The sequence below is a fragment of the Kordia jejudonensis genome (assembly GCF_001005315.1).
In the GTDB taxonomy this organism is placed as follows: Bacteria; Bacteroidota; Bacteroidia; order Flavobacteriales; family Flavobacteriaceae; genus Kordia; species Kordia jejudonensis.
In genome coordinates this window covers 57,672-173,014 of the sequence record NZ_LBMG01000002.1, presented here as the reverse complement: position 1 = coordinate 173,014, position 115,343 = coordinate 57,672, and the positions used below count along the sequence as shown (strand labels likewise).

The window sequence follows — 115,343 nt, the reverse complement described above, 5'->3', positions numbered from 1 at the left end:
ATCTTTGTAGTAATGAATGACAATTTAGACCCTACAAATCAGAACTACTCATCTGAAGAATTAGATGTTGAAAAAGCATTGCGTCCACTATCTTTTGGAGATTTTACTGGACAAGATCAAGTATTAGAAAACTTGCAAGTCTTTGTGCAAGCAGCCAATCTACGTGATGAAGCACTAGATCATACCTTATTTCATGGACCTCCAGGATTGGGAAAAACAACATTAGCACACATTTTAGCAAACGAACTCGAAGTAGGTATCAAAGTAACCTCAGGACCTGTGTTAGACAAGCCAGGCGATTTGGCAGGATTACTGACCAACTTGGATGAGCGTGATGTCCTATTCATAGACGAAATACATCGATTAAGTCCCATAGTGGAAGAATATCTCTATTCCGCAATGGAAGATTACAAAATCGATATCATGATTGAATCTGGGCCAAATGCCCGAACGGTTCAAATCAACCTAAATCCATTCACACTAGTTGGTGCAACAACACGTTCAGGATTACTAACAGCGCCAATGCGAGCACGTTTCGGAATTGCTAGCCGTTTACAATACTATTCTACGGAATTACTATCAACTATTGTACAACGAAGTGCGCAAATACTAAAAGTTCCTATTACCATGGAAGCTGCCATAGAAATTGCAGGAAGAAGTCGTGGAACACCGCGTATCGCAAATGCATTATTACGAAGAGTGCGCGATTTTGCTCAAATAAAAGGAAACGGAAATATCGATATAGAAATTGCTCGTTACGGTCTAAAAGCGCTAAATGTAGATGCATACGGTTTAGATGAAATGGACAATAGAATTCTATCCACAATCATTGACAAATTCAAGGGTGGACCTGTAGGAATCACAACACTAGCGACAGCCGTTTCAGAAAGTGGCGAAACCATTGAAGAAGTATACGAACCATTTCTCATTCAGCAAGGTTTCATCATCAGGACACCTAGAGGAAGAGAAGTTACGGAGCTTGCATACAAACATTTGGGAAGAGTCAAAGGTGGCGTTCAAGGTGGACTTTTTTAGGAATGATGAATTATAAATGTTGAATGTAAAAGTATTTTTGAATAACGAATAACGAATAACGAATAACGAATAACGAATAACAAAGGAGCAAAGCGACTTAAACCCAACACCCAACACCCAACACCCAAAACCCAAAAGCATAGCGACCCAAACACCCAACACCCAAACATGTACAAATACCCAAACAAAATTCCTTTCTTAAACCTGTTATTCAGATCGTCCTCAATAACACGAAACCCAATTCCGTTTCACAAAGAAGGTTTTGACAAACATGGGGATTCATTTGCAATAAAAGCACCTTTTGCCAAACCAGTGATGCTTACACGCGATGCCGAAATCACAAAACACATTCTGCGAAAAAATCATCGGAATTATAACAAATCCAAAATTCAAACAAAATACTTATCCAAATACGTTGGAAAAGGGTTACTAACCGCAAGTGGCGATTATTGGTTAAAACAACGCAGACTCATTCAACCCGCATTTCATAAAGAAAAACTGCAGAAACTTGTGGCAATCATGGAAGGCGAAATAGAAAAACAACTAAAAACCATTCAGGAAAATAAAACGGTAGCATTATATCCAATCATGAATCAATTGGCGTTTCATGTCGTAGCAAAATCGTTGTTCAACTATTCTTCGGACGACAATACCATGCATCGTTTGCAAGAAATCATTGAAAAATTGCAAGACTTTATCATTCGTGAAATCCGTCAGCCACACAAAAAATGGTGGTACAAAGTGAGCGGTTTGGTTGGGAAACACATGAAATTAGTTCAAGAAAGTAGAAACATCATTAACAAAGTTATTGACGAACGTCGTGTATCAAACCAAGAACATGACGATTTACTAGACATGTTGCTAAAAGCAAAATACGAAGATGATGGAACGTCCATGACCAATGAACAACTCATTGATGAAATCCTAATCTTCTTTGTGGCAGGTCACGAAACGACGGCAAATGCACTCACATTTACATTTCACTTATTGGCAAGCAATGAAGAAACACTTCAAAAAGCAGTTGCAGAAGTGGATACGGTTGACAATTCTTTGCCACATATGGAAAAGCTGGCAAAACTCAACTATGTAAAAAACTGCGTAGAAGAATCCATGCGATTATATCCGCCAGCGTGGATTACAGACAGAGTTGCCATTGAAGACGATTCCTTTACAGAATTCAATATAGAAAAAGGCACAATGATCGGGATTTCGTTTTACGAATTACATCGAAACAAAAAATATTGGGATAATCCTGATGCGTTCATTCCAGAGCGTTTCTCAGATGAAAACCGTAAAAAAACAGCAGGATATTACTTTCCATTTGGCGCAGGACCACGGATGTGTATCGGAAACGGATTTGCTTTATACGAAATGATGTTGACGGTATATGCTGTATTAAAAAAATATCATATCGAAACAGATCAAACTGAAATAGAAATTGCACCGTTAATTACACTAAAGCCAATCGACTTACGTCTAAAATTTACAAAACGTACTTCTTGAATGTAAAAGCAACACATACCAAACGCATCAAAGAAGAAGCAAAACGGCTTGGTTTTCTATCTTGCGGAATCTCCAAAGCGGAATTCTTAGAAGAAGAAGCACCGCGATTAGAAGTGTGGCTCAACAAAAATATGCACGGCGAAATGAGTTACATGGAAAATCATTTCGACAAACGATTAGATCCTACAAAACTGGTTGACGATTCAAAATCAGTGGTTTCATTATTGCTAAATTACTTTCCGCTAGAAACTCAAAAAGATTCAGAAGCGCCAAAAATTTCAAAATATGCGTACGGAACGGATTATCATTTCGTCATCAAAGACAAACTTAAACACTTGCTCAACTTCATTCAAGAGGAAATTGGCGAAGTTTCAGGACGCGCGTTTGTTGATTCGGCTCCTGTATTAGACAAAGCTTGGGCAGCAAAAAGTGGTTTGGGTTGGATGGGAAAACACAGTAACTTGCTCACACAAAAAGTAGGTTCATTCTATTTCATTGCCGAACTCATCATCGATTTGGAACTCGAATACGATTCGCCTGTTACAGATCATTGCGGAAGCTGCACAGCGTGTATTGACGCGTGTCCAACGCAAGCCATCGTAGAACCATATGTGGTGGATGGAAGCAAATGTATCTCGTACTTTACCATCGAACTCAAAAATGAAATTCCAACACATGTACAAGGGCAATTTGACAATTGGATGTTCGGTTGCGATGTCTGCCAAGATGTTTGCCCGTGGAATCGTTTCTCAAAACCACACAACGAACCTTTATTCAATCCGCATCCCGAATTGTTGTCGATGTCTAAAAAAGAATGGGAAGAAATCACGCAAGAAGTCTTTAGTGAACTCTTTAAAAAATCTGCGGTAAAGCGAACAAAATATACAGGTTTGATGCGAAACATCAATTTCTTGAAAAATAGCTAAACTCAATAGAAGTGAATACAAAAGAACTTATCGGAACTAGCATCAAAGACATCTTACTGTGGTCAAAACTAGAAGTTGGCGGAATAGACGAAGCAGAAGTTTTTATCAAATTGACTAATGATAAAACGGTTAAAATTCCTTGGAGTAGTACTTCTGAAAACATAGAAACTAAACTAAAATCTGGTGCACAGAGTTTAATTCAAAAAGCAAAAAATAAAATCAAGATAGATACTATTGAATATAATTTTCCCGAAGGCAAAACATGGAACGACATACAAAAAGAAGTGGAAGAACATCAAAAATCTTCACTTTTTGGACGCTTAAAATATATGATCGGTATAAAAAATAAGATACCGAAGGAATACATAATTGAAACAATAACTTACCAAGACAACACCATCAAAAAGTTAGAAAATGAAAAAATAGTAGATTTTTTAATATTTGAAGATGCTGATTCGGTTGGTTTCCTAGAACTTGAAAATGGAAATTTACTATCAGAAACAATCACGGCACCACATGGAACAGGCATGGCTGGACTTGTTTTTTTTGAAAATATACAAGAATTTGAAAGCCATTGCGGAACTGATTACAAAAGACTTCAAAACAATCAACGTTAAATAAAACCAAAGAAACCACATTTAATTTTTTCCTTTAAACTCAGACATTTAAATTTGCAAATTCATATTGCTTGTAAACCATAAATCACTTACAGGCGACGAAATCGATCTATATGAGCAAAAGCAACAAAGAACGCAAAAGGAGAGAAGCACTAATATACCATGCGAAACCGCAACCAGGAAAAATAAAAGTGGTTCCTACCAAAAGATATTCTACCCAACGTGACTTATCATTAGCATATTCGCCAGGTGTTGCAGAACCTTGTTTAGAAATAGCAAAGGACAAAGCAAACGTTTATAAATACACTACAAAAGGAAACTTAGTGGCAGTAATTTCAAACGGAACAGCGGTTTTGGGTTTAGGTGACATTGGTCCGGAAGCGTCAAAACCTGTGATGGAAGGAAAAGGTTTGCTCTTCAAAATATTTGCAGATATCGATGTGTTCGATATTGAAGTAGATACAAAAGATGTAGATCAATTTATTGAAACTGTAAAAAATATTGCGCCTACTTTTGGTGGAATCAACTTAGAAGACATTGCAGCGCCAGAAGCGTTTGAAATAGAACGTAGACTTGTTGAAGAACTTGATATTCCTGTGATGCACGACGATCAACACGGAACAGCAATCATTTCTTCAGCTGCGTTAATCAATGCCTTAGAAATTGCCGAAAAAAACATTGAAGACGTGCGTTTTGTCATTTCAGGAGCTGGTTCGGCAGCCATTTCATGCATGAATCTGTATGTGGCGCTTGGCGCGAAACTGGAAAACATCGCCATGTTTGATGTAGATGGTTTATTGCACAAAGGACGTACAGACTTATCGCCAATGCAAGCGCGTTTCAGAACATCAAAACACTATGACTCTTTAGCAGATGCGTTAAAAGGCGCAGATGTATTCTTAGGACTTTCTGTAGGAAACATCGTTTCACAAGACATGTTACGCTCAATGGCAGACAACCCAATTGTGTTTGCAATGGCAAATCCGACACCAGAAATCTCGTACCGAGAAGCCATCGCTTCACGTGAAGATATTATCATGGCAACGGGTCGATCCGATCATCCAAATCAAGTAAACAACGTACTTGGTTTTCCATTCATATTCCGTGGAGCTTTAGATGTGCGTGCAACAAAAATTAACGAAGCCATGAAAATGGCAGCCGTAAAAGCATTAGCAGCATTGGCAAAAGAGCCAGTGCCAGAACAAGTAAACATTGCGTACGGAGAAACCAAGCTCAACTTCGGGAAAGATTACATTATTCCAAAACCATTTGATCCGCGACTCATTGCCAAAATTCCACCAGCAATTGCAAGAGCCGCAATGGAATCAGGTGTTGCTACAGAACCTATTGAAGATTGGGTACGTTATGAAGACGAACTCTTACACCGCTTAGGAGCCGATAACAAAATCATTCGTCTATTGCACAAAAGAGCACGTACCAATCCAAAACGAGTTGTATTTACAGAAGCTGACTACTTAGACGTATTAAAAGCGGCACAATATGTATACGATGAAGGTATTGCAATTCCGATTTTATTAGGAAATGAAAAAACAATTCAAGAACTCAGAGCCGAACTAGAATTTGATGGTGATGTTGAAGTGATTGATCCTAAAAGTGACGAACAAACAGAACGCAGAGAACAATTTGCAAACCTTTATTGGGAATCTAGAAAGCGCAAAGGCGTTACCTTAATTGATGCACAAAAGAAAATGCGCGAACGTAACTACTTTGCAGCAATGTTGGTAAATGATGGTTATGCAGACGGATTAATCTCAGGCTATTCAAGAAGTTACCCAATGGTTGTAAAACCAATGTTAGAACTCATTGGAACAGCAAAAGGTGTCAAAAAAGTAGCAACAACCAACTTAATGATTACGGAGCGAGGACCAATGTTCTTATCAGATACTTCTATAAACATTGACCCAACTGCCCGCGAATTGGCAAAAATTGCACAAATGACGGCACTTGCAGTAAAAATGTTCGGACTAGAACCAAATATTGCAATGCTATCGTACTCAAACTTTGGTTCGTCAGAAAATGAAAGAGCCAAAAAAGTAAGTGAAGCTGTAGAATATCTACACAAATTCTATCCAGATGTCAATGTTGATGGAGCTGTTCAGTCAGATTTTGCACTAAACCGAGAAATGTTAGCAGAAAAATTCCCATTCTCCAAATTGGCAGGAAAAGAAGTAAACACGCTGGTATTTCCAAACTTAGATGCGGCAAACATTACCTATAAACTCATGAAAGAGCTAAACAAAGCAGATTCTATTGGACCCATAATGCTTGGTATGAGTAAGCCTGTACACATTTTGCAATTGGGCGCAAGTGTTGACGAAATAATCAATATGGCAGCTGTAGTTGTGGTGGATGCACAAGAAAAAGAAAAATGGCAATTGCGAAAAGAAGAATCCTAAAAACGATGCGAATGCTACATTCGTAGATTAAAGGTTAAAAACGTTAAATAAATGTGAATAAATTTATTACATTTGGGACTTTAACTAGTAGCAAATAGATGATTACTCACATACAAGGGAAACTCGTAGAGAAAAATCCAACGGATGTCGTGATAGAATGTAATGGAGTCGGATACTTTATCAATATCTCTCTAACGACGTACTCACAAATTCCAAACCAAGAACATATCAAACTATTTACACATCTTCATGTTCGTGAAGATGCACAAACGTTATATGGTTTTTTCCAAAAAGCCGAACGCGCAATATTTCGTTTACTTATCTCTGTTTCAGGAATTGGAACAAGCACTGCGCGCACCATGTTGTCCTCATTATCTTCAGAAAAAATATGTGAAGCCATAGGTTCCGCAGATGTAGCCACCATTCAAAGTGTAAAAGGAATTGGTGCAAAAACGGCACAACGTGTTATCATTGAATTAAAAGATAAAATCTTAAAATTATACGATCTTGACGAAGTTTCTATGTCGCAAAGCAATACAAACAAAGAAGAAACGTTATCTGCTTTGGAAGTATTAGGTTTTGCCCGAAAACAATCTGAAAGAGTCCTCGATAAAATAATTAAAGAAATGCCAAATGGAAGTGTAGAAGAATTGATCAAACTGGCATTAAAAAACTTATAAGTACCTTGAAAAATATTACCAGCCTAATAACAAAAACCGTAAAAAATACGCTTGCCGTATTCGCTTTGTTATTTTCAACCATACTTGTAGCGCAAGAGCCGACAACAACGCAACAAGATTCAACACAAGTGCAAACTGGATTTGCTTTGGGTAAAATACAACTCAAAAATCCAACTAGTATTGTGTCAAAATATACCTATGATCCAAAAATCGATAGATACATCTACACACAATCTGTTGCCGATTTTGACATTCGTTATCCATTAATTTTAACTCCACAGCAATACCGAGAATTACTCTTAAAAGAAACCATGAAAGGGTATTTCAAGGAAAAATTAAATGCAATGGATGGTAAAAAAGATGGTTCGGAAGACGCACAGAAAAATCTATTGCCAAAATTCTATATCAATTCAAATTTCTTTGAAAGTATCTTTGGAGGAAATACCATTGAGGTAATTCCGCAAGGTTCGGTAGCTATGGACTTGGGAATTCGTTTCCAAAAAAATGACAATCCAGCATTATCGCCAAGAAACAGAAGTAATCTAAGTTTTGACTTTGATCAGCGAATCAGTTTAAGTTTACTGGGTAAAGTTGGAGAACGCTTGCAAGTAACCGCAAACTACGATACAGAATCAACATTTGACTTCCAAAATCAAATAAAATTAGAATACACACCAACAGAAGACGACATACTTCAAAAAATTGAAATTGGTAACGTAAGTATGCCGCTAAATAGTTCCTTAATCACAGGAGCACAAAGTTTATTTGGGGTAAAAACAGAATTAAAATTTGGAAATACACGCGTTACAGGAGTATTCTCTGAACAGCGTTCACAAACCAGAACCATTACAGCACAAGGTGGTGGAACTATTGAAGAATTTGAAATGTTTGCGTTAGACTATGACGAAGATCGTCACTTTTTCCTATCACAATACTTTCGAGATCGATATAACATAGCGTTAGAAAATTACCCATTTGTCAATACGCCTGTAGAAATTACAAGAGTTGAAGTTTGGGTAACCAACCGATCTGCACAAACACAAAATGTAAGAAACATAGTAGGTTTGCAGGATTTAGGAGAATCTGATCCTGACAAGACAAAAATAAACCAATTGCCAGTTCCAGCGCCAGCAGGATTTTTTAACTCGGCAGATCCAAATGCATTTCCAGACAACGAAAACAACGATTTCAATCCACAAGGTATTGGTACTGGAGCTTCCGTGCTAACCGATGCTATTAGAGATATTGCAACAGTGCAACAAGGGTTTGGAACACTCGCCGGAAACGTGCAAGAAGGTTTTGACTATGTATATCTTGAAAATGCTCGAAAACTAAACGAAAACGAATATCAATTACATACGAAACTTGGATACATTTCTTTAAATCAACGGTTGAGTAATGATGAAGTTTTAGGAGTTGCATTCCAGTTTACTGCCAATGGACAGGTATACCAAGTTGGAGAATTTGCCAACGGAGGAATTGACGCAACCCAAGTAACAAGTACAGATACAAACGGGAATCCAACACAAATTGACAATCAAAACTTAGTTGTAAAACTATTAAAAAGTAGTATTACTGAAGTCGATGATCCAATTTGGGACTTAATGATGAAAAACATCTATGCTACAAATGCATATCAACTAAGTCCAGACGATTTCAGACTAAACATTTTATATACAGATCCATCGCCTGTAAACTACATAACAGCTGTTGATGGTGGTCCAGCGCTTCCAGCAGACATTCAAGATGAAATATTATTAAAAGTATTCAATTTAGATCGATTAGACATTTATCAAAATCCACAAGCTGGTGGAGATGGTTTCTTTGATTACTATCCTGGACTTACAGTCGATCAAGAATTTGGACGAATCATCTTTACAACAGTAGAACCGTTTGGAGAATTTCTATTTGAACAACTCCGTAATGCAGCTACAGAAGACTATGAAGATCCTGCAGATTACAATGCCAACCAAACACGGTATGTATACAGAACAATGTATTCAGAAACAAAAGCGGGCGCATTAGATGATGCAGAATTAAACAAATTCCAATTAAAAGGACGCTACAAATCTGAAGGTGGCGACGGAATTCCGCTAGGCGCATTCAACGTGCCAAGAGGTTCAGTTGTGGTAACAGCTGGAGGAAGAGTATTGCAAGAAGGAATCGATTATACGGTAAACTATCAATTAGGACGCGTTCAAATTTTGGACGAAGCCTTAAAAGCATCAAACACACCAATTGACGTTTCGGTAGAAAACAACTCGCTATTCGGACAACAAACAAAACGATTTACAGGAATAAATGTAGAACATCAATTCAACAAAGATTTCTTAATTGGAGCAACGTTCTTAAACCTGAACGAACGACCAATTACACAAAAAGCAAACTACGGAGCAGAGCCAGTAAATAACTCTATTTTTGGTTTCAATGCTAACTACTCCACAGAAGTTCCTTTCTTAACACGCTTGGTAAACAAATTGCCAAACATTGATACAGATGTGCCTTCCAATGTCTCGGTTCGTGGAGAATTTGCATACCTTTCACCAGGAAGTCCAAAAAATGCAGACTTTGAAGGCGAATCTACCGCATATGTTGACGATTTTGAAGGAGCACAATCTACCATAGATATCAAATCGCCATTAGGTTGGTTTTTATCAAGTGCGCCAGGAACATCAGGAGATGTATTAGGCGATAACTTAGGTGGGCAATTTTCAAACGATCAAATACAAGTTGGATACAGAAGAGCAAAACTAGCATGGTATACCATTGATCCTGTGTTCTACGGAAATCAAGCGCCAGGCGAAGTAAGTGATGATGACATATCAACAAACCAAACGCGTAGAGTATTCGTTGATGAAATATTTCCGCAAACGGACATTGCTATTGGACAAACCAATCTACAAACCACATTAGATTTAGCATATTACCCTGACGAAAGAGGTCCATACAACAACAATCCGCAATTTAATAACGAATCGCCAGATAGAAACTTTGGAGGAATTATTCGTCCAGTAACTACAACAAACTTCGAACAAGCAAACGTTGAATTTATCCAGTTTTGGGTATTAGATCCTACGTATAATGAAGATGGTTCTCGTAACAACAACATCAGTGGAGAATTGGTATTCAATATTGGTAATATTTCTGAAGATGTATTAAAAGATGGTCGTAAGCAATATGAAAATGGATTGCCAGAAGCTGATGCTGTAAACCCATTAGTTACGGAAACGGTTTGGGGAGAAGTGCCACAAACACAATCACTCGTATATGCGTTTGATGCTGATGATGCTAACCGACAAGCGCAAGATGTTGGTTTGGATGGATTAGATGATGCAGGCGAAGCTTTAAAATATGATGCATACGCAGGTGAAGCCGATCCAGCAGCAGATAACTATCAATATTTCCTGAATGCTAGTGGAGACGTTTTAAACCGATACAAAAACTTCAACGGAACGCAAGGAAACTCTCCAATTGGAGTTTCAGACACCAACAGAGGTTCAACAACGGTTCCAGATGTGGAAGACATCAACCGAGATCAAACCATGAATACAATTGATAATTACTATCAATTTAGAATTCCGGTAAATGCAAACATGACGACAGCAACGCCATATATCATTGAAGAACGCGTTACTACTGCAGCTGTGCCTGGATCTGTATTAGGACTCAACCAGCAAGTAAGTGCACGTTGGCTTCAGATAAAAATTCCAATATCAGATTTCAACCAATCTGCAGATGCGACCGTTACACCAGAAGAAAAAATTCCATTAAACGATTTACGTTCTATTCGTTTCATTCGTATGTATATGACAGGTTTTGACGAACCATTAGTATTGCGTTTTGCAACCTTAGACTTAATTCGTGGTGATTGGAGACGTTACAACCTAACGTTACAAGAAAATGGCGATGATCCACAAACTGGCGCAGACGAACAAACACAATTTGATGTAAATACTGTAAACATCGAAGAAAATGCAAACAAAGTTCCTATTGGATATGTAATACCACCAGGCGTTGTTCGTGAGCAATTAAACAATAACAATACAGTACTGCGTCAAAATGAACAATCGTTAGCAATGTCAATTTGCGACTTGGAATCAGGAGATGCCAGAGGTGTGTTTAAAAACATTGATATTGACTTACGACAATACAAAAAACTTAAAATGTTTGTCCATGCAGAATCGTTAGTAGGACAATCAAATCAGTTGGGAGATCAACAATCAGTTGCATTCCTGAGAATTGGTAATGACTTTACGCAAAACTACTATCAAGTAGAAATTCCATTAAATGTTACATTGTCCAATGAATCTTCACCAGAAGATGTTTGGCGCAACGAATTTGATATTCCATTAGCATTGCTAACGCGAATCAAAGCAGCGAACTTTAACAACGCATTAGGCGCAACAGAAGCAACCTATTATAATGAAAATGCTGAACCAATTGCCAACCAATTTGCAGACTATGCTTCAGATGAACGTATGCGAATTGCCATCATAGGGAACCCGACAATCGGTCGTGTACGATCAATGATGGTTGGTATCAAAAATGCTACCGCAGAAGGTTTAGATGCTACCAATACACCAATCGGAGGTGTTCCAATCTGTGGAGAATTTTGGTTCAATGAATTGCGATTAGCCGAACTTGAAAACGAAGGCGGTTGGGCAGCTGTAGGATCGTTAGATGCAAACTTAGCTGACTTTGCAAGTGTATCTGCAACAGGACGAATTAGCACGGTTGGTTTTGGAGCTTTAGAGCAATCGCCAAACGAACGTAGTAGAGAAGAAGTAAAACAATACGACATTGTAACCAATGTAAATGTTGGGCAATTATTACCAAAAAAATGGGGCGTTAAAATTCCATTCAATTACAGTATTGGAGAAGAAATCATTACACCTGAGTTTGATCCTTTCTATCAAGATATTCGTTTAGAAGATCGATTGGACTTAGCAGAAACACAAGCCGAAAAGGACAGAATTACAGAAGAAGCAATCAGTTATACAAAACGTAAGAGTATCAACTTTATTGGTGTTCGTAAAGAAAGAGGTGCGGAGCAAAAACCACATTTCTATGATGTGGAAAATTTTACATTATCGTATTCATACAACGAAACCGAACATCACGATTATGAAATAAAATCATTGCGCGATCAAAATGTGCGTGCTGGTTTTGATTACAATTATAACTTTCAACCCAAATCAATTGAACCGTTCAAAAAAGCAGATTCGCTATTTACGGGAAGATATTGGAAATGGTTAAAAGACTTAAATTTCAATCCATTACCAACAAGTATTTCGTTAAACTCAAATATTACCCGAAGTTTCAACGATCAAGTATATAGAGATCCATTATTGCCTGATGCAGAAATAGACAATTTACCACGATTACAGCAACGTAACTTTTTGTTCGATTGGTCGTATGCAATTAATTATAACCTAACGAACTCGTTACGTTTTAACTTTACAGCTGCAAACAACAACATTATCAACAATTACTTTGATGACAATGGAGATATAGATGTTGATTATGGAATTTGGGATGGATTTTGGGATGTAGGAGATCCAAATACGCATACGCAGTCATTACAACTAACGTATGATTTACCACTAAATAAAATTCCAACCTTTAGTTTCGTAAATGCTACGTATACTTATACTGGAGATTTCAACTGGCAACGAGGTTCGGATGTATTGCAAGAAGTGGCAGGCGAGCGTTTGAATACAATTCAAAACGCAAACACGCACAATATTAATGCTTCTTTAGATATGACAAAATTCTATAAATACATAGGATTGGTCAGAAAGCGACAAGGAAATCGTAAAACAAATCTCCGATCAGGAAACAGATCAAAACCAGGACCTCCAGGAGGAAATGCGACAGCTGATCAAAAAAAGAATACAAGTTCTAAAAGTAGTGTTGGCACAAAAATATTTAACACTGCTGTAGATATCTTAGGAAGTGTAAAAAGAATCAACCTAAGTTATTCTGAAAACAATGGGAAAGTGTTGCCAGGATACACACCATCTATCGGGTTTATCGGTACATTAAAACCTTCTATCGGATTCGTATTTGGTAGTCAAGCAGACATTCGTTACGAAGCAGCACGCCAAGGATACTTAACTGAATTCGCAGAATTTAACCAGCAATTTACGCAAGTTCACAATACTACATTAGATTTTACAGCTACGGTAGAACCAATGCGAGATTTAAAAATTGATGTAGTTGCAAATCGTAACTTCTCAGAAAACTTCTCGGAGCAGTTCAATGTACAAAATGGCGAATACACATCGCTATCGCCAAATGGAGCAGGAAACACCTTTGGAAACTTTGGAATTTCTACCTTACTTATCAAAACGGCGTTCAAGAAAAGTGATGAAAACAACTCAGAAACATTCTCACAATTTGAAGAAAATAGAGCCATTATTGCAAGACGTGTCGCTTTGGCAAACGGACAACCATTAACAGATACTGATGGCGATGGTTTTCCTGACGGATTTGGAAAAAACAATCAAGCAGTACTATTGCCAGCATTCTTGGCAGCATATTCAGGACAAGATGCAAACGATGTAAAACTAGGAGCCTTTAGAGATGTGCCAATTCCAAACTGGACAATAAAATACACAGGTTTAATGCGATTAAAATGGTTTAAAAAACGTTTCAAGCGTTTCTCATTATCGCACGGATATCGTTCAAGTTATACCATCAATTCATTTAGAAATAACTTAGACTACAATGCGGAAAATCCATTTGATCCTACATTAAATTTAGATCAAGGAGGAAACTTTCACAATCAAAATATATTCTCTAACATCAACTTAGTGGAACAATTCAATCCATTAATACGAGTTGATTTTGAAATGAAAAATTCAATCAAAATACTTGCTGAGGTAAAACGCGACAGAGCTTTATCATTAAGTTTCGACAATAATTTACTAACGGAAGTAGCAGGAAACGAATACATTGTTGGTTTAGGATATCGTTTCAAAGACGTTCGAATTGACACTAGAATTGCAGGAAAGAAAACAACGTTAAAAGGCGATTTAAACCTAAAAGCAGATTTATCATTGCGTGACAATATCACAATAATCCGAAGTCTTGATCTATTCAACAATCAAGTAACAGCAGGACAAACACTATGGTCGCTAAAATTTACGGCAGACTATGCATTAAGCAAAAACTTAACAGCACTATTCTACTATGATCATACGTTTTCTGAATTTGCGGTTTCAACAGCATTTCCACAAACAACAATCAGATCAGGTTTCACACTTCGCTACAATTTTGGAAATTAACAATAATTGAAGTTGACAACTTAAAGATAAAGAATTACATTTGCTCATAACAAAAAATAAACACACATAAAATGAACGTACCAGCGGACTTAAAATATACAAAAGACCACGAATGGGTAAAAATTGAAGGAGATATTGCTATCGTAGGAATTACTGATTTCGCTCAAGGTGAATTAGGAGATATTGTATATGTTGATGTTGAAACATTAGATGAAGAAGTTGATAAAGATGAAGTATTTGGAACTGTAGAAGCAGTAAAAACAGTTTCAGACTTATTCATGCCATTAACTGGAGAAGTTATAGAATTCAATGAAGTGTTAGAAGATGATTCAGAATTAGTAAACAAAGATCCTTACGGCGAAGGTTGGATGATCAAAATAAAAATTAAAGATGCTTCTGAAATTGACGATTTATTGGATGCAGATGCATACAAAGAAGTAGTTGGTGCATAAGTATATATTTTCTAGCTTAGCAATTGTTCTGACATTACTGATTACATTTCTAAGTTTAGCGTCTATTGAAGATGGTCCACCGTTACCATTCTCCTTTGCAGATAAACTTATACATGGAATTTTCTATTTCACATTTGCAATAAGTTGGTTTATAGCATTCACAAAAGGAAAAACAACTCCTTTTCTAAGTAAAAATGCACTAATCGTAAGTGTTTCATTTGCTATTATTTACGGAATCGTCATGGAAATTTTTCAGGCAACACTTGTAGAAAATAGGCAAGGAGATTGGCAAGACGCGTTAGCAAATGCCGTAGGTGCAATTGTGGCAGGAATTTTGATAAAGTATTTCATATCACACACGATTAAGTTAAAAATGAAAAATTAATTGTTTTATTTACTAATAAATAATTAAATTAGCAAACATTAAAACTAAAACTATTATGGAAGCAAAGAAGAATCCAGATGTTGATTTAAGGAAAAACAGTTTTTTCTATCTTGCTTTAGGACTTGCGTTAGTAACGTTCCTAATATGGCAAGGTATCGAATGGACTGCCTACGATAAAGTAGTACAACAAGAAACTGCTGAAATGCTTGAAGATGATGAAGAAGAAATGATCATGACGCAGCAATTACAGCAACCACCACCACCACCACCGCCACCAGCTCCAGAAATCATTGAAGTTGTGGAAGATGAGGAAGAAGTTGAAGAAACTGTAATTGAATCTACAGAAACTACGGAAGACGAAGTAATCGAAGAAGTTGAAGACGTAGAAGTAGTAGAAGAAGAAGAAGTAATTGAAGATGTACCATTCTCAATTATTGAAGATGCACCAATATTTCCAGGATGTGAGAAATATTCTAGCAAGGCAGAACGTAAAAAATGTATGTCTGAAAAAGTGCAAAAACACGTTAACAGAAAATTCAACACTGAGTTAGCTGGAGATTTAGACTTAGAAGGAGTTCAAAAAATATATGTAGTATTTACTATTGACAAAACAGGAAATATTACAGGTGTACGATCAAGAGCGCCACACCCAAGATTAGCAAAAGAAGCTGAAAAGGTTGTAAAAAGCTTGCCTAGAATGAAACCAGGAAAGCAAAGAGGTAAAACGGTTAAAGTAACCTACAACTTACCAATCGTTTTCAAGGTGCAATAATCTAAATACACTCAAAAAACAAAAAAAAGTCCAAGCATTTGCTTGGACTTTTTTTGTTTGGTATGCTTCTTGTGATTAACAGAACATTAACATTAAAACCGATGTATTATGAACAAAGCAAATCACAAGAACAATGTGAGCGGAAATGGTGTACGCGAAAGCCACCTAGCCAAAAAGGACGATCTCCGTATTCAAAAAAATCCTTTTTTACGATTCTCAGTAAGCCTCATGCTGAGTCTATTTTTAGTATACACAATATTTCAAATTCAAACGGAAGTTGCGCACGATGAAATTGCAGATGCAACGCCAATTCAAGATCCTGACACGTATGTCATGGAAGATTTTAGGGTAGAACAAAAGCTGGTAAAGGAAATCAAAGAACCAGAGCCAAAAGTTGAGTCTAAAATCATTTATGACGAAGTTGATCCTGTAAAAGATGATGAAATATTGAAAGATGAAGTCATCAAAACACAGGAAGATCCAATAGAAGTGACAACATTAGTTGCAACAGGCGATGTAGATGTGGATGATGATCCTGAAACTATTGAAGAAATTCCTTTTACAATGATTGAAGATTCTCCAATATTCCCGGGATGTGAAAAATTCAAAGATTCTAAAGCAAAGCTAAAAAAGTGTATGTCTGAAAAAATTCAGAAACATGTCAATCGAAAATTCAACACAGGTTTAGCTGAAGATTTAAGTTTAGATCAAGGTATAAAAAGAATCACAGTATTATTTACAATTGACGAAAACGGAAATATCTCAGAAATCAAGTCGCGTGGACCGCATCCAAAATTAGAAAAAGAAGCGGAACGTGTTGTAAAGTTGCTTCCTAAAATGCAACCAGGAAGACAAAGAGGTGAAAATGTAAAAGTAAAATATACATTGCCTGTTGTTTTCAGAGTAAATTAAAATACAAAGTATAACCTTAGTTCGACGTAAAAATTTAGTTCGATATTTTTCTTTTCCGCAGTATAGCAGGGATTTTCCGTTAAAAATTTTTGAAGCCTTGGAAATCGAAGATTCATGAACTCCTTGATTTAAAATAAGAGATAGTGAACTAAAAAATTTAGGGAAATTCATGCGGTTTTAGTTTTTCCTTAAAAGAAAAATTAAAAATACCTCTGGAAAAGTTCCCTCTCTTTTGTTGAAGCCTGTGCTGAACTTGATTCAGTATTCTTTGGGAAAGCAAAGAAATCGAAGATTCACGAATTCCTATTTAAGAAAATAAAATTATGTGAGCTAAAATGAAAATAAAATACTGAAAATGTGGTATTTAGTATGGAGTTTCTAAGCTAAATTACAAATATGAATGAATCACTTATATCAAACTGACGTTAGTATACTAAAAAAGGAAAACCGAGTTATTAACTCGGTTTTTTAGGTATACTTTCTGTGACATATCATTACATTAACATTAAAACCGATTATTATGAAAAATGTCAACTTAAAGCCTTTTGTAAATGTTACCAAGACTTACAAAGGTTATTTAATCAAAAAGTATACTGCAAAAATACGAAAAACAAACGTACTCAGCCTTTTAAACGATTAAATAATGTATATAATAGCCCAAAATTTATGTATTTGACATGAAATGTCGGCTTTTTACTAGTTGATATTGTGGATTTTAAGGCTTTATCAAGTTGAAAAATAGTAAATAAGACAATTCTTTAACATCTTTGCACATCATAAATACAATCCATTGATTAATTTTTAGCAAAATATAGTATCTTTCGGCACATAAAGCCTCACATATGTATCGACTTAAAACGTCTCTATTTATATTTGTTTTTTTAATAATTCAAATTGCTACTGCACAGACATCTACTAGCGATTATGAAAAATATCCTGTATTTCCTGAATGTGAAACTGAGGATATTGAAAACTTAGAAAATTGCTTCAATACAACGTTACGCACATTTATCAATAAAAACTTTACGCTTCCCGAAATTGTAACAAAGGAGAATTATACTGGTGAAATGGTATTTCTATTTGAAGTTACCGCAGAAGGAAAATTTAAAATTTTATACGTAGATGCTGTTTACAATGAATTGAAAGAAGAAATACGCAGCGTTTTTGATTCACTCCCTACGATAAAACCTGCAACATATAGCGGTCGTAACGTATATGTTCAATTTACGATGCAATTGGCAATTCCTCTGGGAAGTATAGAAGCCATAAAAGCGCCAAAAACACTACAAGAAAAAGAAAATGAATTGGAGATTGCTGCCAAAAAAGAATTTGACACTGTAAATGATTCTTTAGGAATTTATAAAGATGAAATATACAATAGCAACCTAAACATTCCGTTTTCGCACGATATGTATTCGTATTTCGATCAGGCTATAAATTTGGTCGGAACCAACAGTCATACTGCTTCAAAACCTTACCTTTATAATACTGTTGCTTCTTATTACGATTTTAATGCACAACAGGCTAAACTGCAAAAAAATGCTTCTAGTTGGTTGGGTCGTAAACTTTGGAACGAACACATGGTTACTGTCAAAGGAAAAGACTATTGGTTTGTGTTAGATCCGATCATTGATTTACAACTTGGTAAAAATACCAACAGCGAAGTCGATTACACGTATAACAATACAAGAGGAGTTCAAGTGCAAGGAGGTTTGGGTAAAAACTTAAACTTTTCGGCAACGGTATTTGAAAGTCAAGGACGATTTGCGGATTATTTTAATCGATATGCAGAAAGTATAAAACCTGCTGGCGGAAATCCAGCAATCATTCCAGGACGTGGAATCGCCAAAGAATTCAAAACAGATGCGTATGATTATCCAGTAGCAGAAGGATACATTTCCTATGCGCCGAATAAAATGTTTAACATTCAATTAGGACATGGTAAAAACTTCATCGGAGACGGATATCGTTCATTATTTGTAAGTGATGCCGTAAGTCCGTATCCGTTTGTAAAACTAAATACGTCTTTTTGGAAAATAAAATATACAAATACATGGATGTGGTTGCGCGATGTACGACCAGAAGTGACAGAAGATGGTGCATTTTTAACCAAATATATTGCAAACCATTACTTGAGTTGGAATGTTTCCAAAAAATTAAATATCGGTTTGTTTGAATCGGTAGTTTGGAAAAACGATAACAATCGCGGGTTTGACTTTAATTATGTAAATCCAATTATATTTTACAGAGCTATTGAATTTTCTACAGGTTCACGAGCAGGAAACGCCATTGTTGGACTAAGTTCAAAATACAAGTGGAGCGACAATGTAAATTTCTACGGACAATTTATTCTAGATGAATTTTCATTAAACGACATCAAATCAGGAAACAAAAGCTGGAAAAATAAATTTGGATTTCAGCTTGGTGCAAAATATTACAACGCTTTCAAAGTAGACAACTTACTATTACAATTTGAATACAATCAAGTGCGTCCATATACCTATTCGCACAATGAAGTTGCTACCAACTACGGTCACAACAATCAATCGTTGGCACATTTATGGGGCGCAAACTTTAGAGAAGTTATCGGAATTGCGCGTTACAACTACAATCGTTGGTATGGAAGTGCTAAAATGATTTACGGACAACGCGGATTGGACTTTGATCCAACAGTAGATGCAGCAAGTTATGGTGGAAACATTTTTATTGATAATGATGAAAGAATTGCTGATTCGGGCATTGAACTATTACAAGGAAACAAAACCAATGTGTTTTTGGCAGATTTAAATGCTGGATACCTTGTAAATCCAAAAACAAACCTGAAAATATTTGCAAATCTAACCTATAGAAGCTTTAATCCTGAGGCAAATACGATGGTAGATTTCAAAGAAAATACCACTTGGTTTTCGTTAGGAATTCGAACCGATATTTTTAATTGGTATTTGGATTTTTAGTATTGTACTTTTCAATTTTTTTCTTAAATTTGTGACTATAGCCTCGATAATTACTAAGGTCATAAGATAATATCTTAGATCTGCACCCAAAACCTATGAACAGAAAATGATTAAAGCCATCATTATTCTCCTATTTGTAATACCATTTATATATTTAGGATACAAATCTCTTGACGTCTCTGTGGACAAAAGACGAAAAGGATCAACGTACATTGTAAAAGAATATCCAGTATTTCTTCTAGGCATCTTATTTTTTGGAGTGGCTGGAATTATAGTAGCCAACATTAAAAACTTACTTGCCTTTTTGTAAGCTACGATAAAATGTTTTTCGCAATACTTTTCCAGAGATAAACCAATCTCCAAAATTTAAATCATCATATTTTTTTGTGAGTGAAGTATTTTCGGTTACTTCTTTTTCAGATTTTCCTGCGTTAATTTCGGCAATAACATTCGCTTCAATCTCTTCTAACATTTTTACATACGTTTCCAAAGCAGCTTTGTCTGAAACATTTCTGTGTCCAGGAATAATCTTAGTATCATCATTAATTAAAAGTAAAGCTTTTTTAATAGCAGCAATATATCCTTGCGTGCTTCCGCCAGAATTCAAATCGATATACGGATACTTTCCTTGAAAATACGTATCTCCCATGTGCAACACATTACTTTTCGTGAAATATACCATTGCATCACCATCTGTATGCGCTTCATGCACATGAAAAATAAAAATATCTTCATCATTAAAATGAAAAGAAACATCTTTTGAAAACGTAATAACGGGCAATGCTTCCTTTGGAGAAGCTGGCGTTGTTCTGTTTCGTTCTTTATTAAACTGCGCTACGCTCATGCGTTTTCTTACATTTTCATGCGCGACAATCACGGCGCCTTCTTTTTGCATATTTTCGTTTCCGCCAGTATGATCGCCATGCCAATGTGTATTTATCAAAAACTTTATAGGCTTTTCGGTAACGGTTTTAATAGCGGCTAAAATTTTTGGTGTCAACGGAGCAAACTGGTCATCAATCATAAACACACCATCTTCGCCAACGGAAATGGCAATATTTCCACCTTGTCAACTAGCATATATACATTATCCGAAACTTTATTTACTTTAATAGTTACTTCTTTCTGTTGAGAAAAACCAACAAATGAAAGCAGTAAAAAGATAATTAAAAGCGTAATTTTTTGAAATTTCATATCCTATAAATTTTAAACAATAGTCGTTTACAAACCGACAACCTTTCCAAAGATAAAAATAGAATTACAATATCTATTTAGAAAAGAAGTAAAACTCTTTGAAAATCATTGCATACAAACGATTTGTGGGTTATCTTTGCAGGAATTTAGAAAGGTTGATGAAAACTGCATTGAATACACTCAAAAAAACATACTCATTAGCTTCTATCATAGAAGATTTTAAACAGCTTACCAAAGTAGGATTGGCAATAAGTGTTGTTTTTTCTTCCTTAGCGGGATACATGCTTGGTGTAGGTGCTGAAGGAGTTAACTTCAAAGTCTTAGCGTTGCTTGCTATTGGAGGTTATTTTATGGTTGGTGCGTCAAACGCATTCAATCAAATTATTGAACGTGATTTGGACGCTTTAATGGATCGTACCAAAAACAGACCAGTAGCTTCTGGGCGCATGTCTGTCAATGTTGCTTTTATAATTGCAGCTACGTTAACGATCTTAGGAATAGCTACTTTATATATTGTAAATGAAAAAACAGCAATGTTTGGCGCTATTTCTATCTTTTTGTATACATGTGTTTATACGCCACTCAAAACAAAAACACCGTTGGCTGTATTTATCGGAGCATTGCCAGGCGCGATACCTTTTATGTTAGGTTGGGTTGCGGCAACAGATGATTTTGGTATTGAACCAGGAACATTGTTTATGATTCAGTTCTTTTGGCAGTTTCCACACTTTTGGGCAATTGGATGGTTTCTTTTTGATGATTACAAAAAAGGAGGCTTCTTTATGTTGCCAACAGGCAAGAAAAACAAAGCGACAGCTTTACAAATTATAATGTATACCATTTGGTTAATACTCGTTTCTATATTTCCAGCTACAGGACTCACAGGCGCTTTAAGCTTATCAATTCCTGCGGCAGTACTTATATTTATAATAGGAATTGGATTATTATATTACGGAGTAAGACTGTACCAAAAAATGGACAATAAGTCAGCAAAAGCACTTATGTTGGCTAGTGTAGCATACATTACATTAATACAAATCGTATTTGTAGTAGATAAATTTATATAACAACAATGGATTTAACACAAGGAACATTTCAGGAAAAGCAAGCACGATCAAAAAAAATGATGTTGTGGTTTGCTATGTTAAGCATGTTTATGATGTTTGGAGGATTGACAAGTGCTTACATTGTAAGTAAAGAACGTCCAGATTGGTTAAATGACTTTGCAATGCCTTATGCATTTTACATAAGTACTATTGCTATATTGGCAAGTAGTATTACATTTCATTTGGCAAAAAATGCAATTCAAAAAGGATTACAACAAGCAACAACACTATATCTTTTAGTAACATTAGCGCTCGGTCTTGTATTTGTAGCTTCACAATTTTTAGGATTCTCACAAATCATAGAAAGTGGTTACCATTTTACAGGAAAAGGGAGTACAGTAACGACATCATTCTTGTATATTGTTACTGTAACACACTTAGCGCACGTAGTTGCTGGAATTTTGGTGCTATTAGTCGTAATTTATAATCATTTTAAACAAAAGTATAAACAAGGGCAAACGCTTGGTTTAGAACTAGGTGCAATGTTTTGGCATTTCCTAGATTTTCTGTGGGTCTACTTGTTTTTATTTTTATATTTCTTTAGATAAGAAAAAAACGTAAATTTGAACAATTTTTTAAAAATGTATACTTTTTATGGAAGCTACTGTTTCAAATACAGGTACAGAAGGTAAAGTTTGGGGAGGCGGAAACAAACCGCTACAAGCAAGCTATGGAAAAATGATGATGTGGTTCTTCATTTTATCGGATGCACTAACATTCTCAGGATTTTTAGCCGCATACGGTTTTTCAAGATTTAAATTTATTGATTCTTGGCCAATTGCCGATGAAGTGTATAATCACTTTCCTGGTCTGCACGGAGATCACCCAATGTACTTCGTAGCCTTAATGACATTTATATTAATTGCTTCTTCTGTAACGATGGTATTAGCCGTAGATGCTGGACATCATATGAACAAGAAGAAAGTAACTTTCTACATGTTTCTTACCATTATTGGTGGAGGAATCTTCTTAGGATCACAAGCTTGGGAATGGACAAACTTCATTCAAGGATATTACGGAGCTGTAGAAACAAAAGGTGGTCAAATTCTGCAATTTGTAGACACAAAAATGGAAGAAGGCGATGAAAAAATGCACCGTGTTTCTGTAGAAGATTTTGCCATTGCTTCACACCAAGAAAGAGTACAACACGAAAGCAAAAACGGACTTTGGTTCATGTCAGAGTCAGCTTTACCAGCATATACTGTAGAAGACATCGTAACTGGTTTCAACAAACATGCAAACTTGGCAGTTCGTACACAAGAATTAATGCCAAACATGGAAGCACTTGAAGCTTCAACGGATCCTGCAGATCTAGCGAAAGCAGCACGTATGAAAGCTAGCTACGTCAATACAGATCAAACAGGACAAAAAGGAGTACTAAACAGGGCGGCTTCTGAAAAAGCATTAAAAGACGCTGTTGTATATGTAAAAGGAGCAAACCTTATTCACAACGAATACGGAAATAGACTCTTTGGAGATTTCTTCTTTTTCATTACAGGATTCCACGGATTCCACGTATTTTCTGGAGTTGTGATTAACCTAATCATTTTCTTTAATATCATTTTAGGAACGTACGACAGAAGAAAAAATAACTATGAAATGGTAGAAAAAGTTGGACTATACTGGCACTTTGTCGATTTAGTTTGGGTATTCGTATTTACATTCTTCTATCTAGTTTAAATTTTAAAGCACAAGTATTAAGAAATTATCATGGGACACGATAACACACATAAATTAGCCATCTTTAGAGGTAGATTAAAGTTTAAATCTAACGTTCAGAAAATCTGGGGAGTTTTAATCTTCTTATCAATAATTACCATCATTGAAGTAGGATTTGGTATTTGGAAACCTTCAATTTTAGTTGATAATTATTTCATCGGAATGAAATTATTAAACTGGGTATTCATTATACTTACGTTAGTAAAAGCATATTACATCGCTTGGGACTTTATGCACTTGCGTGATGAAAAAAGTTCGTTACGTAGAGCCGTTGTTTGGACAGCAGTATTCCTAGTAGCTTACTTATTGTTCATTTTGTTGCAAGAAGGAACCTATATTGAAGGTGTAAAAACAAATGGTTTCATCAAATGGAACTTTTAAAAAAGATACATATATAGTGAAAAAGACGGTTTTATACCGTCTTTTTTTATACATAATAAATAAGTAGAAATCTATATTGGATATTGTCTAAATTTACTTTGTTAATTCTTTCGTAAAAGGAGATCAAAACGTAAAAAAAACAATAAAAAATAGGGCATAATCGCCAAGTGATTTTTATTTTTGTAGTATTAAAAATATAGCTTGAATTTTTAGTGATTTCCTGCTGATTTTCAAACTATTTCATAACATTCAAGACGATGAAAAAGAAGATCATATTAGCCGTTTTATTCTTGTTGCCAGTAACTATTGTACTTATTCTTCTTTTTACAACGCACAATTACAATCCGCTTCCTATAATTGCGAACCACAATGTAGCAGAACTTGTCAATTACAGTTCTATTGAAGAAAAAGATGCAATTCAATTTGATGGAAAAATTACAATTCTAGGGTTTTTAGGTTCCAATGTAAAAGATCGAAAAATAAACATCCTAAACCTGAACCAAAAAATTTACAAACGATTTAGCGGATTCAAACACTTTCAGTTGGTCATGTTGGTCACGCCAGGTCAACAAGAAGAAATAGAGGCACTTAAACATGAAATGAGTCGTTTTGCGGATGAACTCAAAGCTTGGAACTTTGTAGAAGTAGACGATAAAGAACTCAGACGCATATTTGATGAACTGCAATCTCCTTTAGGTTTAGATGGATACAATAGTTCAGATTACGTATACATTATTGACAAAGATCGAAACATTCGCGGACGTCTTGACGATCGTTCTAAAACTGAAATTGAAGAAAAAAAAGAGCCGTACAAATTGTATGGATATGATACCATTGAAATTTCGGTACTTTCAGGGAAAATGACTGATGATATCAGAATCTTATTTGAAGAATACAGAGGAAAATCTAAAAAAGAACAATCGCAAGATAGAAGAAAAGAAACGATCAAAAAGGATAAAGAATAGTATCATGAAAAAAAATTATTCATACATAGGAATTGCATTAGTAATCCTAGTTTTTGGAATTATATTCATCCCAAAAATTGTTGATAGAGTACAACAAGAAAGCGTGGTGGAAAAAGATCGAATGAATATTGAAGGAACTGAACGCAACACAAAACTTGCATACCTTAAAATAAACGGAGAAGCCAAAAGTGTTCCTGATTTCGTATTCACAAATCAAGATAATCTAGAAATTACTAACGAAGATTTTAAAGGGAAAGTTACGGTTATGGAATTCTTCTTCACTTCCTGTCCGACAATTTGCCCAGTAATGAACAGCAACATGCGAACCTTAGACGCTGAGTTTCATAAAAGAGAAGACTTTGCCATTGCTTCGTTTTCAATTGACCCAGAAGTCGATACTCCAAAAGTATTAAAAGAATATGCAGAACGTTACGGTGTGCAATCGCTCAATTGGCATTTCCTTACGGGAGACATAGAGGAAATTCACAAATTGTCAAACACAGGATTCAATATTTTTACAGGAATCAATCCAGATGTGGCTGGCGGATTTGAACATCAAGGATACTTTGCGTTAATAGACAAAAACGGATTCATTCGCTCACGAAAAGACAGTCAGGGAAATCCTAAAATATACTACCAAGGAACGGATGAAGCGGAAGTGAAAATGCTACAACAAGACATTCAAAATTTATTAGACGAAGAATAAAAAGTATAAAATTGTATGGAAACAACGAATGATATAGAAAAGAAATACAAAAACTGGATTATAATATTATCAATTGCAATTCCGCTTGTAGTAGCTGCTTTATTTGGTGTGAAAATACCGAATGCAACGCCGTTGACCTTTTTGCCACCAATTTATGCAACCATCAACGGAATTACCGCAATCGCATTAATAGCAGCTGTAATTGCGATTAAAAACAAAAAAAGAAAACTACATGAAAATCTGATGAAAACCTGTATTGGACTTTCTGTTGCATTCTTAGGGATGTATGTAGCGTATCATATGACTTCCGATTCTACAAGTTTTGGTGGACAAGGAACAATCAGATACCTCTACTTTTTTATCCTAATAACGCATATTGTTCTCAGTATTATAATCATTCCATTAGTTTTAATAACGTATGTAAAAGCACTGGCAAAACGTTTTGATAAACACAAAAAAATTGCAAAAATCACATTTCCAATTTGGCTATATGTGGCAATTACAGGTGTAATAGTGTATCTAATGATTTCTCCATATTATGTATAATACACGTCTAACATATACAATACTCATATTATTTCTTTTAAGTGTAATTCCACTTGAAGCACAATGCGCTATGTGCAGAGCTGTACTTGAATCTGAGTCCGATCCTTCACAAGCAAAAGGCATCAATAATGGAATCGTATATCTAATGGCAATTCCATATATCTTAGTAGCTACACTAGGTTTTTTTATCTACAAAACCTACAATAAAAAGACTACAGCAAAAAAAACATAAATTTTTTGTAACGAAATCATTTTTGGATAGTCTTATTACAAAATAAGATTAACACAATATTAATATCAGGTATTCTAACAAATACGTAATATTGTACAAAACTAAACCAACCAATTATGATTCAAATCAATGAATTGCATAAATCTTACCGTATGGGAAGCAATGAGCTTCACGTACTCAAAGGAATAGATCTCGATATAAAAGAAGGAGAATTTGTGTCAATAATGGGTTCTTCAGGTTCAGGAAAATCTACACTACTAAACATTATCGGAATGCTCGATCTAGCAGACAAAGGATCGTATGTATTAGATGGTGTTCCTATCAAAAATCTTAGCGAAAAAAAGGCGGCATTATACCGTAATAAATTCTTAGGATTTATATTTCAATCATTCAACTTGATCAACTATAAAAATGCAGCTGAAAATGTAGCATTGCCTTTATACTATCAAGGAATTTCAAGAAAAATAAGAAAAGAAAAGTCGCTATACTACTTAGAAAAAGTAGGATTGGCAGACTGGGCACATCATTTGCCAAGTGAACTTTCAGGAGGACAAAAACAACGTGTTGCCATAGCACGCGCATTAGCTTCAGAACCAAAAGTATTACTAGCCGATGAGCCTACAGGAGCATTAGACACCACAACTTCATACGAAGTGATGGACTTTCTACAAAGTATCAATGATGAAGGAAAAACCATCTTAGTGGTAACACATGAACCAGATATTGCAGACATGACCAAAAGGATTGTAATGCTAAAAGATGGTAAAATATTAGAAGATAAAAAAGTTGAACAAGTAAGAGCTTCACAATATGTTTGATTTAGATCGTTGGCGAGAAATATTCCAAACAATCAACAAAAACAAGCTAAGAACATTATTGGCAGGTTTTACAGTGACGCTTGGAATCTTAATATTTACCGTGTTATTTGGAATGGGGAATGGACTCAAAAATACATTCTACAAATTCTTCCAAGATGATGCACAAAATACATTATTCATATATCCAGGATTTGCCACAAAACCATTCAAAGGATTTAAAGAAAATCGAAGAATTGAGTTCGAAAATGAAGACTTAGAACTCATCAAAGAAAAATTTGGTGATCGAATTGAATACACAACCGCACGAATCTACAAAGGTGTCACAGCAAAATACAAAGGCGAATATGGTTCATACAGTGTAAGAGCTGTGCATCCAGATCACCAATATCTTGAAAAAACAATCATAGACAAAGGCCGTTACATCAATGAATACGACATTAAAAATGATGCACGTATTGCTGTAATTGGTCGTTTAGTAGAAAAAGATTTATTTGGCAATGAAAATGCAATAGGAAAATTCATTTCGCTCAATAAAATCATTTACCGTGTCGTTGGTGTTTTTAGTGACGCTGGAGGCGATAGAGAAGAACGCAACATTTACATGCCCGTAAGTACGATACAATTAATATATAAAAATACGGAAGTAATTGATCAGATCAACTTATCATATAATATGGAATTGGGTGCGGCAGGCGCAATGCGACTTTCCAATGACATTGAAAAACTTCTAAAAAATAAACACAATATTGCACCAAGTGATCAAAACGGAATTTACATTGGTAGCGTTATTGAAGACTTACAACAAAACCTAGCCATTGCTAACGTATTACAAATCATAGTAACCGTCATTGGAATAGGAACGTTGTTGGCAGGAGTTATCGGAATTAGTAACATTATGGTTTATATCGTAAAAGAACGAACCAAAGAACTCGGAATTCGGAAAGCACTCGGAGCTACACCAGGTTCAGTTATTGGAATGATCTTACAAGAAACACTTATCATTACCATGTTATTTGGGTATCTAGGAATATTTCTGGGGAATTATATACTCAATTCCATGGGAACCAAATTAGAAGATTGGTTCATTACAAATCCAAACGTAAGTCAATCAACCATTATTTGGGCAACAGTTATTTTAATCTTTTCAGGACTAATCGCAGGATACATTCCAGCAAGAAGAGCTGCAAAAGTTCAACCAATTGTAGCATTAAGAGACGAATAACAGGAAAAGAACACACACATGAAGTTTATATTCACAAGAGATACATGGCAAGAAATATTTGGAGCAATTCGCAAAAATAAAATGCGAACGGCAATTACAATCATTGGAGTATTCTGGGGAATATTACTTTTCATTGTATTGCAAGGTGCTGCAAAAGGAATGGAAAATGGTTTTGAATATAATTTCAGAGGCATGGCAACCAACAGTATATTTCTTTGGGGACAACAAACAGGAATTCCATATGGAGGTTTCAACAGAAACAGAAGTATGCAAATTGAATTAGGCGATACCTACAGAATTGCCAATCAAATTGGAGGTGTTGATTTTGTTGCGCCAAGAAATGCAAGAGGCGTTTTCGGTGCAGAAGCGCCATTAGTTGTAAACAATGTAAAGTCTGGAAGCTATAAAGTTTTTGGAGACTATCCAATAATTGATAAAATTGCAAAAAAGAAAATCAGAAAAGGACGTTTTCTGAATCAAAAAGATATTGACGACAGTCGTAAAATATGTGTTATTGGAGAGCGAATACTAACAGAGCTCTTTGAAAAAGATGAAGATCCAATAGGACAATATATAAAAATTAGTAATGTGTATTTTCAAGTGGTAGGTGTCTACAAAGAAAATACAACAGATTTCTTTGAAGGAGACGATTCTATATTCATTCCATTTACAACATTCAAAAAAGTATACAACTCAGGAGACCGTATCGGTTGGATGGTTATTGCAGGATATCCTGACGAAGACATTGTAAGGATTGAAGAAGAAGCGAAAACATTACTCAAAAGAAGGTATTCCGTACATCCAGAAGACGAACGCGCATTTGGTTCTGCTAACTTTGGAGAAATGTTCGGTAAAATCACTGGATTTGTAAAAGGATTAAAATTTACAGCTCTAGTTGTGGGAATTGCTACGATACTTGCGGGTGTCATAGCCATAGGAAACATTCTTCTGATTACAGTAAAAGAACGAACCAAAGAAATCGGAATTCGAAGGGCTTTAGGAGCAACACCAGGAGAAATTCGAGGACAAATCATATTAGAAGCAGTCTTTTTAACGGTACTAGCAGGAATACTCGGAATTACTACAGGAGGTCTTTCCTTAAGAGGAATAAATGCAGCGACCAAAAACATAGAAGACTTCCCATTTCTAAATCCAACGGTAAGCTTAGAATATATAGCGTTGGCTTTATTAATCATGATTACCTTAGGATCACTTATAGGACTCATACCAGCACAACGTGCGGTTAGTGTTCGACCAATTGAAGCATTACGAGAAGAATAACCATAACATCAGTCAATATAAAATCATAAATTAAGAACCAGAAAAATGAAAAAATTTTTATTAATACTATTCATATTTTTATTTGTCGTAGCAATCGTTTTCGCAGGAGGTTACTTCATGTCATCAAACAAAAAAAATGTTGAAGTTTTTGAAACAGAAGAACCATTTAGAACATCAATTGTTAGAAAAACGGTAGCAGCAGGAACAGTAATTCCAGAAGATGAAGTTGAAATCAAACCTCAAATTTCAGGAATCATTGAAAAAATATATGTTGAAGAAGGCGACAAAATTAATACAGGCGATCTAATTGCCAGAATTAAAGTTGTGCCAAATGAACAATCATTAAACAGTGCAAAAAACAACATCAAAAACTTGCAAATTGTACTCGATAATGCACGAATTCTTTACAATAGAAATAAATCACTATTCGACAAAGGAATCATATCTTCACAAGAATTTGAAAATGCACAACTGTCATTCGATCAAGCAAAGCAAAACCTGAGAAATTCACAAAGTGATTTACAAATCATCAAAAAAGGTTCTGTTGGTGGATCAGCTGCAAACACGAATATTAGAGCTACAGTATCTGGAACAATCTTAGTTATTCCTGTAAAAGAAGGAGATCAAGTAATTGAAAGTAACACATTCAATGCTGGAACAAGTATTGCAACGATAGCAGATCTTGGAAAAATGATTTTCGAAGGAAAAGTTGACGAAGCTGAAGTTGGAAAACTAAAGCCAAACTCTGAATTAAAAGTAAGCTTAGGAGCTATTGAAGACAAAGAATTTAATGCAAAACTAACATTTGTAGCACCAAAAGGTGTTGAAGAAAGTGGAGCTGTACAATTCAAAATAAAAGCAGATGTAGCCTTAGATGATAACTTTTTTATCAGGGCAGGATATAGTGCAAACGCCTCTATTGAACTAGAGAAAAAAGAAGATGTTTTAGTAATCGATGAAGCATTATTACGCTTTGATTCAAGAAATGATGACAAACCATATGTTGAAATTGAAACTGGAGATCAAGAATTTGAGAAAAAATACATCGAACTTGGAATCTCTGATGGAAAAAACATTGAAATTCTCTCAGGAGTAAAAGAAGGCGATAAAATTAAAGTTTGGAATGTAAAAGCTGTCAAAAAAGAAGATGTCAAAGAAGAAACAAATACTGATGACGACGAAAATGACGATAGCGAAGACGACGAATCAAACGATTAACAAAATACATTAACGGAACAATATGAAAAAAATAGTTATATATATATTACTAATCGCAGGAACTGCTACCACAGTTAATGCACAAAAACAGTGGACACTAAAAGAGTGTGTAGAATATGCACTTGAAAATAATATTGCCATAAAACAAGCCCAATTAGACAGGCAAAGTGGCGAAATTGACAAAAGCGACGCAAAAGGTGCCTTTTTACCTACGATAAGCGCTTCTGCTTCACATTCTTGGAACATTGGTTTGAACCCAAACCCTGTAACAGGTCAAAATGTAACGGCAACTACACAGAGTTCAAGTGGTGGACTAAACGCAAACATCGCTATCTACAATGGTTTACAAAACATAAACCGTTTGCATAGAGCTAACTTGGCGTTATTGGCAAATCAATATCAAATTGACGATATTAAAGACAATACATCGCTACAAGTAGTACAAGCATTTTTACAAATACTATTCAACAAAGAATCGTTAAAAGTAAATCAAGCACAGTACGATGTAACTCAAGAACAATTAGCACGTACCAAAGAATTGGTAAATGAAGGTGTCGTAGCTAGAGGCGATTTGTTAGAAATTGAAGCAACAGCTGCAACACAAGAACAACAAATCATCAATTCTGAAAATGCATTGCGCTTTTCTAAAATATCATTGGCACAATTGCTGTTAATTACAGATTATGAAAACTTTGATATTGCAGAAGGAAACTATGTTATTCCTGCAGCAACGATCATGAACAATACGCCAAAGCAAATATTTGAAAAATCATTAGAAGTTCGTAATGATGTAAAAATTGCGCAGTCAAACATTGAATTGGCTGAATATGATTTAAAAATCGCTAAAGGATCACGTTACCCAAGTCTTTCAGGATTCTACGGATTCAACACACGATACTTCAACTCAGAATTATTTACGCCACCACCATTTTTTGATCAGTTATCTGATAACAAAGGTCACTCATTTGGTTTAAGCTTAAGTATTCCGATCCTAAGTGGATTTAGAGCACGAAACAGCGTTAGGCGAAGTAGTGTAAATATTGAAAGAGCTAAGTTTAATTTAGAGCAAACGAAGATCAACTTAGAAGCTACGGTAAACCAAGCGTATAACGATGCAAAAGGTGCTTTAAAAGCTTATGAAGCTTCTGAAAAAACACTAACATCACGTAGAGAAGCTCACAGAAACTCAACGGAACGTTTCAGTGAAGGTATGATGAATTCGTTCGATTTTAGTCAATCACAACAACGTTTAGAAGCAGCAGAATCTGACGTAGTTCGAACAAAATTTGATTATATTTTCAGATTAAAAATACTTGAATTCTATTTTGGACTTCCACTAACGAAAATCTAAAATAGAAATATAAAATACAGAAAAAAGCATCAATCCTTTTATAAAGGTTGATGCTTTTTTTACTTTTGCAGAAAATACATTCAACATACATGGCATTACGATTGTACATAGAAACGGCAACCACAAATTGCTCGGTTTGCATAGCAGATGCGGACACAGTTTTATATTTCAAAGAAGAAAATGATAAAAACTATTCGCATTCAGAAAAACTACATGTATTCATCAAAGAAGCGTGTGAAACGGCAAACATAACACCAAATGACTTGCAGGCTATTGTAGTTGGAAAAGGTCCAGGATCGTACACAGGATTGCGAATTGGTGTCTCTACCGCCAAGGGATTGTGTTTTGCGTCAGATGTACCTTTACTTTCCATTGAAACACTTGCCATTTTAGCACAATCAATAACAATTACAGAAGGCGTTATTGTTCCGTTACTAGATGCGCGCCGTATGGAAGTGTATTCGGCAGTATTTGATGCGTCGTATACGCAAATACGAGGAACAGAAGCAGAAATCATTGATGAAAATTCATTCTCAGAATATTTAAACAAAGGAAACGTCTATTTTATTGGAAATGGCGCCGAAAAATGCAAAGGAATCATCACGCATGAAAATGCGGTTTTCTTTGATGAAATCTTTTTTCCTTCCGCAAAACATATGATTCCATTAGGCATACAAAAACACACTGACAAAGCTTTCGAAGATGTTGCGTATTTTGAACCGTATTACCTAAAAGATTTCGTCGTTACAAAGCCGAAGAAAAAGTAACGAAATATATCAAAAAAGAAATATCCTGTTTCTAAGTATTAAGTACTTTAGAAACAGGATATTTATAATTTTGTCTAACAGTCTAACAGTCTAACAGTCTAACAGTCTAACAGTCTAACAGTCTAACAGTCTAACAGTCTAACAATTATTCTTGTTTTTGTATCTCAACCGCGTGTGGATAAGGAATTTCAATTCCAGCAGCATCAAGTGCTTTTTTCGTTTCTTCCATAGTTTCAAAATACACATCCCAATAATTGGCTGTTGCAGTCCATGGACGCACGGCAAAGTTAACAGAGCTATCTGCTAATTCTAACACGTTTACTGTTGGTGCAGGATCTGAAAGAATCTTTGAATTATCTGTTAAAACTTTCATTAACACATCTTTAGTTTGCTTAATATCAGCATCATAAGAAACGCCAAAAACCATATCAACACGTAGTTTTTCTTCCGCAGAATAGTTAAGAATATTTCCATTAGATAAGGCTCCATTAGGAATAATTGCTAGCTTATTTCCAATGGTATTAATATGTGTAGTAAAAATTTGAATTTCCTTCACGGTTCCTTTTTCGCCTTGCGCTTCAATAAAGTCTCCAATTTTAAACGGTTTAAAAATCATAATTAAAACACCACCAGCAAAGTTAGAAAGTGAACCTTGTAAGGCAAGTCCGATAGCCAAACCAGCGGCACCAATAACAGCGGCAAAAGAAGTCGTTTCCACACCTAATTTTGAAGCTACAATAACAAATAATAAAATTTTAAGTGTCCAGCCGAGCAAATTGCCTAAAAACTTCTGTAGCGTTGCATCAATTCCACGTTTTTTCATGATGCGTTTTACCAATCCAACCATTATGTTTATAACAAATAGACCTACGATCAAAATGATCAACGCAGCGACTACTTTTGGGGCATAATCGATCATAACATCTTTAAATTGTGTGATCCAGTCTTTCTCCTCAGTGACTATTTTCGTAACATTATCTTGCATAACTTTTACAGGTTTTTTAAATTTTAGGTAAAAATATATATTTCCATAACTTTTAAATGAAATGTATGTAGGAAAATGATGAGTTTCTTTGAACTACATAAAAAATCGATCAACTAATAAGGCAATCAGTGCTATAAACGCAGGCGTGCCTTGTACAACTAAAATACGATTGTTTTTTGTGGAATATGCACCATACAAAGCAGCAACACAGACGCAAATGATAAAAAATAAACTCACAGAAAGATCGCCAGTATACAATGACCAAAATAATCCTGCGGCTAAAAAACCGTTATACAACCCTTGATTTGCGGCAAGCGTTTTGGTTTCTTCGGCAAATTCTTTTGATTTTAACCCAAATGTTTTCATGCCTTTTGGTTTCGTCCATAAAAACATTTCTATGTATAAAATGTAGACGTGTTCTATCGCGACAAGCGCAATTAAAATAAGTAGTACCGTTTTCATATGTTCAAGTTATGAAAAAACTAGAACTATTCGTTGATTCGTCACTAATAATGAGTGTAATTGTATTTTTTAAAACATACCAAGTCTCCAGTATTTTTTAAATAATTAAAAATTGTTTTCCTAACTTCGTTTGCACAACCAAAAGATATTTTTGATGACAGATGTGGAATAATTTTCTAAATTTTATCATTTTTTCAAACGTTTGTTCTGCATAACATATGGATACAGCTTACCAATTTAATCTTCCACCTGAGGAAAATGGAATACGACGAAATCGTACAATTACAACCTATTATGCACAATTATATCAGCGAAAACCACAATTGTATAAATGGGCAGGAATGGCAGCTTTTGCGTCGTTTCATATTGGAGAAAAATTGCGCATGTGGAACTGGAAAAAGTCAGGAATTAAGTCACTTTCTGCTACGTGTAAAAAGCAAAATAGAACTTTAGAAGATGATTTTCAAGTGATCAGAATTATCAATAATACTATTTTTTTAGAAATTGGTTGGGCACATCTCGCTTTTGCGCAATTAGACTTTGAAACTTTTAAATCAGAATTGCTAATAAGAGGAAAAGATAAAATCATAATTGATGCTTTTGAACAATTGAATAGTTGTAGAGCTGTATTACATAATAAAGAACAAGCAGCTGCAATAAATGAAGAAATTTGGGAAGCCAATATCGCAATTTTATGGCATGAACAATCGAAAGTCGTACAGCCTTTATTTGATAAATTAAGCGATTTATTTTCACGAGCAATGTCTTTTTTTGCAAGTTTCGATTATAAAATCAATCATCATAAAACCACATGGAAAATGTCTTCACGATTCTTTTTCTTTATGATTTTTAACGGTTTACATCTTATAAATAACACGCATTATATTCCCAAAGTAACAAATTTACAGCAACGATGGTTTTGGATTATGAACGATTTGTTGCTCAAATGGAAACGTGTGGAAACTAATAATGAATTGATTGCTGAAGAAATAGAGATATTGGCACAAATTGAGGAACGAAACCTTATAATGTGATTGAAAAATAAAAAAAGAGACTATCTGAAAAGTAACAAAAAGTGTCTTAAAGAATTTGTATTCAGCATTTCATTACACTGACTTTTCAATGATTTTGAGAAGTTGAATCAAGTTCGGTTTGACAAAAATTTAGTTTTTCAGATAATCTCTTAGTACTATGATAGGTGTGTGCTTATTTTACTTCAAACGTAAGTTTAAGGTTTACTCTGTACTCAACTACCGTACCATCTTGCACAATAGCGCTCTGCTCATTTACATATACAGATCGGATATTTTTTACCGACTTCGATGCATTTTTAACTGCTTTTGATGTTGCATCTTCCCAACTTTTCTTTGAATTCGAAAGAACTTCGATTACTTTCAATATTGCCATAATACTGGTCTTTTAAAGGTTATAATAATAATTTAGTTCTTTAAAATTACGGTAATTCTTTCAATAATAAAAGTGAAAGGTTATCCATTAATAGCTACAACTTCGTTTACATGTCCTTTCAATAAGTTTTTGAGCGTATTTTCAATTCCACTTTTCAATGTCATTGTCGACGACGGACAACCGCTACATGCGCCTTGCAATACTACTTTTACAATTTTAGATGTTGGATCATACGAATCAAACATAATATTTCCGCCATCACTTGCTACGGCAGGTTTTATGTATTCATCTAAGATGTTTACAATTTCTTTTGAAATGTCGTCTAAAGCTTCAAAACTTTCTTCTGATAATTCAATTTGTTCTTTCTGTTCAGCAGGAATATCTTTAGAAATGACTTCTTTTCCTTCTTGAATATAGTTTCGAACAAATTCTCGAATTTCCATGACAATTTCATTCCATTCTACCATGTCATACTTCGTGATAGAGATGTAGTTTTTATCGAGAAAAATTTCTTTTACAAACGGGAAATGAAATAAAGCTTGTGCTAAAGGCGCGTATTTTGTTTCGTCAATACTCTTAAATTCAAGCATGCGATCTATAATCTTCTTATTGGCAACAAACTTCATCACTGTTGGATTTGGCGTGCTTTCGGCATAAATTGTTACAGGAACTACGCGTTTTGCAGTTGCAGTTTCACTAATAATTTCTTTTCCTTCGTTAATATACTGCTGAATTTGTTCGGCAACTTCCTCTTGAACATCTTCCCATGTTACAATATTGTAACGTTCTATGGCAATGAAATTTCCAGAAATAAAGATTGTTTTTACAAATGGAAGGTAAAATAATTGTTGCGCTAAAGGCGAATCTTTTGCATCATCAATATTTTTAAACTCGTAACTATTGTGTCTTGTTAAAAATGTACTTGCTTCAAATTTAATGATCGCAGGATTACTTGTTTTTTCAATACTTATAGTGATACCACTCATGGGATAATTTTTTTTACAAAAATAACTATTATCGTTGTATTGTGATGCAATAGTGAAGGAAATTGTATAGGTTTGGACTTTAGTTTATAATAATTTTATTTTTTTGTTAAAATAATTAAGAAATAAATACGTTTTTAATAAATTAACGCCTTAAAATTGCTAGTTAAAAGAAATCATTTTGTTAAAATAGGATTCTTAGTGCTAACATCGAATAATAAATTGAGATAAGAATTACATTCTTATCAAATAATTTATATATTTGACCAAATGTGTAGCATTTTACAATGTAAAAACACCAGTTTAGCGGTAGTATTGCATATAACTAACTGAAACACAATATTTAAAAGGCCTCGTTATCAAATAATAAGTTGCATTGAGTGTTCGATCATTTATAAATAGATGTCGATTACTTTATACACAAAAAGATAAACACTAATGAATTTTAAAAAATACTTAGCTATTGTTGCGATCGCATTCGGAATGCAATGTTCTTTTTCTCAAGATGGAATTCCCGTTTATTCAGATTACCTTTCGGACAATTTGTACTTGATTCATCCTTCAATGGCAGGAGCTTCATCAGCAGCCAAATTGAGGTTAACCGCAAGACAACAATGGTTTGATGTTGAAGATGCACCTTCATTACAAACCTTAAGTTTCAACTCAAGAGTTGGCGACAAAGTTGGTTTTGGAGCTATTATTTATAATGACGCAAACGGTAACTTCTCTCAACAAGGAGCTTATTTAACATTTGCATATCACTTACTATTGTCAAGAAACCGAGTTGACTTGAATCAATTATCTTTTGGATTGAGTACAGGATTTACACAAGGTACATTGGATGAAACTGGTTTTGATATTATCAACAATCCTGATCCAACTATTGGCGGAACGCAAGCAAATGCTACATATTTTAATGTAGACTTTGGAGCTTCTTACTATTTCTTAGACTTTTATGCGCATTTAACAATCAAAAATGCACTGCCAACGAAAAGAGATTTATTTTCTGAGCAGTTTGAATCACAAAATCAACGTCGCTATTTAGCATCTACAGGATATGTTTTTGGTGGATATGATAGCGATTGGCAATATGAACCTTCAATTATGTTTCAATATGCAGATGAAACACAAGAATCTTCTGTAGATTTAAATATGAAAGTATACAAAGATGTTGAGTTTGGTTCAATTTGGGGAGGATTATCATACAGAAGAAGTTTAGACGGAGCTGAATTCGTAAACGGAACACAGGTTGACAATCAAAAACTACAATACATTACGCCTTTTGTTGGTGTAAATTATAAGAAATTTATGTTTGCTTATACATATTCGTATCAAGCAAATTCAATTGTATTATCCAACGGAGGATTCCACCAACTTACCTTAGGATTTGACTTCGGAGACAGCAGAGATCCATACGATTGTAACTGTCCTGCAATTAATTAAGAAATTAGAAAACTTTAGATATCAAAAAAGGCTTGCAATGTTGCAAGCCTTTTTATTTTCTAACCAATCTAACCAATCTAACCAATCTGACATCTAACAGCGCAGCGGTCTAAAGAGCTTACCACACATAATTTTTACGTGCCGCTTGCGTTTTGATAGCTTTGATGATTGCGCTTTCTAAATCACTTTTAGTAGCGTCAGTTTTGCGCAAATTTGAAATGAATGATTTACGTTGCGCATCAAGTTTGCGAATTTCTTGCTGAATCTTTTTTCGATTATCGCGTTGCTTTTTGACATACGTAGCAATTTCTTCTTTTGATTTGCCTTTCAATTCTTGTGGCAATTCAGCTTTTGACAGTTCTTCAATCTTTACTTCGTCATTTTCAACAGCATCAACCAAATCCCAAGATGAATTTTTATACAATCCTGAACTTTTTGAAACCGCACGTTCCACCGCAATTTCTTCATCTACTGAAATTGCATTCGCATCTTGCGCACTTTGACGAAGTGTATTTATAGATCCTTTTTTACCATAGCCAATATAGGTTTTGTTTAGCTTGGTGTTGTATTCCATAATTTTTTTATCATACGGAGTTTTTACATGTACAATACTTTGTGTGTGTGCAATGGTCATATAATCGCCTTTGCCCAATACCGCACCATCTTTCCACATTCCTGAAATTCCTTGCTCATAACTGCCACAAAAAATTGTATTGACAACGACGTCTTTTTCAATTGCATTGGTGATGGCATCTTTATAATTCACACGGCCTTGTGTAAATGGTTCGTTTCCTGCAATAAAAAGTAATTTCAAATCTTTGTCATTGGTTCCCCAATTCAACTGATCAATCGAAGTTTGAATTACATGTCCACAAAATTCATTTCCGCCACGTGTAGTTAATGAAAATAACTTCTCAGATATTTCATCCAAATCGTTGCTAAAGGCTAATACCTGTCGTATATGTCCTTCTGAGGAAGGTAAATTATCATTTCCGTATTCATACAATGCAATTTCCAAATTTGGCTTTTCGTTATCACATTTAGCGTAAGACAGTTCGTTTACAATTTCCCATAATTGCGCCTTTGCCTGATGAATTAAGCCATCCATACTATTGCTCGTATCTAACAACAGTGCAACTTTAATGGTGTTTTTTTTCTTGGCTGTTAAAACGCTTGTTTCAATTACCGTTTTTGTTCCCACAGTTGCATTGTCTGCAAATGCAGTGTCTTGCTTTGAATTTCCTTTGCAAGACATCGTAAAAAGTACTACGCTTGCTAAAATTAGATTTAGTTTTTTCATCTCTTATTCGTTTTTAGTTCTTAATTCAAAATCTGGTTAAAACAATGGCGGTTTTGTTTATTTCTGTAAGTAATTAGTTAGAACTTGTATTTAATGGTTTTACATCAATTTTCCCGTCAGGAGAAATTACATAATATTTGTGCTCCGTTTTGATCTCTGTTTTTGGCTCTTGTTTTTGCTCTTTTGGTTTTGGCGAATACACTAATTTTATTTGCATGCCTACTTGCACAACGGGTTCTAAAATGGAAGGATTAATCACAACGTCATAGTTTTCATATGAAAGTGGTTGGTAGTAATATGAAGTTTGCTTTTTTGCTTTTGTGACACCTTTATTTCTTTTCAAAGCTTCAAACGAAATACTGTTGTAGGCTTGATAATTTCTATAAAAGTCCTTTGGGAAATAACAATATTTATCATCTGCTATAACGGCATTGTAATCTGATAAATCAAAACCAAGTAACTTGTAATATGCCTTTTTCTCTTGAATCAATTGTACTAATTGCGTTTGCAACTTTTCATACACTTGTCTTATATTTTCAATAAAATAATCAACCTTCACTAAATTGTACACTTCATTAGAAGCACAAGCCGCTAATATTTTCTCAAATTGTTGTGTTTTTTTAAATTGAATATGAATGTTTTGTTGCAACTCAAAACCTTTTGGTACTTCGTTATACTTTGTGCTAAACAATTTTTTTGTCACTTCAATTTCATACACAGGCACAAAAGAAATAACGTCGATAGCGATGTCACTTTTTTTAATTCCTATTGCTAACAGTGCTTTTCTAATATTTGAAACGCGCTCATTCATCAATGTACTTGTGGCATCTGCGGAAGGTCCTATTTGTGCCACATTAAAAATTGCCGTGTACGAACTTGCTTTCGCATTTAAAAGCGCGTGCACATCAATAGTAATATTTGCGCTTGGATTTAAAGCTCTTCTCGGATTTCCGTTTTGATGTCCATACCGTTGTGCATTTCCCATCTTAGCGCTCGAAGTGGCTATATTTTGTCTTGAAATTAAAACATTCTGATCGTAATTTCCTAAATGCTGTGCAATTGTAAATTGTGTAACCAAAAAACACAGTATTAAATTTATTTTTTTCATGATGACTTTTAAAAATTTATGCTAAAAGTACCTGCAAACAAAGTTGAAAAAAATGAGTAATGAGCCAACGGGTAATTTCAATGAGTGTAGTTTACCGATTATTGAGAGAAGCATCATAAAATACAGCAAAAAATAGGTAAAATCACTGTTTTTACGAAGCTTGCATTTTAGTATATCATTGAAAGTGCGTAAGTTTATCATTCTTAAACACAAAAATGAAGCATCTTACATACATATTCGTATTTGTATTCCTCTTTTCTTTTCATGAATTTTCAGCACAAAATACATCAAGAGAAAAAAAAGAAAACACAATATTTACCGTAAGAGGAGAAGTTAAGAGTTACGAAAAAAGAACTCCAATTCCTCTTGCTGTGATTCGGATAATTGGTGGAGAAGAAACAAAAACCAATAGTTCTGGTCAATTTACGATACGAACACGTTTGGGCGATCAACTTATTATAGAACATCCAAGTTTTGGTAGAGAATACCATATGATTACCAGTGATGAACGCATTGAAGTTCTTGTGCAAGGTTATGACGAAGTGATAAAGGAAAAAACCTTAAAACGAGAAGGAAGTACAACTTCACATCGTGTTTTACTCGATTCTGCGGTATTGTTTAAGAAAAAGGATATTGATAAAAGTATTCAATATGTGGAGAAATCTTTAGAGAATCTGTACGATAGCTCAGATGACAAGAAACTATCCGATTCATATGCAGTTTTGGGCGATATTTATGTGTATTGGAAACAATATGACTTGGCAATAAGTAATTATCGAATTGCCTTAAATACCTATAGTACTTCAAGTTTGTGGATTGCTATCGGAACCACACAATTATTGAATAAAGAATATGATGAAGCAATCACTTCTTTTCAAACAATCTTGCGAAATAATCTGTCTCGTTATCAACAAACCATTGTATATGAAGGTTTGGGAGATGCCTACAAAGCATTAAAAGAGTATGACAAAGCATTAGAAAATTACAACAAAGGATTGGCGATTGCGCAAGAAGATTTAATCACGCCAAAAATCACAGACTTAAACTCTAAAATTGGCGAAAACTACGCTGCACAAGGAAAAATTCAAACGGCTAAAGGATACTTCTCCAATTCGTTGAGTTTGGCAAAAAAACAAAACGAAGGCAGAGCGATTGTAGAGCAAAATAGAGTAGCCGATTTTTACAATACCACAAATTCATTTGATAAAGAAATTGAATTGCGAAAGCAGAATTTGGAGGATTTAGAAAAGTCAGGAATTGAAGAAGAAACGTTGTCAGGAACGGTCGCAGATTCTACTTTGATTACGTCTCAAAAAATTAATTATAAAATTGGAAACGCCTTTTTATTACAAGAAAAATATGATGAAGCGATTCCGTATTTTGAAAAAAGTATTTCTGAAGCAGGCAAAAAAGAAGATTTAATCATTAAAAAAGATGCCACACGTAAACTATCGGAAAGTTTAGAGAATATAGGCGATTTTGATCAAGCCAAAAAAGTATTTGAAGAGTATGTAGAAGTGGTCAATGAATTGGTGTTGAAAAGAGAACAAGAAATTTCGCAAGCAAGCCGATTTGCCAAACGAATTCAAGACAACCAATTGCGGATACGAAGTTTGGAAGCTGATCGTGAGTTGCGTGAAGCGCGTATAAAAAATAACATCATTCAAAAAGAATTTGCGGAAGAAACAAATCAAAGTCAGAAATACACCATTTACTCACTAATATTTGCCATTTCGTTGCTCGTTTTTACCATTTATCTATTGTATCGAAATAGCAAGCAACAAAAATTGGCAAACAATTTATTAGCGCTAAAATCATTGCGAACGCAGATGAATCCGCATTTTATTTTCAATGCGTTAAACTCTGTAAACAATTATATTGCCATCAATGATGAACGAAATGCAAATCGATATCTTTCTGAATTTTCTACCTTAATGCGTGCCGTTTTGGAGAATTCTGATGAAGATTTTATACCACTTTCCAAAGAATTAGAATTGTTGGAGTTGTACCTGCGTTTAGAACACATGCGTTTTCAGGATAAGTTTGAATATACAATTGTTGTAGATGAAAACGTGAAGGTTTCAGACTTTCAAATTCCGCCAATGCTATTACAACCTTATATTGAAAATGCTATTTGGCACGGATTGCGTTACAAAGAAGAAAAAGGAATGCTTAACATTTCTATCTTCAAAAAAGACGATGGAATGCTTCAAATTACCATTGAAGACGATGGAATAGGACGGAAGCGCTCTATGGAATTGAAAACGAAAAATCAACTCCGTCAAAAGTCAAAAGGAATGGGGAACATTAAAAAACGGATTGCCATTTTAAATGACATGTACAAAGATAAAGTAGATGTGACGATTGCTGATTTATCGGCAGACGGACAAGGAACAAAAGTAATATTAACACTCAAAAAAGACTAAATGCAACTGCAAACAATAATTGTTGAAGACGAAGAAATTAGTAGAGAAATCCTTAAAAAATATGTTGGCAAATATTGTCCAAATATTCAAATTGTAGGCGAAGCATCAAATATTGAAGATGCATTGGTGCTCATTCGAAATCACGAGTTAGATTTGGTTTTTTTAGATGTAGAAATGCCTTTCGGAAATGCTTTTGATTTGTTGGAAAAAGTAGGCGATCGTTCGTTTGAAACTATTTTTGTTACGGCGTACGATCATTATGCGATTGAAGCGCTAAACAGTCATGCTTCGTATTACTTATTAAAGCCAATTTCGATTGACGAACTTATCAAAGCGGTAGATCATGTCATGGCAATAAAAACCAAAGAAGATAGTTTGTCAGATACCGTTCTTTCTCCCAAGATTGATACGATCAATGGAAAAATTACCATTCCACAACAAGATGGTTTTGAAGTGTTGAATGTGGCTGATATTATGTATTGCAAAGCAGATGACAATTACACAGAAATATACATTAACAACTCCAGAATTGTAGTAAGTAAAACGCTAAAGTATTTTGAAGAAGCATTGAGTCAATATCCTTTTGCTCGGATTCATAAATCATACTTGGTCAATGTAAATGCAGTTGTAAAATATAAAAAAGGAAAAGGCGGAAGTGTAGTATTAAGCAATGGAAAAGAAGTTATGGTTTCTGCCACGAAAAAGGCAAATTTATTGTCGTATTTTAAATAGTGTATGAATTGTAAATGTTAAATTTTATATGTTGAATGAAAAAATATGAGTTTCAACTCAACTCAACTCAACTCAACTCCTCAACTCAACGAATAAACAAAGATCAAAGATCAAAGAACAAAGAATAACGAATAACGAATTTTGAAATTATAAATGTTGAATGCTGAATTATAAATGTAAAAAAGCTACTTTTTAAGACCCAAGACCCAAGACCCAAGACCCAAGACCCAAGACCCAAGACCCAAGACCCAAGACCCAAGACCCAAGACCCAAGAACATCATTCGTGAATTCGTGACAAAAAATATTAAATTTTAAATGTAAAAGTATTAGTTTCAACTAAACAACTAAACAACTAAACAACTAAACAACTAAACAACTAAACAACTAAACAACTAAACAACTAAACAACTAAACAACTAAACAACTAAACAACTAAACAACTAAACAACTAAACAACTAAACAACTAAACAACTAAACAACTAAACAACTAAACAACTAAACAACTAAACAACTAAACAACTAAACAACTAAACAACTAAACAACTAAACAACTAAACAACTAAACAACTAAACAACTAAACAACTAAACAACTAAACAACTAAACAACTAAACAACTAAACAACTAAACAACTAAACAACTAAACAACTAAACAACTAAACAACTAAACAACTAAACAACTAAACAACTAAACAACTAAACAACTAAACAACTAAACAACTAAACAACTAAACAACTAAACAACTAAACAACTAAACAACTAAACAACTAAACAACTAAACAACTAAACAACTAAACAACTAAACAACTAAACAACTAAACAACTAAACAACTAAACCCAAACCCCATGATTATAAAACCTGTCAACGGAAAACATCCACAAATTGGAAACGATTGTTTTATTGCTGAAAATGCTACAATTTTCGGAGAAGTAACTATGGGAAATCAATGTAGTATTTGGTTCAATGCAGTCCTACGCGGCGATGTTCATTTTATAAAAATGGGCAATAAGGTCAATGTGCAAGATGGTGCTGTCATTCATGCAACGTATCAAAAATCGCCCACAACGATTGGGAATAATGTTTCTATTGGCCATAATGCTATTGTTCACGGTTGTACAATTCATGACAATGTACTGATCGGAATGGGAAGTATTGTAATGGACGATTGCGTGATAGAAAGTAACAGTATTATTGCAGCTGGAGCAGTAGTGACTAAAAATACGCATGTAGCTTCTGGTAGCATTTATGCTGGAGTTCCTGCAAAGAAGGTAAAAGATATTAGTGACGAATTAATTTCTGGCGAGATCAATCGGATTGCAGACAATTATGTCCATTATTCAAGTTGGTTTAAAGAAGATTAAAAATCGAGTTTTAGTACAGGATATTTGTTCTGAAGAATATCATTCAAAATATCTGGATTTCCATTGCTGTAAAAAGTACAATTTCCGTTTTCTTGAGAAGCATTTCGTAAGTTATGTCTATCCAAAACAGCTTTTGTTTGTCGCGCTACAGCGATGCCTGAATCTATAATTTTTACATGCTTAGGAAGTACTGTTTTTAACGTAGGAATTAAATACGGATAGTGACTGCATCCTAAAACTAAATAGTCAATTTTTGCGTCTAGCATAGGTTGCAGATATTCTTTTAATAGATTTTCCATTTCTGGAGATGCTATTTGCCCGTTTTCAATCAGTGGCACTAATCCTTCCCCGACTTGCTCTATCACATTAATGCCGTTTGTGTACAAATCAGACGTTCTGTGAAACAATTCGCTTGATAGTGTGCCTTTTGTTGCTAAAATACCAATCGCGTTGGATTTCGTTTGTAAAGCGGCAGGTTTAATGGCCGGTTCAATTCCTATAAAAGGAACATCATACGTATTTCTAAGTTGTTTTATAGCATTTGTCGTTGCGGTATTGCAGGCCACTACGATAAGTTTACAGTTGTTGGCTAATAATAACTCAGTATTTTTTATACTTAATTCTGTAATTCTCTTTTTTCCTTTTGGTCCGTATGGTGCATGTACACTATCTGCTAAATAAATAGTGTTTTCATTGGGAAGCAACTTGTGAATTTCTTTCCAAATAGAAGTGCCGCCAATGCCAGAATCGAATATGCCAATAGGAGAATTACTCATAGTTGTAAAAATAGGGAAAAGAAAAAAAAGAATACGAATAAATATAGGAATGTGTCTGTTTTAGTAGGAGAAGATTTATGTATGGTAAAAATCGTACAAAATGTAGGATATAAACAGTATAGTTCTCAATTATATTTGAAATACTATTAACATTTAACATATGTATTATGAAAAAAAAGAAATTGACTGGTAAACTGCTTTTAGGGAAAACAAATGTATCCAACTTAGGCGACATCAAAGGTGGTTACATTACCTTTTATTGTCCTACTAGAAATTGTGGAACGAATAACTGCGGAACCTATAATTGTGGCACTGCCGCTTGTGGTACCAATAATTGTTTGACAAATAATCATCCACTAAGTGATCCGTTACATTGCCGCACATGTCATGGTGGATGTTAGTCATTAAAATGATATGAGGGAAAACTAAAAATGCTGTCTGAAAATTTTCAAGCAGCATTTTTTAGTTATCTAAATGTTTCCAATAAAAAAGCCGCTCAATAGGCGGCTTTTCCATTTACTTTATTCTCTGTTTTATTCAGTTAGAACAGGACAGTCACAAGTAACCCATGTTGGGCATGTAACTTGCGTGTCACATACTGATGTTGGGCAGAAGTCACAAGAAGTGAATTGACTACAATATGTAGTAGGACAAAACATGTTTGTACTTTCTCCTCCTCTTTCTCCACCAGTAACAGTATTACTTAAATTAGAGATTGACTCTTTTTTTAATCCTAAATTTTTTAAACTTTTTTTCTTCATAATATATATTTTAATGTTAGTTCTAAAATAACATATTTTTACAAGAAATAGTATAAATTATTATGAATTTTTTTGAGTTTTTTGCAATTAAATGCCTAATTCTTTTTTAACCTCTGCCATCAAGTCTTTTCCATCTGCAAGAAGTAATCCTGAACCAGCAGTTGCATCTAAAACGTAAGCATAACCAAGACTTTTGGCAACTTTTTGAATTGCAGCCAAAGCTCTTTCTTGAATAGGCTTTGTAAGATCAATATACTTTTGCTGTGTTGTTTTGTCAGCAGCAGCTCTTGCTTCTTGTATACGTGCTTCTAGTTCAGCCAATTCTTGCTTTCTACTAGCATTTTCAGCATCAGTTTTTGTAGGCGCTTCGTTTGTATATTGAGTTAATTTGTTTCTGTACTCTGTAATTGACGCTTCAATATCTGCTCCTAATGATTGTTGTAACTTGTCGAATTCTGTCTTAGCAGCTTTCATTTCTGGCATTGCACTAATTAATTTTTGCGTATCAATATGGGCAACTTTAGTTTGTGCATTTGTAAAACTTACTACTCCAAAAAATAAGACTGCAATAGCTATTAGCTTTTTCATTTGTTTCATGATTTCAATTATTTACTTTAAGTGTTATTTATATTTAATTTTTGTTATTTTCCATTTCCTGCGCCGCCGCTGCCTTCATTTTCATTTTCTTCTTTCTGCTGCTCGCGTTCTTCTTCTTTCTTCTTTTTTTCTTCAGCGCGTTTTTTTCGTTTTTCTTCAGCTGCTTTTTTCTTTGCTTCACGATCAGCGATTAATTTTTTACGCTTTTCTTCGTATGCTTTTTTCTTCGCTTCACGATCTTCCAAACGTTTTTGCTTTCGCTCATCGAGTAGTTTTTGACGTTCCGCTTTCTTATCGGCAACTGCTTGCTTTTTTGCTTCTACTTCAGGATCTACTTCTTTCTCCGTATCATCAAACTTCGTTTTTTCACTTTGCTTTTTGAGTTTGGCTGCTCTTCCTTCTCGTTTTACATCTCTATTAATCGTTCTTAATACAAGATCGCTAATATCAAATTTCTTTGAAGAATAGAGCATTACAACATCTGCTGACTTGTCAAATACAAAATCATATCTTCTTTTCTTAGCAATGTCTTGAACCGCGTTTAATACTTGGTCTTGAATTGGTTTTACCAAATTCTGACGTTGAATCATTAAGCTACCATTAGGACCAAAACGATCTTGTTGGTATTTTTCTAATTCTTCTGCTAATAGTTGAATTTCTTCTTCACGCTCATCTACCAATTCTTTTGTGAGTAATACACGCTCGGCGCTGAGATTTTTTTTCATTTGATCAATCTCACCTTGCTTTTTTTGCATTTCAGCTTTCCAGCGTTGCGCTTTTGCTTCAAGCTGTGTATTTGCTTCTTTATACGCAGTTACATTTTCTAAAATGTACTCCATATCGATGTAGCCAACTCTTGCACCATTTACACGTTTTTGTGCTTGTGATGATAGTGCAAAAAGCATTGTTAATAATAAAAGAACTTTAGTTTTCATACTGTGTCGGTTTGTTAATAGAAAATATCGTGCCAAAAATAAAAATGGCTTAAAATTGCTGCCCGATTATGAAATGTGTTTCCCATCCATTTCGTTGTGTTGTTCCTGGAATTGGGTCAAATCCGTATCCAAAATCAATACCTAATAATCCGAATGCTGGCATAAATATACGCAATCCTGCTCCAGCTGAGCGATTTAATTCAAACGGACTATATTCTTTAAACGAATTAAATGATCCACCAGCTTCTAAAAATGTTAACCCATAAATCGATGCTGTTTGTTTCAAAGTAATCGGATAACGTAACTCTAACGAAAATTTATTGTAAATAGTACCTCCATCTAAATCAGAAAGTGATTGATTTGGATATCCACGAAGTGCAATTGCTTCTCTACCGTCTAAACTAAACTGTCCTAAACCGTCTCCACCAACGAAGAATCGCTCAAAAGGAATAATACCTCGGTCGTTGTTATACGCACCTAAGAAACCAAAATTTGCTTCTGTTTTTAGGACTAATTTGTCAACAATTCGTTGGTACCAAGCACCTTTAAATTTAATTTTATAGAATTCTAACCACTTAAATTTTTCTTGATCTACTTTTCCTTGGTCAACAATCGGTACTTCTCCTTCTTCTAATGTAGGACCTAAATTTGCAGGTTCTCCAGGTTGCCCGGCATTAGCATTTAAGAAATTTCCATTGGCATCTCTTTCTTGGAATTCTTCTTGATTTTCAAGATCTCCATAATCTACATTGTTAAATAAAGAGTATGGTAAAGAAAGTTTTGCACTGATGGAAAAGTCAGATCCAGACATTGGATATATTGGGTTTGGACCCGATGAGTTTCTACTCAATGCAGCTGTATATGAGAAGTTGTTTGAGAATCCATCACCAAAGGTAAATAATCCTGTGTTATAATTTTTTAGGTTGTAATGTTGAAAACTTAGCGCTTGCGATAATACAAAGAAATCATCCGGTTCAGCTAATCGTTTTGCCAATCCTACAGATAATCCAGTAATTAAGAAACGTCTGCTTTTGTCAGCATTATTTGTTTGTGGGTTAAATAAGAATTGTACAGTATGTGATAAAGATGTTGTAAACTGTACAGGTTTTTTTCCTCCCAACCATGGTTCTGTGAATGAGAAACTAAAGGTTTGGAAAAATCTACTTGCTTGTGCACGTAAGGATAGTTTTTGTCCATCTCCTGTAGGTAAAGGTTTGTATGCATCACCATTAAATAGGTTTTTAATAGAGAAGTTGTTGAATGATAGTCCTAAGGTTCCGATGAAACCTCCACCACCATAACCACCTTGTAGTTCTATTTGACTTCCTCCACGTTCTGCAACACTAAACTCAACGTCAACAGTTCCACTATTTGGATCAGGATTTTTAATTTCTGGCTTAATTTGTTCAGCATCAAAGAAACCTAATTGTCCTAATTCACGAATGGTACGTATAATTTTTTCCTTTCCGTATAGTTCTCCTGGTTTCGTACGGATTTCACGATAAATTACATGATCGTTTGTTTTTTCGTTTCCTACAACTGTAATGTTGTTGAAATAGGCAGGTTTTCCTTCGATGATACGAATTTCAAAGTTGATGGTATCATTTTTAGCAGAAACCTCAACAGGGTTAATGTTAGAGAATAAGTATCCATTGTTTTGATACTTATTTGTTAAATCGTCAGCATCAGGATCAGTTTCGTCTGCAATACGTTTTTCAAGTAATACACCATTATAAGTGTCTCCTTTGTTGATTCCTAATAATCGTCTTAATTCGTCATCCGTGTATACTGAGTTTCCTAAGAAAGTAATGTCTCCGAAATAGTATTTTCTACCTTCTTCAAGTGCAATGTCTATATTGATCGTATTATCGTCGTTCCAGCTGATAGAATCTTTAGTAACTCTGGCATCACGAAATCCATTTTCTTTGTATTTTTCAATAATAGAAGCTAAATCTTCTTTGTAGTCTTCTGGGATAAATTTAGAAGATTTGAAAACTCGTAAAAAGAACTTTTGCTTCGTGTTGCGCATGGCTTTTCGTAGCTTTTTGTCCTTGAATTGCTCATTCCCAGTGAAGCGAATTTTCTTTACTTTTATTTTGCTACCACGATCGATATTTACAATCATTTTCATGGCATTTTTGGACTCCGTAGTTACCGTATCTTCCACTGTAGTGATATCTACTTTAGTACGATAATATCCTTGTTTTTTATATTTATTTTGAATGTAGTTTTTTGTATTCGCAATAAAACTTTCCGTAATCTTCTTCCCTTTTTTAAGGTCCGTTTCTTTAATAATTGTCGCAATTTTACTTTCTTTTAAACCGCGTACATCTACTTCTGAAAGTGTCGGCAATTCTTTGATATTTAGTTCTAAAAATATCTTGTCACCTTCGATGCGTTCTATATAGAAATTGATATCACTAAATAGTTCTAATCCCCAGAGTTTTTTAATAACTCCACTAATTTCTTCTCCTGGCACTAAGATTTCTTGTCCTTCTCTTAATTGGGTATAGGTTACAACGGTTTGTTCGTTATAACTTTTCAATCCGGTCACTTTAATACCGCCAATGGTGTACTTCTTTCCTTTATCAAACGTCGTCTCCTGCGCATGTGTCGCGATACTGCAAAACAGTAATGATACTAGTAAAAATAATTTTAGGTACTTTTTTTGCATTAAAATTCTAATTAATTTGTTCGCTTGTTTTTCCAAATCTTCGTTCTCTATTTTGATAATTAATCAACGCTTCGTATAAATCCTTTTTGTCAAAATCTGGCCATAGTACATCTGTAAAGTAAAGCTCAGCATATGCTATTTGCCATAACAAAAAATTACTTATACGATGCTCACCACTGGTGCGTATAAGTAAATCTACATCAGGTAAATTTTGCGTGTAAAGATGCTGATTAATAATTGATTCGTCAATAGTTTCTATAGAAATTATATTATTTTTAACTTTATTACATATTTCTTTAACAGCATTTTTTATTTCAGCTCTTGAACCATAGCTCAACGCCAGTGTAAGCGTCATTTGCGTGTTGTTTTTAGTCTTTTCAACGACTTCAAATAACTCTTTTTTAGCCTTATTAGGAAGCGAATCTAGGTTTCCGATAGCTTGTAATTTAATGTTATTTTTAACAAGTTGTTTTAATTCTTTACGCAAAGAAGAAACTAACAATCGCATCAATGCTTCTACTTCTAATTTTGGTCGATTCCAGTTTTCTGTAGAGAATGCATATAGGGTAAGATTAGGTATACCGAGTTCGGCACAAGTTTCAATAGTGCGTCGAACTGCTTTTGTTCCGTTTTCATGTCCAAATACACGAAGCTTGCCTTTCTGTTTTGCCCAGCGCCCATTTCCGTCCATAATAATGGCTAAATGTTTTGGCAAAAAGTCTTTTTGTATTTGATCTACTAAATTCATTTCTATAATTGCATGCTTTGCTAGTAGCAGAAGCAGGGCTTTTTTCCAAAAGTATAGGTTAGGGTAACTCCCATAAACATATACCAATCGTTACTGTTTATATTTCCAAACTTTAAATTGTCAAAGTCTTTTTTGTCTTTTACAGGATTACTTCCATCAATATCATCTGTAAATGTATATCGTGCTCCAATTTCGAGACCTAAAATCATACTAGGAGAAATTGTGGTTTTGTATCCTAAAACCATCGGGATGGCAAAGGTACTATCATCTCCGTAAGGAACAATTTTTCCGTCATCTAAAAATAGCGTATCGTAGCTAAAGTAAGAAATTCCAGAATATAAGTATGGAGTTCCTTGAGGATCAAGGTCGTGCAAGTTAAATTCCCAGAAGGTAAATTCTAATCCTACAGATAGCTCTGTGATGGTATTTGTAAATTGTAATCCACGTGCTTGTCGTGCTGGATCATCGGATTTAATATCTTTTCCTTCAAGCTGTGTTCGTGTAATGGAAGCTCTAAACGAATGTCTTTCACTTCTATTCCATTTGTAAATAGCTCCGTACGCCAGGTGGTTTGGGTTAATGTAGGTTGTAGCACCAACATCACCAATAAAATTACTATACCCAATATACGCTCCAATTTCATGGAGTTGTGCATTTGCTGCGTGGGTTAAAGTAAAAGCAACCAACATTAAGACGAGTCTCTTCATAGTATCAAAAGTTTGCAAATATAGTATTCTCTTTTGTTATAGGCAATTGTAAAAATCAACCTATGGGATTTAAACATAATTTGCAGGATTTTATTGCTTTTAATTTCGTTTATCTTCTCCCCAAAGGAGCTTTTTTCGAAGTGTTTTTAGAAAACTTTGTCCTTCTAGTTCAACAAGTTTGATCGTAAAAGGCGCTTTTTTTACTGTAATTATCGTATTTATGTTTACCGTCGCAATCCTTGAGTCTAACGATATTAAATGTTTGTCTTCACGTCCAGAAACTTCTAATTGTATGGTAGTATGATCGGGAATAACTAACGGACGCGCGTTTAAATTGTGCGGCGCAATAGGTGTCAACACCATACTATTATTGTCTGGCGTAATAACGGGTCCGCCACAACTTAGCGAATATCCTGTAGAACCTGTTGGCGTTGCGACAATAAGTCCGTCTGCCCAATACGAATTTAAATATTCATCGTTTAAATGTGTCTTTACGGTAATCATCGAAGTTGTATCCTTTCGGGCAACCGTAACTTCATTCAACGCAAAGTTCATATTTTTTATATCTTCATTTTCGGGAGAAGTTGCTACGGCTAATACACTTCGTTCAATTACGGTAAACTCTTTACCAATAATTTTAGAAATAGCTTCTTTAATTTCTTCTTTTTGAATAGTGGCTAAAAAACCAAGTCTACCTGTATTAATTCCTAAGATGGGAATATTTAAATCTTGCACCAACGTGATGGTTCTCAAAATAGTTCCATCGCCGCCAAGACTTAAAAATAATTCGAACGAATTGTCCAAATCATCATACGAAGAAAATGTTTTGTACTTTTTTGAAATGTTTAGTTTGGAAGAGAAAATTTCATAAAAATGTTTTTCAACATGAATTTCTATGCCAAAATGGTGTAATGTTTCAAGTAAATACTGAATGTATTCTCCTGAATCTTTATGATAAAATTGCCCGTAAATACCAACTTTCATGATTTCTTCTCCTATATATTAAGGTATTTATCTAAATAGTCCGATCGTTCTTTTAAATTCTGCATGTATGCATCTTCTGCAAATTCCGATACAATATTGTAACTGTAGCGTCGAAACGATTGCACAATTTCGTTCAGTCCAGCATTATTCAATTTAATGGTCACCTGAACAACATCATTTTCTGTTTTCGAAATAAACGCACCGAGTAAACGCGCATTGTTCGATTCTATTATTTGACTAATTTCACTAAATGAATAATCTTTAATGCCTTTTTCAACCACCAAAACACTTCCAAGTTCGTGTAAAAATGGCGTATCATTAAAAATATTGATGATATCATTGAGTTCGTAATAACCAACATACACATTTTTTTCGTTCAAAATTGGCATCACATTCGTTGAATTTTGCGCAAAAGCTTCCAACACGTCAATCCAATTTGTATGTGTGCGCACAAAAAACTGCTCCAATGCATAACGATATTCATCAATAGCTTTGTCTGCTTCAAAACAATGTGAATCTGTTTCAGACAAACAACCCAAATACACACCATCTTGCATGATTGGAATGTGTGAAAAAGTAAGTTGATTAAACACCAATTGCGCTTCTTTTACCTGATCTTTCACAGTCAGAGGAGTAACATCATTAAGAATGTAGTGTGCAATATTCATAAACAAAAGATTTGTGAGCGCAAATTAATTAAAAATAACTACTTCTAAGCATGCGAACTTTGTATTTTTGCGTAGAGTTATAAAATATAAACGCAATGACTACAAAACTTAGTGTAAACATAAATAAAATTGCCACGTTACGAAACGCTAGAGGTGGCGATGTGCCAAATTTAGTAAAGTTCGCTAAAGATGTGCAAAATTTTGGTGCGCAAGGAATTACAATTCATCCACGACCAGACGAACGACACATTCGTTACCAAGATGCACGAGACTTAAAACCAATTGTACATACGGAATATAATATTGAAGGAAATCCAATTCAGAAATTTATGGATTTAGTGTTGGAAGTACAACCTACACAAGTTACGTTGGTGCCTGATGCGGTTGATGCCATTACGTCCAATGCAGGTTGGGATACTATAAAACACAAAGACTTTTTAACAGAAGTAATTGCAGAATTTAAAAACAATGGAATTCGTACGTCTATTTTTGTCGATCCAACGGTAGAAATGATAGATGGCGCCAAAAATGTTGGAACCGATCGTATCGAATTGTACACAGAAGCATTTGCACACGAATACAGTATAGGAAATAAAAAGGCGATTCAACCGTATATTGATTGTGCTGTTCGTGCCAATGAATTGGGAATTGGTGTCAATGCAGGACACGATTTAAGTTTAGACAATATTGAATTCTTCGCAAAAGAAATTCCAAACCTATTAGAAGTTTCCATCGGTCATGCCTTAATTGCAGAGTCTATATATTTAGGAATAGACAATGTGGTAAATATGTATTTAAACAAACTAAAATAATGATTTTACATTCAAATATCATTGGAGAAGCAGGCAAACCACTAATCATACTTCACGGTTTCTTAGGCATGTCTGACAATTGGAAAACATTAGGGAAAAAGTTCGCGAAGGAAGGATTTCAAGTGCATCTTGTAGATCAACGAAATCACGGTCGTAGTTTTCATTCAGATGAATTTAACTATGACATCCTTGCGGAAGATATAAAACACTATTGCGATCATTACAATTTGACTTCCATTTCACTAATAGGACATTCCATGGGTGGAAAAACGGCAATGGTATTCTCAATGAAATATGCTGCAATGGTTGAAAAACTTGTTATTGTTGATATCAGTCCAAAATTTTACCCAACACATCACGAACAAATCTTAGCAGGTTTATCGGCGCTTCAAGCGGAAATGCTTGCTAGTAGAAAAGATGCGGAAGATATCATGGAAAAATTTGTGCCTGAATTTGGTACGCGACAGTTTTTACTAAAAAATCTATATTGGAAAGTAGACAAAACCTTGGGTTTACGCGTGAATCTTCAAGTACTTATTAATAATGTAGAAGAAATTGGAGAAGCGCTTTCGGGCAATACAATATATGAAAAAGAAACACTTTTCTTAAAAGGAGACAAGTCAGAATACATACAAATTGGTGATGAATTATTAATTCATCAATACTTTCCAAAAGCAACCATTCAAGAGGTTTCAAATTCGGGACATTGGCTGCATGCGGAAAACCCTACACAATTTTTAGAAAAAACGCTTTCTTTTTTGAATTCTTAAAAATCGTTCTAAATTTACTATGAATGCATAATAAATTCGTTTAAATCTTGTGTATATCATAATTTGTACTAATTTTGAACCACTGATTTTACAAAAATTTAACCTTAAATCATCAATTTAATTATTATGAAAAAACTTTTATTGGTATTGACCATCGCTTTTTCGGCTTCGGTAATGTACGCTGGAGGATATAGAGTCGGAGTACAAGGTCATAAACAATTAGCTATGGGACATACAGGAGTTGCTGTAGTAACAAGCGCTGAATCGGCTTTCTTTAATCCAGCTGGTTTGGTATACTTAGATGGAAAGCTAAATGTGTCATTAGGAGCAGCAGCAGTACTTTCAAATACATCATATCAAAATAGAGAGTTCGGATATTCGTCAGAAGCTGACAATCCAGTGGGAACACCTTTTTACGCGTATGGAGCATACAAAATTAACGATTGGTTATCTGCTGGAATCGCTATATATACACCTTACGGAAGTAGAGTAGAATGGCCAACAGATTGGGAAGGTTCGCACTTGGTAAACAATATTGAACTGTCTGCCATTTTTGTGCAGCCAACAATTGCCATTAAAATTAGCGACAAGTTAAGTGTTGGTGGTGGACCAATTTATGTTACTGGAGCTGTAAACTTCAACAGAAACTTATCTAGAAGTTTAACGGATGAAAACGGTGTACGTTCAAACGTAACAATTGACGCTTCAGGAATCAACGCTTGGGGATATTCTGTCGGAGCAATGTTTCGTCCAACGGAAGATTTCACACTTGGATTTAACTACCGTTCACGAATTGACATGGATGTAGAAAGAGGAGATGGAACAGCTGATTTTGAAAACTTACCAGCAGCTTTAGCACCAGGCTTTGCTGATGGCGATTTTACAGCGTCATTACCGTTGCCAGCCGAATTAACTTTCGGAGCTTCTTTTAAACCAAGTGAAAAATGGTTAGTTGCTTTTGATTATACAAGAACGTTCTGGGATGCATACCAATCATTAGATGTTCAGTTTTTCAATTCGGCAGGTTTATCAAGAAACCCAAGAGCTTACAAAAACTCTTCTATATACAAAATTGGAGCACAATATGAAGCAACTCAAAAAGTAACTGTAAGAGCAGGTTTCTACTTTGACGAGTCGCCAATTAGAGATGGATTTTTTGCACCAGAAACGCCACGACCAGATTCTGTAAACTTTACAGCAGGATTTTCGTATAACCTAAACAGTAAATGGGCAATTGACGCATCTGTATTATATGTACATTCTAATGAAATTCAAAACTCATATGACTATTTTGAAGAAGCAGGACAGCGATTGTCTTTTGCAGGAGAATACAAGTCAAATGCTTTAGTAGCAGGAATCGGAGTTTCATATAAATTATAATAGTAAAGAGCAGAATAAAGATGAAAAACAATATAAAATATTTAGCAATATTAGCTTTAGGATTATTCGCGTGTGAACCAGAATTCGATAATCCAATTGACGAAAGTGGAGCATATACAAGTGGATCAGCAGACTTTTCAACATTTGTAGCCGTTGGAAATTCACTAACTGCTGGTTACATGGATGGAACTGTATTTAGAAGTGGACAACAAAATTCATTTCCAAATATTATGGCAGAGAAATTCGCTTTAGTTGGCGGAGGAACATTTACACAACCATCTTTTGAAGATGATGTAAATGATGCAGGAGGATTTTTATTACAAGGAAGTCCATTACCAGGATTTGGAACACGTTTAGTAATTGATGCGAGTGAAGGTGGTCCTGAAAACTTAAATGTTACTTCAACAGTTGAAGTATCAAATTTGCAACAAACAGCATACAATAATATGGGAGTTCCAGGAGCAAAATCGTTCCATTTAGGAGCACCAGGATATGGAAACATTGAAAACTTAGCTTTTGGAGCAGCAAATCCTTACTTTGTTAGACATGCAACAAGTCCAAATATCACAGTTATAGAAGATGCAACGTCGTTAAACCCAACATTCTTTACATTATGGATTGGAAACAATGACATCTTATCCTATGCAACTTCAGGTGGAGTTGGTGTAGACCGAACAGGAGATCCGAATGTATTAGGGTATGGAGGAAACGATATTACGGATCCAGGTGTATTTGCATTCACCTACCAAGGTTTAGTAGATGCATTAACAGCAAACGGCGCAAAAGGAGTGGTAGCTACACTTCCTGATGTAACCTCTATTCCTTACTTTACAACAGTACCTTACAATCCTGTGCCAATGGATGCAGGAACGGCAGCATTTGTAAACAACGCTTATGCAACGTATAATGGAGGCTTGCAATTTGCAGCTGGAAATGGTTTAATTACTGCTGCTGAAGCTGCACAACGTACAATTACATTTGCAGCAGGACAAAATCCAGTTGTAATTGTTGATGAAGATCTAACAAACCTTTCAGGATTTGGAATTCCAAGTTACAGAATGTCAACAGTAAACGACTTACTTATATTGCCTTCTTCTGGTTTTATCGGAACACAAGCAGATCCAAACGATCCTTCAAGTGTTAATGGTGTAGGAATACCTTTAGCAGATAATTGGGTATTAACGGCAGATGAAATTCAATTGGTAAGAAATGCGAGAACTGCTTACAATAATGCAATTATAGCTATTGCAACTGAGAAAGACTTAGCAATTGCAGACATGGCAGCAACACTAGAAGTATTAGTTTCTGGTTTGCGTACAGCTGATGGACAAATTTATACAAACAACTACTTCGATGGTTCTTCAAATGCTATCTCTACAGCAGTATTCTCTTTAGATGGTGTACATCCAAATTCTAGAGGATATGCAATTGTAGCAAATGAATTCATTAGAGTAATCAACGAAAAATATGGTTCAGATGTTCCTGGAGTTACTGCCGGATATTACCCTGGAGTTACTGTAGTTCCAACGAACTAGTAGTACAGATCATAAAATATAATTTTGAAGAAGCACTGAGAAATCGGTGCTTTTTTTATAGCATCTTTCGTGAAAAACTCAATTCACAAATAATTCACATGCTAATTTCTATAATTGCAGTAAAAATAAACTGATACACAAATACTTAAATAACTTGATTCGCTTCTAAAAATAATGTACTTTTGCAAGCCAATTTTTATATCATAATAAAAGAAATGAATATAACAAGAGAAAATATAGACGCGCTAAATGCGGTTGTTACAGTTGAAATTGCAAAAGAAGACTACAACGACAAAGTAACTAAAATTTTAACGGACTACAGAAAAACAGCTAACATCCCAGGATTTAGAAAAGGTCATGTACCAATGGGATTGGTAAAAAAGCAGTACGGAAAAGCAGTACTTGTTGATGAAGTAAACAAATTATTACAAGAAGGATTGAACAAATATTTAGTAGAAGAAAAACTAGATATCCTTGGAAATCCATTGCCAAGAATGCAAGAAGAATTCAACTGGGACGCTGAAAATTTCTCTTTCGAATTTGAATTAGGATTAGCTCCTGAATTTAATGTTGACCTAAAGAAAAATGCCGTTACACAATACGATATCGTTGCTGATGAGAAAATGATCGATGGGCAAGTAGAAAATATCAGAAAACAATACGGAAAACTTATCAGTCAAGACGAAGTTACTGAAGAGTCAGAAGTAACAGGTGTTTTTACAAACGAAGAAAAAGAAATTGAAAACAGCGTAACTTTTGGTTTGGATAAAATCAAAGGAAAAAGAAACGTAAACAAGTTTGTTGGTGCAAAAGTTGGAGATACACTTACCTTAAAAACAAAAGGATTGTTCAATGACGATCATGATGTAATGAACTTCTTAAAAGTTTCTCATGATGATGCACACGATTTAGATATTGAAGTTTCTTTCAAAATAAACGAAGCAAACACAAGAGAATTAGCAGAACTAAACCAAGAATTATTCGATAAATTATTTGGTGAAGGAAATGTAAATACATTAGAAGAAGTAAAACAAAAGATCAAAGAAGATGCAGAAAAACAATTTGTGCAACAATCAGATCAACGTTTACTTAATGATGTAACAGAAGATTTAATTGAAAATACGAAATTTGATTTACCTGATGGTTTCTTGAAAAAATGGATTCAGTCTGCTGGAGAAAAAGAATTATCTGTAGAAGAAGCTGAAGAAGAATACACAAAATCTGAAAAAGGATTGCGTTACCAACTCATTCAAGACCGTTTGGTTAAAGATAATGAAGTAAAAGTTGAGTTTGAAGACTTAAAAGAATTTGCAAGACAAATGATCAGAGCGCAAATGGCGCAATTTGGACAAATGAACCCAAGTGATCAAGAGTTAGACGACATCGCAGCAAGAATTTTATCGAACCAAGATGAGGTACGAAGATTAACAGATCAGTTGCTAAGTCAAAAACTATTAGAACTTTTCAAAGAAAAGGCAAACCTTAAAAAGAAAGAAGTGACTTACGAAAACTTCGTTAAAGAAGTATACGGAGATAGTCATTAAGAAATAAAATACTTATATTTAAGGCGTTAAAATCAACATTTTAGCGCCTTTTTTAATCAAAAAATATAAAGACATCAAATGGATTATAAAAAAGAATTTCATAAATACGCGACTAAACATCACGGTATCAACAATATGTACTACGACAAAATAGTAAGTCGTATGTCTCCTTCTACATTTACAAACCCTGTCGGAATGACACCATATATTATTGAAGAACGCCAAATGAACGTTGCTCAAATGGACGTTTTCTCACGTTTAATGATGGATAGAATCATATTCTTAGGAACAGGAATTGACGATCAAGTTGCAAATATTGTACAAGCACAATTACTATTCATGGAAAGTGTAGACTCGTCTAAAGACATTCAAATCTACATCAACTCTCCAGGTGGTGGCGTATATGCTGGTCTAGGAATCTATGATACAATGCAATTTATAAAACCAGACGTAGCAACTATCTGTACAGGAATGGCTGCTTCTATGGGAGCTGTATTATTATGTGCTGGACAAGCTGGAAAACGTTCAGGATTAACACACTCAAGAGTTATGATTCACCAACCATTAGGAGGTGCACAAGGACAAGCGAGTGATATTGAAATTACAGCAAGAGAAATTTTAATACTAAAAGAAGAATTATACAAAATCATTTCTAAGCACTCAGGGCAAGATTACGATAAAGTTTACAACGATTCTGATCGTGACTATTGGATGAAAGCCGACAAAGCAAAAGCATACGGAATGATTGATGAAATACTTGTAAGAGAATAAACTAAAAGCGCTACAAGTAAATAACAACAAATAATGGCGAAAGAAGAATTAGAATGTTCATTCTGTGGTAGAAAAAAGCCAGAAACAAATCTGTTAATCGCAGGTTTAGATGCTCATATCTGCGACAGATGTATTGAACAAGCGCATGGAATTGTTTTAGAAGAATCAAAACAAGCCAGTAATGATGAATTATCATCAGAATTGGTACTGCGCAAACCAAAACAAATCAAAGAATTCTTAGACGAATTCATCATCGGGCAAGAAGCCACCAAAAAAGTAATGTCGGTTGCCGTGTACAATCACTACAAACGACTGTTACAACCACCATCAAGTGATAGTATTGAAATTCAAAAAAGTAATATCATCATGGTTGGAGAAACAGGAACAGGAAAAACGTTAATGGCAAAAACCATTGCACGTATGCTAAATGTTCCGCTGGCTATTGTAGATGCTACCGTTTTAACAGAAGCTGGTTATGTAGGAGAAGATGTCGAAAGTATCTTAACACGTTTATTACAAGCCGCAGATTACAATCTTGAAAAAGCTGAACGCGGTATTGTATTTATTGATGAAATTGATAAAATTGCACGTAAAAGTGACAATCCATCCATTACACGTGATGTTTCTGGAGAAGGTGTACAACAAGCGTTGCTAAAACTTTTAGAAGGAACGGTTGTAAATGTTCCGCCAAAAGGAGGACGTAAACATCCTGATCAAAAATTCATTGAAGTAAATACAGAAAACATCTTATTTATTGCGGGTGGAGCTTTTGATGGTATCAAAAGAGTCATTACACGACGATTGAATATGCAAGCCGTTGGTTACAGTGCTTCCAAAGATGAAGAGGTAATTGATGCGGACAATCTGTTGCAATACATCATTCCAAAAGACTTAAAAGATTTCGGTTTAATTCCTGAAATAATTGGTCGTTTGCCTGTGTTGACGCATATGAATCCGTTAGATGCAAACACATTACGTGCGATCTTAACGGAGCCAAAAAATGCAATCATCAAACAATATGCAAAATTATTTGCAATGGATAATATTGAGTTTGATATTACAGAAGGCGCGTTAGAATTCATCGTAGAAAAAGCAATAGAATACAAACTTGGTGCACGTGGATTACGTTCGTTATGTGAAACGATCTTAACGGATGCGATGTTCGAATTGCCAGGATCTGATGAAAAAGAACTGAAAATCAGCAAAACATACGCTGAGAAAAAGCTATCAAAAGTAGCCATCAAAAAACTAAAAGCAGTATCGTAAATAATTTCTAGTAAATAATGCAGATACAAAATTTTTACATCCAATCAATACGGAAACAGCTATTGGTTGGATTTTTTATTGGGTTTTGGTTATTTCTCTTTTTCTACTATGTAGAACCTTTTGATCTATACGAATTGCCAAAAGCAGAACGACTATTAGCGTGTTTCGGATATGCCATGGTTGGAATTCTAACCTATATCATTACCATTCCCATACAGAGATTTTTATATAAATTTTCTGGAAAATGGAGCATCGTTCAAGAACTACTATTCATACTTTCAATGATGATTTTTTCAGGAGGAATTGGATATGCTTTTTTCAAATTCATCCTGTTAGAAAATGATCCGTATGCGCACAAATTTTCATACTTCTTTTTCCAACAAGTCATTCCAACAGTTTTCCTGATTCTTCCAGTTATGCTATTTTTACGTTGGATGTTTGGAAATAGACCAAATTCGGAAACCATATCGGTCGAGCCGAAAGAAACAAACATTGTCATCAAAGGAGAAAACAAAGCTGAAGTATTACACATAAAAGAAGCGGAACTCGTTTTTATTGAATCGGCAAACAACTATGTAAAAGTACATTACTTATTACAAGATGAATTGAAAAGCGATCTCTTTCGAAACAAAATATCTGTCTTGCAAGCTCAATTTCCATTCTTGCTAAAAACACATCGTTCGTTTCTAATAAATCCTGCTCACTTTTTAGAATGGAAACGTGAATCTGCACAAACTATTTTGATCTTAAAGCCAAATGTGACCGAAATTCCTGTTTCCAAAACCTACAAAAAGGCATTGGTGCAACATTTCATTAATCCCGTAGAATAAACGGTTCGCCAAAGGCAAAAAAATCGACCACTCAAACCGATCCATTCGCCACAAATAGTTGTAAACACTAGGATAAAGTCGGAATATTGAACTGTTGAAACAATAAAAACAATTTGTTATGAAAAAGTCAATATTTAAAATAACTGCCTTAACACTTATCCTAATTACTGCAATATATTGCGAAAGTTGCACAATGATCTACAGAACTGTTCGTCATGGTCAAGCAGACATTACAGACAATGAATGGCAACCAAAGGTAACTGTCGAAAAAGGTCAAGATGACTTTATATTTGCTGCAAAAACGGATGCAGATTTAGCGTCTTTCTTAGATGAAAACCTGGAAGGAACCAACACAAATGCGTTCATGGTTATCAAAAATGATACAATTATCTATGAAAAGTATTTTAACGAATATGATGAAAACTCATTACTAACCTCATTTTCGGTTGCAAAATCATTTGTATCAGCATTGGTAGGAATAGCACAAGAAGAAGGTTTACTAGACGAAAATGCGCCAATTACAACCTATTTGCCAGAATTGCTAAAACAAGATAAAGACTTTGCTAACATCACGGTAAAACACTTGTTGAATATGCAAAGTGGAATCAAATTTGACGAATATCCACGCATCAATCCATTTACAGGAATGGCACGTTTATACTACGGAACCAATATTCGTACAAAAATTACCAACGGAATGACTATTGAAGAAGCACCAGGACGTTTCAATTACAGAAGTATTGACACGCAAGTTTTAGGTGTTATCTTAGAACGTGTTACAAAAATGCCTTTGGAGGAATACCTATCGCAAAAAATATGGAAACCTTTAGGGATGAAATCTGATGCTACTTGGACGGTTGATAGCGAGCGTAACAAAATGGTAAAAGCATTCTGTTGTCTCAATGCTACTGCGGAAGACTTTGCAAAGTTTGGACGTTTATATCTCAATGGTGGAAAATACAATGGTGTCCAGATAGTGCCAGCCGCTTGGGTTGCTAAAACGGATAGTGGTAAAAAAATAAACCAACACTTTGGATACAAAAACAAATGGTGGACAAGTTCACACTATGATGTATTTGATACTGCCGAAGAAGGAAAAGCGTATGCAGAAGCAAATAATAAACAATACTTAAAATCTAACAAACTAAAAAGTGGTCGTTATGTTTCTTACTTTCAAGGAGACGATTACAACGCGCTCGGAATACTTGGACAACATGTATATGTGAATCCAACGGAAAACATCATTGTAGTGCGTTTGGGCGACTCGTGGCGTGATGACAAGTTCTATCTATCTGAATTAATTTATACCTATGTTGGAAATGGTCGTTATAAAAAAATGTTGAAGAAAGATAAAACAGCTTCAACTAAATAATTACAAGACACAACTAAACGATACTAAAACGTACATTCTCAATCTTGAATGTGCGTTTTGTTGTCTTTATACTCTATAAAAAACGCGTGATAGTATCATATGATACTATCATGTATAATTTTCTAATGGTTTTATCGAACACTATTAAGATTAAAATATATTTTGATTAAAAATACTAAGCAAAGCTAGAGTGATACTTTAATGAATTGATTTGAAGGATTAAATAAGCCTCAGTATAGATATAACATCTGATGTGATAAAAAATAAGTGATTTTGAGAGTTTTTACGGGAAACCACATTGTTTTGTGTAAGTTATTGTCTTAACTTTAAAGACAGTTGAATTAGAATATTACAATTTGAATCAAGTGTTTCTTATATGAAAATTAAGCATAGAGATATCAACATAGAACAATTTCAATCAATAAATGATGTGTTCCAATTTATAGAAGACAATGTCTTTGATTTGAGAAGAAATTATGACTTAGTAAATCTTTGGGTAAAGTATAGAGATTACACTAAAGATGAAGATGAAAAGAAAAAATCCCAATGGGAAATCGATTGTTTTATGTTTGAAATAAAGGGAGAACGATTGTTCTCTCAAATTTACTCTATCAAAAAAGATGAATCAGAGATAAATAAATATCCTGATTTAAGTAAGTTTCAAATTGATGTAATTGAATATCTGAAAGAAAGAATAAAATCTTCAAATAATTCAATTCTACTTGCTCGATATAATCATTTATTATGGAAATGTCCTAAAGGAATAAAACGATTAATGTATGCTTTGAATGCTATTGATAATTATATACTTTCAATAAGTAAGTATTATGAATTAGACGATATCTATGGGAATCAAGATAACTCTTTTCAAATAGGAGAATTATTTGAAATCTTAGTATTGCTAAGTAGTGAGGTTAAATCAGACAAGACTAAGTTGAAGGAATTAACCATTTTTTTATTGTTTAAGGCAAAAAGATTAAAGTTTTATACTCTTCATAGTATTCTTGAAGATATGTTGTCATGCAAAAAGATTTTTAAACCTAAAGATTTTGAAAATACTCTTTCATTATTTCAAACACAATTGGAGGAAAGTAAAGGAGGAAAAGAAGATTTTCTTCTTGTAAACGAGTATTTACCGTCAGCAATTAAAATTGCTGCGAAAATAAAGTCAGATACAAAAAATTGGCAAAATGAAATTGGATTAGCTTTTCTAAGAATGGCAGAAGAGATAACTCAAGAAGAAAAGTTTTGGATTAAACAGGATTACCATGCTAAAGCAATAGAAGCATTCAAATTATCAGGTAATTTAGAATATCGTAAAAAAGCGGAAATACTTTATGCGAATTTAAAACCTCAAATAAAACTACCTACTCATACAATTTCTTATACGGAAGAAATTCAAGATTTATTAAAAAAACATCAAGAAAATATAAAAATTAAAGCTAGAAATATTCTAAAAAAAAGTTCTCATGATATATATAGATTTGTATCGTCGGGAACTTTTTTTCCTGATTATAACGATGTGATCAAAGCTTCTGAGAAAAAAGGGAATACTTTTTTAGATTTTGCAACGACAATTAGTTTCGATAAGAATAAAAATATAACAAATCAAAAAGCAAATAATAAAGAATTAAGAAAAGTATTTGAGTCTTATCAATTTCATTTGGAAATAAGTGCTTTACCTTATCTGCACTATATTTTAATATTTGGCATTAAATCTGGCAAACTTACTTTTGAAAATTTAATTGGTTTTTTAGTTGAAAAAACATGGATTGGAAAACTTCATATACAATACGATCTAGGGGGAGATGAAAAACTTGTTAATTTAGTTCAGCAAATAAGCCCAGCAATAATCGAATTTTACTTACAGATACAAGCTTGGCAAAGCACTAAATATTATAAGCCTAGCTTTATTTTATGTATTGATAGTTTAACTTTAAAAATGGAAGGGATTTTTAGAAGCTTCTGCGAAAGAGTTGGTGTCCCTACTAGTCTTAATAGAGAGAAAGGAATGCAAGAAGCTTATATCCATAATGTTTTTGATAATGAAATAATTATTGAATTTTTTAATGAGGATGATAGGCTGCTTTTTAATTATTTATTCTCTAGTGATGGGGGCTTAAATTTGAGAAATAATGTAGCTCATTGTTTTTATCACGTAAGCGAATATCATTCAGATAAAATGTTGTTATTAATTGCTGTATTATTAAGAGTTGGGAAATATGATATAAAAAAACAAAACAGTAAGTAAAAATTAAAGATTTCAAAATAGATAAGAGGTCTAATATATAATAAAAAAAGCGCCTGTTTTCACAAGCGCTTTTCTATCTATCAGTTTATTACTAAGTACTACTCAACAATAACAAACTCGATTCTACGGTTTGTTTCATGCTGGGTTTCTGAACAGTTAGCACCGCACTTTTCAAGTGGCTGTGTTTCACCGTATCCTTTTGAAACTAAACGACTCGCGTTAATTCCATTTTCTATTAAATATTTTTTAGCAGAAGCAGCTCTTTTGTTTGATAACGTGTAGTTATAACCAGCTTTTCCTCTTGTATCTGTATGTGCATTGATTTCAATAACCATTGTTGGGTTTTCATTCAACACTTCAATAATCTTGTTCAAAGATAATGTTGACTCGTCTTTAATAACCCACTTGTTATAATCGAAATAAATGTTTTCAATTTTAATCATTAACTTCTCTTCAACTTCTACGATTTCAGCTTTCGCTTGTGGAAGTTTAATAGTTAACTTATGTGTGAAATCATCTCCTCTGTACGATTCGAAATCTTCGTCAGTTTCAATGAAACCATCTTTAGAAGCGTGTAACGTATAAGAGTTGTAAGGAATTACCTTTGTGGTAAAAATACCTTGATCGTTTGTTTTAATTTTATCAACAATACGTCCATACGCATCAACTACAGTTACAGTAGCATTTGGTAAAATCATGTTTGTTTTATAATCAACAATAGTTCCTTGTAATGATTGTAATGTTTTTTCTCTCTTAAAATAGTAGATGTCGTTTCCACCTTTTCCACCTGCTCTGTTTGATGTAAAGAATCCAGAATTTGACTGATCCATTAAGAAACCGAAATCATCTTCAGGACTGTTTAAAGAACTTCCCATATTTACAGGGAAATTAAATTTTCCATCGATAATTTTACTTTCAAAAATATCCAAACCACCTAAATTGTAGTGTCCGTTAGAAGAAAAGTACAAAGCACTATTGTCTCCCATAACGTATGGAAATCTTTCATCTTTATGTGTATTGATTTCGCTTCCCAAGTTTACAGGAGTTCCATATGTTCCATCTTCGTTGATTGCAACAGAAAATAAATCAAATCCTCCTTTTGAACCTGGAATGTTTGCTGAAAAGTAAATTGTTTTGTCATCTGGAGATAAAACAGGATTTTCAATAGCATATCCTTCCATGTTGAATGGTAACATTTCAAAATTTGTCCATTCGTACTCAATCATTTCTGCTCTAAAAATCTTCAAATTGTATTCTCCGTTCTCTTCAACACTTCTTGTAAAGAAAACAACATCTTGTGCATTTGAAAGTGCTACAGAACCTTCGTGATTTTCTTTGGTATTGATAGCTCTTGAGAAGTTCACTAAATTTTTAATATCTCCTTTTTGATTTAAATCTCCACAATATAAATTGTAGAAACCATCTTTTTTGCTTGTAAAACCTCCAATTCTCTTCGCTGAAGAAACAATAACTTTATCTCTAAAAAAAGCAGTTGCATGCTCAGAATATGGAGTATTGATATTTAAATTTTCGAATTCGTACATAAATCCGTTTGGATCTAATGCCTTAATAGCTCTGTTTGCGAATTCTTTTTTGGTCGTTTCTGTGTAGAAGTTACTGTCGTCTAACGCTTCTGCCTCTGGCCCTTGTGCAGTTACGAAAGTTACAGTAAATGTTGCTAACAAAAGCAACATTGTAGGTGTAAACTTTTTCATTCTAAAATTGGGTATTGTACTATATTAATAATCTGATACCTCAAATATAGAGTAGCAATTTTGTTACCTGTTTTTTATTGGTTAAAAGACACAGAAATTCGACGAGTGGTAATTTAGGAAAGATAAATGAAATAAAAACCAAGTATTTCTACCTAGAAAAATGGTAGGTTGCTGAAAAACAATGTTTTATTGAATACTGTTCATTTGCAGTAATTCGTCCAAATACACACGCTGATTGGACAATCTAGGAATTTTATGCTGTCCGCCAAGCTTGTCGTTTTTCTTTAACCAATCGTAGAATAATTGTGGACGTGCCACATGAAGTTTCAAGCTGTTTAACGTTAAATTATTAAATCGTTTAGCTTCATAATCCGAATTGATATTCTGCAAAGCTTCATCTAACAAAAAGGCAAATTCACTAATATTTTCTGGCTTTTTCTTAAATTCAATAATCCATTCGTGGGCACCTTTTTCTTTATTTTGCATAAAAATAGGACCAGCTGTATATTCAACAATTTCCGATTTTGTCGCGATGCAAACACGTTTTAGCGCATCTTCCGCATTTTCAATAATTAGCTCTTCGCCAAACACATTGATATGATGCTTTGTGCGTCCTGTAACTTTAATTCGGTATGGATTTGTTGAGGTAAATCGGATAGTGTCGCCAATCATATAACGCCATAAACCTGCATTTGTCGTAATAACAACCGCGTAGTTTTTGCCAACTTCAACGTCTGATAATGGAATTATTTTCTGATCCAAAAAATGAAAACTTTCCATCGGAATAAATTCGTAAAAAATACCATAATCAAGCATTAATAAAAGCTCGTCTGAGTTGTTTCGATCTTGAATCGCAAAGAAACCTTCGGAAGCATTGTAAATTTCATAATACTTAAAATCTGGTTTTGGTAATAAGTTGTGATATTGTTCTTCATATGGGACAAAACTTACGCCACCATGAAAATATACTTCTAAGTTTTCCCAAACTTCAAATAAATGTGCTTTTTGTGTTTGTACGATGACTTCATTCAACAAAACCAACATCCACGAAGGAACGCCAGCCAAACTTGTCACATTTTCTTTTAAGGTTTCGGCAATAATTGCATCAATCTTCACTTCCCAGTCGCCCATTAAGGAAACTTTGTTGCTTGGTGTACTGCTAAATTCTGCCCAAAGCGGTAAATTATCGATCAAAATTGCTGACAAATCGCCAAAAAATGTACCATTTTGCTCGTACAATTCTTTGCTTCCGCCCAAGCGTAAACTTTTTCCATTAAATAATTGTGAACCTTCATTATTGTTTAAATACATGCACAACAAATCTTTACTTGCGGCATAATGACACAATTCTAATGAATCTTCACTTACGGGAATAAATTTACTCTTCGCATCTGTAGTTCCGCTCGATTTTGCAAACCATCGAATTGGTTTTGGCCAATAAATATTGCTTTCGCCTCTGCGTGAACGTTCAATCATTGGCTGAATTTGCTCGTAAGATGTGACAGGAATACGTTCGGTAAACGTTTTATAATTGGTAATACTTGCAAAATCGTACTGTTTGCCAACTTCCGTCTTCTTTGCTGTAGTTAGTAATGACATCAATAACTCCAACTGTACTTCATGCGGGTTTTGTAAAAAAAGCTCTATTTGAGAGATGCGTTTTTTTAAAAACCACGAAGCGATAGAATTTACTAATGGTATTGGCATTATGTGTACGTTATTCGGTTGTTTTTAGTTGATAAAATATGGTTGCAAGCAAAAAGTTTTATACTTTCGTCAACGATCTGCTTTTAACGCAATCATACTTTAAGTGAATAAAAATAGCAAAAATCTTTAATGATGTATCAAGGTGTTTTAACAAAAATGCAAACGGAGTTCGGAAAACCGATTCAATATTACCTAAATTTTGAAGATGATTTCTTGAATATGAACCAATTACTTAATAAAACACTACGTTTAAATTTTGAGAAATTTGAATGTTTAAATTGTCATTTAGACAAGCAAATTTACCGTCAAGGGTTTTGTAAAAGCTGTTTTTTTGAAATTCCAACGGCTGGCGATTGGATCATGCGACCAGAATTGAGCACAGCACATTTAGATGTAGAAGATCGTGATTTGGAATACGAGAAAAAAGTACAATTGCAACCACATATTGTATATTTGGCTTTATCGAGTGAAATAAAAGTTGGAGTCACTCGTAAGCGACAAGTGCCAACACGTTGGATAGATCAAGGAGCTGTAAAAGCTGTGGAAATTGCAGAAGTTCCAAATAGATATTTGGCAGGAATCACGGAAGTTGCGCTAAAATCACATGTATCCGATAAAACAAATTGGCGAAAAATGCTTCAAAATCTCAATGAAGATGCCGATTTAGCCGAGAAGCGAGAAGAATTGAAAGCGTTTATTCCAGCGGAAGCGCAACCGTATTTCTTAAACAATAGAGAAGTGGTAGAACTTGATTTCCCCGTGCTTTCGTATCCTGAAAAAGTAAAAAGTTTGAATCTTTCCAAAACACCAAGCTTTGAAGGAGTTTTAAAAGGCATCAAAGGACAATATTTAATATTTGAAGACAATACCGTGTTCAACGTTCGCGGAAATGAAGGTTTTGTGGTGAGTTTAGGTATTAGTTAAATTTGTCATTCCTGCGCAGGCAGGAATCTATCTATTTCGTAAAAAAGTGGATTCCGCATCAAGTGCGGAATGACAATACTTTAAACGAATTAACAAAAAACACATCGAGAGCTACTTTGAAATCTAAATGCTTTTGAAATTTAGTTACCAAAAACTTCAACAGCGTCAGCGCTACCAAAGCGAAGCGTATCTAAAAATCTAACAGTCCACCATTCCATATTAACTAAACATATATTTTACCAACTGAATACTTCCAATCACAAACAACAAAATACCGATCACTTTATTAATCATAGCCGCAATATTCTGCACTTTGTTTTTAATCAAAACACTAAATCGGCTATATCCGTAAAGTGTTAACAATTTTCCTAAATACACACCTGAAAAGAAGACAAACAGAATTGTTAATGACGTATTCATATTGAGTTGGAAAGCATTTTTGTTTAGATACGAAATCATAAAAATCCAATATACTAATACTGGCGGATTCAACAATCCAAGAAATAATCCCGTGATGTATTTGGACATTTTGAACTTCTTTTCCTGTGTTTCTTTTTTCTTTTTGAAGAATAAAACGCCACCAATTAAGAATAAAACAACCGCAATTGCCATCTGAATCCACTGATTCATATCTATAAAATCAGCAACGACCATACTGCAATGCAATGCGTAAAATGAAATGATAATTTCTGCAATTCCAGCCGTTAATGCTATCTTCATTGCGTTTCGTGCATCTACGCGTACTGTAGTATTAATGACTGAAATATTAACTGTTCCTAAAGGAATTGCGCCCAAGAATGTTACTAAAACACCGATAATGAAATACCAAATAAAATCCATGAGGTATTGGTAGGAAGTTTTTCGGAATCATTACACTAGTTAGAAAAAAGAATTTGAATTTGAAGTTGAAAAATGAAAGTCATAACGAATTAACAACTCAACAAATAAACAAAATCCACATCTTACTTCACAGAATCTTGCTTCTTTTCCTGTGCTGCTGCTTTTTCTTCCGCTTCTTTTTTCTTTTTTCGATTCCCCAATAAGCTTCCCAAAACACTCTTTACTTTATCTCCTGTAGAATTGGGCGTGGTAACGGTAGAATCTTTTTTTGTATCGTTTCCTTTGATTAAATTACCCAAAATTCCATCAACAGTATCACTTCCTGTGTTGATGTTGCTAAGTGCTTCTTGCGCTTTTAGTTTGGCCAACTTTTTGACTAAATCTGTTGTCGCGCTTACTAAATTTGTAGTAAAATTTGGGCTTCTATAACTTCCTGTAATTTTAGTAGATACAGGAACTTTGATACTTTTTGCTTCTTCCGATTTGATTTCAGATAGTAATTTTGTGACTTCCGTTCCTAAATACGAAGCAGGAATTTCAAAAGTAGCATCGTAATTTAACGATTGATCAAAACCATGACTTCCTGCAACGGTAATATCAATATCTTTATAGTTAAACGAAAACGGTTTTACACTTACTTTTCCATCATCAAAAGATAATTTTGCCTTGATGTCTTCTATGTTTATTTTATTTAAATCGATAAACGTTAGTTTGTCATTAATGGTGTTGAAAAAATCAATATTTGTAGATTTTAAAGTCGTCGTGATCAATTCCGCGAACGCGTTACCAGAAATTGTAGTCAAATTAGGTGTGTAACTTTGGGTTAAATCTCCTTGTAATGAAATTGTTGTATTCAACTTTCCGTTCAATGCTTTGGCAACAGGTGCAATAGTTTGAAGCAACTCCAATCCGTTGAATGATTTTGAAATATCAAACTCGTCCATATTTAAATCCATCGCAAAAGTTGGTGTAGTATTCTTTGTAGAAACCAAGCCTGACATTTTGATTCTTCCGCCAAATACTTCAGAAGTAACATCAGTTAAAATAGCTTCTCCGTCTTCTAAGACTAAGTTACCTTTTACCTGATCTAGTATAATATTATCGTAATATACCTTGTTAGAATTTACATAAATAGAACAATCTAAAAAAGCTGGAATTTTTAAGGCTTCTCCTTCGGTAATTTCAGTACTTTTATTTTCACTTCCTTCTTCGGTTGCGACCATAAAATCATTTACATAAAAATTGTTTGAATTTACATTGAAGTTTCCTTTCAGTTTGCCTTCATTAAATAAAAAACCAAGTAAATTTTCAATTGTTCCTGTTGCCTTAAAATCACTTTTTCCACTTGTTGCATCAAACTTTTTTAAAGAAATTTTTCCAGGAATAAAGTCAATTTTAGCTTCTGAAATTGCTAACGGATTTACCACATCTTTGGACGAAAATAAGAAGTCAGAAATGGAAAGATTCCCCGTGTTTTTGATATTTCCATATTGTTCTTTTTGAATGGAATTCATGTCAAAATTTGTCGTCAAATTGGCATCTAAAATTCCACTTAACTCTTTGTTTAGTTCTATTGGATAGGCTTTTGAGATATTTCCTAAATTCAGTTTTCCAACTATGGTAGCATTTACTTTTGGATTTGTGGTTAATGCCGCAATTGTTCCATTTCCACGAAATGAATCTTCATCAATTTTAAAGGCTAAGTTGCCAATTTTTAGAAATGTATCTTCCGTTTTTCCAGTGGTATTTTTTAGCTGTGCATCAATGTTAATATTCTGAACACTTTTTGGCAAATCAGGATATTTAAAAGAAGCATTATTAGAAACTACTTTGATGTCAATAGTAGGAATAGTGGTTTCGGTTACAAGTCCTTTAATTTTTCCAGAAACTTCAAAATTTCCTGCCGTTTCCACGCTTTCAATGTTTTTTGCATAAGCTTTTGGAATTACACCTAAGAAATTTTTAAAATCCGAAGATGGCGTTTGCAATGTGATGTCTACTTCTTGCGAATCTGGATTTACTTTTACAAAACCATCAAATTTTAACGGCAATTGATTGATTAAAGCATCATTTTCAAGAAATGTATATGTTCCATTTGTCAAATCCATTCCAATCAACGCTTCCAGTGCAACTTGTTGTTGTTCAATATAATTCATACCATCAATTCCAAAAGAAACTTCCGCATTTGTGGTAGTGTTCAATTCAGATGTATCCAATGAAAAATCGCCAAAACCTTCATGCTGCACATCTGTCAGTACAAGTTTAGTTTTGCTTTTTGCATCATAATAATTAATGTCTGTATTAAGGATATGATAATTGTCTATGTTGAATTTAAAATCGGACGTTTCTGAAACAGTTTCCGCAGTTTGTACAGTCTCGCTAGGTTTTGCAATATCGTAATTTGCTGTTCCGTTTTCGTCAACAAGAATATTTAATTTGGCATCATCAACCGTGAAGCTATAAATCTGAATCGCTTCGTTTGGACCTTTGAAAAGTTCGCCAATAGCTGTAGTTACTGAAACTTCTTTACCAAAAAATAGTGTGTCGTTTTCAAATGGAGCGTTGTTTATTACCGAAATATCATCTAAAATAATCGAAGCTTTCGGGAAATTTCTAAAAAAACTCACGTCAGCATCGGCAAAATCAACACGCGCATTTATATTTTCATTGATGGTTTCTTTTACCATAGCAATGATTTTATCTTTAAATAAATAGGGTGCCGTTAGTAAGGCAACGATTAATAGTAGGAGTGTTATTCCAGTTATTTTCAATATTTTTTTCACGTTCATGCTTTCCTCTTTTTTGAGAATCTAAGAAAGTGAATTTTAAAAAAATCACTGTTAAGAAGATGATAAATTTTTCCAATTACAGCATTCGCGTTAACATTAGAATCTTTTGAGTTAATTTTGGCAAGTTTCATCCAAAATTTAGCTGGAAAAAAATAAAAAATTTATGCGGTATGACTATCTAAATCAATCTCTTCTCCGATTTCCAAGCCAAAACGTTTTCTGAATATATATACTATTAAATATAAAAAAGGAGTGTCTATAAATGCGACTAATACTTTAAAGATAAATCCGCTAGCAAGTAAGCCCAAATATAAATCCCACGGCAATATTTCAAATACACATAAAAGTGTAATTACGGAGAATGTATCTACAAATTGAGAAGCAAATGTAGAAAAGTTATTCCGTAACCATAAATGTCTTCCTTTGGTCAAATTTTTCCAAAAGTGATACAGTTGAATGTCAATAAACTGAGCAAACAAATAGGACAACATCGACGCAAATACGGCTAATGGTGCGTTTCCAAATACTTGTGTAAATGTTTCATCGCTCACGGGCGAATTGGGTAAAGCAGGAACATTTTGCGAGACATAAATAATTCCTAACGAGAAAAAAGAGGCAAAAATTCCAGCAATTACCACCTGATTTGCTTTTTTCTTTCCGTAAATCTCAGAAATGGCATCTGTAATCAAAAATGTAATTGGATAGGGAAGTAATCCTACCGATATTTTAAACAAACTTTCTCCAAAAATCTCAATATCAAATGGATACCAATAGAAAAATTTTTGAAAAATTAAATTTGAAACAACCAAAGAAGTAATAAAGAGTGCTGCTAAATACAAGTATATTTTTGAAGCTAATTTTTTGTCTGCTATCGTCATGTTGTAAAGATACTAAACTTTCTTTTTGTAAAATTTTTCTCTGCACTTAAACACGTGCTACGAATTCATAAATAGCATGATGATATTTATAAATGCCACGATACATGGCTTTTTTAGCTGATTGAACATGAGTAGTTTAGCCTTGTTGAAAAATAACAAACACACTAAATTATTAACTCATTTAAAATTATAATGTCATGAAGAAAAAAGCATTAAAAGGACTCGCTTTAAACAAAAAATCAATTTCTAACTTAAATAAAGAAGCTATCAACGGTGGCGGATTTTCAGATGGTTGTACAGACGGTTGTTCACCAGCACAAACTTGGTTAAACTGTACACAAGCAGATTGTACAGCAGATTGCCACGGTGGCGCTTCAAGCATTTGCGACACATTACAAGCACAAAATGATCATATTTAATAAGTAAAAAAACAACTCACAAAACTTTATATCATGAAGAAAAAAGCATTAACAGGACTCGAATTAAACAAAAAATCAATTTCTAACTTAAATAGTGACGCAATCAATGGTGGCGGATTTTCAGATGGTTGTACAGATGGATGTACACCAGCACAAACTTGGTTCAACTGTACACAAGCAAATTGTACGGCAGATTGTACAGGTGGTGTTTCTCGTATTTGCGACACATTACAAGCACAAAATGATCATATTTAATAAGTAAAAAAATAAACAACTCACAAAACTTTATATTATGAAGAAAAAAGCATTAAAAGGACTCGAATTAAATAAAAAATCAATTTCTAACTTAAATAGTGACGCAATCAATGGTGGCGGATTTTCAGACGGTTGTACAGATGGATGTACGCCAGCACAAACGTGGTTCAACTGTACACAAGCAAATTGTACGGCAGATTGTACAGGTGGTGTTTCTCGTATTTGTCATACAATACAGGCACCAGACGATGCATTAACAGTATAAATAAATATCTATTTAAAAAAAGCGCATAAGACTAGTTTTTATGCGCTTTTTTTGATGAAAATATAGGCTCGGAATTCATAAAACCCGAGAGGAAAAACTTTTTAGGCAGGTTTCAGTTTTTTAGATTTGATCAACTTTAATTAACTAAATTTAAACTTATAATTATGAAGAAAAAAGATTTAAAAGGACTTGCATTAAACAAGAAATCAGTTTCTAACTTAAATCCAGAAAAAATTAATGGAGGAGGAGTTACAAATGGATGTACTGACGGATGTACGCCTTTTCAAACAGCTTGGAATTGTTCTAGAGGAAATTGTACAAACGACTGTGGCGGTGGCGCTTCTTATATTTGTACTACTGCACCTAAAGATCTTGATCTTCAAGCTCCAGACTAATTATTTTTTAAAAGCGGTAAACGTAAATTAATTTTTTTTAATTTGTAGTTTTCGTTACAACCGAACTTCTAAATAGAAGCCTTTTCAAGAAATTGAAAGGGCTTTTTTTATGAAGTAATATTGTGGTTGTCGTCATATGTAAATCACGACTCGTTATTTATAAATAGTGGATTGTATGTGCTTTGAAGCTACTTTTCTGGAGCGTAAATTTGTTTCAATATTAATCACAAAATTTTATTATTATGAAAAAGCGAACATTAAAATCGTTGGTATTAAACAAAAGAAAAGTATCTAGTTTAGTTGATGGACAGTTATTAGGTGGTACGTCACTTCCAATAACATTTCTTTGTACGTATATAAGTGTAACATGTACTGCGGATACGCAACCAAAGCCAACAGATGATGCATGTAATAAAAAGTAATTTTTTATAAATGTACTATAGTATTGCATAGTAGAGGTTGTCTATATTTTTAGGCAACCTTTTTTTATTTGATAAAGCGTCTGTGAAGGATATTTCAGCAGGCAATTTTTTGTCCTACATCTTCCTTTCTTTTAATAATTCCATCAGTAAATTAACAAATAAATTCAGGTAGGCGTATTGTGTTTTTGGGGAAAGACTTTTTCAATGATACACATTGTCGTCATATATAAATCACGACTCGTTATTTATAAATAGTTGATTGTAAGTATTTTGTTTTGAGTTGAAACTGAATTAGATTCGTCTCAATATTAATCACAAAAAATTATTATTATGAAAAAGCAACATTTAAAAAGTTTATCATTAAACAAAAACAAAATCTCTAACTTGGTTGATAACGAAGTAAAAGGAGGATTAGTAAGCGACAATACTTTTTGTCCAGGAAGTGTAAGGTTTTGTAGCTTTGCTTGTACATTAGCGTGCGGTAATACTACTGGTCCAGCACCTTCTACGGTTCCAGCATGTTATGACAAATAGTAGAATTACTACATAACAAAAAGCCTTTCCATTGTACTGGAAAGGCTTTTTTAGTGATTAATAACTAACAAAATTATTTAATCTCTATGTCGTATGGTAATAATAATTGTGGTCCTTCCATCTGCGTCATTTTCTTCATCTTCTGTAACATCATGTAATGTTTGTCTCCCAATTCTTCTTTTAAGATAGCTTCTTTAGATTGAATAAATCCACCAGTATACTGATCTAAGATACTTTGGAAATCTTTTTCATACACAGGCAATTCTTTAATGCGGTATTCTTCAATTCCAGCTGTTTTTGCAGCTTCCAAGATAGCCATATCTAAACCTCCAATTTCATCAACCAATCCAATTTTTAAGGCATCGTTTCCTGTCCAAACACGTCCTTGTGCAATTTCATCTACTCCAGTTTGTGTCATATTTCTTCCATCTGCAACACGTTGTGTAAACAAGTCATAAATGTCTTCAATTCCTTCTTTTATCAAGGCACGTTGTTCGTCGGTCATTGGTTCAAAAACGCTGTAATCAACAGCATTTTTATTAGTGCCAACTTGTTCTGCGTTAATTCCTAAGTCATTAGCCAATTCGTGCATGTTTGGAACCGTTCCAAAAACACCAATACTTCCTGTAATGGTATTTGGTTCGGCAAAAATCTTATCGGCATTACACGCAATGTAATATCCGCCAGAAGCTGCCAAATCTCCCATAGAAACAATTACGGGTTTTGTTTTTTTCGTCACTTCAATTTCTCTCCAGATCAACTCACTTGCCAAAGCACTTCCTCCAGGCGAATTTACACGTAATACAATTGCTTTTACATTTTTATCTTCACGTACTTTCTTTAACGCTTTGTTAATAACACCTTGTCCAATAGTTGCTTCATCTCCTTCGCCATATATAATTTCTCCTTGTGCATAAATAACCGCGATACGATCACTAGCACTTGTCGATTTTGGTTTTTTACCAGCATATTCCGCATAGTCGTAAATATCAATACTATTTACATCACTATTTTGTCCCATCGCTTTTTGAATGCCCGCTTGAAATTCATCTTGATATCCAATTTTGTCTATTAATTTTGAACTCAACGCAAGTTCTGCAGTTCTTCCTGCTAGTTCGTCAGCTAAGGTGTTTAGTTGCTCTGGCGTTAGGTTTCTGCTTTCTCCTATTTCCTTTCGCATTTCGTCCCAAATAGAATTTAAGAATACAGAAATTTGTTCTCTATTCGCGTCACTCATTTCCTGACTTATATAACCTTCAACGGCACTTTTATATTTTCCGTGACGAATTACTTCCATTTTTACGCCATATTTTTCTTGAAACTCCTTGTAATACATGCGTTCCATTGCCAAACCTTTAAAATCTAAAGCGCCCACTGGATTTAAGTAAATTGTATCTGCAACTGAATTTAAGTAATAATCTTTTTGTGAAATGTAATCTCCGTACGCTACAATAAATTTTCCAGATTCTTTAAAATCTACCAACGCATCACGGATAGCTTTTGTTTGTGCCATTCCAGCAATAATACTGTTGTTTGAAATTGTAATTCCCTTAATCTTATCATCGTTCTTTGCATATGCAATAGCATCAATAATATTGAATAAACCATCATAATCAGGCTCATTTGGAAAAAATGTCAAGTCGCCATAATCAAACTTTCCTGCATAATCATTAATAGGTTTGTCAAGATTAAGTTCTAAGACGGAATTACTTTTTACGACAATCATGTCAGAGTCCGATCCTCCTGAAATAGAAATTAAAAGAATCAGCAAAAAGAAGCAAATTCCAAAGAAAATACCAACTCCGATAATTGTTGATAGTACACGTTTTAAAAAGTTCATAGCTTTTATATTTTGTAAATTTTTGTAAAAATATTGATTAATCGCATAATTATGAAGTAAGTGTGCATTTATCATAAAACGTTACACTTTTTGTGAAAATATTGTCAATTACATTTTTAAACCGAAAGCCAAGTAGATTTCATTCTATTTCAACAGCAGAAAAAAGATTGCTAATCCTACCTTTTTGACGATGCTATCCATATATTTTAATTATATTTGGCGGATCAATTTTTAGCACGCAAAACCTTATAATTTCATCCACATTTGTTACACACTACATATATATCTATAGGAAGTAATGTTGGCGATAGACGTGCACATTTGCAAAACGCTGTACAAAAGCTTTCTAAGGAAATTGGACGTGTTTTGAAGGTTTCACCTATTTATGAAACACCATCTTGGGGTTTTGAAGGGGACGATTTTTACAATGCTTGTTTGTGTGTAAGTACCGAAATGTCACCTGCGGAAGTGATGACAAAAATTTTGGAAATAGAAGCTTCATTAGGACGAATCAGAAATGACAAAAAAGGCTATCAAAATCGTACTATTGATATTGATATTATTTTCTATGAAGATGAAATTATAGATTCTACATTGGTAAAATTACCGCATCCGTTAGCGCACGAACGTAAATTTGTCATGCAGCCGTTGTGTGATATTGCACCGAGTAAAATTCACCCAACTTATAAAAAAACGGTTGCTCAATTGAATGAATTCATTTCATTCGATGGAATTGAGAAAAGTGAAGAAACACTACAAAATCCAGATGGGAAGAAAGATTTTTCACGGTTCAATTACATTGCCATAGAAGGAAATATCGGTGCGGGAAAAACCTCGTTAGCTACCAAAATTGCAGAAGATTTCAATGGAAAATTGATTTTAGAGCGTTTTGCAGACAATCCGTTTTTGCCAAAATTCTATGAAGACAACGGACGCTATGCGTTTCCACTAGAAATGTCGTTTTTGGCTGACAGATATCAACAAATTTCGGACGATTTATCGCAGTTAGATTTATTCAAAGATTTCATTGTGTCAGATTATGATATCTTCAAATCATTAATCTTTGCAAAAGTGACGCTACAGCGTGAAGAATACAAGTTGTATCGAAAGTTGTTTGATATTATGTACAAGGAAATTCCAAAGCCAGATTTGTACGTGTATCTCTATCAAAATACAGAACGTTTATTGCGAAACATAAAAAAGCGTGGGCGCGATTACGAGCAAAAAATTCCTTCGGAATACTTAGACAAAATCAACAATGGATATTTAGAATTCATCCGAACACACAAAGATTTAAACGTAAAAATCATTGATGTTTCTGATTTAGACTTTGTCGCTAATTCAAATGATTACCAGAAAATCATTTCGGAAATTCACAAGGTAGATATTTAGGTCGATATTTAGGTCGATATTTTGGTCGCTTTGCTTTTTGGTCGCTTCGCTTTTTGGCCTGTTCTCGCGAAGGCGGGAATCTCTTTTTGGTCGCTTCGCTTGGTTCTTATCTATCTGTCATTCCGCACTTGATGCGGAATCTGTTTAAAAGTCCAACAATCCAACAATCTAAAAACGTAGTTTCTCAAAAATATCCCAAATCACCACACCAGCACTTACGGAAATATTCAACGAATGTTTGGTGCCAAATTGCGGAATTTCTAACACATAATCACTAGCCGAAACCACTTCTTGTTGCACACCTTTGACTTCGTTTCCAAATACCAAAGCATAAGTATTTGATTTATCAGGAGCAAACTCATGCAACATCGTAGCATTTTCAGCTTGCTCAATAGCAGCTACTTTTACGCCGTTTTCTTGTAACTCGTTAACTAATTTTAGCGTATCTTCACGGTATTCCCAAGCAACCGAATCTGTAGCGCCTAACGCGGTTCTGCGGATATCTTTATGTGGCGGTTTTGCAGTAATTCCACACAAGTAAATTTTCTCAATCAAAAACGCATCACTGGTTCTAAAAACCGAACCAATATTATTTAAACTTCGAATATTGTCCAAAATAACAATCAAAGAAGTTTTTTGTGACGATTTAAATTCGTCAACGCTCAATCGGTTTAGTTCACTATTTTTAAGTTTTCTCATAGGTAATTCGTGAGATTTCCTTGAATTTATTAAATTCGCAATTCATCTATTGCTGCAAAAATAACACTAAAAAAACCAAACATTGGCAAAAACCACCGCGAAAAAAGTAACGCCTCTAATGAAGCAATACAATAGTATCAAAGGAAAATATCCTGATGCGTTGTTATTATTTAGAGTAGGCGATTTTTACGAAACTTTTGGACAAGATGCTGTCAAAGCAGCAAACATTTTAGGAATTGTACTCACGCATCGTAATAATGGTGGCGATAATGTAGAGCTTGCCGGATTTCCGCATCATTCGCTCAACACCTATTTGCCAAAACTCGTAAAAGCGGGCGAACGTGTGGCAATTTGCGATCAATTGGAAGATCCAAAACAAACTAAAAAGATCGTAAAACGTGGTGTAACCGAATTGGTAACGCCAGGAGTCGCGTTTAATGACGAAGTATTGCAGGCAAAAACGAATAACTTTTTGTGTGCCATCCATTATGGGAAAAAACTCTTAGGAATTTCCTTTTTAGATGTTTCTACAGGAGAATTTATGACAACGCAAGGCTCAGAAGAATATATTGACAAACTGTTGCAAAACTTCAAGCCGAGCGAAATTTTAATTCCGAAACAGAAAAAACGTGCCTTTTCGGATACATTTGGCACAAATCATCATGTATTTTATTTGGAAGATTGGGTGTTTAAAGCAGATTTTGCCACAGAAAAACTCATCACACATTTTGACACAAGTTCACTTAAAGGTTTTGGTGTAGAAGATTTAAGTGAAGGAATTATTGCTTCAGGAGCAGTGTTGCATTACTTGTCGGAAACACGTCATAACAAACTACAACACATTACATCCATTGCCCGAATTGCAGAAGATGCATACGTTTGGATGGATCGTTTTACAGTTAGAAACTTAGAATTATATGCTTCAACTTCGTTCAATGCCATCACATTATTAGATGTTATTGACAAGACAATTTCGCCAATGGGCGGACGCTTGTTAAAACGTTGGTTGGCATTACCGTTAAAAAATAGTCAACAGATAAAACAACGCCATGAAGTTGTAAGTTTTTTGTTGCATCAAGATGAAGAATTGGGAAAAATTCAGCATCATATCAAACAAATTAGTGACATCGAACGCTTAATTTCCAAAGTTGCCACGGGGAAAATCTCGCCAAGAGAAGTGATTCAATTGAAAAACTCGTTGGAAGCCATCATTCCTATCAAACAAATCACGAGCAAAAGTGCTAATGAAGCAATAAAAGTAATTGGAGATACGATTCATGAATGTGAGTTACTTCGATCTAAAATCAAGGAAACGCTCAATGAAGAAGCGCCTGTCAACATTTTAAAAGGAAATGCGATTGCAAGTGGTTATTCGGACAAATTGGATGAATTGCGCGGAATTGCCTTCTCTGGAAAAGATTATTTGGACAAAATGCTTGAACGCGAATGTGAAGCGACAGGAATTCCATCGTTGAAAATAGCGTCGAACAATGTCTTTGGTTATTACATAGAAGTTAGAAATACACACAAAGCAAAAGTGCCTGAAGCATGGACACGGAAGCAAACATTGGTCAATGCGGAGCGTTACATTACGGAAGAACTCAAAGAATACGAAACGAAGATTTTAGGTGCTGAAGAGAAAATTGCACAGATAGAACAGGAACTTTTTTCGGATTTGGTCGTTTGGATCAATCAGTACATAAAAGCAGTGCAACAAAACGCAAATATTATTGCGAAGTTAGATTGTTTGTGCGGATTTGCAACCTTGGCAAAAGAAAACAAGTATACATATCCTGAAATTGATGATTCGTTTGATTTAGAAATCAAAAATGGACGTCATCCTGTCATTGAAAAGCAATTGCCAATTGGCGAAAGTTACATTGCAAATGATGTGTATTTAGATAGAGATACACAACAAATTATCATGATTACAGGACCAAATATGAGTGGAAAATCTGCTATATTACGTCAAACAGCATTGATTGTACTTTTGGCGCAAATGGGAAGTTTTGTGCCTGCAGATTCCGCTAGAATTGGTTTGGTAGATAAAATTTTTACAAGAGTAGGTGCGAGCGATAATATTTCGATGGGCGAATCTACTTTTATGGTAGAAATGAACGAAACGGCTTCCATTTTGAATAATATTTCAGAACGTAGTTTGGTGCTGTTAGATGAAATTGGTCGTGGAACAAGTACATATGACGGAATTTCCATTGCGTGGGCAATTTCGGAATATTTACATGAACATCCGTCACGTGCAAAAACCTTATTTGCAACGCATTATCACGAATTGAATGAAATGACGGAGATTTTTGATCGCATCAAGAATTACAATGTTTCTGTAAAAGAATTAAAAGACAATGTGTTGTTTCTGCGTAAATTGGTAAAAGGTGGAAGCGAACATAGTTTTGGAATTCACGTAGCAAAAATGGCTGGAATGCCGCAACAAGTCATTCACAAAGCCAATAAAATATTGAAGCGTTTGGAAAAATCACATTCAAGTGAAGAATTGGCAGACGATTTAAAAAAGGTAGAAAATGACATGCAGTTGAGTTTTTTCAATATGGACGATCCGTTATTGGAAGAAATCAAACAAGAAATTTTAATGACAGACATTGATACATTGACACCTGTTGAGGCGTTAATGAAGCTCAACGAGATCAAACGTATGTTGGTGCGCCAAAAAAAGTGATTGATTTCTAGTGAATTAAAAAATAATTTATTCTTTTTCTTTAAAACGTTTTGGTATTTAAAGAAATGTGTTAAATTTGCATCCGCAATACAGTAGTAGTATTGCACGCTCTTTAACAAATTGCGAAAATAGCTCAGCTGGTAGAGCGCAACCTTGCCAAGGTTGAGGTCGCGGGTTCGAGCCCCGTTTTTCGCTCAATATAAAATCCACGCTCGAGTGGTGGAATTGGTAGACACGTTGGACTTAAAATCCAATGGCCTTTGGGCCGTGCGGGTTCAAGTCCCGCCTCGAGTACGAAAGCCCTTCTTAATCTTTTTTGATTTTGAAGGGTTTTTTTATGGAATACAGTTTTTAGAAACTTTAAATGCATTCTTTTTTTTCACTATTTACATTCACTAAAACGTATATTTTAATCAAATTCGTAGTGTTTATTCTTGTAAAATAAATGCTATTCATAATTTGAATGTGCTGCCTTTTTTTTCGATTCAAAATCTTGTTTTTCAGTATATTACCACTCATTTTTATTGCAAGTATTTAAATAAATACGACTTCTGTTTCTTTTCATTTCGTCCATTGTTAGTTAGGTTTGAATCAGTTTAATTTAAAATCAAATAGTATGAAAAAAAAGAACCTTAAAAGCTTAAAACTTAACAAAAGATCGATTTCTAACTTAGAAAAAAGAAATGCCGTAGGTGGACAAGCAGAGTCAATTAGTTTTGTTCCTTGTTGGTCAATAATTTCGTGTCCAACTGTAGGATGTACGCAAGAAGCTTGTGATATTTCTATTCCAATGACAGATTGTATTTCGTTACCAGTTATTTTTCACCCGTGTAGAGCAGATATACAAGAGGTATAATTTCAAGTAATAAGGTTGTCTGAAATGTGCGTTTCAGGCAACTTCCTTCTTAGTAAAGATTGCTGGTATCAAAAATTTCTAGTTATGATATCACAATTTTTATCAAAACATAGTATTTTTAATAATTATGAAAATACTATGTTTTATTCTTTTTTCTTCATTGTCCCTGTTTGTTGTAGATGCTCAGAATGAAATGAAGCAACCCAATGATTCCTTAAGAAATTTTTCGCTTGCGGCATTGAAAAACTTGGTAGAAACAAATCTGTATGAAAATCCTAAACGCGCAAAAACGTATGTATTGGCGTATTATTCCAAAGCTGTAGCAGAAAATGACAATGTACATATTTGTGAATCTGCGTATGCAACTGCACAGATTTACAGCGTTTTAGAGCAAAAAGATAGTGCGCATTATTATGTAGATATTGCCATTGAAAACGCAGAAGCAAATTCGCATTCAAAAGAATATATCAATAGTTTATACCTTAAAGGTTCTATTTTTTATGACTCGGATAAGTACGATGAAGCGAGCGATATGTATGCAAAAGTGTACGAATTGGCGAAAGAAGGAAATGATATTGCAAAACTTGCTGAAATTCGTCATAGTATTGCATTGATTAAGAATCAAGTTGGGCAACCCAAACAAGCGGCAAGTTTGGCAAAGAAAAATCTTCAATTGTACCAAAATGCAGTGTTGCCTATTGAAAAATACCCTATGGATTACTTAAATACACTTATAAATTTGAGTAATACGTATACAAATTTAGCAACTCAATTTCCAAAGTATAAAGTGCAATATTTAGATTCTGCACAGTCTTACAATACGAAAGGTTTGGAGAATAGTTTGGTGTTAAATGATATGGAAGGAAATTCTATTTTTCTGACCTTACAGGCAATTATACAGCAAACAAAGGGAAATTATGATGCGGCTGCGGCAGATTTTATAAAGGTAGAAAAGCAAATTAATACATTGGGTTTTCAAAATCAACTGACCGTTTTATATCTGTATATGGGGAAAAACTTTTTTCTTCAAAATGAGTATGATACTGCAATTCGTTATTTGGAAAAAGTGATTGAACTTGTCAATGAAAAAGATGTGAATTCGCCTTCAATTCAGGAAACCTACATTTTATTGGCTAAATCTTATGAACAGCAAAATAATACTGAAAAAGCATTAGAATATTTCAAATTATACGAAGAGAAAGATGCAGTAAATGATATTTTGAAACATAAAGTTTCTGAGAAAATCTACAAAGAATATGATGTTTCCTCATTTAAAACTAAAATTGAAAAGTTACGAAACGAATCGCAACAACAAGAAAAAAAGTCAAGAACACTAACTTATATTTCTCTAGGATTGGCAATCATTTCTATTTTCGGATTTTACTATTACAAGCGAAGAGAACGCGTGAATAAGGATCGATTTGATGCAGTTTTACAGGAATTAAAAGCAAAAGAAACCACACAAGATACTTCGCAACAGCAATTGCAAAATTATGTAATTACAGATGAAAATATTCAAAAGATTTTGAAAGGACTTGAGCGATTTGAAGCTAAAAAAATGTTTCTTCAAAAAAAATGCTCACTGAATTATGTAGCTAAAAAAATTAACACGAATAGTACATATTTATCTAAAACATTACAATCGCATAAACAGAAAAAATTCGTTCAGTATATTACTGATTTACGGTTGGATTACGTTTTAGTGCAATTAAAAAATGATTCAAAATTTCGCACATATGATATTAAATCAATAGCTTCGGAGCTTGGTTTTCGTACCTCTGAATCGTTTTCTAAAGCATTCAAAAAAAGAACAGGAATTTATCCATCTTATTACATTAAAAATCTCAATAAAATCACAAATGAGTAACAGTTTAGCTGATTCTAAATGTAATCATGCTAGTATAAAAAAATAATCCTTAAAACTATAACACGATGAAAAAACACAGAAAACTAAATCTAAAAAAATTAAGCATTGCAGTATTAGTGAATCCTTACAACATTAACGGTGGTGAGTTAAATAATGCAGATCTTGTGTCGGTGGAAAGATGCAATCCTACTGTAAAAACAAGAACTAAAATCATTACAGAATGTGGTGTAGAGTCTATTGACGGAATGGTTTGCTAACTAATTTTTAAGTTTATTTTCGTTAAAAAAGGGAAAAAGACCTATTGATTCTAGTGATTTCCCTTCTTTTTGGATATGTCATCATTCCTAGATTTGCTCCATTGAAACATTAAATATAGGAATCATGAAAAAAAAGAATTTGAAAAGCTTACGCTTAAACAAAAAATTAGTGTCTAACCTTTCAGACGAAGTAACTGGAGGAGCAGCCAGTGGAAACATGCTTTGTGTTACGAATGGTTGTCCAACAAACACGTTAATTGCAGCATGTTCTAATCACATGTGCGATTCTCGTTTAGGAGGTTGTCCTTCGTATTACTATTGTGCGCCAGCGCAACAAGCACCAATGGAGCCATCTGGTTTTGATGCTAGAGTTGATACTCCGCTATAATTCTAATGGATTACACGAAATGAATTATTAAAAGCGAGCCGCTAGGTTCGCTTTTTTTATTTCTGTAATTACGGTTTTACCGTACTTAGTTATTACAAATAGTAAGTAAATTGACTAAATTTTAAGCAAAATATAGGATACTGTTCGTGAAATATAGTTTTCTAAATAGTGTAACTATTTGTTTTTTAATGAATTATAATTTTAAACCACACAAACTTATTATAATTACGGTAAAACCGTAACACAAGTAGTGTTTATTGTTATTGAGAGTTTTTCATATGTCTTAATTTAGCAACAAACATATTGAGGTTTAGGGGAATCTCATTATAATAGTATTATTCTATTAGATAAAAGGGAGATCATTCTTGTGATTACTCCCTTTTTTTTTTAGTGTTGCTGAGGAAACTTAGAGAAATATAAAAGTTAGTTATGTATTAAATTGAGAAATTAGGGGGTCTCATTTAGTAATTAAAATAACTTCCTTAAACCTAAAAAGGGATTTCCCAAACTTTTAAAGTCTTGAAAATCCACCTAAAAATTTTTTACGCAAAAATCATACAGTTTTATTTAGATTAAATTTAAATAATTATATTTGTACTCGAAATGTAAACAGTCGTTTTATGTCTTTGTTAATTGATATTGAAAAAATTCAAAAGAAGCCAAAAAAACATGCTATTAAGCCTGTAAAGAATTGTAAAAGCAAATGCTGTAAAAAATATAAAAAGGGCAAACGCTGTAAACGCTGCCCTTTGTTCGATTTGTTAAAAAATGCAAGTTAGTTATTCAGCTTTTTCCCTGTATACGGAATGCGTCTTAAAATATGTGCAATAGCTTCTATCCGAGCTTTTGATTTCTTGTTAGCTTTTACAATAATCCACGGAGCAATCTTTGTATCCGTTTTTTGAAACATCTTCTTTTTATAACTGGTATATTGATCCCACAACTCTAAAGCTCTTCGATCTACATTGCTAAATTTCCACTTTTTCACAATACTCGTTTTTATATCTTCAAAACGTTTCGCTTGCTCATCTTTAGAAATCGAAAAGTAAAATTTGATTAGTATAATACCTGATTCAGTAATCATACGTTCAAAATCATTTACTTGATTCATAAATATTTCATACGCTTCTTTAGTGCAAAAATCATTTACAGGCTCCACAATAGCTCTGTTGTACCAGCTTCTGTCAAAAAAGACGATCTTTCCTTCTTTTGGTAATTGATTAATGTAGCGTTGAAAATACCATTGACCAGTTTCTTCCTCAGTCGGTTTTGGAAGCGCAACAACTCTAAATTCTCTTGGATTTAAATGTTCTGTAATTCTTCTGATAGCACCACCTTTTCCAGCCGCATCTCTTCCTTCAAAAAGAATAAGTACCTTTTTATTATTTTCAACAACCCAGTTTTGGAGTTTTATGAGCTCTTCTTGTAATTTTACTAATTGTTCTTCGTATGCAAGTGTTCGTAAAACTTTGGAAATGGAAGGATTGTCTTCTTTTAAGAATATTTTCAAACCTTTTTTAGAGTTTAATTTTTTTAACTCTCTATCTGTTAGTTTTGTTCCCATAAATTAATCGATTTGTTTTGCAGTTCGATGATAGCGTTGTACAATATTTGGATCTGGAATGATAAGTTGCTTGGCGTTGTTGTCAGTTTCTTTGTAATTGAATTTAGAAAGTACATAGCGCATACTTTCTAATCGAGCCTGTTTCTTATTGTTGGTTTTTATAATGATCCATGGACTAATTGTCGTGTGCGTTTTGCTAAACATTTTTTCTTTGTAAAAAGTATAATCGTCCCAACGATTTTGTCCTTCCTGATCTACAGGACTAAATTTCCATCTTTTCAATGGGCTATTGAGTCTTGAAATGAATCGTTTTTCCTGTTCTTCTTTTGCGATAGAAAACCAAAATTTGATAAGAATTACACCGTCTTCATACAACATGTGTTCAAATTCCGTGACTTGTACCATAAATTTTTGATATTCTCTTTCGGTACAGAAGCCCATTACAGGTTCTACAACAGCTCGGTTGTACCAACTTCTGTCAAAGAAGACTATTTCGCCAGGATTAGGAAGTTCTTTTATATAGCGTCTAAAATACCATTGTCCACGTTCAATATTGGTAGGTTTTGTTAGCGCTACAACTCGCATTGAGCGTGGATTTAAATGTTCTACAAAACGACGAATAGAACCGCCTTTTCCAGCGGCATCTCTTCCTTCAAAGATGATGCATACGCGTTTGCCATGATCAGCAACCCAACGTTGTAAATCTACCAATTCGCCTTGAAGTTGAAGCAACTCTTTTTCATAACGAATAGAGTTCAATATTTCCTGCACTTTTGTATCACTTTCCTTCGTTTTAAAAAGCTGCATAAACGCTTGCTTATTTTTAAAATTTTGAAAATCTTCTGATGTCAACATAGTTCCTTTTTAGTACTACTAATATTATATTTTTTTAACAAAAGAAATATGATAAATGTCAGTAAGCAACGGTAAAAAATGCGCACAAAAAAAGGAGCGATCATCGCTCCTTTTGTCTATATATGTATATTGTTTATTTTATTTAAAAGCATTCAATCCAGTAACATCTAAACCTGTGATCAATAAGTGAATGTCGTGTGTTCCTTCATAAGTCACAACACTTTCTAAATTCATCATATGTCTCATAATTGAATATTCGCCACTAATTCCCATTCCGCCTAACATTTGGCGTGCTTCACGAGCAATTTTTAATGCCATTTCAACATTATTACGCTTTGCCATAGAAATTTGCGCAGAAGTTGCCGTACCATTTTCACGCATTACGCCCAAACGCCAAGCTAATAATTGAGCTTTGGTAATTTCAGTAATCATTTCAGCTAACTTCTTTTGTTGCAATTGAAACTGACCAATAGGTTTTCCAAATTGAATACGTTCTTTGCTGTAGCGTAACGCAGTATCGTAGCAATCCATCGCTGCGCCAATTGCTCCCCAAGCAATACCAAAACGTGCAGAATCTAAACAACCAAGTGGTGCACCTAAACCAGATTTGTTTGGTAATAAATTTTCTTTAGGAACTTTTACATTATCAAAAATTAACTCTCCTGTAGCAGAAGCTCTCAATGACCATTTATTGTGCGTTTCAGGTGTAGTAAACCCTTCCATACCGCGCTCCACAATTAATCCGTGAATTCTTCCTTCTTCATTTTTTGCCCAAACTACTGCAACTTGACAAAACGGAGAGTTTGAAATCCACATTTTAGCACCATTTAATAAATAATGGTCGCCCATATCTTTAAAATTCGTGGTCATGCCACCAGGATTACTTCCATGATCAGGTTCTGTCAACCCAAAAGATCCCATCCATTCTCCAGAAGCTAACTTCGGCAAGTATTTTTGACGCTGTTCTTCATTTCCATACTTCCAAATAGGATACATCACCAATGATGATTGTACAGACGCGGTAGAACGAACTCCAGAATCGCCACGCTCAATCTCTTGCATAATCAATCCGTAACTAATTTGATCTAATCCTGCGCCACCATATTCTTCTGGAATATATGGACCGAAAGCACCAATATTTGCCAGTCCATCAATAATTTGCTCTGGAAACTCAGCACGCTGTGCATAATCTTCTATAATAGGCGAAACGTCTCTTTTTACCCACTCGCGGGCAGCGTCTCTAACTAATTTATGTTCATCTGTCAATAGCTCGTCTAAGTTGTAATAATCAGGAGCTTGGAATAAATCTGGTTTCATGGACTGTATGTTTATAGCATTTTTTTATACTCAAATGTACGCAATGTTTGTAAATCGCATTCACAAAAGTAATTAATGAAATCTCACAAAACAAAGACAAATTGTTATAATTTTAAATAAAAATCTTTCGTTAGTGAAATATAAGCATCTGTATATTGATGTCTCTCTGTTTCTATAATTAATTCCTCAGTAACGATTTCCGTTTTTTGAAAAGAAAAGGATAGCAAACTACGTTTAAAATCGGCTTTAGGATTTCCCCTTACATTGCATATTTTGTGAGGAAACAATCCATTGGCTTCCGCCAGATTGATAAAATGTTCCTGTTCTTTACATGGAATAATAGTAGAAAATATGCCTGTCGGTTCTAGTAATTTTGAAACACCTTTCAAAAGTTCGTCAAAAGGCAACGCATCTGTAAAACGTGCTGTATCGCGCTGTGTATTCTCCGTTTTATAATTCTCTGTGTAAAATGGCGGATTGGACACAATTAAATCATACGTATCTTCAATTTCTGCAACAAATTCATCCAAACTCGCATGATAGCAAAACAATCGATCGCTCCAAGGAGAATTTTCAAAATTATCCACGGCTTGTTCGTATGCATTATAATCAATTTCGATAGCATCAATGACTTCTGCGTGACAACGTTGTGCCAGTTGAAGCGCTATCAAACCAGTTCCTGCGCCAATATCTAACACAGCAAACGGATTGTGTTCTACAGAAGTCCAAGCGCCAAGTAAAACGCCGTCAGTTCCAACTTTCATGGCAGTTTTGTCTTGCTGAATAGTAAATTCTTTAAATCGAAAAGGTTTGTTCATATGTTAAAAAAATAAAACGAGGGTAACAGAATTACAAAAGTAGTAACTAAAAAGTGTATTAATCTAAAAAACTTTATACAATGAAAAAACAGGCAAAAAAGTTAATGATCTCTAAAAAAACGATTTCCACGTTAAATGGGAGAAGAATCAGAGGTGGGGCTGCACCAAATAATGGTGGAGAACCTTATGGTCCAGAACCTGCAAAGCCACAAACGTTCCTTCGTGAAGGTTGTGGAACTTCTATAAACTATTCGGCATGTATATGTTATCCAAATTCATATTTTGATGACTCATGCGGATCTTGTCAATATTAGAAAGTAAATGATAATACAAAGAAAAAGCGAGGAATTTCCTCGCTTTTTTAGTTGTATATAAATGAAGTTTTTTGTGTTTGTCTCTATAATTTGGGTAACAGACAGCAAAAGCATGAACTGAAAAGTATATAAATCAAAAAAAATTAAATAATGAAAAAACAGATCAAAAAGTTAACGTTAGTCAAAGAAAGAATTTCAACATTAGATGCTGCAAATGCTCTTGGAGGAGCGGCGCCAAATAATGGGAATGACGCTCCAGTTGGACCAGACAAAGGACCTGTGACATTTTTACATGAAGGTTGTGGACTTTCCGTACATCGTCCAATGTGCGAAGCGCAAGCAAGTGGAGGAAATGCAGGTTGGTAATTAAAAGCCTTTAAATTTTAAATAGTATATCAAAAACGAGGAAATTCCTCGTTTTTGTATTTTGGAGTAAATCGTATTAAAGTTTTAGGTCTCTTGTTTGCGAAATGTGAATTCCGTGTTGCGAAAGTACGTTTACTTTCTTTTGATTATTGGTCAACAGCGTAATTGATTTTACGTTTAACGCTTTCAAAATTTTGGCTGCAGCCGAAAAATCTCTAGCATCTTTTTGAAAACCTACCGCTTCATACGCTTCTGCTTGTGGCATTCCTGCTCTTTTAAAAGGAATACTTTTTAGCAAAGCATAATGTCCATTTCCTTTTCCTTCTTGTTCAAGCCAAATAATAATTCCGCGCCCTTCTTGCTGAATCAATTGTTGTGCAATTGCCATTTCTTCTCGACATTCACATTCAATACTATTAAAAATATGAGCATGAATGCATGACGAATGTACTCTACATAAAATAGCATCATGTTCCGAAATATTACCCATGTAAAAAGCAATAGCTTCTTTCTGTCCATCATAAAACAAAACTTCGTGAAAAGTTCCGTATTTGGTTTTCAAATCGACTTCCGCCATTTTTATCATCACAATACTTTTTTATTCCAAATACAAATCTATCAAACCTTCAGGCGCTTCAATATGAATGGTTTTGTTTTCACGATCTACTTTCTTAATAATATCATCATTCACAGGAACTAAAATTTCAATCGATTCATGTGCAATCTCAAATAGCGGTTGCGACGTATTATCATTCACACCTATAATCTTACCAACGGTGCCAAAAGACGCGTCTTCCACTGTAAAACCGATGATTTCATGGTAATAAAACTTATTTCCTTCCAACTTGGGCAAAAACTCCAATGGTAAATACAATTCACATTTCAGTAACTGATCGGCATCTTCTTCCGTATCAATATCTTCAAACTTCAATCGTAACAAATCTGACTTATGTAACGACGATTTCTCAATAAAAAAAGGTAAAAAATCACGTCCAAGCTGTATAAAAACAGCATCCAAGTCATCATACAAATCAGGTTGATCTGTATCGAGTTTTGCAAGCAATTCGCCTTTAAAACTATACTTCTTAACAATTTTTCCTAAATAAAAACAATCTTCAATTCGCATATCTATATCATAAAAAAAGCCTAGCAAATTTAGTATTTACTAGGCTAAAATTATATGTAAGTCTATAATTTATTCTTCTTCACCAGAAGCAGTTTCTCCAGCATCTTCCGCTGCATCTTCTACTACAGGAGCATTTGCGGCAATACGAGCTTCGTTTACAGCTTTCTCTGCTTCAAAAGCTTTTGCTTTTGCATCAGCTTCAGCTTGTGCTAACGACTCAACTTTACCTTGTACTTTTCCTTCTTTAGCTTCAATCCAAGCAGTAAACTTTTCATCAACTTGCTCTTCAGTCAAAGCACCTTTACGAACTCCACCAAGTAAGTGATTCTTGTACATAGCACCTTTATAAGAAAGGATCGCTCGTGCAGTATCAGTTGGTTGAGCACCGTTTTGTAACCATGTTACAGCACCATCAACATTCAATTCAATGGTTGCAGGGTTAGTGTTTGGATTGTAAATACCTAATTTCTCTAAATATCTACCATCTCTTTTTGCACGCGCATCAGCGGCAACAATCCAGTAAAAAGGTTTTCCTTTTTTACCGTGTCTCTGTAATCTAATTTTAACAGGCATAAAAAATTAATTTGTGAGGTTCTCGACCTCTATTATTAATGAGCTTGCAAAAATACTATATTTTCTGAAACACAACCACTTAAAATCATTTTTTTTGGTATTTCCCCACGAAAAAGTGCGGTCGTGTCTTCGCTAGTCGCTTTTCTAGCCATAAAATAGTTAATAACTTTACAAATCCGAGTTCCTTTTTTATGGCTAAAAAGAGCTCCAACATGCCGCTCAACCACTAATACGGTGTTCATAACTTCATAGCAAAGTGAAGAAATAAATTTGTAATTTTATCGCTTGAATCTCCGCCACACAAAAGCAACATATGTACTTAATATTTGATACCGAAACAACAGGATTACCAAAACGATGGGACGCACCAATTTCAGACACCGACAATTGGCCACGATGTATACAAATTGCCTGGCAATTGCATGACGAATTGGGAAACCTTATCGAACATCAAGATTATTTGGTACAACCAGACGGATTCAACATTCCGTATGATGCGGAAAAAATTCACGGAATTTCTACTGAACTCGCAGCAGAACAAGGAATTTCACTGGAAGAAGTATTGGCGAAATTCAACATTGCACTGTCCAAAACAAAATTTATAGTCGGACAAAATGTGGGCTTTGATGTCAACATCATGGGCGCAGAATTCTATCGCGGAAATGTTGCAAACAAACTGCAAGAACTTCCCGTATTAGATACGTGTACAGAAGCAACTGCTAGTTTGTGTCAATTGCCAGGAGGACGTTTTGGAAAATTTAAACTTCCAACACTTACGGAATTACACCAATACCTATTCGGAGTAGGTTTTGGCGAAGCGCACAACGCTACCGCCGATGTAGAAGCAACGACACGTTGTTTCTTAGAACTCATTCGAAGAAAAGAATATACGGTGGAGCAATTAGATGTTGCACCAGATTACTTTGAACGTTTCTCAGAAAACAATCCGCAACCGATCGAAATGATCGGATTGAAGCATATCAATCTTAAAAAAGCTTCTGAGAAAATTCGGAAACGTTTGGCAAAAGAACAAGGCGATGGCGGAATTTCCAAAGAAGAAATTGCAGAAAACCTTGAAGCTTTACAAAATGCCGAATTTGTACATTTACACAACCATTCGCAATTCTCGGTATTGCAATCAACAGCAAGCATTCCCGATTTAGTAAAAGCGGCAGCAAAATACAACATGCAAGCAGTTTCCATTACCGATCATGCCAACATGATGGGTGCGTTTCATTTTGTAAAGCAAGTCAATACACATAATAAAGCCGTAAAGGCAAAAATTGAGGAAGCATCCGCAAAAGGAGAAACTACAGATGCAAAACTGCTAAAACCTATTATTGGCTGCGAATTTTTCGTTTGTGAAGATCATTTAGATAAAACCCGAAAAGACAACGGATATCAAATTGTGCTTTTAGCCAAAAACAAAAAAGGCTATCACAACTTGGCAAAAATGTCTTCCATAGCGTACACAAAAGGTTTTTATTACGTGCCACGAATTGACAAAAAGGTCATAGAACAATACAAAGATGATATCATGGTACTTACAGGAAATCTCTACGGAGAAGTTCCAAACAAAGTACTAAACATGGGAGAATCGCAAGCCGAAGAAGCACTACTTTGGTGGAAAGATACCTTTCAAGATGATTTGTATGTGGAAATCATGCGCCATAATCAAGAAGATGAAAATCGTGTCAATGAAGTCATAGTCAAATTGGCAAAAAAGCACGATGTCAAACTCGTTGCAACAAATAACACTTACTACATTGCACAAGAAGATGCTACTGCGCACGATGTTTTATTATGTGTAAAAGATGGCGAAAAACAAGCAACACCAATTGGTCGCGGTCGTGGATATCGGTATGGATTGCCAAATCAGGAATACTATTTCAAGTCGCCAAACGAAATGAAAACCTTGTTCAAAGATTTGCCAGATGCCATTCTTTCCATACAAGAAATCATTGACAAAGTTGAACCATTTGAATTGGCACGTGATGTCCTATTACCCGCGTTTGATATTCCTGAAGAATTTCAGTTTGAAGAAGACAAGCACGATGGAGGAAAGCGTGGAGAAAACAAATACTTACGTCACTTAACATACGAAGGTGCCAAAAAACGTTATGGAGAAATTACACCAGAAATTGAAGAACGACTCGATTTTGAGTTGGGAACCATTGAAAAGACAGGATATCCAGGATATTTCTTAATTGTAGAAGATTTTATTCGCGAAGCACGAAATATGGACGTTTCGGTTGGTCCAGGTCGTGGATCGGCGGCAGGTTCGGTAGTTGCATACTGTTTATGGATTACAAATATTGATCCTATAAAGTACGACTTACTTTTTGAGCGTTTCTTAAATCCTGATCGTGTATCGATGCCCGATATTGATATTGATTTTGATGATGAAGGGCGAAGTCGTGTGATGGATTATGTAATTGATAAATATGGCGAAAATCAAGTTGCGCAAATCATCACATACGGAACTATGGCAGCAAAATCATCTATTCGTGATACTGCACGTGTGTTAGATTTGCCATTAAGTGAAGCGGACAGAATCGCCAAACTGATTCCAAACACAAAACTGGCAAAGATTTTTGGAAAATCAGAAGCAGAACTCAAACAAAAATTCCGTTCAGAAGAAGTATTGCTCATCAATGAGTTGGTCAATATTTCTGAAGAAGAAGGATTAGCAGCCGAAACCGTCAACATGGCACGTGTGTTAGAAGGTTCGGTGCGTAATACAGGAATTCACGCATGTGGAGTTATCATTACACCTGATGATATTACAAAATTCGTTCCTGTTGCATTGGCGAAAGATTCAGAAATGTATTGTACACAATTTGACAACTCAGTTGTGGAAGATGCAGGTCTGCTAAAAATGGATTTCTTAGGACTAAAAACCCTAACCTTAATAAAAGATACCGTAAAACTTGTAAAATACAAGCACGGAATTGACATTGATATCGATAACATTTCGTTAGAAGACGAAAAAACATATGAACTATTCCAGCGAGGAGAAACGGTAGGAGTGTTTCAGTACGAATCGCCTGGAATGCAAAAACACATGAAATCGCTCAAACCAACAACGTTTGCCGATCTCATTGCAATGAACGCCTTGTATCGTCCAGGTCCAATGGAATACATTCCAAGTTTCATTCGCAGAAAACATGGAGAAGAAGATATTGAGTACGATTTAGATGCCTGTGAAGAATATTTAGAAGAAACGTACGGAATTACAGTTTATCAGGAGCAAGTAATGTTGCTGTCGCAGAAATTAGCAGATTTTACCAAAGGTGAAGCCGATGTTTTGCGTAAAGCGATGGGTAAAAAACAGAAAGCTGTACTTGATAAGATGAAGCCTAAATTCATCAAGCAAGCTTCTGAAAAAGGACATGCCGAGGACAAACTCGAAAAAATTTGGAAAGACTGGGAAGCATTTGCAGCCTACGCATTTAACAAATCGCACTCTACATGTTACGCTTGGATTGCCTATCAAACAGCTTATTTAAAAGCGCATTATCCTGCGGAATATATGGCGGCAGTACTTTCTAACAATATGAACGATATCAAAACGGTAACATTCTTTATGGAAGAATGCAAACGTATGAAACTGGACGTTTTAGGTCCAGATGTAAACGAATCGTTCTACAAATTTACGGTAAACGATCAAGGTGCCGTTCGTTTTGGAATGGGTGCCATAAAAGGTGTCGGACATGGCGCTGTGAAAACAATTGTAAAAGAACGTTCGGAAGGAAAATATAAGTCTGTGTTCGATTTGGCAAAACGTATAGATCTTCGCGCAGCAAACAAGAAAGCATTTGAAAATTTAGCGCTCGCGGGCGGATTTGATTCGTTTGGAAATACACACAGAGCACAATATTTTCACACCGAAAATGACAACATTACATTCTTAGAAAAAGCTGTAAAATACGGAGCAAAATTTCAAGAAAATCAAAATTCAGCTCAAGTAAGTTTGTTTGGAGAAGCAAGCGAAGTACAAATAGAAGAACCAAAAGTGCCACCATGTGAAGAATGGGGAACTATGGAAAAATTGGCACGCGAAAAAGAAGTTGTCGGGATTTATATTTCTGGGCATCCGCTAGATGATTTTAAAGCGGAAATGAAATTTTTCTGTAAAGGCGACTTATCGTATTTCTCCCAAATGGAAAACTATGTCAATCGTGAAATTCCCTTTGCGGGCGTTGTAACAGATGTGCAACATAGAGTTTCTAAAAATGGAAAAGGTTGGGCGTTATTTACCGTTGAAGATTATACAGAATCGTATGAATTCAGGATTTTCGGAGAAGATTATTTAAAATTTAGACACTTTTTTGTGCCAAATTCATTCGTATTCATAAAAGCATTCATAAAAGAAGGTTGGGTCAATAAAGATACGGGAAAACGTGGCGATCCTAGAATTCAATTCAATTCGATGCAATTATTACAAGACGTGATGGACGCTACTGCGCGAAAATTAACGATTCAGTTGGATGTGAATAAGTTAGAAGAGCAAAAGCTAGATTTTATCTATGAAATTTTAGAAACACACAAAGGCGATAAATCATTGCATTTTACTTTATATGAAGCGAAAGAAAAGATAAAACTACAAGCGCCAAGCAAGAAGAAAAAAGTACATATTACACAAGAATTACTAGATGCGCTAGAAGCTGAAGATGTAAAATATCGGATTAATTAGAGTTTATGAAGAAATACTGGAAAACGATTTTAGGATTAAAACTGGTTATTTTGATTTTAATGGTTTTTGGCTGTTCAGAATTAGAAACTCATACACATCGAAACGTAGAAAAATTTACTTCTGAAATTCAGGAATTAAAAGACTATTTCCAAATTCCTGGATTAGCAGTTTCCATTGAAAAAGAAGGAGAAATCATCTATCAAAACTACTTGGGTTTTTCGGATGTAGCTAACCAAACTAAATTAGATTCTACAGTGTTATTTCCAATTGCGTCGATAACAAAGGTGTTTTCAGGAGTTTTGATTATGAAACTTGTAGCGCAAGAAAAACTTTCATTAGACGCGCCCATTAATACATATTTGTCAGAACCTATCTTTGAAGATTCCGTTCTTGTAAAACATGTACTATCTCACACTTCACAAGGAAAAGTAGGGAAGGAGTTTTATTATAGTTCAAGATTTGGACTGTTAACTCAAGTAATTGAACACGTTTCTGGAAAGTCATTTGTTGAAGTAATGGATGAAGAAATTATATCGCCACTAAAACTCAAAAACACTTTTTTACTTAAAGATTCAGCACAGTTATCGCAAGAAAAACGAATAGTAGCAAAACCTTATATGTTGAACAATGGTATTGAAAATGGTTTTATAGATTTTGGATATTCTACTTCAGCAGGCATTGTTTCAAATCTCAATGATTTAGCAATTTTCAATACCGCTTTGGATCAAAACGTGCTAATATCACAGGAGTCAAAAGAAAAGATGTTTTCATCATTTAATGGCAATTTACCGTATGGATATGGCATTTTTAACCAACAATTTGAGAATATAGATATTGTTTGGGCGTATGGTCAATATGATTGTTATTCGAGTCTTTTATTAAAAATACCTGCTGAAAATATCACTTTAACAGTACTTGCCAACACGAATCTTTTAAGTGATCCTGCTCGATTAATTTACGGAGATGCGAGTTCTTCGCTCTTTGTGATGAGTTTTTTAAAGAATTACATATTTGAACTTGATGAAATGGAGTTGTTTGAAAATCCAGATGAAATATCAAAAAATGATTTTTCGAATCAAGAATTTTATAGAAAAAAAATACTAGCAGAAGCGCTGGCTGAATCCTATATGGCGAGATTTCAACCTAAAAAATTACAATCAAGTGCCAAATTACTAAAGAAAGTTTTTTCGCAGTATCCAGATTATGTAGCTTATGCAGATTTAAATTTACTTCACAACCTTATATTCTTAAAAGATGTAGCCTTTTATATGGAACTTGGCGAATTCAATGAATTTGATGCTCAAATAGTTCAAATAGGAGAAAAATTACTAAGCGAAACACCTGAAAACCCTTATTTACATTCATACATGGGCACATATTATGATAGAAAAGGAGATCAGGTAAAAGCTAGATATCATTTTGAAAGTATTGTAAATGCTAAGAATTTTTCAAAAAATTGGTATACCCAAGAAGCAGAAGATTGGTTAAAGAACTCGCAATGAAAAAAGAAAACCTTCTCGTTTTTGACATTGATGGAACCTTGCTCGATAGCGAAAATATACATCAAACAGGTTCGTTGTTAAAACCAGTACTTTTTAAGTTGAATGCCGCAAATATTCGTTTTGAGGAAGAATTGTTAGTCACATCCACACACTATTTTACACGTGAAGAAATTGTACATGCTTCCATCGTAAAAGCAAAAAACTATTTCAATGTAAATCATTTCAAACGTGTTATTTCCTTAGGAGATGGCGTTTGGGATGTAAAAACGGCAAACAATTTGGGGCTCGAATTTATAGGAATTGGTAAAGATAATCGAGAAAAACTCGCTGCAAAAGGTGCAAAAATACATTTCACACATTTTAAAGAATTTGAGTTAAAATTATTGTGAATCAAACAGATATCGGCTGAAAGTTGTAAATTGTATAAAAATTGCATTCACTCATTCAAAGTGAACGTTTACTCAATAACGTTTTTTTAAGCGTATTTCAAATCATAAATTTGATCAACTAAAATATTTAGCATTATGAAGATTCAATTCACAAGTACACGAAAATTATGGTATACTGCATTGTTAGTATTTGCCATTTTTGCATTTGTTCCAATGCACGGACAATCGAACACTGCAACTCAAAAAGGAAAAACGATCAAAGGAGTTATAAGCAATGACGAAGGACCAATTCTTGGTGCCAATGTTACGCTAAAAGATTCTAACATGGGCGTTGTGACCAATGAAAAAGGAGAATTTACTTTTCCAGTGGCACTAAAAACGGGCGATGTATTGCTCATTAGTTACGTAGGTTATAAAACCAAAGAATTCAAAATTAAAGACAATACAACGTTTATAGAATTAACAATCTACGAAGAAGTATTCGAATTTACAGGAGCACCAAATTCTGAAAAGCGTTACAAATCTAAACGTAGTAATTAAAGATACTACAGTAGTATTTTAATGAAAATAATATACATATTTCTATTCATCTTTGTATTTCAGTCCAATGCACAAATTGCTGATTTTGAAGCGATAAATTTTGAAAAAGCAGATAAAATTGCATTGAAATACAAAGATGAAAATCTTTCCAATTTACCTTTACTATCATACAAGCTTACATCTGAACTCACAACAGATGTTGAACGCTTTAGAGCTATTTTTAAATGGGTTTGCAGTAATGTTTCAAACGATTACAGCATGTTTAGACGCAACATGCGAAAACGCAAACAGTATAAAGATGATAGTTTGAAACTTGCCGAGTGGAACAAAAAATTCAAGAAAATTGCCTTTCAAAAACTTGTCAAAAAAAATAGAACAGTTTGTACTGGCTACGCATATCTTATCAAACAATTGGCAAATTTGGCCGATATAGAATGTGAAATTGTCAATGGATACGCACGTACAAGTACCATTGAAATTGCATCTTTGTATGCGCCAAATCATTCATGGAATGCTGTAAAACTCAATAACAAATGGTATCTCTGCGATCCAACTTGGGCAAGCGGCGTGCCAAATCCGACGTCGTATCGTTTTCAATTTCAATACAACGATGGCTTCTTTCTTGCCGATCCAAAACTATTTTCTGTAAATCATCATCCTGAAGATAAAAAGTGGTTTCTATTAGAAAATAAGCAACCAACATTTGACATGTTTCTGGAAGCGCCTGTAATTTATGGAAATGCATATACGTACTTTCGAAGTCACATTACACCAAAAACATTGGACAATACTGTAAAACAACATGAAAAAGTTACCTTTTCATATCAACTAAAAATACCTGTAGAAAAAGATGAGGTATATTTAATTGTTGAAAAAAACGAACATGAAAACAAGGTAACTCCAGAATTTGTAGCTATTGAAAATCAAAAACTTACGTTAAAGCATACTTTTAAATACAGAGGATATTACGATGTGCATTTATACATTAATGACGATTTAATTTCTTCCTATTCTTTCAAAGTAGAAAAATGAAAATCGAGTTATATCATTTTGGGAAGACTCTTTTGCTGTTTGTTATATAATGTGAATTCGACATAAAAATTTAGTTTGATACTTTTCTTTTCCGAAGTATAGCAGGGATTTTCCGTTAAAAATTTTTGAAGCCTTGGAAAAAATTTAGGGAAATTCATGCGATTTTAGTTTTTCCAAAAAAGAAAAACTAAAAATACCTCTGGAAAAGTTCCCTTTCTTTTGTTTCTTTTCTTTGGGAAAGCAAAGAAAATGAAAATAAGACACAGAAAATGTGGTATTTAGCAAAGAGTTTCTAAACTCAATTACAAATATGAATTGAATCACTTATATCAAACTGACGTTAAATAATAATAAGAAAAACCAATTCATGTATAATCAAAATGTATACTTGTGGTGTAAGTTTTGGCAGAATATTTGACTAATATTGCATATTAACTTAAAAAATAAATTTAAAATTTAAAAATACATATATTATGGCTTTAGAAATCACAGATGCTAACTTCGAAGAAATAGTAATGAATAGTGACAAACCAGTAATGGTTGACTTTTGGGCAGTTTGGTGCGGACCTTGTAAAATGTTAGGTCCTGTAGTAAATCAAATTGCAGAAGAGTATGATGGGAAAGCTGTTGTTGGAAAGTTAGATGTTGATGCTAACCAACGATATGCAGCGCAGTTTGGAGTGCGTAACATTCCAACTGTATTAATTTTCCAAAACGGAGAATTAGTAGGACGTCAAGTTGGTGTTGCACCGAAAAGTACATACACACAAGCTTTAGACAAGTTATTAGCTTAATAGAATAATTTGTATCATAAAAATAGAAGGGTTTGGCAATTGTCAAGCCTTTTTTATTTAATGAAACTCAGGATTCTGCTAAAACTTTTAAAGTATATGATTATTATTTGATGAGGTAAACTTCACGCTAAATATTACCTTTACTTTAACTCAAAGTACTATTGCATAACACTAAAAATCAGTATATTTCATAAAAATATATTTTACTAAAGAAAAACACTTGTGAATTTACAACAAGAATTTAATAAAACTTCAGGATTTAAAAACTTAGAATTGCTTGCAAAACAAGTAGTTGAAGGATTTATTTCTGGAATGCATAAAAGTCCGTTTCATGGATTTTCAGCCGAATTTGCTGAACATAAAATTTACAATCAAGGCGAAAGTACTAAGCATATTGACTGGAAATTATTTGCAAAAACGGATAAATTATACACAAAAAAATATGAGGAAGAAACCAATTTAAGATGTCATATCATTTTAGATAATTCTTCGTCAATGCATTATCCAACTATTGAAAATCCATCGTTGGAAAACTTGAATAAAATTGGTTTTTCAGTATTGGCAACAGCTTCGTTGATGAATATTTTAAAAAAGCAACGCGATGCGATTGGACTAAGTGTGTATTCTGATAATTACGATTTTTATGCACCTGAAAAAGGAAGCGAACGGCATCATCAATTGTTATTAAATGCGCTTGATAAAACGGTTACTACAAAGCGAATCAATAAAAAAACAGACACCTACACCTATTTGCATCAAATTGCGGAGAAAATACACCGTAGAAGCCTTATTTTCCTCTTTACGGATATGTTTCAAGATGGTGTTGAAGATGAAAAACTATTTGAAGCCTTACAGCATTTAAAATACAACAAACATGAAGTTATTTTATTTCATGTATTTGATTCAGAAAAAGAATTAAACTTCGATTTTGATAACAAACCCAAACGATTTATTGATGTAGAATCTGGAGAACATATAGATTTATATGCAGATTCTGTTCAGGAAAACTATCAAAAAGCGGTGTCAGCGTATTTTTCACAATTAAAAATGAAATGTGCGCAATATAAAATTAAGTATGTTGCTGCAGACATTACGAAAAATTTTGAAAAAATATTGTTAACGTATTTAGTTGAAAGACAAAAGTTTGCATAGAGAGATGAAAAAAAGTTTAATTTTTTATTCAAATATGTTTGCATAAATAGAATTGTGGTGTATATTTGCATCCGCAATCAAGCAACGGTTTGGTAGTTCAGCTGGTTAGAATACATGCCTGTCACGCATGGGGTCGCGGGTTCGAATCCCGTCCAGACCGCTAAAATTGCTCAAAGCTTCTCTTTCGAAGAGAAGCTTTTTTTGGCAAAATGATTTAGTTGTGTTGTTTAAGGTAAATCCTTGATTTACCTTGGTTTAGTAGTTAAACCAATGAAAAGCTTTCCTTTTTTCTTTATAGAAGATTGGGATGCTTTTTTATTTGAGTGAAACTCAACTTGCTGAAATCCGAAGGATGCGCAGCAAGTTGTAAGTTGAACTCATCCTGCTGCAGAGCAGGATCTTTATGAATGTACTCCAATTTTTATTTCTAGTATTATTTACAATATAGTTCTATAGAGAAATCCGAAGGATGCATAGCAAGTTGTAAGTTGAACTCATCCTGCTGCATAGCAGGATCTTTACGAATGTACTCCAATTTTTCTTTACAGCATTTTTTTACAACCTAGTTTTATAGAAATCCGAAGGATGCACAGCAAGTTGTAAGTTGAACTCATCCTGCTGCAGAGCAGGATCTTCAAGAATATTCTTCAATTTTTCTTTACAGTATTTATTTTACAACTTAGTTTTATAGAAATCCGAAGGATGCACAGCAAGTTGTAAGTTGAACTCATCCTGCTGCATAGCAGGATCTTCAAGAATATTCTTCAATTTTTCTTTACAGTATTTATTTTACAACTTAGTTTTATAGAAATCCGAAGGATGCGCAGCAAGTTGTAAGTTGAACTCATCCTGCTGCAGAGCAGGATCTTTATGAATGTACTCCAATTTTTTCTACAAAAAGAGCTATAATCTCAGATACATTCACATAAAATGTAAATAAGTACCTTTACAACACTTCCCTAAACAGAAACGGCTATTCACTCATTATTGATTTTATATCTTAAAATGTGTCAATATATTTGATGCAAGAAATTAATATTTCAAAAATATAAGTCGTCAATGAGTTTAAAAAATAAAATACTAGTCGTGGTAAGTCTGTTCGTCTCATCCATGTTATTTGCACAGCAAGGAAAAGTTTCTGGAGTATTAACAGATGATAGCGGTTTGCCTTTGCCTGGAGTTAATATTGTTGTAAAAGGAACTTCGAATGGCGTTTACACAGATTTTGACGGAAATTATACTATAGAATGTAGTGTGAATGACATCCTAGTTTTTGCTTTTGTAGGAATGGCGACAAAAGAAGTTCGGGTTGTTCCTGAAATGTTTGGAGAAACTACGGACGAAAAACTAAGTTATATAACTGTAAAAAAAATACAATCGAATGCGTATTTGAACGCTGTCAAAAAAGTAACAAAAAAAGGAGATGCAGTACAAAGTATAGAAAACTCAAAATGGACATACAATAAAAATAGCGGCGATTTTCAGTATGATAGAATCAGAAATATTGATGTTAAAAAAGACAACGTAAAACTGACTTATTTTAGTCCAGATTTATTTTATGAAGTTGGCTACAATGCGAGTTTTGGAGTTCAATTTGTCAACGAAAGAAACCTTCCAGAATTGCAGAATACTTTCAGTCAAGGAATTCCAGTTGCGGGAACACTTGCATTTCAAGGAGCAGAAACAGGAAATATATTTTCGTATGGTCCGGCATTAAATTCGCTTGAGTTTAATGGCGCCAATTATAACTACGATACCAATGGACAATTGGTCAATATGGGAAACGGAAATGGAGTTCCAGCGAATTCCTATAACAACTCATTGTTTGAACATGTAATTGTCAATTCACATCAACTATTCTTTAATGTATCCACTGATTCAGAACAAATTGGGTTTGACTTTTTCAATCAAAATTATAAAGATGTATACAACAGAGAACGTAGTTTCAGTAACAAACTTTCATTAAATTATAAAAGGAATAAAAAAACGAATCAACTCGGTTGGGAAGCATTTTTGGTATATCAAACGGATAGAAATAACCAACCAAATATTAATGGTTTTCAGCAAAATTTACTGTTGAATTTATGGGCAACGCCACCTTCATTTAGTAACAATCAAGGTTCTATTTTATCAGACAATACACAAAGACGTTTTAACTCACAATTCAATAATCCAGAATGGTTACTGAATACGAACCGAAATGCAGTTCAGAATACATCTTTTGTTGCCAGTGTTCAAAATGAAATCGATATTTCAGACGATATCACTTTAAAAGGAAACTTAAATTACAGACATACCAATGAGGAACAAAAATTTGGAGCAGTAACTGGCACAGCAGGTTTTGAAGATGGTTTTGCAAGCGATAAAATGATCAAGCAACATAACCTAAATGCTGTCGCTAATTTTAGATATTTTAAGCGTGATAATAATGAAATCGATATAAAATCAGTTATTAATTACACTTTTAGTGATTTAGATTTTTCACTGTTAACAGCTTCAGGTTTTGATCCTTTCTCCTATGAAAATGCGACAAGTACTGTTGAAAATAATCAATTAAAATCAAGAAGTGTAGTCCGATTGCTGAATCAATTTAAATATGAATTGGATCACAAATTAAAGTTTACACTTGTAAATAACTCCTATTACTCGTCTGTACAAAATAACAAATGGTTTTTACCTTCATTCAACACGCGATTGGATTTAAAAGAGTTACTAGACATTTATGGAGATATCTACCAATTCTCAGTGTCTTCAAATGTCTCTTTTGATGTCAATGATACGTCGCTTTATTACAACAATTTAAGTCATAACAGTTTACTCATTTCTCCACAAGAAAGTTTAGGTTATACGACTAACAATGATTTATTTATCAATTCTAATGTCAGATTAGAAGAACTTTTAAACTATGAAACAAGCCTTGCATTTGGATTTTCTTCTTATGGTTGGCGAACAGATGTAGAGGCTACCTACTTTAATTCAAAAACAAAGGGAAGCGTGTTTCCTATCATCAATAACGACGTTTTTATCTTAGATAATGTAGCCGATATTAAAAGTTCAGGATTTGAATTTAATATCGATTCAAGAATACGAATAGCTGACGAATTTTACTATAAACCCAAAATTTCCTTTGCTACGTATACAACGGAAGTCGAAAGGCTGCTACATGATGAAGAACGCATTCCTATTGCTGGATTTTCAACTACTTCTAAAAATTTAATTGTTGGTCAACCTGCAGGTGTCATCGTAGGTTCTGCATATCAAAGAGATGCACAAAATAATGTGGTAATTGGCGATGCTGGTTTTCCTTTAGTAAATTCAACTCCTCAAATTATTGGCGATCCAATTCCTGATTATAATCTAGGGTTTAGCAATAATTTTGAATGGAAAAATTTTGAATTGAATATTGTCATTGATATTCAAAAAGGAGGCGACATTTGGAATGGAACTCAAAATGTTCTTAACTATGTTGGAACTTCACAACAATCGGCCACAGATAGAAACATTACCAATTTTATTTTCAATGGAGTGAATCAACAAGGAAATCCAAATACAATTCCTGTTGACTTTTACAATGCTGCGAATCCTATTACGGAAAATAGATTTGTTCGTTACGGTTTTGAAGGCGTAGCTGAAGACGCCATTGTAGATGCAAGCTATGTGAATATAAAATCGTTAGACATTTCATATTCTTTTGAAAATCAGTATCGAAGTAAAACATTTATTAGGGAATGTAAACTGGGTTTGTACGCAAAAAACCTATTCACGTGGTCAAAATTTAGAGGAAACTCACCGTATGGCGCTTTGTATGGAAATCGCTCAGCACAAGAACTTAATTTTTTCAATACACCACTTTTAAGTGAAGTTGGATTGACACTAAACATAAAAATTTAAACTATGAAAATAGTACAAAATAGTATTGTAAAAATAATTTGTATCGTATTGTTGACAAGTTTTGCAATGCAGACAAATGCACAAGATGCAACTCAAAACTTAGAAAAAATCTATACACAAACGGATAGACCCTTTTATTTTCCTGGTGAAACGATATGGTTCAAATCTTATATTGTGAGTGCAAATCATACAATTTCTACGATAAATGATGCGATGTATGCAGAATTAATCTCGCCCAGAGGAAGTACCGTAAAAACGATAAAATTAGCAATTAATCAAGGATATGCTTATGGCGATTTTACAATAGATAAAAATTGGGCAGGCGGAATCTACACCTTACGAATGTACACCAATTGGATGCAGAATTATGGAGAAGAAGCTTTCTTTACCAAAAAAATTACAATTCAAAAAGTAGTAAAACCGAATGTACTATTAACACTAGATTTTGGGAAAAAAGGATATGGAAAATCATCTTCAGTGATTACTAATTTTGAAGCAAAAGATTTAAAAAATAATCCGCTAACCAATACTGAAATCTCATATGAAGTTTCCATAAAAGGAGAAATTGTCATCGCTAAAACGAGTAAAACGAATGTGGCAGGAAAAGCTAATTTAACATTTCAACTTCCAAATGATGTCGCTACAAGAGATGTGGTGTTGAATGTTCTAATTCCGCACAAAGGCACTACAGAATCTATTTCTAGAAGTGTTCCAATGGTGTTGGATACTATTGACTTGCAGTTTTTTCCAGAAAGTGGAAAACTACTATATAATGCAAAAAACAGAGTTGCTTTCAAAGCTATTGATGAATTTGGCAAACCTGTAGATGTACAAGGAACTATTGTTGACGAGAATGGAAGTATCGTAACTTCATTTGAAAGTTTTCATGATGGAATGGGCGCTTTTTATTTGAATCCTATTTCAACGAAAAAATACTTCGCCAACATAAAAGCTCCTTTTACTTCCACGGAAAAAATTGCACTTCCAAAAATTTATCAAAAAGGGGTAAATTTCACGTTACAAACCGATAGTGTATCAACAAAAATTCAAGTAAACGCTAACCTTGACAAACAATTGTATATAGAAGTGTTGAATGCTGATACTGTATTATTTAAAAAAAGAATAACAGCTAATGAACATGCTATTACAATACAGACAAGCAAATTTCCTATTGGAATTACAAAGTTTAGAATCATTGATGAAAATAATACACCATTAGCAGAAAGACTTGCGTTTTTAAACGCACATAAACAGCTTCAAGTAGACATTAAACTTGATAAAAAAAATTACCTAACACGTGAAAAAGTAAACGTAACAATTACAACAAAAGACAAAGACGAAAATCCTATTCCGTCAAATATATCGGTAGCTGTTGTTGATAATAAATTACTTTCCTATGCGGATGATAAACAAGATCATATTTTGTCATACTTGTTGGTTTCATCAGAGTTAAAAGCTAAAATACACGAGCCAAATTTTTATTTCAATCCAGAAGAAGAAAAATCATATGAAGCCTTAAATTATGTAATGCTTACACATGGTTGGAGAGATTATATAACGGCGCCAATTTCAATACAAGGAGCACAATACCAACCTGAGCGATTCACTATGCAATCGGGTAAAATTGTTGATAAAAAAGGGAATCCTGTTCAAGCCAACTTATTACTATTTGATCAATTTGGAAACAAAGTTTTAGTCTTTAAAAGTGCAAAAAACGGACATTTTTCTTTTAAGTTTAGTGACGCCACAAATTTAACCTTAATTGCCTATGCGGAAGATGGAAGGAAACTCACGATCATTGAAGAAGAACGAATTGTTACGAATGCAAGCAATGCCAAAACAAAAAATATTCAAGAAAAAAATGATGTAAACACATCTCCTTCCAAGTTCAAGAATCCAACACAACAAAAAATCAAGAAAAAAGCAAAAGTCTCGGTTTCTTTAACTGGAGATTCAAGTTTGGATGAAGTAGTGGTGGTTGCATATGGAGGCACTGTTAGTAAAAGCAATATAGGAGCTTCAGTAGTTGAAGTAAAATCAGAAGAATTACGCAGCAATGAATCTTTAGGACAATTATTACAAGGAAATGCTGCTGGGATAAAAGTCTTGAATGCAGATAAGGCTTTTGGCAATAATACAGCGATTATATTACGAGGAATGAATTCCATAAAAGGCAACAATCAGCCTTTATTTATTGTTGATGGCGTTCCTTATGATCAAAAAGTGTTGTCGAAATTAAATGCAAATGAAATAGAGCATATTGCTGTGTTAAAAAATGCAGCAGCAACTTCTCTCTATGGTAGTGCAGCTTCAAATGGCGTCATATTAGTTACTACAAAAAAAGGAAGTTTCTACAATTGGAGTAAAAAGAAATTGAACAAAGCAAAATATAACAATTATGCGATTAAAAATTTTCAGAATAATCAACCTACTCATTTATATTATGCCAAACAGTTTTATATTCCAAAATATGATAGTAAAGAGTTGCCACAAGAACGTAAAGATTTTAGGCAAACGATCTATTGGAATCCTGTAGTACAAACGGATGAAAACGGAAAAGCGTCGTTTGAATTTTATAATTCTGATGCAATTACTTCGTTTCAAATACTTGCAGAAGGTATTGGCTATAATGGTTTGGTAGGAAGAAAGAAGAAAGCGTATGCGACAAAGAAATTATTAAATGTTGATTTCAAATCGCCAAATTACATGGTTTTAAATGATGTGGTGGTTTTACCAGTTACCATTACAAATGAAACAACTAACGCTATAGAAGCTACACTAGATATGAAACTTCCAGCAGCTCTTGAACTGTTAGAGTCGTATGATCGAAATATTCGTGTAAAAGCAAACAGTAGTATTGTAAAATACATAAAAGTAAAACCTGTAAAAAAAGCTGAAAAAGTAACAATTGGAATTGAGTTAAAATCGAAAAAAATAACAGATTTCATTGAAAGAGAAGCAACAATACTAAGTCCTTATTTTCCAACAGAAGTTTCCGTTTCAGGATCCAAATCACAATCTTTTGAATTTTCAATAGATCATGTTGTAGATGGAAGTTTGGAAGCAGATTTTACAATCTATACCGATATAATTGGTGATGTGATGGATGGTATTGAAGGAATGATCCGAAAACCATACGGTTGTTTTGAGCAAACTTCTTCGGCGACGTATCCTAATATTATGGTGTTACAATATCTCAAAGAAACAAATAAAACCAATCCAGCAATTGAAAAACGAGCATTAGAGTTCATTCAGGAAGGTTACCAACGATTAATTGGTTTTGAAACAAAAAAAGGCGGTTTTGAATGGTTTGGAAAAACGCCACCACACGAAACATTGACAGCATATGGTATTTTAGAATTTACTGAAATGAAAGAAGTCTTTGATGGAGTTGACCAAAAAATGATTGATAGAACAGTCGCATGGCTCATGAGTAGAAGAGATGGAAAAGGCGGATTCAACAGAACAAACAAAGGCTATGATAGTTTTGCCAGTTCGCCAGATGATGTGGCAAACGCGTACATTGTATATGCTATAAGTGAAGCCGGCATAAATGTATCTATCGAAAAAGAATACCAACATTCACTTAAAGATGCTTTAAAAAGTAATGACACCTATAAAATGGCATTGTTGGCATGCGCAAGTTTTAATTTAGGTAAAAACGAAAATGCTAAAAAATTGATTCAGAAAATCAAAGAAAATATAGAAACGTATAGCTTCTCAAAATTACCCGTAAAAAATACGATTACACGTTCGTATGGCGATTCAAAAAATATTGAAACGGTTGCTTTTTCTTTGCTAGCATTATTAAAAGAAAATGCAGCTCACGAAATAGTAATCGCTCAAGGAATTGAATATTTAGTTAGTAAGCGAAAAAACAGTCGATTTGGCGCAACACAAGCAACAGCTACCGCTTTAAAAGCATTGATCGAATACACAAAAACACAAAAAGCGAAACTATTAGTAAAAGGTAATTTTATAGAATTAATGATTAATGGAAATCGTTTAAATAGTGAATTAAACATCGCAAAAAACGGTAAAATCGTACTCAAAAATATTGATCAATACCTTACGGAAGGTCTTCAAAATGTAACAGTTACCTATTCGAATCCAAAAAGCGCATTTCCATATGCTTTGAATATTAATTATGACAGTTCGTTGCCAGCATCTTCTGTTGAAGCGCCATTAAAACTAGAAACGATCATTGCTGATAAAGCGTTTACGGTTGGCGATAATGTAAGTATGGCAATCAATATAGCGAATAAAAAAAGTGAAAATTTAGGTATGGGAACTGCTGTAATTGGGATTCCATCTGGAATAACTCCACAACCGTGGCAACTAAAAAAACTAATAGAAGAAAATGAAGTAGCGTATTACGAAATATTTGACAACTATTTGGTTTTCTATTGGCGTTCTTTCAAAGCTAACGAAGTCAAAACGATTCGCTTGGACTTAAAAGCAGATGTGGCTGGAAACTATCAAGCTCCTGCCAGTACAGCGTATTTATATTACGGAGATGAATTTAAAACTTGGAAAACGGGTTGTAAAGTGAAGATTCTAAAATAAATAGCTAACGTGAATTCGACGTAAAAATTTCGTTTAATATTTGTCTTTTCCGCAGTATAGCAGGGATTTTCCGTTAAAAATTTTTGAATCCTTGGAAAAAATTTAGGGAAATTCATGCGGTTTTAGTTTTTTTTCAAAAAGAAAAACTAAAAATACCTCTGGAAAAGTTCCCTTTCTTTTGTTTCTTTTCTTTGGGAAAGCAAAGAAAATGAAAATAAAACACAGAAAATGTGGTATTTAGCAAAGAGTTTCTAAGCTCAATTACAAATATGAATTGAATCACATACATCGAACTAACGTTCACTAAAAAAGAAAAGTTTTAGGGAATACGAGTTAAAAAATAACACTCTTGTATTCCCAAAAATCACGCATAAAAAATCCGAAGTAAACAACTGCAACCACAAACTTCAATAAAGTAGAAAATAAAAATCCTAAAAAAGATCCAAAAGCAGCTTTTAGAGCGCTGTCTGTATCTTTATCTGCAAATGCCAGTTCGCCAATTAAAGCGCCAACAAACGGACCAATAATAATTCCGAAAGGTCCTAGAAATATCAATCCGATAACCAAACCAATCGTAGTTCCATAAATGCCATATTTACTTCCGCCAAAACGTTTGGTTCCAATAGCGGGAATAATATAATCTAACACAAAAACAATAACTGCGATTACTAAGGTAATGCCTAAAAATGTCCAATTGTTTGGAACGGCATCTGTAAGGTATAAAAAAAGCAAGCCAAACCAACTTGTCAGCGGTCCAGGAATTACAGGAAGAAAGCTGCCAACAATACCGAGAAGCATTAAACAGAAGCCAACAATCGTAAAGAAAATATCCATTGCTATTTTTTTAAGTAAGACGCAGGCAACTAAAAATTGTTACATTTTTTTGAACTAAAAAATTAGTTTAAACTAAATATTTAGTTATATTTGTTGCATAGAACTAATAATTTAGTTGAAAAATACAATTGAAAATGAAGCAATTAACGAAGGCGGAAGAAGAAATCATGCAAATTCTGTGGAAACTAGAAAAAGCAAATGTAAAAACCATCATTGAAAATTTTGAAGGTTCAACACCTGCGTACAATACGGTTTCTACTATAGTTAGAATTTTAGAAAGCAAAGGATTTGTCGGTTATGAAAAGGTAGGAAAAGGACATGTGTATTTTCCATTATTGGCACAATCGGAATATAGCAATCAGTCTATTTCAAAATTAGTCAATGGTTATTTTGAAGGTTCGTTTAAAAGTATGGTGTCGTTTTTTATGAAGAAAAATGATATCAATACTTCAGAATTAGAAGAAATATTAAAGGAAGTTGAAAAAAATAAAAAGAAATCATGATACAATATCTCATTCAAGTTGTTGCGTTTCAGTTGCTATTTTTAGTAGCGTATGATCTATTTCTTAAAAAAGAAACCTTTTTCCAGTGGAACAGAGTGTATTTAATTTTTTCCTCGCTGATTTCATTTGCACTGCCATTTATAAAAATTCAGAGTTTTCAAAATGCAGTTCCGCAAGAATATATCATCTTGTTGCCAGAAATTGTACTAACACCAGGAAAAGCAGTTGAGGTTATTGCGCCATCTTGGAATTGGTATCTCATCATAGGAATTGGAGTGAGTAGTGTACTATTTATCTACAAAATTGTACAATTAATCCGATTAAAATTAAAAGGAATT

101 protein-coding genes and 3 tRNA genes (1 of these 104 only partly in view) are annotated in these 115,343 nt (G+C 34.1%); 72 read left to right on the top strand and 32 right to left on the bottom strand.

The genetic code is table 11. The annotated features are described in order from the left end of the window. Positions 1–12 precede the first annotated feature (12 nt). The 13 genes from ruvB to AA089_RS01605 all read left to right on the top strand — a co-directional run bounded on the left by ruvB (position 13) and on the right by AA089_RS01605 (position 20,252). Positions 13–1,035 (top strand): Holliday junction branch migration DNA helicase RuvB, encoded by a 1,023-nt coding sequence (ruvB, locus tag AA089_RS01665; RefSeq protein ID WP_046755163.1) that lies wholly within the window; start codon positions 13–15, stop codon positions 1,033–1,035. Positions 1,036–1,203: 168 nt separating this feature from the next. Beyond that, positions 1,204–2,538 carry a cytochrome P450 gene (locus AA089_RS01660; RefSeq protein WP_046755162.1) on the top strand — a complete coding sequence of 445 codons (1,335 nt, stop codon included), beginning with the start codon at positions 1,204–1,206 and terminating at the stop codon, positions 2,536–2,538. Next, positions 2,535–3,464: a tRNA epoxyqueuosine(34) reductase QueG gene (queG, locus tag AA089_RS01655; protein ID WP_046755161.1), complete on the top strand. Its 930-nt coding sequence runs from the start codon at positions 2,535–2,537 to the stop codon at positions 3,462–3,464. Before AA089_RS01660 ends, queG begins: the two co-directional genes overlap by 4 nt. Before the next feature lie 11 nt (positions 3,465–3,475). Further along, the gene (locus AA089_RS01650; protein ID WP_046755160.1) at positions 3,476–4,081 is read left to right on the top strand and encodes a hypothetical protein; all 606 of its coding nucleotides are present in this window, start codon (positions 3,476–3,478) and stop codon (positions 4,079–4,081) included. Positions 4,082–4,194: 113 nt separating this feature from the next. Then, positions 4,195–6,498, top strand: coding sequence for an NADP-dependent malic enzyme (locus tag AA089_RS01645; RefSeq protein ID WP_046755159.1), 2,304 nt, complete (start codon positions 4,195–4,197; stop codon positions 6,496–6,498). A gap of 98 nt (positions 6,499–6,596) precedes the next feature. Beyond that, the gene (gene ruvA / locus AA089_RS01640; protein WP_046755158.1) at positions 6,597–7,178 is read left to right on the top strand and encodes a Holliday junction branch migration protein RuvA; all 582 of its coding nucleotides are present in this window, start codon (positions 6,597–6,599) and stop codon (positions 7,176–7,178) included. 5 nt (positions 7,179–7,183) lie between these two features. Then, on the top strand, positions 7,184–14,467 hold the full coding sequence (gene sov, locus AA089_RS01635; RefSeq protein WP_046755157.1) for a T9SS outer membrane translocon Sov/SprA: 7,284 nt from the start codon (positions 7,184–7,186) through the stop codon (positions 14,465–14,467). A 71-nt stretch (positions 14,468–14,538) separates the two neighbouring features. After that, entirely contained in the window at positions 14,539–14,919 is a 381-nt protein-coding gene (gene gcvH / locus AA089_RS01630) for a glycine cleavage system protein GcvH (protein WP_046755156.1), read from the top strand. Further along, on the top strand, positions 14,912–15,304 hold the full coding sequence (locus AA089_RS01625; RefSeq protein ID WP_156168856.1) for a VanZ family protein: 393 nt from the start codon (positions 14,912–14,914) through the stop codon (positions 15,302–15,304). The genes gcvH and AA089_RS01625 overlap by 8 nt, the downstream gene beginning before the upstream one ends. A 55-nt stretch (positions 15,305–15,359) precedes the next feature. Beyond that, the gene (locus tag AA089_RS01620; protein ID WP_046755155.1) at positions 15,360–16,076 is read left to right on the top strand and encodes an energy transducer TonB; all 717 of its coding nucleotides are present in this window, start codon (positions 15,360–15,362) and stop codon (positions 16,074–16,076) included. Between the two features lie 108 nt (positions 16,077–16,184). After that, on the top strand, positions 16,185–16,988 hold the full coding sequence (locus AA089_RS01615) for an energy transducer TonB (RefSeq protein ID WP_053002156.1): 804 nt from the start codon (positions 16,185–16,187) through the stop codon (positions 16,986–16,988). Between the two features lie 842 nt (positions 16,989–17,830). Next, positions 17,831–19,942 carry a hypothetical protein gene (locus AA089_RS01610; RefSeq protein WP_046755154.1) on the top strand — a complete coding sequence of 704 codons (2,112 nt, stop codon included), beginning with the start codon at positions 17,831–17,833 and terminating at the stop codon, positions 19,940–19,942. A gap of 106 nt (positions 19,943–20,048) precedes the next feature. Beyond that, the gene (locus tag AA089_RS01605; protein ID WP_046755153.1) at positions 20,049–20,252 is read left to right on the top strand and encodes a hypothetical protein; all 204 of its coding nucleotides are present in this window, start codon (positions 20,049–20,051) and stop codon (positions 20,250–20,252) included. Here AA089_RS01605 and AA089_RS01600 read toward each other — a convergent pair. Beyond that, positions 20,235–20,966, bottom strand: coding sequence for an MBL fold metallo-hydrolase (locus AA089_RS01600; protein WP_241479959.1), 732 nt, complete (start codon positions 20,964–20,966; stop codon positions 20,235–20,237). The two genes, AA089_RS01605 and AA089_RS01600, sit on opposite strands and share 18 nt — an antisense overlap. A 328-nt stretch (positions 20,967–21,294) precedes the next feature. Between AA089_RS01600 and cyoE the strand changes: the two genes are divergently transcribed. The 14 genes from cyoE to tsaB all read left to right on the top strand — a co-directional run bounded on the left by cyoE (position 21,295) and on the right by tsaB (position 33,448). After that, positions 21,295–22,203 carry a heme o synthase gene (gene cyoE, locus AA089_RS01595; protein ID WP_046755152.1) on the top strand — a complete coding sequence of 303 codons (909 nt, stop codon included), beginning with the start codon at positions 21,295–21,297 and terminating at the stop codon, positions 22,201–22,203. A 5-nt stretch (positions 22,204–22,208) separates the two neighbouring features. Then, complete coding sequence (locus tag AA089_RS01590; RefSeq protein ID WP_046755151.1) at positions 22,209–22,790, top strand: cytochrome c oxidase subunit 3; 582 nt, start codon at positions 22,209–22,211, stop codon at positions 22,788–22,790. Positions 22,791–22,836: 46 nt separating this feature from the next. Continuing rightward, entirely contained in the window at positions 22,837–23,922 is a 1,086-nt protein-coding gene (locus tag AA089_RS01585; protein ID WP_046755150.1) for a cytochrome c oxidase subunit 3, read from the top strand. 30 nt (positions 23,923–23,952) lie between these two features. Further along, entirely contained in the window at positions 23,953–24,342 is a 390-nt protein-coding gene (locus AA089_RS01580) for a cytochrome C oxidase subunit IV family protein (protein ID WP_046755149.1), read from the top strand. 257 nt (positions 24,343–24,599) lie between these two features. After that, positions 24,600–25,307 (top strand): hypothetical protein, encoded by a 708-nt coding sequence (locus AA089_RS01575; protein WP_046755148.1) that lies wholly within the window; start codon positions 24,600–24,602, stop codon positions 25,305–25,307. A gap of 4 nt (positions 25,308–25,311) precedes the next feature. Further along, positions 25,312–26,013, top strand: coding sequence for an SCO family protein (locus AA089_RS01570; RefSeq protein WP_046755147.1), 702 nt, complete (start codon positions 25,312–25,314; stop codon positions 26,011–26,013). A gap of 15 nt (positions 26,014–26,028) precedes the next feature. Continuing rightward, positions 26,029–26,559 (top strand): DUF420 domain-containing protein, encoded by a 531-nt coding sequence (locus tag AA089_RS01565; RefSeq protein WP_046755146.1) that lies wholly within the window; start codon positions 26,029–26,031, stop codon positions 26,557–26,559. Positions 26,560–26,629: 70 nt separating this feature from the next. Continuing rightward, positions 26,630–26,791 carry a hypothetical protein gene (locus AA089_RS01560; protein WP_394334123.1) on the top strand — a complete coding sequence of 54 codons (162 nt, stop codon included), beginning with the start codon at positions 26,630–26,632 and terminating at the stop codon, positions 26,789–26,791. 116 nt (positions 26,792–26,907) lie between these two features. Continuing rightward, complete coding sequence (locus AA089_RS01555) at positions 26,908–27,609, top strand: ABC transporter ATP-binding protein (RefSeq protein ID WP_046755144.1); 702 nt, start codon at positions 26,908–26,910, stop codon at positions 27,607–27,609. Beyond that, positions 27,602–28,831, top strand: a complete 1,230-nt coding sequence (locus AA089_RS01550; RefSeq protein WP_046755143.1) for an ABC transporter permease — start codon at positions 27,602–27,604, stop codon at positions 28,829–28,831. The genes AA089_RS01555 and AA089_RS01550 overlap by 8 nt, the downstream gene beginning before the upstream one ends. A gap of 18 nt (positions 28,832–28,849) precedes the next feature. Then, on the top strand, positions 28,850–30,112 hold the full coding sequence (locus AA089_RS01545; protein ID WP_046755142.1) for an ABC transporter permease: 1,263 nt from the start codon (positions 28,850–28,852) through the stop codon (positions 30,110–30,112). 45 nt (positions 30,113–30,157) lie between these two features. Continuing rightward, complete coding sequence (locus AA089_RS01540) at positions 30,158–31,330, top strand: efflux RND transporter periplasmic adaptor subunit (protein ID WP_046755141.1); 1,173 nt, start codon at positions 30,158–30,160, stop codon at positions 31,328–31,330. A 22-nt stretch (positions 31,331–31,352) separates the two neighbouring features. Beyond that, the gene (locus tag AA089_RS01535) at positions 31,353–32,681 is read left to right on the top strand and encodes a TolC family protein (protein WP_046755140.1); all 1,329 of its coding nucleotides are present in this window, start codon (positions 31,353–31,355) and stop codon (positions 32,679–32,681) included. An 89-nt stretch (positions 32,682–32,770) separates the two neighbouring features. Beyond that, entirely contained in the window at positions 32,771–33,448 is a 678-nt protein-coding gene (tsaB, locus tag AA089_RS01530) for a tRNA (adenosine(37)-N6)-threonylcarbamoyltransferase complex dimerization subunit type 1 TsaB (protein ID WP_046755139.1), read from the top strand. Positions 33,449–33,593: 145 nt separating this feature from the next. Here tsaB and AA089_RS01525 read toward each other — a convergent pair whose 3' ends face one another. Both AA089_RS01525 and AA089_RS01520 read right to left on the bottom strand, forming a co-directional pair. Next, entirely contained in the window at positions 33,594–34,433 is an 840-nt protein-coding gene (locus tag AA089_RS01525) for a mechanosensitive ion channel family protein (protein ID WP_046755138.1), read from the bottom strand. Positions 34,434–34,526: 93 nt separating this feature from the next. Beyond that, positions 34,527–34,895 (bottom strand): DUF1304 domain-containing protein, encoded by a 369-nt coding sequence (locus AA089_RS01520; RefSeq protein WP_046755137.1) that lies wholly within the window; start codon positions 34,893–34,895, stop codon positions 34,527–34,529. 218 nt (positions 34,896–35,113) lie between these two features. Here AA089_RS01520 and AA089_RS01515 point away from each other — a divergent pair, with 218 nt between their 5' ends. Beyond that, positions 35,114–35,929, top strand: coding sequence for a DUF2515 family protein (locus tag AA089_RS01515; RefSeq protein ID WP_046755136.1), 816 nt, complete (start codon positions 35,114–35,116; stop codon positions 35,927–35,929). 172 nt (positions 35,930–36,101) lie between these two features. Here AA089_RS01515 and AA089_RS01510 read toward each other — a convergent pair whose 3' ends face one another. Both AA089_RS01510 and AA089_RS01505 read right to left on the bottom strand, forming a co-directional pair. After that, positions 36,102–36,302 carry a dodecin family protein gene (locus tag AA089_RS01510; protein ID WP_046755135.1) on the bottom strand — a complete coding sequence of 67 codons (201 nt, stop codon included), beginning with the start codon at positions 36,300–36,302 and terminating at the stop codon, positions 36,102–36,104. Between the two features lie 80 nt (positions 36,303–36,382). Beyond that, the gene (locus AA089_RS01505; protein WP_046755134.1) at positions 36,383–37,288 is read right to left on the bottom strand and encodes a NifU family protein; all 906 of its coding nucleotides are present in this window, start codon (positions 37,286–37,288) and stop codon (positions 36,383–36,385) included. Positions 37,289–37,723: 435 nt separating this feature from the next. Between AA089_RS01505 and AA089_RS01500 the strand changes: the two genes are divergently transcribed. After that, complete coding sequence (locus AA089_RS01500; protein ID WP_046755133.1) at positions 37,724–38,728, top strand: PorP/SprF family type IX secretion system membrane protein; 1,005 nt, start codon at positions 37,724–37,726, stop codon at positions 38,726–38,728. A 118-nt stretch (positions 38,729–38,846) separates the two neighbouring features. Here the strand turns inward: AA089_RS01500 and AA089_RS01495 are convergent, their stop codons facing one another. Further along, positions 38,847–40,028, bottom strand: a complete 1,182-nt coding sequence (locus AA089_RS01495; protein WP_046755132.1) for a VWA domain-containing protein — start codon at positions 40,026–40,028, stop codon at positions 38,847–38,849. A gap of 73 nt (positions 40,029–40,101) precedes the next feature. Beyond that, positions 40,102–41,136, bottom strand: a complete 1,035-nt coding sequence (locus tag AA089_RS01490; RefSeq protein WP_046755131.1) for an SIMPL domain-containing protein — start codon at positions 41,134–41,136, stop codon at positions 40,102–40,104. Between the two features lie 215 nt (positions 41,137–41,351). On the opposite strand from AA089_RS01490, the gene AA089_RS01485 reads away from it, so the two are divergent. The 3 genes from AA089_RS01485 to AA089_RS01475 all read left to right on the top strand — a co-directional run bounded on the left by AA089_RS01485 (position 41,352) and on the right by AA089_RS01475 (position 45,658). Continuing rightward, positions 41,352–43,562, top strand: coding sequence for a tetratricopeptide repeat-containing sensor histidine kinase (locus AA089_RS01485; RefSeq protein ID WP_046755130.1), 2,211 nt, complete (start codon positions 41,352–41,354; stop codon positions 43,560–43,562). Further along, a complete protein-coding gene (locus AA089_RS01480; protein WP_046755129.1) occupies positions 43,563–44,294 on the top strand; it encodes a LytR/AlgR family response regulator transcription factor in 732 nt (243 codons plus the stop codon). 848 nt (positions 44,295–45,142) lie between these two features. Then, positions 45,143–45,658, top strand: coding sequence for a gamma carbonic anhydrase family protein (locus AA089_RS01475; protein ID WP_046755128.1), 516 nt, complete (start codon positions 45,143–45,145; stop codon positions 45,656–45,658). On the opposite strand, the gene murI is transcribed toward AA089_RS01475, so the two are convergent. Continuing rightward, positions 45,655–46,434, bottom strand: a complete 780-nt coding sequence (gene murI / locus AA089_RS01470) for a glutamate racemase (protein WP_046755127.1) — start codon at positions 46,432–46,434, stop codon at positions 45,655–45,657. The genes AA089_RS01475 and murI overlap by 4 nt on opposite strands. 167 nt (positions 46,435–46,601) lie before the next feature. On the opposite strand from murI, the gene AA089_RS24465 reads away from it, so the two are divergent. Beyond that, a complete protein-coding gene (locus AA089_RS24465; RefSeq protein ID WP_156168855.1) occupies positions 46,602–46,835 on the top strand; it encodes a hypothetical protein in 234 nt (77 codons plus the stop codon). 132 nt (positions 46,836–46,967) lie between these two features. Here the strand turns inward: AA089_RS24465 and AA089_RS24460 are convergent, their stop codons facing one another. The 8 genes from AA089_RS24460 to AA089_RS01435 form a co-directional block, all read right to left on the bottom strand. Then, entirely contained in the window at positions 46,968–47,195 is a 228-nt protein-coding gene (locus AA089_RS24460) for a hypothetical protein (RefSeq protein WP_156168854.1), read from the bottom strand. Positions 47,196–47,282: 87 nt separating this feature from the next. After that, positions 47,283–47,783, bottom strand: coding sequence for an OmpH family outer membrane protein (locus tag AA089_RS01465; RefSeq protein ID WP_316936937.1), 501 nt, complete (start codon positions 47,781–47,783; stop codon positions 47,283–47,285). A gap of 53 nt (positions 47,784–47,836) precedes the next feature. Then, positions 47,837–48,727, bottom strand: coding sequence for an OmpH family outer membrane protein (locus AA089_RS01460; RefSeq protein ID WP_046755125.1), 891 nt, complete (start codon positions 48,725–48,727; stop codon positions 47,837–47,839). Positions 48,728–48,776: 49 nt separating this feature from the next. Further along, positions 48,777–51,401: a BamA/OMP85 family outer membrane protein gene (locus AA089_RS01455; RefSeq protein ID WP_046755206.1), complete on the bottom strand. Its 2,625-nt coding sequence runs from the start codon at positions 51,399–51,401 to the stop codon at positions 48,777–48,779. Between the two features lie 7 nt (positions 51,402–51,408). Further along, positions 51,409–52,149, bottom strand: coding sequence for an isoprenyl transferase (locus tag AA089_RS01450; protein WP_046755124.1), 741 nt, complete (start codon positions 52,147–52,149; stop codon positions 51,409–51,411). A 20-nt stretch (positions 52,150–52,169) separates the two neighbouring features. Next, a complete protein-coding gene (porG, locus tag AA089_RS01445) occupies positions 52,170–52,856 on the bottom strand; it encodes a type IX secretion system protein PorG (RefSeq protein WP_046755123.1) in 687 nt (228 codons plus the stop codon). A 99-nt stretch (positions 52,857–52,955) separates the two neighbouring features. Continuing rightward, positions 52,956–53,840, bottom strand: coding sequence for an NAD kinase (locus AA089_RS01440; RefSeq protein WP_046755122.1), 885 nt, complete (start codon positions 53,838–53,840; stop codon positions 52,956–52,958). An 11-nt stretch (positions 53,841–53,851) separates the two neighbouring features. Beyond that, the gene (locus AA089_RS01435) at positions 53,852–54,508 is read right to left on the bottom strand and encodes a CBS domain-containing protein (RefSeq protein ID WP_046755121.1); all 657 of its coding nucleotides are present in this window, start codon (positions 54,506–54,508) and stop codon (positions 53,852–53,854) included. Positions 54,509–54,603: 95 nt separating this feature from the next. On the opposite strand from AA089_RS01435, the gene AA089_RS01430 reads away from it, so the two are divergent. From AA089_RS01430 to AA089_RS01385, 10 genes are all read left to right on the top strand, one after another. After that, positions 54,604–55,320: a pyridoxine 5'-phosphate synthase gene (locus AA089_RS01430; RefSeq protein WP_046755120.1), complete on the top strand. Its 717-nt coding sequence runs from the start codon at positions 54,604–54,606 to the stop codon at positions 55,318–55,320. Next, entirely contained in the window at positions 55,320–56,090 is a 771-nt protein-coding gene (locus AA089_RS01425; RefSeq protein ID WP_046755119.1) for an alpha/beta fold hydrolase, read from the top strand. Before AA089_RS01430 ends, AA089_RS01425 begins: the two co-directional genes overlap by 1 nt. Before the next feature lie 126 nt (positions 56,091–56,216). After that, positions 56,217–57,470, top strand: coding sequence for an OmpP1/FadL family transporter (locus AA089_RS01420; protein ID WP_046755118.1), 1,254 nt, complete (start codon positions 56,217–56,219; stop codon positions 57,468–57,470). A gap of 20 nt (positions 57,471–57,490) precedes the next feature. Further along, complete coding sequence (locus AA089_RS01415; RefSeq protein WP_046755117.1) at positions 57,491–59,005, top strand: SGNH/GDSL hydrolase family protein; 1,515 nt, start codon at positions 57,491–57,493, stop codon at positions 59,003–59,005. Positions 59,006–59,220: 215 nt separating this feature from the next. Then, positions 59,221–60,549, top strand: coding sequence for a trigger factor (gene tig, locus AA089_RS01410; protein WP_046755205.1), 1,329 nt, complete (start codon positions 59,221–59,223; stop codon positions 60,547–60,549). A gap of 78 nt (positions 60,550–60,627) precedes the next feature. Further along, complete coding sequence (gene clpP / locus AA089_RS01405; RefSeq protein WP_046755116.1) at positions 60,628–61,320, top strand: ATP-dependent Clp endopeptidase proteolytic subunit ClpP; 693 nt, start codon at positions 60,628–60,630, stop codon at positions 61,318–61,320. A gap of 33 nt (positions 61,321–61,353) precedes the next feature. Continuing rightward, a complete protein-coding gene (gene clpX, locus AA089_RS01400; protein WP_046755115.1) occupies positions 61,354–62,586 on the top strand; it encodes an ATP-dependent Clp protease ATP-binding subunit ClpX in 1,233 nt (410 codons plus the stop codon). A 17-nt stretch (positions 62,587–62,603) separates the two neighbouring features. Beyond that, positions 62,604–63,416, top strand: coding sequence for a LytTR family DNA-binding domain-containing protein (locus tag AA089_RS01395; protein ID WP_082113166.1), 813 nt, complete (start codon positions 62,604–62,606; stop codon positions 63,414–63,416). A 118-nt stretch (positions 63,417–63,534) separates the two neighbouring features. Beyond that, entirely contained in the window at positions 63,535–64,788 is a 1,254-nt protein-coding gene (locus tag AA089_RS01390) for a serine hydrolase domain-containing protein (RefSeq protein WP_053002155.1), read from the top strand. A gap of 376 nt (positions 64,789–65,164) precedes the next feature. Next, positions 65,165–67,039: a DUF4209 domain-containing protein gene (locus AA089_RS01385; RefSeq protein ID WP_046755113.1), complete on the top strand. Its 1,875-nt coding sequence runs from the start codon at positions 65,165–65,167 to the stop codon at positions 67,037–67,039. A 98-nt stretch (positions 67,040–67,137) separates the two neighbouring features. On the opposite strand, the gene AA089_RS01380 is transcribed toward AA089_RS01385, so the two are convergent. After that, on the bottom strand, positions 67,138–68,754 hold the full coding sequence (locus tag AA089_RS01380) for an OmpA family protein (protein ID WP_082113165.1): 1,617 nt from the start codon (positions 68,752–68,754) through the stop codon (positions 67,138–67,140). 186 nt (positions 68,755–68,940) lie between these two features. Next, positions 68,941–70,461, bottom strand: coding sequence for a GH3 auxin-responsive promoter family protein (locus AA089_RS01375; RefSeq protein WP_046755111.1), 1,521 nt, complete (start codon positions 70,459–70,461; stop codon positions 68,941–68,943). A gap of 129 nt (positions 70,462–70,590) precedes the next feature. Here AA089_RS01375 and AA089_RS01370 point away from each other — a divergent pair, with 129 nt between their 5' ends. Then, positions 70,591–71,385 carry a DUF2797 domain-containing protein gene (locus AA089_RS01370; protein ID WP_046755110.1) on the top strand — a complete coding sequence of 265 codons (795 nt, stop codon included), beginning with the start codon at positions 70,591–70,593 and terminating at the stop codon, positions 71,383–71,385. A gap of 219 nt (positions 71,386–71,604) precedes the next feature. On the opposite strand, the gene AA089_RS01365 is transcribed toward AA089_RS01370, so the two are convergent. The 3 genes from AA089_RS01365 to AA089_RS01355 all read right to left on the bottom strand — a co-directional run bounded on the left by AA089_RS01365 (position 71,605) and on the right by AA089_RS01355 (position 75,892). Then, positions 71,605–72,225: a LysE family transporter gene (locus AA089_RS01365; protein ID WP_046755109.1), complete on the bottom strand. Its 621-nt coding sequence runs from the start codon at positions 72,223–72,225 to the stop codon at positions 71,605–71,607. 122 nt (positions 72,226–72,347) lie between these two features. Continuing rightward, on the bottom strand, positions 72,348–75,014 hold the full coding sequence (locus AA089_RS01360) for an AsmA-like C-terminal region-containing protein (RefSeq protein WP_046755108.1): 2,667 nt from the start codon (positions 75,012–75,014) through the stop codon (positions 72,348–72,350). Between the two features lie 161 nt (positions 75,015–75,175). Further along, the gene (locus AA089_RS01355) at positions 75,176–75,892 is read right to left on the bottom strand and encodes a queuosine precursor transporter (protein ID WP_046755107.1); all 717 of its coding nucleotides are present in this window, start codon (positions 75,890–75,892) and stop codon (positions 75,176–75,178) included. Positions 75,893–76,089: 197 nt separating this feature from the next. Here AA089_RS01355 and AA089_RS01350 point away from each other — a divergent pair, with 197 nt between their 5' ends. From AA089_RS01350 to AA089_RS01325, 6 genes are all read left to right on the top strand, one after another. Beyond that, the gene (locus AA089_RS01350) at positions 76,090–76,311 is read left to right on the top strand and encodes a class I lanthipeptide (protein ID WP_046755106.1); all 222 of its coding nucleotides are present in this window, start codon (positions 76,090–76,092) and stop codon (positions 76,309–76,311) included. 33 nt (positions 76,312–76,344) lie between these two features. Beyond that, the gene (locus AA089_RS01345) at positions 76,345–76,566 is read left to right on the top strand and encodes a class I lanthipeptide (RefSeq protein ID WP_046755105.1); all 222 of its coding nucleotides are present in this window, start codon (positions 76,345–76,347) and stop codon (positions 76,564–76,566) included. Between the two features lie 37 nt (positions 76,567–76,603). Then, on the top strand, positions 76,604–76,831 hold the full coding sequence (locus AA089_RS01340) for a class I lanthipeptide (protein WP_046755104.1): 228 nt from the start codon (positions 76,604–76,606) through the stop codon (positions 76,829–76,831). A gap of 164 nt (positions 76,832–76,995) precedes the next feature. Beyond that, complete coding sequence (locus tag AA089_RS01335) at positions 76,996–77,226, top strand: class I lanthipeptide (RefSeq protein WP_046755103.1); 231 nt, start codon at positions 76,996–76,998, stop codon at positions 77,224–77,226. 242 nt (positions 77,227–77,468) lie between these two features. Continuing rightward, positions 77,469–77,648: a hypothetical protein gene (locus AA089_RS01330; RefSeq protein ID WP_046755102.1), complete on the top strand. Its 180-nt coding sequence runs from the start codon at positions 77,469–77,471 to the stop codon at positions 77,646–77,648. A 330-nt stretch (positions 77,649–77,978) separates the two neighbouring features. Beyond that, on the top strand, positions 77,979–78,182 hold the full coding sequence (locus tag AA089_RS01325) for a hypothetical protein (RefSeq protein WP_046755101.1): 204 nt from the start codon (positions 77,979–77,981) through the stop codon (positions 78,180–78,182). A 73-nt stretch (positions 78,183–78,255) separates the two neighbouring features. Here AA089_RS01325 and sppA read toward each other — a convergent pair whose 3' ends face one another. Continuing rightward, on the bottom strand, positions 78,256–80,022 hold the full coding sequence (gene sppA, locus AA089_RS01320) for a signal peptide peptidase SppA (protein WP_046755203.1): 1,767 nt from the start codon (positions 80,020–80,022) through the stop codon (positions 78,256–78,258). Positions 80,023–80,286: 264 nt separating this feature from the next. Between sppA and folK the strand changes: the two genes are divergently transcribed. Then, complete coding sequence (gene folK / locus AA089_RS01315) at positions 80,287–81,414, top strand: 2-amino-4-hydroxy-6-hydroxymethyldihydropteridine diphosphokinase (protein WP_046755100.1); 1,128 nt, start codon at positions 80,287–80,289, stop codon at positions 81,412–81,414. Between the two features lie 168 nt (positions 81,415–81,582). Here the strand turns inward: folK and AA089_RS01310 are convergent, their stop codons facing one another. Next, a complete protein-coding gene (locus tag AA089_RS01310) occupies positions 81,583–82,113 on the bottom strand; it encodes an RNA methyltransferase (protein ID WP_046755099.1) in 531 nt (176 codons plus the stop codon). A gap of 82 nt (positions 82,114–82,195) precedes the next feature. On the opposite strand from AA089_RS01310, the gene mutS reads away from it, so the two are divergent. The 7 genes from mutS to AA089_RS01275 all read left to right on the top strand — a co-directional run bounded on the left by mutS (position 82,196) and on the right by AA089_RS01275 (position 88,173). Further along, positions 82,196–84,805 carry a DNA mismatch repair protein MutS gene (gene mutS / locus AA089_RS01305; RefSeq protein WP_046755098.1) on the top strand — a complete coding sequence of 870 codons (2,610 nt, stop codon included), beginning with the start codon at positions 82,196–82,198 and terminating at the stop codon, positions 84,803–84,805. 122 nt (positions 84,806–84,927) lie between these two features. After that, positions 84,928–85,000: transfer RNA gene (locus AA089_RS01300), tRNA-Gly, on the top strand. A 15-nt stretch (positions 85,001–85,015) separates the two neighbouring features. Continuing rightward, positions 85,016–85,099: transfer RNA gene (locus AA089_RS01295), tRNA-Leu, on the top strand. A gap of 322 nt (positions 85,100–85,421) precedes the next feature. Next, on the top strand, positions 85,422–85,661 hold the full coding sequence (locus AA089_RS01290; RefSeq protein WP_046755097.1) for a hypothetical protein: 240 nt from the start codon (positions 85,422–85,424) through the stop codon (positions 85,659–85,661). Between the two features lie 127 nt (positions 85,662–85,788). Further along, positions 85,789–87,528 carry a tetratricopeptide repeat protein gene (locus AA089_RS01285; RefSeq protein WP_046755096.1) on the top strand — a complete coding sequence of 580 codons (1,740 nt, stop codon included), beginning with the start codon at positions 85,789–85,791 and terminating at the stop codon, positions 87,526–87,528. A 65-nt stretch (positions 87,529–87,593) separates the two neighbouring features. Then, positions 87,594–87,785, top strand: a complete 192-nt coding sequence (locus tag AA089_RS01280; RefSeq protein WP_046755095.1) for a hypothetical protein — start codon at positions 87,594–87,596, stop codon at positions 87,783–87,785. A gap of 124 nt (positions 87,786–87,909) precedes the next feature. Next, a complete protein-coding gene (locus AA089_RS01275; RefSeq protein ID WP_046755094.1) occupies positions 87,910–88,173 on the top strand; it encodes a hypothetical protein in 264 nt (87 codons plus the stop codon). Between the two features lie 775 nt (positions 88,174–88,948). Here AA089_RS01275 and ppk2 (AA089_RS01270) read toward each other — a convergent pair. From ppk2 (AA089_RS01270) to AA089_RS01255, 4 genes are all read right to left on the bottom strand, one after another. Continuing rightward, complete coding sequence (ppk2, locus tag AA089_RS01270; protein WP_046755093.1) at positions 88,949–89,737, bottom strand: polyphosphate kinase 2; 789 nt, start codon at positions 89,735–89,737, stop codon at positions 88,949–88,951. 3 nt (positions 89,738–89,740) lie between these two features. Beyond that, the gene (ppk2, locus tag AA089_RS01265; RefSeq protein WP_046755092.1) at positions 89,741–90,592 is read right to left on the bottom strand and encodes a polyphosphate kinase 2; all 852 of its coding nucleotides are present in this window, start codon (positions 90,590–90,592) and stop codon (positions 89,741–89,743) included. Between the two features lie 138 nt (positions 90,593–90,730). Next, complete coding sequence (locus AA089_RS01260; protein ID WP_046755091.1) at positions 90,731–91,909, bottom strand: acyl-CoA dehydrogenase family protein; 1,179 nt, start codon at positions 91,907–91,909, stop codon at positions 90,731–90,733. Positions 91,910–92,013: 104 nt separating this feature from the next. Next, complete coding sequence (locus AA089_RS01255) at positions 92,014–92,727, bottom strand: tRNA1(Val) (adenine(37)-N6)-methyltransferase (RefSeq protein ID WP_046755090.1); 714 nt, start codon at positions 92,725–92,727, stop codon at positions 92,014–92,016. An 80-nt stretch (positions 92,728–92,807) separates the two neighbouring features. Between AA089_RS01255 and AA089_RS01250 the strand changes: the two genes are divergently transcribed. Then, positions 92,808–93,041 carry a hypothetical protein gene (locus AA089_RS01250; protein WP_046755089.1) on the top strand — a complete coding sequence of 78 codons (234 nt, stop codon included), beginning with the start codon at positions 92,808–92,810 and terminating at the stop codon, positions 93,039–93,041. 150 nt (positions 93,042–93,191) lie between these two features. Then, complete coding sequence (locus AA089_RS01245; RefSeq protein ID WP_046755088.1) at positions 93,192–93,407, top strand: hypothetical protein; 216 nt, start codon at positions 93,192–93,194, stop codon at positions 93,405–93,407. Positions 93,408–93,483: 76 nt separating this feature from the next. On the opposite strand, the gene AA089_RS01240 is transcribed toward AA089_RS01245, so the two are convergent. The 4 genes from AA089_RS01240 to AA089_RS01225 all read right to left on the bottom strand — a co-directional run bounded on the left by AA089_RS01240 (position 93,484) and on the right by AA089_RS01225 (position 95,348). Next, positions 93,484–93,993 carry a GTP cyclohydrolase II gene (locus AA089_RS01240; protein WP_241479958.1) on the bottom strand — a complete coding sequence of 170 codons (510 nt, stop codon included), beginning with the start codon at positions 93,991–93,993 and terminating at the stop codon, positions 93,484–93,486. A 12-nt stretch (positions 93,994–94,005) separates the two neighbouring features. Then, positions 94,006–94,533: a ribosome maturation factor RimM gene (gene rimM, locus AA089_RS01235; protein WP_046755086.1), complete on the bottom strand. Its 528-nt coding sequence runs from the start codon at positions 94,531–94,533 to the stop codon at positions 94,006–94,008. A gap of 69 nt (positions 94,534–94,602) precedes the next feature. Continuing rightward, positions 94,603–95,106 carry a 30S ribosomal protein S16 gene (locus tag AA089_RS01230; RefSeq protein ID WP_046755085.1) on the bottom strand — a complete coding sequence of 168 codons (504 nt, stop codon included), beginning with the start codon at positions 95,104–95,106 and terminating at the stop codon, positions 94,603–94,605. A gap of 35 nt (positions 95,107–95,141) precedes the next feature. Beyond that, on the bottom strand, positions 95,142–95,348 hold the full coding sequence (locus AA089_RS01225; protein ID WP_046755084.1) for a hypothetical protein: 207 nt from the start codon (positions 95,346–95,348) through the stop codon (positions 95,142–95,144). Between the two features lie 71 nt (positions 95,349–95,419). Between AA089_RS01225 and dnaE the strand changes: the two genes are divergently transcribed. The 10 genes from dnaE to AA089_RS01175 all read left to right on the top strand — a co-directional run bounded on the left by dnaE (position 95,420) and on the right by AA089_RS01175 (position 113,668). Further along, positions 95,420–99,802 (top strand): DNA polymerase III subunit alpha, encoded by a 4,383-nt coding sequence (dnaE, locus tag AA089_RS01220; protein WP_046755083.1) that lies wholly within the window; start codon positions 95,420–95,422, stop codon positions 99,800–99,802. A 5-nt stretch (positions 99,803–99,807) separates the two neighbouring features. Next, positions 99,808–101,304 carry a serine hydrolase domain-containing protein gene (locus AA089_RS01215; RefSeq protein ID WP_046755082.1) on the top strand — a complete coding sequence of 499 codons (1,497 nt, stop codon included), beginning with the start codon at positions 99,808–99,810 and terminating at the stop codon, positions 101,302–101,304. Beyond that, positions 101,301–101,693: an HAD family hydrolase gene (locus AA089_RS01210; RefSeq protein WP_053002154.1), complete on the top strand. Its 393-nt coding sequence runs from the start codon at positions 101,301–101,303 to the stop codon at positions 101,691–101,693. The genes AA089_RS01215 and AA089_RS01210 overlap by 4 nt, the downstream gene beginning before the upstream one ends. Before the next feature lie 135 nt (positions 101,694–101,828). Next, entirely contained in the window at positions 101,829–102,233 is a 405-nt protein-coding gene (locus AA089_RS01205) for a carboxypeptidase-like regulatory domain-containing protein (protein WP_046755081.1), read from the top strand. A gap of 21 nt (positions 102,234–102,254) precedes the next feature. Beyond that, positions 102,255–103,265: a transglutaminase domain-containing protein gene (locus AA089_RS01200; RefSeq protein WP_046755080.1), complete on the top strand. Its 1,011-nt coding sequence runs from the start codon at positions 102,255–102,257 to the stop codon at positions 103,263–103,265. 473 nt (positions 103,266–103,738) lie between these two features. Beyond that, complete coding sequence (gene trxA, locus AA089_RS01195; RefSeq protein WP_046755079.1) at positions 103,739–104,059, top strand: thioredoxin; 321 nt, start codon at positions 103,739–103,741, stop codon at positions 104,057–104,059. Positions 104,060–104,281: 222 nt separating this feature from the next. Further along, on the top strand, positions 104,282–105,211 hold the full coding sequence (locus AA089_RS01190; RefSeq protein WP_046755078.1) for a DUF58 domain-containing protein: 930 nt from the start codon (positions 104,282–104,284) through the stop codon (positions 105,209–105,211). Between the two features lie 86 nt (positions 105,212–105,297). Beyond that, positions 105,298–105,371 (top strand) — tRNA-Asp (locus AA089_RS01185). Between the two features lie 899 nt (positions 105,372–106,270). Beyond that, entirely contained in the window at positions 106,271–109,102 is a 2,832-nt protein-coding gene (locus AA089_RS01180) for a carboxypeptidase-like regulatory domain-containing protein (RefSeq protein WP_082113164.1), read from the top strand. A 3-nt stretch (positions 109,103–109,105) separates the two neighbouring features. Beyond that, positions 109,106–113,668, top strand: coding sequence for a TonB-dependent receptor plug domain-containing protein (locus AA089_RS01175; protein ID WP_046755076.1), 4,563 nt, complete (start codon positions 109,106–109,108; stop codon positions 113,666–113,668). A 333-nt stretch (positions 113,669–114,001) separates the two neighbouring features. Here AA089_RS01175 and AA089_RS01170 read toward each other — a convergent pair whose 3' ends face one another. Beyond that, the gene (locus tag AA089_RS01170) at positions 114,002–114,502 is read right to left on the bottom strand and encodes a DUF456 domain-containing protein (protein WP_046755075.1); all 501 of its coding nucleotides are present in this window, start codon (positions 114,500–114,502) and stop codon (positions 114,002–114,004) included. A 134-nt stretch (positions 114,503–114,636) separates the two neighbouring features. Here AA089_RS01170 and AA089_RS01165 point away from each other — a divergent pair, with 134 nt between their 5' ends. Together AA089_RS01165 and AA089_RS01160 are read left to right on the top strand one after the other, a co-directional pair. Further along, positions 114,637–115,005 carry a BlaI/MecI/CopY family transcriptional regulator gene (locus AA089_RS01165; RefSeq protein WP_046755074.1) on the top strand — a complete coding sequence of 123 codons (369 nt, stop codon included), beginning with the start codon at positions 114,637–114,639 and terminating at the stop codon, positions 115,003–115,005. After that, positions 115,002–115,343, top strand: partial view of a M56 family metallopeptidase gene (locus AA089_RS01160; RefSeq protein WP_046755073.1) — the beginning only. The gene runs 1,137 nt beyond the window's last position; 342 of the gene's 1,479 nt are visible here — the first part of the coding sequence; the start codon lies at positions 115,002–115,004; its stop codon lies beyond the right edge, outside the window. Before AA089_RS01165 ends, AA089_RS01160 begins: the two co-directional genes overlap by 4 nt.

Coding starts and splice junctions, on each gene's coding strand:
- AA089_RS01175 (WP_046755076.1), top strand. CDS start 109,106: ATGAAAATAGTACAAAATAGTATTGTAAAAATAATTTGTATCGTATTG.
- AA089_RS01440 (WP_046755122.1), bottom strand. CDS start 53,840: ATGAAAGTTGGTATTTACGGGCAATTTTATCATAAAGATTCAGGAGAA.
- dnaE (WP_046755083.1), top strand. CDS start 95,420: ATGTACTTAATATTTGATACCGAAACAACAGGATTACCAAAACGATGG.
- AA089_RS24465 (WP_156168855.1), top strand. CDS start 46,602: ATGAAAAAAAAGAAATTGACTGGTAAACTGCTTTTAGGGAAAACAAAT.
- AA089_RS01380 (WP_082113165.1), bottom strand. CDS start 68,754: ATGAAAAAGTTTACACCTACAATGTTGCTTTTGTTAGCAACATTTACT.
- AA089_RS01275 (WP_046755094.1), top strand. CDS start 87,910: ATGAAAAAAAAGAATTTGAAAAGCTTACGCTTAAACAAAAAATTAGTG.
- ppk2 (WP_046755093.1), bottom strand. CDS start 89,737: ATGGGAACAAAACTAACAGATAGAGAGTTAAAAAAATTAAACTCTAAA.
- AA089_RS01535 (WP_046755140.1), top strand. CDS start 31,353: ATGAAAAAAATAGTTATATATATATTACTAATCGCAGGAACTGCTACC.
- porG (WP_046755123.1), bottom strand. CDS start 52,856: ATGAAGAGACTCGTCTTAATGTTGGTTGCTTTTACTTTAACCCACGCA.
- AA089_RS01355 (WP_046755107.1), bottom strand. CDS start 75,892: ATGACGATAGCAGACAAAAAATTAGCTTCAAAAATATACTTGTATTTA.
- ruvB (WP_046755163.1), top strand. CDS start 13: ATGAATGACAATTTAGACCCTACAAATCAGAACTACTCATCTGAAGAA.
- AA089_RS01345 (WP_046755105.1), top strand. CDS start 76,345: ATGAAGAAAAAAGCATTAACAGGACTCGAATTAAACAAAAAATCAATT.
- AA089_RS01210 (WP_053002154.1), top strand. CDS start 101,301: ATGAAAAAAGAAAACCTTCTCGTTTTTGACATTGATGGAACCTTGCTC.
- AA089_RS01565 (WP_046755146.1), top strand. CDS start 26,029: ATGGAAACAACGAATGATATAGAAAAGAAATACAAAAACTGGATTATA.
- AA089_RS01385 (WP_046755113.1), top strand. CDS start 65,165: ATGAAAATTAAGCATAGAGATATCAACATAGAACAATTTCAATCAATA.
- AA089_RS01240 (WP_241479958.1), bottom strand. CDS start 93,993: ATGATAAAAATGGCGGAAGTCGATTTGAAAACCAAATACGGAACTTTT.
- AA089_RS01520 (WP_046755137.1), bottom strand. CDS start 34,895: ATGAAAACGGTACTACTTATTTTAATTGCGCTTGTCGCGATAGAACAC.
- AA089_RS01180 (WP_082113164.1), top strand. CDS start 106,271: ATGAGTTTAAAAAATAAAATACTAGTCGTGGTAAGTCTGTTCGTCTCA.
- AA089_RS01395 (WP_082113166.1), top strand. CDS start 62,604: ATGCAGATACAAAATTTTTACATCCAATCAATACGGAAACAGCTATTG.
- AA089_RS01205 (WP_046755081.1), top strand. CDS start 101,829: ATGAAGATTCAATTCACAAGTACACGAAAATTATGGTATACTGCATTG.
- AA089_RS01455 (WP_046755206.1), bottom strand. CDS start 51,401: ATGCAAAAAAAGTACCTAAAATTATTTTTACTAGTATCATTACTGTTT.
- AA089_RS01475 (WP_046755128.1), top strand. CDS start 45,143: ATGATTATAAAACCTGTCAACGGAAAACATCCACAAATTGGAAACGAT.
- AA089_RS01170 (WP_046755075.1), bottom strand. CDS start 114,502: ATGGATATTTTCTTTACGATTGTTGGCTTCTGTTTAATGCTTCTCGGT.
- AA089_RS01480 (WP_046755129.1), top strand. CDS start 43,563: ATGCAACTGCAAACAATAATTGTTGAAGACGAAGAAATTAGTAGAGAA.
- cyoE (WP_046755152.1), top strand. CDS start 21,295: ATGAAAACTGCATTGAATACACTCAAAAAAACATACTCATTAGCTTCT.
- tig (WP_046755205.1), top strand. CDS start 59,221: ATGAATATAACAAGAGAAAATATAGACGCGCTAAATGCGGTTGTTACA.
- AA089_RS01465 (WP_316936937.1), bottom strand. CDS start 47,783: ATGAAAAAGCTAATAGCTATTGCAGTCTTATTTTTTGGAGTAGTAAGT.
- trxA (WP_046755079.1), top strand. CDS start 103,739: ATGGCTTTAGAAATCACAGATGCTAACTTCGAAGAAATAGTAATGAAT.
- AA089_RS01415 (WP_046755117.1), top strand. CDS start 57,491: ATGAAAAACAATATAAAATATTTAGCAATATTAGCTTTAGGATTATTC.
- AA089_RS01245 (WP_046755088.1), top strand. CDS start 93,192: ATGAAAAAACAGATCAAAAAGTTAACGTTAGTCAAAGAAAGAATTTCA.
- AA089_RS01660 (WP_046755162.1), top strand. CDS start 1,204: ATGTACAAATACCCAAACAAAATTCCTTTCTTAAACCTGTTATTCAGA.
- AA089_RS01200 (WP_046755080.1), top strand. CDS start 102,255: ATGAAAATAATATACATATTTCTATTCATCTTTGTATTTCAGTCCAAT.
- AA089_RS01555 (WP_046755144.1), top strand. CDS start 26,908: ATGATTCAAATCAATGAATTGCATAAATCTTACCGTATGGGAAGCAAT.
- AA089_RS01600 (WP_241479959.1), bottom strand. CDS start 20,966: ATGATTGATGACCAGTTTGCTCCGTTGACACCAAAAATTTTAGCCGCT.
- AA089_RS01350 (WP_046755106.1), top strand. CDS start 76,090: ATGAAGAAAAAAGCATTAAAAGGACTCGCTTTAAACAAAAAATCAATT.
- AA089_RS01425 (WP_046755119.1), top strand. CDS start 55,320: ATGATTTTACATTCAAATATCATTGGAGAAGCAGGCAAACCACTAATC.
- AA089_RS01580 (WP_046755149.1), top strand. CDS start 23,953: ATGGGACACGATAACACACATAAATTAGCCATCTTTAGAGGTAGATTA.
- clpX (WP_046755115.1), top strand. CDS start 61,354: ATGGCGAAAGAAGAATTAGAATGTTCATTCTGTGGTAGAAAAAAGCCA.
- AA089_RS01605 (WP_046755153.1), top strand. CDS start 20,049: ATGATTAAAGCCATCATTATTCTCCTATTTGTAATACCATTTATATAT.
- AA089_RS01390 (WP_053002155.1), top strand. CDS start 63,535: ATGAAAAAGTCAATATTTAAAATAACTGCCTTAACACTTATCCTAATT.
- AA089_RS01310 (WP_046755099.1), bottom strand. CDS start 82,113: ATGAGAAAACTTAAAAATAGTGAACTAAACCGATTGAGCGTTGACGAA.
- AA089_RS01495 (WP_046755132.1), bottom strand. CDS start 40,028: ATGAAAAAACTAAATCTAATTTTAGCAAGCGTAGTACTTTTTACGATG.
- AA089_RS01420 (WP_046755118.1), top strand. CDS start 56,217: ATGAAAAAACTTTTATTGGTATTGACCATCGCTTTTTCGGCTTCGGTA.
- AA089_RS01225 (WP_046755084.1), bottom strand. CDS start 95,348: ATGAACACCGTATTAGTGGTTGAGCGGCATGTTGGAGCTCTTTTTAGC.
- AA089_RS01435 (WP_046755121.1), bottom strand. CDS start 54,508: ATGAATATTGCACACTACATTCTTAATGATGTTACTCCTCTGACTGTG.
- AA089_RS01540 (WP_046755141.1), top strand. CDS start 30,158: ATGAAAAAATTTTTATTAATACTATTCATATTTTTATTTGTCGTAGCA.
- AA089_RS01485 (WP_046755130.1), top strand. CDS start 41,352: ATGAAGCATCTTACATACATATTCGTATTTGTATTCCTCTTTTCTTTT.
- AA089_RS01335 (WP_046755103.1), top strand. CDS start 76,996: ATGAAGAAAAAAGATTTAAAAGGACTTGCATTAAACAAGAAATCAGTT.
- AA089_RS01260 (WP_046755091.1), bottom strand. CDS start 91,909: ATGAAACCAGATTTATTCCAAGCTCCTGATTATTACAACTTAGACGAG.
- AA089_RS01620 (WP_046755155.1), top strand. CDS start 15,360: ATGGAAGCAAAGAAGAATCCAGATGTTGATTTAAGGAAAAACAGTTTT.
- AA089_RS24460 (WP_156168854.1), bottom strand. CDS start 47,195: ATGAAGAAAAAAAGTTTAAAAAATTTAGGATTAAAAAAAGAGTCAATC.
- AA089_RS01370 (WP_046755110.1), top strand. CDS start 70,591: ATGATGTATCAAGGTGTTTTAACAAAAATGCAAACGGAGTTCGGAAAA.
- AA089_RS01285 (WP_046755096.1), top strand. CDS start 85,789: ATGAAAATACTATGTTTTATTCTTTTTTCTTCATTGTCCCTGTTTGTT.
- AA089_RS01505 (WP_046755134.1), bottom strand. CDS start 37,288: ATGAGTGGTATCACTATAAGTATTGAAAAAACAAGTAATCCTGCGATC.
- AA089_RS01430 (WP_046755120.1), top strand. CDS start 54,604: ATGACTACAAAACTTAGTGTAAACATAAATAAAATTGCCACGTTACGA.
- AA089_RS01560 (WP_394334123.1), top strand. CDS start 26,630: ATGTGCAGAGCTGTACTTGAATCTGAGTCCGATCCTTCACAAGCAAAA.
- gcvH (WP_046755156.1), top strand. CDS start 14,539: ATGAACGTACCAGCGGACTTAAAATATACAAAAGACCACGAATGGGTA.
- rimM (WP_046755086.1), bottom strand. CDS start 94,533: ATGCGAATTGAAGATTGTTTTTATTTAGGAAAAATTGTTAAGAAGTAT.
- AA089_RS01510 (WP_046755135.1), bottom strand. CDS start 36,302: ATGGCAATATTGAAAGTAATCGAAGTTCTTTCGAATTCAAAGAAAAGT.
- AA089_RS01610 (WP_046755154.1), top strand. CDS start 17,831: ATGTATCGACTTAAAACGTCTCTATTTATATTTGTTTTTTTAATAATT.
- AA089_RS01490 (WP_046755131.1), bottom strand. CDS start 41,136: ATGAAAAAAATAAATTTAATACTGTGTTTTTTGGTTACACAATTTACA.
- AA089_RS01460 (WP_046755125.1), bottom strand. CDS start 48,727: ATGAAAACTAAAGTTCTTTTATTATTAACAATGCTTTTTGCACTATCA.
- ppk2 (WP_046755092.1), bottom strand. CDS start 90,592: ATGTTGACATCAGAAGATTTTCAAAATTTTAAAAATAAGCAAGCGTTT.
- AA089_RS01330 (WP_046755102.1), top strand. CDS start 77,469: ATGAAAAAGCGAACATTAAAATCGTTGGTATTAAACAAAAGAAAAGTA.
- AA089_RS01525 (WP_046755138.1), bottom strand. CDS start 34,433: ATGCAAGATAATGTTACGAAAATAGTCACTGAGGAGAAAGACTGGATC.
- AA089_RS01545 (WP_046755142.1), top strand. CDS start 28,850: ATGAAGTTTATATTCACAAGAGATACATGGCAAGAAATATTTGGAGCA.
- AA089_RS01570 (WP_046755147.1), top strand. CDS start 25,312: ATGAAAAAAAATTATTCATACATAGGAATTGCATTAGTAATCCTAGTT.
- AA089_RS01590 (WP_046755151.1), top strand. CDS start 22,209: ATGGATTTAACACAAGGAACATTTCAGGAAAAGCAAGCACGATCAAAA.
- AA089_RS01450 (WP_046755124.1), bottom strand. CDS start 52,149: ATGAATTTAGTAGATCAAATACAAAAAGACTTTTTGCCAAAACATTTA.
- AA089_RS01645 (WP_046755159.1), top strand. CDS start 4,195: ATGAGCAAAAGCAACAAAGAACGCAAAAGGAGAGAAGCACTAATATAC.
- AA089_RS01585 (WP_046755150.1), top strand. CDS start 22,837: ATGGAAGCTACTGTTTCAAATACAGGTACAGAAGGTAAAGTTTGGGGA.
- AA089_RS01230 (WP_046755085.1), bottom strand. CDS start 95,106: ATGCCTGTTAAAATTAGATTACAGAGACACGGTAAAAAAGGAAAACCT.
- AA089_RS01290 (WP_046755097.1), top strand. CDS start 85,422: ATGAAAAAAAAGAACCTTAAAAGCTTAAAACTTAACAAAAGATCGATT.
- AA089_RS01325 (WP_046755101.1), top strand. CDS start 77,979: ATGAAAAAGCAACATTTAAAAAGTTTATCATTAAACAAAAACAAAATC.
- AA089_RS01550 (WP_046755143.1), top strand. CDS start 27,602: ATGTTTGATTTAGATCGTTGGCGAGAAATATTCCAAACAATCAACAAA.
- AA089_RS01215 (WP_046755082.1), top strand. CDS start 99,808: ATGAAGAAATACTGGAAAACGATTTTAGGATTAAAACTGGTTATTTTG.
- AA089_RS01375 (WP_046755111.1), bottom strand. CDS start 70,461: ATGCCAATACCATTAGTAAATTCTATCGCTTCGTGGTTTTTAAAAAAA.
- AA089_RS01280 (WP_046755095.1), top strand. CDS start 87,594: ATGAAAAAACACAGAAAACTAAATCTAAAAAAATTAAGCATTGCAGTA.
- clpP (WP_046755116.1), top strand. CDS start 60,628: ATGGATTATAAAAAAGAATTTCATAAATACGCGACTAAACATCACGGT.
- sppA (WP_046755203.1), bottom strand. CDS start 80,022: ATGAACTTTTTAAAACGTGTACTATCAACAATTATCGGAGTTGGTATT.
- AA089_RS01515 (WP_046755136.1), top strand. CDS start 35,114: ATGGATACAGCTTACCAATTTAATCTTCCACCTGAGGAAAATGGAATA.
- AA089_RS01615 (WP_053002156.1), top strand. CDS start 16,185: ATGAACAAAGCAAATCACAAGAACAATGTGAGCGGAAATGGTGTACGC.
- AA089_RS01365 (WP_046755109.1), bottom strand. CDS start 72,225: ATGGATTTTATTTGGTATTTCATTATCGGTGTTTTAGTAACATTCTTG.
- AA089_RS01250 (WP_046755089.1), top strand. CDS start 92,808: ATGAAAAAACAGGCAAAAAAGTTAATGATCTCTAAAAAAACGATTTCC.
- AA089_RS01340 (WP_046755104.1), top strand. CDS start 76,604: ATGAAGAAAAAAGCATTAAAAGGACTCGAATTAAATAAAAAATCAATT.
- AA089_RS01255 (WP_046755090.1), bottom strand. CDS start 92,727: ATGAACAAACCTTTTCGATTTAAAGAATTTACTATTCAGCAAGACAAA.
- AA089_RS01575 (WP_046755148.1), top strand. CDS start 24,600: ATGAAAAAGAAGATCATATTAGCCGTTTTATTCTTGTTGCCAGTAACT.
- AA089_RS01165 (WP_046755074.1), top strand. CDS start 114,637: ATGAAGCAATTAACGAAGGCGGAAGAAGAAATCATGCAAATTCTGTGG.
- AA089_RS01360 (WP_046755108.1), bottom strand. CDS start 75,014: ATGAACGTGAAAAAAATATTGAAAATAACTGGAATAACACTCCTACTA.
- ruvA (WP_046755158.1), top strand. CDS start 6,597: ATGATTACTCACATACAAGGGAAACTCGTAGAGAAAAATCCAACGGAT.
- AA089_RS01500 (WP_046755133.1), top strand. CDS start 37,724: ATGAATTTTAAAAAATACTTAGCTATTGTTGCGATCGCATTCGGAATG.
- murI (WP_046755127.1), bottom strand. CDS start 46,434: ATGAGTAATTCTCCTATTGGCATATTCGATTCTGGCATTGGCGGCACT.
- tsaB (WP_046755139.1), top strand. CDS start 32,771: ATGGCATTACGATTGTACATAGAAACGGCAACCACAAATTGCTCGGTT.